General features: G+C 33.4%; 91 protein-coding genes, 28 pseudogenes and 1 riboswitch (2 of these 120 cut by a window edge). Of the genes and pseudogenes, 62 read left to right on the top strand and 57 right to left on the bottom strand.

Annotated features, from left to right (window positions below):
* Both ACZZ95_RS08975 and ACZZ95_RS08970 read left to right on the top strand, forming a co-directional pair.
* On the top strand, positions 1 to 592 hold the 3' portion of the coding sequence (locus ACZZ95_RS08975) for a glycosyltransferase family 117 protein (RefSeq protein WP_463468782.1). Its footprint begins 2690 nt before the window's first position; 592 of the gene's 3282 nt are visible here — the last part of the coding sequence; its start codon lies off the left edge, out of view; it ends in the stop codon at positions 590 to 592.
* A 98-nt stretch (positions 593 to 690) separates the two neighbouring features.
* On the top strand, positions 691 to 1332 hold the full coding sequence (locus tag ACZZ95_RS08970; protein WP_463468781.1) for a polysaccharide deacetylase family protein: 642 nt from the start codon (positions 691 to 693) through the stop codon (positions 1330 to 1332).
* 26 nt (positions 1333 to 1358) lie between these two features.
* On the opposite strand, the pseudogene ACZZ95_RS08965 reads toward ACZZ95_RS08970, so the two are convergent.
* The 6 genes and pseudogenes from ACZZ95_RS08965 to ACZZ95_RS08940 all read right to left on the bottom strand — a co-directional run bounded on the left by ACZZ95_RS08965 (position 1359) and on the right by ACZZ95_RS08940 (position 5872).
* Positions 1359 to 1660 (bottom strand): annotated as a pseudogene (locus ACZZ95_RS08965) (thioredoxin family protein).
* Between the two features lie 73 nt (positions 1661 to 1733).
* A pseudogene (locus ACZZ95_RS08960) lies at positions 1734 to 2971 on the bottom strand (metallophosphoesterase).
* A gap of 162 nt (positions 2972 to 3133) precedes the next feature.
* Positions 3134 to 3325, bottom strand: a complete 192-nt coding sequence (locus ACZZ95_RS08955; protein WP_463468780.1) for a hypothetical protein — start codon at positions 3323 to 3325, stop codon at positions 3134 to 3136.
* A 105-nt stretch (positions 3326 to 3430) separates the two neighbouring features.
* On the bottom strand, positions 3431 to 4459 hold the full coding sequence (locus ACZZ95_RS08950; protein ID WP_463468779.1) for a sensor histidine kinase: 1029 nt from the start codon (positions 4457 to 4459) through the stop codon (positions 3431 to 3433).
* Between the two features lie 310 nt (positions 4460 to 4769).
* On the bottom strand, positions 4770 to 5444 hold the full coding sequence (locus ACZZ95_RS08945; protein ID WP_463468778.1) for a response regulator transcription factor: 675 nt from the start codon (positions 5442 to 5444) through the stop codon (positions 4770 to 4772).
* A 182-nt stretch (positions 5445 to 5626) separates the two neighbouring features.
* Complete coding sequence (locus ACZZ95_RS08940; protein ID WP_463468777.1) at positions 5627 to 5872, bottom strand: hypothetical protein; 246 nt, start codon at positions 5870 to 5872, stop codon at positions 5627 to 5629.
* 280 nt (positions 5873 to 6152) lie between these two features.
* Between ACZZ95_RS08940 and polA the strand changes: the two are divergent.
* The 5 genes and pseudogenes from polA (at position 6153) to ACZZ95_RS08915 (ending at position 13156) form a co-directional block, all read left to right on the top strand.
* Positions 6153 to 9008 (top strand): annotated as a pseudogene (polA, locus tag ACZZ95_RS08935) (DNA polymerase I).
* Between the two features lie 146 nt (positions 9009 to 9154).
* Positions 9155 to 9646: a DUF4280 domain-containing protein gene (locus ACZZ95_RS08930; protein WP_463468776.1), complete on the top strand. Its 492-nt coding sequence runs from the start codon at positions 9155 to 9157 to the stop codon at positions 9644 to 9646.
* Positions 9647 to 9653: 7 nt separating this feature from the next.
* On the top strand, positions 9654 to 10865 hold the full coding sequence (locus ACZZ95_RS08925; RefSeq protein ID WP_463468775.1) for a hypothetical protein: 1212 nt from the start codon (positions 9654 to 9656) through the stop codon (positions 10863 to 10865).
* 1 nt (position 10866) lies between these two features.
* Positions 10867 to 11652 carry a phospholipase effector Tle1 domain-containing protein gene (locus tag ACZZ95_RS08920; protein ID WP_463468774.1) on the top strand — a complete coding sequence of 262 codons (786 nt, stop codon included), beginning with the start codon at positions 10867 to 10869 and terminating at the stop codon, positions 11650 to 11652.
* Positions 11653 to 11971: 319 nt separating this feature from the next.
* Positions 11972 to 13156, top strand: coding sequence for a DUF2931 family protein (locus tag ACZZ95_RS08915; protein WP_463468773.1), 1185 nt, complete (start codon positions 11972 to 11974; stop codon positions 13154 to 13156).
* Positions 13157 to 13757: 601 nt separating this feature from the next.
* On the opposite strand, the pseudogene ACZZ95_RS08910 reads toward ACZZ95_RS08915, so the two are convergent.
* A pseudogene (locus ACZZ95_RS08910) lies at positions 13758 to 14784 on the bottom strand (LacI family DNA-binding transcriptional regulator).
* Positions 14785 to 14980: 196 nt separating this feature from the next.
* Here ACZZ95_RS08910 and ACZZ95_RS08905 point away from each other — a divergent pair.
* From ACZZ95_RS08905 to tsf, 6 genes and pseudogenes are all read left to right on the top strand, one after another.
* Positions 14981 to 15727, top strand: a pseudogene (locus tag ACZZ95_RS08905) (ferritin-like domain-containing protein).
* Between the two features lie 25 nt (positions 15728 to 15752).
* Positions 15753 to 16565 (top strand): annotated as a pseudogene (locus tag ACZZ95_RS08900) (ferritin-like domain-containing protein).
* Positions 16566 to 16759: 194 nt separating this feature from the next.
* Positions 16760 to 17215, top strand: coding sequence for a 50S ribosomal protein L13 (gene rplM, locus ACZZ95_RS08895; RefSeq protein ID WP_463468772.1), 456 nt, complete (start codon positions 16760 to 16762; stop codon positions 17213 to 17215).
* Positions 17215 to 17602: pseudogene (gene rpsI, locus ACZZ95_RS08890) on the top strand (30S ribosomal protein S9). Before rplM ends, rpsI begins: the two are co-directional and overlap by 1 nt.
* Before the next feature lie 229 nt (positions 17603 to 17831).
* Positions 17832 to 18632: pseudogene (gene rpsB, locus ACZZ95_RS08885) on the top strand (30S ribosomal protein S2).
* 144 nt (positions 18633 to 18776) lie between these two features.
* Positions 18777 to 19739 carry a translation elongation factor Ts gene (gene tsf, locus ACZZ95_RS08880; RefSeq protein WP_463468771.1) on the top strand — a complete coding sequence of 321 codons (963 nt, stop codon included), beginning with the start codon at positions 18777 to 18779 and terminating at the stop codon, positions 19737 to 19739.
* A gap of 62 nt (positions 19740 to 19801) precedes the next feature.
* On the opposite strand, the gene ACZZ95_RS08875 is transcribed toward tsf, so the two are convergent.
* Both ACZZ95_RS08875 and ACZZ95_RS08870 read right to left on the bottom strand, forming a co-directional pair.
* On the bottom strand, positions 19802 to 21358 hold the full coding sequence (locus ACZZ95_RS08875; protein WP_463468770.1) for a M3 family metallopeptidase: 1557 nt from the start codon (positions 21356 to 21358) through the stop codon (positions 19802 to 19804).
* Positions 21333 to 21863, bottom strand: coding sequence for a hypothetical protein (locus ACZZ95_RS08870; protein ID WP_463468769.1), 531 nt, complete (start codon positions 21861 to 21863; stop codon positions 21333 to 21335). The genes ACZZ95_RS08875 and ACZZ95_RS08870 overlap by 26 nt, the downstream gene beginning before the upstream one ends.
* Positions 21864 to 22035: 172 nt before the next feature.
* On the opposite strand from ACZZ95_RS08870, the gene ACZZ95_RS08865 reads away from it, so the two are divergent.
* The 14 genes and pseudogenes from ACZZ95_RS08865 to ACZZ95_RS08800 all read left to right on the top strand — a co-directional run bounded on the left by ACZZ95_RS08865 (position 22036) and on the right by ACZZ95_RS08800 (position 32381).
* A complete protein-coding gene (locus tag ACZZ95_RS08865; RefSeq protein ID WP_463468768.1) occupies positions 22036 to 22686 on the top strand; it encodes a queuosine precursor transporter in 651 nt (216 codons plus the stop codon).
* A gap of 309 nt (positions 22687 to 22995) precedes the next feature.
* Positions 22996 to 23337 (top strand): lipocalin-like domain-containing protein, encoded by a 342-nt coding sequence (locus tag ACZZ95_RS08860; RefSeq protein WP_463471646.1) that lies wholly within the window; start codon positions 22996 to 22998, stop codon positions 23335 to 23337.
* A 127-nt stretch (positions 23338 to 23464) separates the two neighbouring features.
* A complete protein-coding gene (locus ACZZ95_RS08855; protein ID WP_463468767.1) occupies positions 23465 to 23617 on the top strand; it encodes a hypothetical protein in 153 nt (50 codons plus the stop codon).
* 20 nt (positions 23618 to 23637) lie between these two features.
* Positions 23638 to 23997, top strand: coding sequence for a hypothetical protein (locus ACZZ95_RS08850; protein WP_463468766.1), 360 nt, complete (start codon positions 23638 to 23640; stop codon positions 23995 to 23997).
* A 126-nt stretch (positions 23998 to 24123) separates the two neighbouring features.
* The gene (locus ACZZ95_RS08845; protein WP_463468765.1) at positions 24124 to 24693 is read left to right on the top strand and encodes a DNA-3-methyladenine glycosylase I; all 570 of its coding nucleotides are present in this window, start codon (positions 24124 to 24126) and stop codon (positions 24691 to 24693) included.
* A gap of 88 nt (positions 24694 to 24781) precedes the next feature.
* Positions 24782 to 24879, top strand: a riboswitch (TPP riboswitch).
* 86 nt (positions 24880 to 24965) lie between these two features.
* Positions 24966 to 25172 carry a sulfur carrier protein ThiS gene (gene thiS / locus ACZZ95_RS08840; RefSeq protein ID WP_463468764.1) on the top strand — a complete coding sequence of 69 codons (207 nt, stop codon included), beginning with the start codon at positions 24966 to 24968 and terminating at the stop codon, positions 25170 to 25172.
* Positions 25173 to 25326: 154 nt separating this feature from the next.
* Entirely contained in the window at positions 25327 to 27150 is a 1824-nt protein-coding gene (thiC, locus tag ACZZ95_RS08835) for a phosphomethylpyrimidine synthase ThiC (RefSeq protein ID WP_463468763.1), read from the top strand.
* Between the two features lie 40 nt (positions 27151 to 27190).
* Positions 27191 to 27814 carry a thiamine phosphate synthase gene (locus ACZZ95_RS08830; protein WP_463468762.1) on the top strand — a complete coding sequence of 208 codons (624 nt, stop codon included), beginning with the start codon at positions 27191 to 27193 and terminating at the stop codon, positions 27812 to 27814.
* Positions 27772 to 28488, top strand: coding sequence for a bifunctional hydroxymethylpyrimidine kinase/phosphomethylpyrimidine kinase (locus tag ACZZ95_RS08825; RefSeq protein WP_463468761.1), 717 nt, complete (start codon positions 27772 to 27774; stop codon positions 28486 to 28488). The genes ACZZ95_RS08830 and ACZZ95_RS08825 overlap by 43 nt, the downstream gene beginning before the upstream one ends.
* Positions 28489 to 28518: 30 nt before the next feature.
* On the top strand, positions 28519 to 29154 hold the full coding sequence (locus ACZZ95_RS08820) for a thiamine phosphate synthase (protein ID WP_463468760.1): 636 nt from the start codon (positions 28519 to 28521) through the stop codon (positions 29152 to 29154).
* Positions 29135 to 29913, top strand: a pseudogene (locus ACZZ95_RS08815) (HisA/HisF-related TIM barrel protein). The gene ACZZ95_RS08820 and the pseudogene ACZZ95_RS08815 overlap by 20 nt, the downstream one beginning before the upstream one ends.
* A gap of 148 nt (positions 29914 to 30061) precedes the next feature.
* Positions 30062 to 30439: a GxxExxY protein gene (locus tag ACZZ95_RS08810; RefSeq protein WP_463468759.1), complete on the top strand. Its 378-nt coding sequence runs from the start codon at positions 30062 to 30064 to the stop codon at positions 30437 to 30439.
* Positions 30440 to 30480: 41 nt separating this feature from the next.
* Positions 30481 to 31640, top strand: a pseudogene (thiH, locus tag ACZZ95_RS08805) (2-iminoacetate synthase ThiH).
* Positions 31641 to 31670: 30 nt separating this feature from the next.
* The gene (locus ACZZ95_RS08800) at positions 31671 to 32381 is read left to right on the top strand and encodes a HesA/MoeB/ThiF family protein (protein ID WP_463468758.1); all 711 of its coding nucleotides are present in this window, start codon (positions 31671 to 31673) and stop codon (positions 32379 to 32381) included.
* On the opposite strand, the gene ACZZ95_RS08795 is transcribed toward ACZZ95_RS08800, so the two are convergent.
* The 4 genes and pseudogenes from ACZZ95_RS08795 to ACZZ95_RS08780 all read right to left on the bottom strand — a co-directional run bounded on the left by ACZZ95_RS08795 (position 32378) and on the right by ACZZ95_RS08780 (position 35286).
* Positions 32378 to 33172: an MOSC domain-containing protein gene (locus ACZZ95_RS08795; protein WP_463468757.1), complete on the bottom strand. Its 795-nt coding sequence runs from the start codon at positions 33170 to 33172 to the stop codon at positions 32378 to 32380. The two genes, ACZZ95_RS08800 and ACZZ95_RS08795, sit on opposite strands and share 4 nt — an antisense overlap.
* A 2-nt stretch (positions 33173 to 33174) precedes the next feature.
* Positions 33175 to 33813, bottom strand: coding sequence for a leucyl/phenylalanyl-tRNA--protein transferase (aat, locus tag ACZZ95_RS08790; protein ID WP_463468756.1), 639 nt, complete (start codon positions 33811 to 33813; stop codon positions 33175 to 33177).
* Positions 33814 to 34005: 192 nt separating this feature from the next.
* A pseudogene (locus tag ACZZ95_RS08785) lies at positions 34006 to 34378 on the bottom strand (DUF3127 domain-containing protein).
* 32 nt (positions 34379 to 34410) lie between these two features.
* Positions 34411 to 35286 carry a flavin reductase family protein gene (locus ACZZ95_RS08780; RefSeq protein ID WP_463468755.1) on the bottom strand — a complete coding sequence of 292 codons (876 nt, stop codon included), beginning with the start codon at positions 35284 to 35286 and terminating at the stop codon, positions 34411 to 34413.
* Positions 35287 to 35446: 160 nt separating this feature from the next.
* On the opposite strand from ACZZ95_RS08780, the gene ACZZ95_RS08775 reads away from it, so the two are divergent.
* Positions 35447 to 36598 (top strand): sensor histidine kinase, encoded by a 1152-nt coding sequence (locus ACZZ95_RS08775; protein ID WP_463468754.1) that lies wholly within the window; start codon positions 35447 to 35449, stop codon positions 36596 to 36598.
* A 62-nt stretch (positions 36599 to 36660) separates the two neighbouring features.
* Here the strand turns inward: ACZZ95_RS08775 and ACZZ95_RS08770 are convergent.
* Together ACZZ95_RS08770 and greA are read right to left on the bottom strand one after the other, a co-directional pair.
* A pseudogene (locus ACZZ95_RS08770) lies at positions 36661 to 37049 on the bottom strand (HIT family protein).
* 62 nt (positions 37050 to 37111) lie between these two features.
* Positions 37112 to 37588: a transcription elongation factor GreA gene (greA, locus tag ACZZ95_RS08765; protein ID WP_463468753.1), complete on the bottom strand. Its 477-nt coding sequence runs from the start codon at positions 37586 to 37588 to the stop codon at positions 37112 to 37114.
* A gap of 156 nt (positions 37589 to 37744) precedes the next feature.
* Between greA and ACZZ95_RS08760 the strand changes: the two genes are divergently transcribed.
* Positions 37745 to 38161, top strand: coding sequence for a Rieske (2Fe-2S) protein (locus ACZZ95_RS08760; RefSeq protein ID WP_463468752.1), 417 nt, complete (start codon positions 37745 to 37747; stop codon positions 38159 to 38161).
* Positions 38162 to 38210: 49 nt separating this feature from the next.
* On the opposite strand, the gene ACZZ95_RS08755 is transcribed toward ACZZ95_RS08760, so the two are convergent.
* The 7 genes from ACZZ95_RS08755 to ACZZ95_RS08725 form a co-directional block, all read right to left on the bottom strand.
* Positions 38211 to 40154 carry a TonB-dependent receptor gene (locus tag ACZZ95_RS08755; RefSeq protein WP_463471645.1) on the bottom strand — a complete coding sequence of 648 codons (1944 nt, stop codon included), beginning with the start codon at positions 40152 to 40154 and terminating at the stop codon, positions 38211 to 38213.
* 529 nt (positions 40155 to 40683) lie between these two features.
* Complete coding sequence (gene arfB / locus ACZZ95_RS08750) at positions 40684 to 41088, bottom strand: alternative ribosome rescue aminoacyl-tRNA hydrolase ArfB (RefSeq protein ID WP_463468751.1); 405 nt, start codon at positions 41086 to 41088, stop codon at positions 40684 to 40686.
* The gene (locus ACZZ95_RS08745; protein WP_463468750.1) at positions 41088 to 42389 is read right to left on the bottom strand and encodes a DUF4301 family protein; all 1302 of its coding nucleotides are present in this window, start codon (positions 42387 to 42389) and stop codon (positions 41088 to 41090) included. Before ACZZ95_RS08745 ends, arfB begins: the two co-directional genes overlap by 1 nt.
* Before the next feature lie 62 nt (positions 42390 to 42451).
* Positions 42452 to 42976: a DUF4301 family protein gene (locus ACZZ95_RS08740; protein ID WP_463468749.1), complete on the bottom strand. Its 525-nt coding sequence runs from the start codon at positions 42974 to 42976 to the stop codon at positions 42452 to 42454.
* Positions 42951 to 43205 (bottom strand): AAA family ATPase, encoded by a 255-nt coding sequence (locus tag ACZZ95_RS08735; protein WP_463468748.1) that lies wholly within the window; start codon positions 43203 to 43205, stop codon positions 42951 to 42953. The genes ACZZ95_RS08740 and ACZZ95_RS08735 overlap by 26 nt, the downstream gene beginning before the upstream one ends.
* On the bottom strand, positions 43169 to 43789 hold the full coding sequence (gene pnuC / locus ACZZ95_RS08730) for a nicotinamide riboside transporter PnuC (RefSeq protein ID WP_463468747.1): 621 nt from the start codon (positions 43787 to 43789) through the stop codon (positions 43169 to 43171). Before pnuC ends, ACZZ95_RS08735 begins: the two co-directional genes overlap by 37 nt.
* A gap of 29 nt (positions 43790 to 43818) precedes the next feature.
* The gene (locus ACZZ95_RS08725) at positions 43819 to 44550 is read right to left on the bottom strand and encodes a phosphoglycerol geranylgeranyltransferase (protein WP_095952669.1); all 732 of its coding nucleotides are present in this window, start codon (positions 44548 to 44550) and stop codon (positions 43819 to 43821) included.
* A 95-nt stretch (positions 44551 to 44645) separates the two neighbouring features.
* Here ACZZ95_RS08725 and ACZZ95_RS08720 point away from each other — a divergent pair.
* Positions 44646 to 45243 (top strand): annotated as a pseudogene (locus tag ACZZ95_RS08720) (Crp/Fnr family transcriptional regulator).
* A gap of 367 nt (positions 45244 to 45610) precedes the next feature.
* Positions 45611 to 46009 (top strand): group III truncated hemoglobin, encoded by a 399-nt coding sequence (locus ACZZ95_RS08715; RefSeq protein ID WP_463468746.1) that lies wholly within the window; start codon positions 45611 to 45613, stop codon positions 46007 to 46009.
* Between the two features lie 111 nt (positions 46010 to 46120).
* On the opposite strand, the gene ACZZ95_RS08710 is transcribed toward ACZZ95_RS08715, so the two are convergent.
* The gene (locus ACZZ95_RS08710) at positions 46121 to 46456 is read right to left on the bottom strand and encodes a 4'-phosphopantetheinyl transferase superfamily protein (protein ID WP_463468745.1); all 336 of its coding nucleotides are present in this window, start codon (positions 46454 to 46456) and stop codon (positions 46121 to 46123) included.
* The gene (locus tag ACZZ95_RS08705; protein ID WP_463468744.1) at positions 46410 to 46772 is read right to left on the bottom strand and encodes a 4'-phosphopantetheinyl transferase family protein; all 363 of its coding nucleotides are present in this window, start codon (positions 46770 to 46772) and stop codon (positions 46410 to 46412) included. The genes ACZZ95_RS08710 and ACZZ95_RS08705 overlap by 47 nt, the downstream gene beginning before the upstream one ends.
* A gap of 320 nt (positions 46773 to 47092) precedes the next feature.
* Between ACZZ95_RS08705 and ahcY the strand changes: the two are divergent.
* The 12 genes and pseudogenes from ahcY (at position 47093) to ACZZ95_RS08645 (ending at position 55972) form a co-directional block, all read left to right on the top strand.
* Positions 47093 to 48411, top strand: a pseudogene (gene ahcY, locus ACZZ95_RS08700) (adenosylhomocysteinase).
* A gap of 542 nt (positions 48412 to 48953) precedes the next feature.
* Positions 48954 to 49301 carry a hypothetical protein gene (locus ACZZ95_RS08695; RefSeq protein ID WP_463468743.1) on the top strand — a complete coding sequence of 116 codons (348 nt, stop codon included), beginning with the start codon at positions 48954 to 48956 and terminating at the stop codon, positions 49299 to 49301.
* A gap of 136 nt (positions 49302 to 49437) precedes the next feature.
* Complete coding sequence (locus tag ACZZ95_RS08690; protein ID WP_463468742.1) at positions 49438 to 49680, top strand: hypothetical protein; 243 nt, start codon at positions 49438 to 49440, stop codon at positions 49678 to 49680.
* Positions 49681 to 49690: 10 nt separating this feature from the next.
* Positions 49691 to 50773 carry a WG repeat-containing protein gene (locus ACZZ95_RS08685; protein WP_463468741.1) on the top strand — a complete coding sequence of 361 codons (1083 nt, stop codon included), beginning with the start codon at positions 49691 to 49693 and terminating at the stop codon, positions 50771 to 50773.
* Between the two features lie 62 nt (positions 50774 to 50835).
* Positions 50836 to 51267 (top strand): SMI1/KNR4 family protein, encoded by a 432-nt coding sequence (locus ACZZ95_RS08680; protein WP_463468740.1) that lies wholly within the window; start codon positions 50836 to 50838, stop codon positions 51265 to 51267.
* A gap of 111 nt (positions 51268 to 51378) precedes the next feature.
* Positions 51379 to 51711 (top strand): DMT family transporter, encoded by a 333-nt coding sequence (locus ACZZ95_RS08675; protein WP_463468739.1) that lies wholly within the window; start codon positions 51379 to 51381, stop codon positions 51709 to 51711.
* A 41-nt stretch (positions 51712 to 51752) separates the two neighbouring features.
* Positions 51753 to 52706, top strand: coding sequence for a Fic family protein (locus ACZZ95_RS08670; protein ID WP_463471644.1), 954 nt, complete (start codon positions 51753 to 51755; stop codon positions 52704 to 52706).
* 12 nt (positions 52707 to 52718) lie between these two features.
* On the top strand, positions 52719 to 53147 hold the full coding sequence (locus ACZZ95_RS08665) for a GNAT family N-acetyltransferase (RefSeq protein WP_463468738.1): 429 nt from the start codon (positions 52719 to 52721) through the stop codon (positions 53145 to 53147).
* 156 nt (positions 53148 to 53303) lie between these two features.
* Positions 53304 to 54152 carry a bifunctional helix-turn-helix domain-containing protein/methylated-DNA--[protein]-cysteine S-methyltransferase gene (locus ACZZ95_RS08660; protein ID WP_463468737.1) on the top strand — a complete coding sequence of 283 codons (849 nt, stop codon included), beginning with the start codon at positions 53304 to 53306 and terminating at the stop codon, positions 54150 to 54152.
* A gap of 174 nt (positions 54153 to 54326) precedes the next feature.
* On the top strand, positions 54327 to 55040 hold the full coding sequence (locus tag ACZZ95_RS08655; protein ID WP_463468736.1) for a 2OG-Fe(II) oxygenase: 714 nt from the start codon (positions 54327 to 54329) through the stop codon (positions 55038 to 55040).
* Between the two features lie 91 nt (positions 55041 to 55131).
* Entirely contained in the window at positions 55132 to 55383 is a 252-nt protein-coding gene (locus tag ACZZ95_RS08650) for an Ada metal-binding domain-containing protein (protein WP_463468735.1), read from the top strand.
* Complete coding sequence (locus ACZZ95_RS08645) at positions 55364 to 55972, top strand: alpha-ketoglutarate-dependent dioxygenase AlkB family protein (protein WP_463468734.1); 609 nt, start codon at positions 55364 to 55366, stop codon at positions 55970 to 55972. The genes ACZZ95_RS08650 and ACZZ95_RS08645 overlap by 20 nt, the downstream gene beginning before the upstream one ends.
* Before the next feature lie 64 nt (positions 55973 to 56036).
* On the opposite strand, the gene ACZZ95_RS08640 is transcribed toward ACZZ95_RS08645, so the two are convergent.
* Complete coding sequence (locus ACZZ95_RS08640) at positions 56037 to 56354, bottom strand: MmcQ/YjbR family DNA-binding protein (RefSeq protein ID WP_463468733.1); 318 nt, start codon at positions 56352 to 56354, stop codon at positions 56037 to 56039.
* A 27-nt stretch (positions 56355 to 56381) separates the two neighbouring features.
* Positions 56382 to 56972: an NUDIX hydrolase gene (locus ACZZ95_RS08635; RefSeq protein ID WP_463468732.1), complete on the bottom strand. Its 591-nt coding sequence runs from the start codon at positions 56970 to 56972 to the stop codon at positions 56382 to 56384.
* A gap of 462 nt (positions 56973 to 57434) precedes the next feature.
* Here ACZZ95_RS08635 and ACZZ95_RS08630 point away from each other — a divergent pair, with 462 nt between their 5' ends.
* A complete protein-coding gene (locus ACZZ95_RS08630) occupies positions 57435 to 57692 on the top strand; it encodes a hypothetical protein (RefSeq protein WP_095952740.1) in 258 nt (85 codons plus the stop codon).
* A gap of 156 nt (positions 57693 to 57848) precedes the next feature.
* Positions 57849 to 59870 carry a hypothetical protein gene (locus ACZZ95_RS08625; protein ID WP_463468731.1) on the top strand — a complete coding sequence of 674 codons (2022 nt, stop codon included), beginning with the start codon at positions 57849 to 57851 and terminating at the stop codon, positions 59868 to 59870.
* Positions 59871 to 59928: 58 nt separating this feature from the next.
* Here ACZZ95_RS08625 and ACZZ95_RS08620 read toward each other — a convergent pair.
* The 21 genes and pseudogenes from ACZZ95_RS08620 to ACZZ95_RS08520 all read right to left on the bottom strand — a co-directional run bounded on the left by ACZZ95_RS08620 (position 59929) and on the right by ACZZ95_RS08520 (position 82850).
* Positions 59929 to 62163: pseudogene (locus ACZZ95_RS08620) on the bottom strand (glycoside hydrolase family 3 N-terminal domain-containing protein).
* Positions 62164 to 62176: 13 nt separating this feature from the next.
* On the bottom strand, positions 62177 to 63601 hold the full coding sequence (locus tag ACZZ95_RS08615) for a glycoside hydrolase family 30 protein (protein WP_463468730.1): 1425 nt from the start codon (positions 63599 to 63601) through the stop codon (positions 62177 to 62179).
* On the bottom strand, positions 63602 to 64441 hold the full coding sequence (locus ACZZ95_RS08610; protein WP_463468729.1) for an endonuclease/exonuclease/phosphatase family protein: 840 nt from the start codon (positions 64439 to 64441) through the stop codon (positions 63602 to 63604).
* Positions 64442 to 64527: 86 nt separating this feature from the next.
* Entirely contained in the window at positions 64528 to 65424 is an 897-nt protein-coding gene (locus ACZZ95_RS08605) for a glycoside hydrolase family 16 protein (RefSeq protein WP_463468728.1), read from the bottom strand.
* A 294-nt stretch (positions 65425 to 65718) separates the two neighbouring features.
* Complete coding sequence (locus ACZZ95_RS08600) at positions 65719 to 65913, bottom strand: glycoside hydrolase family 30 beta sandwich domain-containing protein (RefSeq protein ID WP_463471643.1); 195 nt, start codon at positions 65911 to 65913, stop codon at positions 65719 to 65721.
* 63 nt (positions 65914 to 65976) lie between these two features.
* A pseudogene (locus ACZZ95_RS08595) lies at positions 65977 to 66868 on the bottom strand (glycoside hydrolase family 30 protein); the annotation flags it as partial.
* A 351-nt stretch (positions 66869 to 67219) separates the two neighbouring features.
* Positions 67220 to 68686 carry a glycoside hydrolase family 30 protein gene (locus tag ACZZ95_RS08590; protein WP_463468727.1) on the bottom strand — a complete coding sequence of 489 codons (1467 nt, stop codon included), beginning with the start codon at positions 68684 to 68686 and terminating at the stop codon, positions 67220 to 67222.
* 90 nt (positions 68687 to 68776) lie between these two features.
* Positions 68777 to 68956 carry a glycoside hydrolase family 30 beta sandwich domain-containing protein gene (locus tag ACZZ95_RS08585; protein ID WP_463471642.1) on the bottom strand — a complete coding sequence of 60 codons (180 nt, stop codon included), beginning with the start codon at positions 68954 to 68956 and terminating at the stop codon, positions 68777 to 68779.
* A gap of 78 nt (positions 68957 to 69034) precedes the next feature.
* Positions 69035 to 69990 (bottom strand): annotated as a pseudogene (locus ACZZ95_RS08580) (glycoside hydrolase family 30 protein); the annotation flags it as partial.
* Between the two features lie 387 nt (positions 69991 to 70377).
* Complete coding sequence (locus tag ACZZ95_RS08575; RefSeq protein ID WP_463468726.1) at positions 70378 to 71247, bottom strand: hypothetical protein; 870 nt, start codon at positions 71245 to 71247, stop codon at positions 70378 to 70380.
* 35 nt (positions 71248 to 71282) lie between these two features.
* Positions 71283 to 72791: a RagB/SusD family nutrient uptake outer membrane protein gene (locus ACZZ95_RS08570; RefSeq protein WP_463468725.1), complete on the bottom strand. Its 1509-nt coding sequence runs from the start codon at positions 72789 to 72791 to the stop codon at positions 71283 to 71285.
* An 11-nt stretch (positions 72792 to 72802) separates the two neighbouring features.
* The gene (locus ACZZ95_RS08565) at positions 72803 to 75139 is read right to left on the bottom strand and encodes a SusC/RagA family TonB-linked outer membrane protein (protein ID WP_463468724.1); all 2337 of its coding nucleotides are present in this window, start codon (positions 75137 to 75139) and stop codon (positions 72803 to 72805) included.
* Positions 75140 to 75247: 108 nt separating this feature from the next.
* Positions 75248 to 75436, bottom strand: coding sequence for a hypothetical protein (locus ACZZ95_RS08560; protein ID WP_463468723.1), 189 nt, complete (start codon positions 75434 to 75436; stop codon positions 75248 to 75250).
* Positions 75408 to 75932, bottom strand: coding sequence for a carboxypeptidase-like regulatory domain-containing protein (locus ACZZ95_RS08555; RefSeq protein ID WP_463468722.1), 525 nt, complete (start codon positions 75930 to 75932; stop codon positions 75408 to 75410). The genes ACZZ95_RS08560 and ACZZ95_RS08555 overlap by 29 nt, the downstream gene beginning before the upstream one ends.
* Positions 75933 to 77084: 1152 nt before the next feature.
* Entirely contained in the window at positions 77085 to 77876 is a 792-nt protein-coding gene (locus ACZZ95_RS08550; RefSeq protein ID WP_463468721.1) for a hypothetical protein, read from the bottom strand.
* Between the two features lie 28 nt (positions 77877 to 77904).
* Positions 77905 to 79017 (bottom strand): RagB/SusD family nutrient uptake outer membrane protein, encoded by a 1113-nt coding sequence (locus tag ACZZ95_RS08545; RefSeq protein ID WP_463468720.1) that lies wholly within the window; start codon positions 79015 to 79017, stop codon positions 77905 to 77907.
* The gene (locus ACZZ95_RS08540; RefSeq protein WP_463468719.1) at positions 78995 to 79396 is read right to left on the bottom strand and encodes a RagB/SusD family nutrient uptake outer membrane protein; all 402 of its coding nucleotides are present in this window, start codon (positions 79394 to 79396) and stop codon (positions 78995 to 78997) included. Before ACZZ95_RS08540 ends, ACZZ95_RS08545 begins: the two co-directional genes overlap by 23 nt.
* Entirely contained in the window at positions 79368 to 79613 is a 246-nt protein-coding gene (locus tag ACZZ95_RS08535) for a hypothetical protein (RefSeq protein WP_463468718.1), read from the bottom strand. Before ACZZ95_RS08535 ends, ACZZ95_RS08540 begins: the two co-directional genes overlap by 29 nt.
* A 16-nt stretch (positions 79614 to 79629) precedes the next feature.
* Positions 79630 to 80337 carry a hypothetical protein gene (locus ACZZ95_RS08530; protein WP_463468717.1) on the bottom strand — a complete coding sequence of 236 codons (708 nt, stop codon included), beginning with the start codon at positions 80335 to 80337 and terminating at the stop codon, positions 79630 to 79632.
* Positions 80330 to 82237 carry a SusC/RagA family TonB-linked outer membrane protein gene (locus tag ACZZ95_RS08525; RefSeq protein WP_463468716.1) on the bottom strand — a complete coding sequence of 636 codons (1908 nt, stop codon included), beginning with the start codon at positions 82235 to 82237 and terminating at the stop codon, positions 80330 to 80332. Before ACZZ95_RS08525 ends, ACZZ95_RS08530 begins: the two co-directional genes overlap by 8 nt.
* Entirely contained in the window at positions 82206 to 82850 is a 645-nt protein-coding gene (locus ACZZ95_RS08520) for a carboxypeptidase-like regulatory domain-containing protein (RefSeq protein WP_463468715.1), read from the bottom strand. Before ACZZ95_RS08520 ends, ACZZ95_RS08525 begins: the two co-directional genes overlap by 32 nt.
* A 344-nt stretch (positions 82851 to 83194) precedes the next feature.
* Here ACZZ95_RS08520 and ACZZ95_RS08515 point away from each other — a divergent pair, with 344 nt between their 5' ends.
* Positions 83195 to 86077, top strand: coding sequence for a helix-turn-helix and ligand-binding sensor domain-containing protein (locus ACZZ95_RS08515; protein WP_463468714.1), 2883 nt, complete (start codon positions 83195 to 83197; stop codon positions 86075 to 86077).
* A 40-nt stretch (positions 86078 to 86117) separates the two neighbouring features.
* Here ACZZ95_RS08515 and ACZZ95_RS08510 read toward each other — a convergent pair.
* Both ACZZ95_RS08510 and gldJ read right to left on the bottom strand, forming a co-directional pair.
* Positions 86118 to 87406: pseudogene (locus tag ACZZ95_RS08510) on the bottom strand (UDP-N-acetylmuramoyl-tripeptide--D-alanyl-D-alanine ligase).
* Between the two features lie 118 nt (positions 87407 to 87524).
* Positions 87525 to 89212: pseudogene (gene gldJ, locus ACZZ95_RS08505) on the bottom strand (gliding motility lipoprotein GldJ).
* 215 nt (positions 89213 to 89427) lie between these two features.
* Here gldJ and porU (ACZZ95_RS08500) point away from each other — a divergent pair.
* The 11 genes and pseudogenes from porU (ACZZ95_RS08500) to ACZZ95_RS08450 all read left to right on the top strand — a co-directional run bounded on the left by porU (ACZZ95_RS08500) (position 89428) and on the right by ACZZ95_RS08450 (position 101829).
* Positions 89428 to 89700 (top strand): type IX secretion system sortase PorU, long form, encoded by a 273-nt coding sequence (gene porU, locus ACZZ95_RS08500; RefSeq protein ID WP_463468713.1) that lies wholly within the window; start codon positions 89428 to 89430, stop codon positions 89698 to 89700.
* A pseudogene (locus ACZZ95_RS08495) lies at positions 89621 to 89791 on the top strand (hypothetical protein); the annotation flags it as partial. The gene porU (ACZZ95_RS08500) and the pseudogene ACZZ95_RS08495, both read left to right, overlap by 80 nt.
* A gap of 111 nt (positions 89792 to 89902) precedes the next feature.
* On the top strand, positions 89903 to 93265 hold the full coding sequence (porU, locus tag ACZZ95_RS08490; protein ID WP_463468712.1) for a type IX secretion system sortase PorU: 3363 nt from the start codon (positions 89903 to 89905) through the stop codon (positions 93263 to 93265).
* 40 nt (positions 93266 to 93305) lie between these two features.
* Positions 93306 to 94514: pseudogene (porV, locus tag ACZZ95_RS08485) on the top strand (type IX secretion system outer membrane channel protein PorV).
* A gap of 80 nt (positions 94515 to 94594) precedes the next feature.
* A complete protein-coding gene (locus tag ACZZ95_RS08480; RefSeq protein WP_463468711.1) occupies positions 94595 to 95077 on the top strand; it encodes a cytidine deaminase in 483 nt (160 codons plus the stop codon).
* Positions 95078 to 95236: 159 nt separating this feature from the next.
* Positions 95237 to 96235, top strand: a complete 999-nt coding sequence (pdhA, locus tag ACZZ95_RS08475; protein WP_463468710.1) for a pyruvate dehydrogenase (acetyl-transferring) E1 component subunit alpha — start codon at positions 95237 to 95239, stop codon at positions 96233 to 96235.
* Positions 96236 to 96241: 6 nt separating this feature from the next.
* Positions 96242 to 97922 (top strand): annotated as a pseudogene (locus ACZZ95_RS08470) (dihydrolipoamide acetyltransferase family protein).
* Between the two features lie 136 nt (positions 97923 to 98058).
* Positions 98059 to 98874 carry a gluzincin family metallopeptidase gene (locus ACZZ95_RS08465; RefSeq protein WP_463468709.1) on the top strand — a complete coding sequence of 272 codons (816 nt, stop codon included), beginning with the start codon at positions 98059 to 98061 and terminating at the stop codon, positions 98872 to 98874.
* Entirely contained in the window at positions 98804 to 99907 is a 1104-nt protein-coding gene (locus ACZZ95_RS08460) for a leukotriene A4 hydrolase C-terminal domain-containing protein (RefSeq protein ID WP_463468708.1), read from the top strand. Before ACZZ95_RS08465 ends, ACZZ95_RS08460 begins: the two co-directional genes overlap by 71 nt.
* Positions 99908 to 100321: 414 nt before the next feature.
* Complete coding sequence (locus ACZZ95_RS08455) at positions 100322 to 100852, top strand: carboxymuconolactone decarboxylase family protein (protein WP_463468707.1); 531 nt, start codon at positions 100322 to 100324, stop codon at positions 100850 to 100852.
* Positions 100853 to 100938: 86 nt separating this feature from the next.
* Positions 100939 to 101829, top strand: a complete 891-nt coding sequence (locus tag ACZZ95_RS08450; protein WP_463468706.1) for a helix-turn-helix domain-containing protein — start codon at positions 100939 to 100941, stop codon at positions 101827 to 101829.
* On the opposite strand, the pseudogene ACZZ95_RS08445 reads toward ACZZ95_RS08450, so the two are convergent.
* Positions 101826 to 103071, bottom strand: a pseudogene (locus ACZZ95_RS08445) (glycosyltransferase). The gene ACZZ95_RS08450 and the pseudogene ACZZ95_RS08445 sit on opposite strands and share 4 nt — an antisense overlap.
* 114 nt (positions 103072 to 103185) lie before the next feature.
* Between ACZZ95_RS08445 and ACZZ95_RS08440 the strand changes: the two are divergent.
* A pseudogene (locus tag ACZZ95_RS08440) lies at positions 103186 to 103770 on the top strand (MiaE family protein).
* A 52-nt stretch (positions 103771 to 103822) separates the two neighbouring features.
* Positions 103823 to 106582: a hypothetical protein gene (locus ACZZ95_RS08435; RefSeq protein ID WP_463468705.1), complete on the top strand. Its 2760-nt coding sequence runs from the start codon at positions 103823 to 103825 to the stop codon at positions 106580 to 106582.
* 98 nt (positions 106583 to 106680) lie between these two features.
* On the opposite strand, the gene ACZZ95_RS08430 is transcribed toward ACZZ95_RS08435, so the two are convergent.
* From ACZZ95_RS08430 to rplU, 4 genes are all read right to left on the bottom strand, one after another.
* The gene (locus ACZZ95_RS08430) at positions 106681 to 107685 is read right to left on the bottom strand and encodes a hypothetical protein (RefSeq protein WP_463468704.1); all 1005 of its coding nucleotides are present in this window, start codon (positions 107683 to 107685) and stop codon (positions 106681 to 106683) included.
* Entirely contained in the window at positions 107642 to 107956 is a 315-nt protein-coding gene (locus tag ACZZ95_RS08425; protein ID WP_463468703.1) for a hypothetical protein, read from the bottom strand. The genes ACZZ95_RS08430 and ACZZ95_RS08425 overlap by 44 nt, the downstream gene beginning before the upstream one ends.
* A gap of 118 nt (positions 107957 to 108074) precedes the next feature.
* A complete protein-coding gene (rpmA, locus tag ACZZ95_RS08420; RefSeq protein WP_463468702.1) occupies positions 108075 to 108335 on the bottom strand; it encodes a 50S ribosomal protein L27 in 261 nt (86 codons plus the stop codon).
* Between the two features lie 114 nt (positions 108336 to 108449).
* Positions 108450 to 108803 carry a 50S ribosomal protein L21 gene (gene rplU, locus ACZZ95_RS08415; protein ID WP_463468701.1) on the bottom strand — a complete coding sequence of 118 codons (354 nt, stop codon included), beginning with the start codon at positions 108801 to 108803 and terminating at the stop codon, positions 108450 to 108452.
* 273 nt (positions 108804 to 109076) lie between these two features.
* On the opposite strand from rplU, the pseudogene ACZZ95_RS08410 reads away from it, so the two are divergent.
* Positions 109077 to 110400: pseudogene (locus ACZZ95_RS08410) on the top strand (M16 family metallopeptidase).
* A gap of 12 nt (positions 110401 to 110412) precedes the next feature.
* Positions 110413 to 112462: pseudogene (locus ACZZ95_RS08405) on the top strand (M16 family metallopeptidase).
* Positions 112463 to 112670: 208 nt separating this feature from the next.
* On the opposite strand, the gene ACZZ95_RS08400 reads toward ACZZ95_RS08405, so the two are convergent.
* A complete protein-coding gene (locus ACZZ95_RS08400; RefSeq protein WP_095952621.1) occupies positions 112671 to 113537 on the bottom strand; it encodes a DMT family transporter in 867 nt (288 codons plus the stop codon).
* 99 nt (positions 113538 to 113636) lie between these two features.
* Here ACZZ95_RS08400 and ACZZ95_RS08395 point away from each other — a divergent pair, with 99 nt between their 5' ends.
* The gene (locus tag ACZZ95_RS08395; RefSeq protein ID WP_463468700.1) at positions 113637 to 114014 is read left to right on the top strand and encodes a heavy-metal-associated domain-containing protein; all 378 of its coding nucleotides are present in this window, start codon (positions 113637 to 113639) and stop codon (positions 114012 to 114014) included.
* Positions 114015 to 114267: 253 nt separating this feature from the next.
* On the opposite strand, the pseudogene gldD reads toward ACZZ95_RS08395, so the two are convergent.
* Together gldD and ACZZ95_RS08385 are read right to left on the bottom strand one after the other, a co-directional pair.
* A pseudogene (gene gldD, locus ACZZ95_RS08390) lies at positions 114268 to 114830 on the bottom strand (gliding motility lipoprotein GldD).
* A 1-nt stretch (position 114831) separates the two neighbouring features.
* Positions 114832 to 115343, bottom strand: a pseudogene (locus ACZZ95_RS08385) (gliding motility-associated protein GldE); it runs 785 nt beyond the window's last position.

Genomic DNA, 115343 nt, shown 5'->3' with positions numbered 1-115343 from the left:
CGGAATGGTTTACAAATTAGTTCCTGTAAAAAATACTCCTTCTAAAGAGGGCGGACCATTAGATATGGGACAAATCGATGCTGATAAAACATATGATATTGTAATGAAATGGGATTGGGGTAACAGCGAAAGCGAAAAAATTTACCATGACCCTGAAACTAGAAGAAACAGCATTACATACCGTACTAATCTTTCTAGATTGATGAATCAGCTTATTGAAGAAGGTAAAATTGATAAGGCTAAAAATGTGATCAATTTAGCGATAACTAAAATGCCTTTGGACAAATTTGGATACTATTCTTTAGTTGAACCTTTTGCTGATGGTTATTACAGAGTTGGAGAAAAAGCAAAAGCTCAGGATCTTTTAAATAAATTAGTTGGAAAATATAAGGAGAATCTAAACTATTACAGTACTCTTACTCCTTCTGATCAAACTGATTTAGCAGTTGATATTATTACAGATATTGAGCGATACAGAAGCCTACTTCATGTAATGCAAGACAATAAAGACACTGCTTTTTACAACAAACACAAAACTACATTTAACACTTATGTAAATGTTTTTGAACGTTTTGGACGTGAGAAAGAATAGTTAATATACGAAAATCTTAACAATTAAAAAAATGCGGCGCTGTTTGATAAATAATGCCGCATTTTTTAATTTTACAAACAATGTAAATTCAATTCAAGATGGGCTTTTATTGGGTAAAAACAAATTCATTTATAAAAAGGGTATTTTCTAAATATTGCTGGGACATTCCTAACAATGAAAAGAAAATATACCTCACATTTGATGACGGCCCTACTCCAGAGATTACGGACTGGGTATTATCTGAATTAAAAAAATTTGATGCAAAAGCCACTTTCTTCTGTATTGGAAAAAACATTAAAGCCAATTTAGCCTTATTTGAAAAGTTAATTACTGACGGACATTCTATTGGAAACCATACCATGAATCATGTAAATGGATGGAAAATTCATACCAATGAATATATCGAAAATGTAAAAAACTGCGCAGAAGTATTAGACGAACAAGAAAAAACTCCTCATCGTTTGTTATTTCGTCCTCCTTATGGAAAAATCAAAAAAGCGCAATCTAAAGTCCTTAGAAAATTAGGTTATAAAATCGTGATGTGGGATGTTTTAAGCGCCGATTTTGATCAAAGTATTACTCCTGAAAAATGTCTCGAAAACGTAACAAAAAATGTAAAATCGGGCGACGTAATTGTTTTTCATGACAGTATTAAAGCTTCTCCAAATTTGAGATTTGCTTTGCCTAGGACACTGCATTTTTTAAAAGAAAATGGATATAAGTTTGATATTATTCACTAAATAACATCTCCCTAAAAAGAAGTTTTTTAAACGTTAAACTGTTCCTGAACAATTCCGATTATAGTATTCGCATCAAGTTCCCCTGACTGTCTCCAGATCATTTGTCCTTCTTTATAAATCATTAAAGTTGGAAGTCCTTTTATACGAAGTGCTTCTGCTAGTTCCTGATTTTTATCGACATCTATTTTGATTACTTTGGCTTTATCACCAAGCGCGTGACAACATCCTTAATAACAGGATGCATAGAAACTGACGATTCATTCCAATCTGTGTAAAAATCAATTAACACTGGAACTTGAGCATTTATTAGTTCTCCAAATTTTGACATAAAACCAAAAATTTAAGTTTTTTTAATCTATTAAAAGAAATAAATATAATACAAATGTAGCATTTTTAACGAATTAAGCGACATTACGGCCTTTTTTTAGTTCAATTACTGTTATTTCAGGCATAATTCCAACTCGTCCTGGATAGGCGTGAAAACCAAATCCACGGTTAACATAAACGTATCTTCCGACGTTTTCGTACAAGCCGGCCCATTGTTTATATATATATTGTGCGAGACTCCACTTGAAATATCCCGGAATCTCAATTCCGAACTGCATACCATGCGTATGACCCGCAAAAGTCAGGTGGAAATTCTTTGGATGATCTTTAATTTCTGCTTCCCAATGACTTGGATCGTGGCTCATTAAAACTTTAAAATCATCTTGATGAACATTTTCAGAAGCTTTATTCAAATCTCCAGCTTTTTTAAAATTCACACCCCAATTTTCTACTCCGATTAAGGCAATTTTATCATCTCCTTTTTGAATATAGGTATGTTCATTCAGCATAAGCTTAAAACCAATTTGATCGTATAGCCTTTTAATTTCTTGAAAATTTTCGTCCTTTTCTTTCTCAGAATGCCACGTTACATATTCGCCGTAATCGTGGTTCCCTAAAACCGAAAACTTACCATATTTATACTCTTTAATGCGATTGAAAGTCTCCAGCCAAGGATGCATTTCTTTTGCATGCGTATTTACAATATCTCCTGTAAACAAAATCATATCTGATTCTTGCGCATTGATCAAGTCAATAGCGTAATTTATTTTTTCCGGATTATCAAAACTTCCGCTGTGAACATCAGAAATCTGTGTGATTTTAAATCCATCAAAAGCATCTGGAAGATCTGGAAAAAATACCGTTTGTTTAATAACCTTAAAATTATATTTTCCTTCAAATATTCCATAAATGATAGACAAAAAAGGAATTGTCGCCAAACCTAATGCAATCTGGCTGACAAACTTTCGGCGATCAGGCATCATTTCCTTTCGCGGAGCGTTGTAAACAAAGTAATTTAGAATACTGGCTCCAATTCTAAAAATATCTTCACTGAACATTACTAAAGTTAGTACAATTTTTGGAACATATACCAATAGCATCAAACCTGTTGTAAACATAAACTGCTTCGTCTGACCAACAGATCGATCTACCTGAGAAAAAAGAATAAATAATAAAAAGTAAAAGAAGCAAGCTTATAACTTGATAGCTTATTAAAACCCATCTCACTTTAATTAAAGTTCGAAAAGCCTGATATGAATAGAACTCAATAAATAAAAAAAAGAGCGCATAGAATTACAAAACGAAGGATCATTTGTTATAGTTTTAAGCAAAGTAACAAAGAAAGGAAATTTTATTACTTTTTATTATAAAAAATTTAACGCTATTAAAAAGCAAAAAGCTGAAAGATGTCTCTTTCAGCTTTAACTTACCAACCTTTTAAAACTATTTAGTCTACGACTGATTTAAGTCGTTTTTATTTTGCTTTTGGAGTTTCTGTTTTTGCTGTCATCGCTTTTTTCTCTCCTTTTGCTTTTTTGTGTGATTTTTTATCGTGTTTAGCGGCTTTTACTTCTTTTGTTTGAGTCGCTGGAGATGGAGTTGTTTGAGCGTTTACCATTGAAAATGTTCCTAAAACTGCTACTGCTAAAATTGCTAATTTTTTCATGACTTTAAATTTTATGATTATTATTATTTCATTATTTATAAGCCAAAGATATAATCGTAAAATGAAGACAAAATGAAGAAAAAGTCTTACAGAAATTTTTAACTTTTAATTGGCTTTTTGAAACAGCAGTATAAAAACAGTTCCTTCATTCAAAACAGATTCTACCTTAATATGAACATGATGAAATGAAGCAATACTTTGCGCAATTGCAAGTCCTAATCCCTGCCCTTCCTGATCTGAACTAATTCGGGTAAATCTGCTGAATATTTTTTCCAGCTGTGATTCGTCCATTCCAATTCCTGAATCTTTTACTGAAATAAAGTAGTCTTCTTCAACAAAACCATCTTCTATAAAAATTCTTCCTTTCGGTTTATTGTATTTTATGGCATTGGTAACCAAATTATAGATAAGAATATGGATTAAAGTTTTGTTTCCTGTAAAAACAAAATCATTTTGCATTGTGTTTACAAATTGAATTTCCTTATCCTCAATACGATCCTGAAGATCTTCTTGCAGATCGAGAACTATCTCACGTAGATTAATTTCTTCATTTGCCGCATATTGATTATTATCAATTCTGGAAATGAGGAGTAAATTATTAATGATTTTTTTCAGCATATCTAATGTCTTCAAAGAACTCGCAATTTTATCGACTGCGTTATCATCTAAAGATTCATTCTGCAATAAATTTTCCAATTTATTTTTCAGGAGCGCAATTGGCGTTAAAAGTTCATGCGAAACATTAGAAATAAACTGTTTTTCTTTTTTAAAAACTTCGGCAATACGGTCCATCATTTGATTTAAAACAAAATCAAGTTCCCTAAAATCTCTTGAACCTGCCTCTATTGGAGTATGATCAAATGCTTCAGGCTCATTTATACGTTTAATTTTAGTATTAATAATTTTGTAAAATGGCTTTAGAAGATATTCTATATAAAAAGTATCTGCCAAAAAAGTAATAAAAAGTATCACAACGAAAACAATAATTATAAAGAACCGAATAACAAAGGTTAAATCGTTTACTTCGCTTAAACTGCTCGCCAATTTCAAGCTGATAATCTTCTCCTTCATAAGTAAAGTGATGTTGTAAAATTCGATATTCATTTTCTTCACCTTCAATTTTTCGATAATCATTACTAAAAGTTGTTTTTTTCTGACGCGGCTTTATCGGAACTCGAGAAAGCACTAAAAACTCACTGTGAAGCGTTGAGAACTCTGAAAAAGTTTCAGATGAATCATCTGGATTTTCTATAAAATCATTAATTTCTTCCTTATTCAAATGTTCAATAAACTTCTTTTTTTCTCCAGAAGACTATTATTAATATGATGATAAACTACATTTTCAACCAAAATAGGCGACATCAGCCACAAAATCAAAATCACCAACAATCTTGTTAGTGCATTAAAAATTGCTAATTGATGTTTTATCTTCACAAAAATTGATTTATTCGTTTATACGATATCCAACATTTCGAACAGTTTCAAACCAATCAATGGGCGCATGCTTGTCGAGTTTTTTTCTGAGATTTCGAACATGAACATCAATAAAATTAGAATCTGAATTTACTTCTAATATATCTCCCCAAATATGTTCAGTTAGTCGCAAACGCGTAATCACTCGATTTTTATTTAAAACCAAATATTGAAAAATATCAAATTCTTTTTTAGTAAGGCTGATAGGATTATCATTGAAACTAACTTTATAATCTTGAAGTCGCAATACAAAACCATTAATAGAAAGTGTATTTAAAGTAAAGCCGTGTATTCTGCGAATAACAGCAAATAACCTTGCGCCAAGTTCTGTCAAGGCAAAAGGTTTCGTGAGGTAATCATCGGCGCCTAAGTGCAGACCATTGATTCTATCATCTAATTCTCCTCTAGCGGTTAAAACAATGACAGCCATTTTGGATTTTGTTTTTCTGACAGTTTGTAATATTTCAAAACCATCTCCGTCAGGAAGCCCTAAATCCAACAGCATTGCATCATAATCATTACTGCCAAATTCTTCTAAAGCATCGCTGCAGGAATGTGTAATCTTACATATATATCCAGCATTACACAAAAAATCGTAAACTTCTACTGCAAGTTCCCGATTATCTTCTACAATCAAAATATTCATAAACAAATGTGTTTAAGCGCAATTAAAATTAATCATTTAAAAAGAAGAAAGATTTCCGTTATTAAAACATTAACGAAAAAAGCTGACAAATTTCTTCATCAGCTTTTACCACCTGCATTCTTCATAATTATCCTTCCTGTTTTGCTTCCTTACAATCTTCGAAAACAAAACAAAAAGCAACATTATTTTTTCACTTTTGCAGTTTCTGTTTTTGGGGCTTCACTTTTTTCTGATTTTGCTTTTTTATCAGATTTGCGTTTAGGATGTTTTGTTGCTTTTACTTCTTTAGCTGGAGCTTCTTTTCCTTTATTTGCTGGAAAAGCATGAACCATTGCACTTGTTCCTAAAACGGCTACTAGTAACATTAATAAATTTTTACCCAAGCTTAGTTGTTTGCTTTTTTGGTTTTCGTGAATCGTCGCTTTCATGATTTCTAAGTATTAAAAATTAATATCCTTTTATTTTACAGATCAAAATTACCTTTGCAAAATGAAGACAACATGAAGAAATCTCCGAATAAAAAAACTTTAACTTGTTATTAACTCTTTACTGCTTCCGCCATATAAGTCATATATGTTCATTTAATAAATGCATGAATAGTTAGACACAATACGTCGCGTGTCTACAGAATTGTGAATCCAAATTATTTCATCAACAAATCTGTTTTTAAAACCCAATTGTTTATTTTTACACACTAATATTTTTTATATGTCAACTCAAAAACGTCTTTTTCTTCTCGATGCTTATGCATTAATTTTTCGTGGTTATTACGCCTTTATAAAAAACCCGAGAATCAACTCAAAAGGAATGGATACATCTGCAATTATGGGTTTTATGAACTCACTTTTGGATGTTATTAAAAGAGAAAAACCAGATCATTTAGCGGTTGCTTTTGACAAAGAAGGAAGTCAGGTAAGAACTGAAATGTTCGCAGAATATAAAGCCAATCGTGATGCAACTCCAGAGGCAATTAAAATTGCTATTCCATATATTCAGGAATTATTAAAAGCCATGCATATTCCGATTATTGAAATCGCAGGATGTGAAGCCGATGATTTAATTGGAACAATTGCTAAACAAGCCGAAAAACAGAATTATAAAGTTTTTATGGTAACTCCTGATAAGGATTTTGCGCAATTGGTGTCTGAAAATATATTTATGTACAAACCTGCCCGAATGGGTAACGGAATCGAAATTTGGGGAATTCCTGAGGTTTTGGCAAAATTTGAAGTAGAAAGACCAGAACAAGTAATAGATTTTCTGGGAATGATGGGCGATGCTGTAGATAATATTCCAGGATTACCAGGAGTTGGCGAAGTGACAGCTAAAAAAGTTTCTGAAAGAATTTGGCACAATGGAAAACCTTTTGGAAAACACCCATTTACTAAAAGGTAAAATGAAGGAGAATATCGAAGCTAATAAAGACAAAGGTATTTTATCTAAAAAACTGGCAACAATTATATGCGATTGTGATGTTGTTTTTAATGAAGATGACTACGAACTTTCTCGTCCGGATATTGAAAAAACGGATGCTATTTTTCAGGAATTGGAATTTAGAAGAATGGCAGAACAATTTGACAACTTGTTTAAAGTTGGCGGCGGAAATGAATTAGCGAATAGTAGTCCAGCTTCTGATGCTAAATTATACAAAAAACCACAGCCAAAAAATGAAGATCAATTTGATCTTTTTGGCGGAGGAGGCACTACTCTTGATGAAAGTGCTGAAGCGACAAGAAATTCATTTTATAATACTTTAGAAAACACAGAGCATTCTTATCAGACCGTTCAGGGTGATCTAGGAATTAAATTGCTTTTACAGAATTTACAAAAACAGACTTCTGTTTGTTTTGATACCGAAACAACAGGAATCGACGCTTTGCACGCAGAACTTGTCGGGATGTCTTTCTCTTACGAAAAAGGAAAAGCATTTTATGTTCCGTTTCCAGAAAGTCGAGAAGAAGCACAAGTTTTGGTGGACAAATTTGTTCCGTTTTTTGAAAATGAAAACATTGAAAAAATTGGACAAAATTTAAAATACGATTTAAAAATCCTTGCTAATTATGGCGTTAGCGTAAAAGGCAAACTTTTTGACACAATGATTGCGCATTATTTGATTAATCCAGATATGCGTCATAATATGGATATTTTGGCAGAAACATATTTAAAATATTCTCCAAAATCAATTGAAACTTTAATTGGAAAAAAAGGAAAAAATCAGCTTTCGATGCGTGATGTTCCTTTAGAAGATATTAAAGAATATGCCGCTGAAGATGCCGATATTACACTGCGACTAAAAGAAATCTTTACATCAGAATTAGATAAAACTGAAACTAAAAAGTTATTTGATGAAATCGAGATTCCGTTAGTAAGCGTTTTAGCCGCAATGGAAACTGAAGGAATTCGTTTGGATGTTGATTTCTTAAAACAAATGTCCACAGAAATGGATGTTGAAATCAAATCATTAGAAGAAAAAATATACGAAACTGCCGGCGAGAAATTCAACCTGGCTTCTCCAAAACAATTAGGAGATATTTTATTTGATAAACTTAAAATTGGCGGGGCAAAACAAAAGAAAACCAAAACAGGTCAATACGCAACTGGAGAAGAAGTTTTAACTTATCTGGCTAATGACAATCCGATTGTAAAACAAATTTTGGATTGGCGTCAAATGGTAAAATTACAAAGTACTTATATTTTGGCTTTACCAGAACAAGTTGACAAAAAGACTCTGCGTGTTCATACTGATTATATGCAGACTGTTGTCGCCACGGGTCGTTTGAGTTCAAATAATCCCAATTTACAGAACATTCCGATTCGTACGGAAAGAGGCCGTCAGATTCGTAAGGCTTTTGTAGCGCGTGATGAAAATCATACTTTAATCTCTGCCGATTACTCGCAGATTGAATTAAGAATTATCGTCGCTTTAAGTGGTGAAGAAAATATGATTGCAGCTTTCCAAAATGGAGAAGATATCCACAGAGCAACCGGCGCAAAAGTTTTTGATGTGGCGCTGGAAGAAGTTTCGCGCGAGCAAAGAAGTAATGCTAAAACGGTAAACTTCGGAATTATATATGGTGTTTCTGCTTTCGGGTTAAGTAATCAGACTTCATTATCCCGCGGTGAAAGTGTCGCTTTAATCGATGCGTATTACAAAACATATCCGAGATTAAAATCATATATGCAGGATCAAGTGGATTTTGCTCGTGAAAATGGTTATGTACAAACTATTTTAGGACGTCGTCGTTATTTAAAAGACATCAACTCGGCAAATGCTGTTGTTAGAAGTCTTTGCGGAAAGAAATGCTGTAAACGCACCAATTCAGGGAAGCGCTGCCGATGTGATTAAAATCGCGATGATCAACATTTACAAAAAACTGACTGAAGAAAACTGGAAATCTAAAATGCTTGCTTCAGGTTCATGATGAGCTTGTATTTGATGTGCACAACGACGAATTGGAAAAAATCCAGCCGATGATTAAACACGAAATGGAAAATGCTTTTAAAATGGCAGTTCCGTTGGATGTTGAACTTGGTTTGGGTAAAGACTGGTTAGAAGCACATTAATAGAATTTTAGATTAAATATAAAAAACCGCATTTCAAATGAAATTGCGGTTTTTTTTGTGGTTATATTTTAATTTAGGAAAAAAGCTACTTTTTTTATTTTGTAAGATTTTATTTAATATATTTATCTTTCTATAACGAAATAATAATGGCAAAAAAACATTTACTAGTACAAGGTGCAACCTTAAAATGCATCTTTAGCGTTGAACCTAAAATTGACATTTTAAGAGTAAAATCTCATAATAAGCATTTTGCAAACGATAAAGACGCTAAAAGAAAATTAATCGGAACCACAAAAGAGGTAGGACAAACCTTAGAAAAAAACACCTTTGGAAAATGCAAAAAACAACCATCTGGACATGATTATTTACCATGTAAAGCCGTAATTAGTGAATGGAGTAGGTTTTACGAAAAAGTCACTCTAAGTAATCAAGGTAAAATTTTGTTAGAAGACAGTAAAGGTATGTGTCCAATAGGAGGAAAAGATTGCATCGAAGTTGTTAATCACGGACAACAGGTTGAAATTTCTACATCCAATGTGATGAGTGCAAGAACAATGCTTCTTAATCAGATAAATCCTTTAGTAGATATGGGAGCTTTTCAAAACAATTTAGTTGGCAAACCCGAAGTAGAAAAATAAATAGATTATGAGTTTACATATTATAGGGAATCCAAAACCAGTACTTGGAAAAAACATTTATATTTTAAGCAGTGATAAAATCAAGGAGCAACACTGGAAACTTTTAAAAAAAGGTCGGCTATTATTAGATTTAGGAAAAGATGGGGAAATTACTTTCAACCAAAAAAGTCTTGGAGAAGACTATGTTATTCAGGTAGATTACATCAATGAAAAAGGAATAAAATGCAGTGATAAATTAAGCGTAACTCCTGTAGCAGGAAAACCCGAAATACAACAGGTAGTTTGGAAAGATGAGTACTATAATGACATAAACGGCAAAACAGTAGGTTACGCTGACAATATAAGATTTTATGTATTTGCGCTTAATATACCTGCTGGAGAAATACTAAATATTACTATTTGGGAAGACGAAGGAACCGATGGCCACGCCGATAATTCTCGAAATATGGGAACTTATACCGCAAAAGTGGACAAATATGGAAAAGCCGAAGTTTACTTTAATAACCTAAAGGTTTATATGAACAGGCTTAACAAAGAAGATATTTTAGACGATTCTGTACATGAATTTTACACCCAAATAAAATACAAAAATATCCTAAATTTAATTGATGATACTACGAAGCTAAAAGTCAAAAATGATTTTCAAAAACTAATTCTACCTCCTAAACACAACAAAGTCGCGGTTGTTACTATTCCTGACAAAAAGAAAAAACCAGAAAATAAGAAAGGTGTAAAAATTACTGTAAACGTATTTTTTGATGGTACAAAAAATAATGCAAATAATACGGAAGCCAGATTATTATATCTAAAAAAACAAAAAGGCAAACCACTTACCGATAAAGAAAATGAAAAAGCTATAGCTTACAAACAGCTGAAAGAAGATGAGAGCGACTACGAAAACTTTTATTCTAATGTAGCGATTATGCATCAACTTAATTTTGTTAATAGTAGCAAAAGAGAAGTCAAAGTTTACATTGAAGGAGAAGGTACTGAAGATTTTAAAAAAGATGATAATATGGGCTACGGTTTTGGAGGCGGAGTTACAGGAATTCCTTCTAAAGTTACAAAAGCATTTAAGATAATAAAATCTGAGATTGATGAATTAAGACAAAAAGCAATAATAAAAAAGACAGAATTTGTAGAAGAGATAGATCTTAATGTTTTTGGGTTCAGCCGGAGTGCCGCAGCGAGCAAGACATTTTGTTTCCAGAAGGCGTGAGTTGCAGAATATATTTACCCATGTTGAATCTAAAAACTTCAATATCAAATTTGCAGGACTATTTGATACTGTTTCCTCTTACGAAGAAGAAGGCTGTCATGGCTCTACAGGAGCCGCATTATCTCACGATTTCGATAATGATGTAGATGAATTAAAACTAAAATTAGAAGGAAATGTTGCCAAAGTAGTGCACTTGACCGCCGCAGATGAGTATCGTAAATTTTTTTCTCTAACAAATATCAAAAGTTCTATTGAAGCCGGTATAGGTTATGAACTTCAATTACCAGGTGCACATAGTGATATTGGTGGAGGCTATGGTGAAACCGAAAATGAAGTACGTGATTTAAATCTAGAACAGGAATATGACAACATCAAAGAATCTGTACTTAAAGAAGGATGGTATTTACCCGACCAAATTGTTAGACCACAACAAAGTAATACCACTATTAGAGCAACACGCAGTGCAATACCCAACAGCTATCAATATATTCCGCTCGCAATTATGATACAATTAGCTGAAAAATATGGTTTGCAATTTGATAAATCATTAATGGAGAAAGGAGAAAAGGAAAGCTATATTATCCCTGAAGATTTAGAATATGCAAAAAAATCATTAATACAATATGCCTTAGAAAATGACGCGACAAAAAGCGAAAAAATAACGATTCGTTCAGAATATTTACACCCGATTCGCAATAAATATTTACATCGTTCTGCATATATCGCTATAGGCAAAGTCGGAAGATATAAAGATGGTAAACCTTATAGAAAACATCACGATGGCTAAAAATGTAAAATTATAAATATAATAAATCACATGAATAAATTAAATCTTTTTCAAAATAAAACATTATCCATACTACTTATTCTCATTCTTACATCTTTAAGCTATAAGTTACTTCCTGATAATTTCAAAGATGCCAAAAGTATTCAAGGGATTATTTACAATGCTACTCCTGTTTTTACTATGTTTTTTTCAGGTTTTGTATATGTATATGGGTTCAAAAAAAAACTAACAAAAATACTGTTTGCATTATTGATATTACTCACATTGTCTAATTTAATACTTCGTGCAATTGTACTTCAAATAAAATAACAACACTTAAATGAACTTTTTAAACAAAATATATATTGCCTTAGTCATTATTTTATTGGCTTTTGTGGGACTCAAATTATGGCAAGAAAAAGGAACGGAACTATTTTATTATTTTTTATCAGATAAAAAACAAAAAGAAATGCTTGTAAAAACAGAAAAATTTGAATGGCTGGCAAATGTAGGTGCAGACCTTACAGCTCCTATGGAAGTGGTACATGGCGATTTTACAGATTCTAAAGGAGAATCGCAATGGATACCAAGCGGCGAATATTTAGGCAACAATCGTTGGGAAGATGGCGACGGTATTTATGTTGTGGGCGATGAAAAAAGAAGGATACCTGAACGCATGAGCGTTACTTGGTTTTCTTATGCAGAAGATAAATTTTATACAGGAGATTTTGAACTTCCTCAAAAAAAAATATACGATCTTTTTAAAAAAGATTATGGTACTTATACAAATGATGATGGAACAGAATCTGAAAATAAGTACAGCACTTTTAAGCTAGGGATTGCTCCACAAGGTTTGGTAACCTTATGGATTAGCGACTGTGCAGTTATTGAAATAGGAACCTATCAAGCGCATGAAGATTTTAATGAAAGCTGGAACGATTTTAGTAAAAATCCAAACAGATCTGAAGTTATCAAAAATTATCAAAAAGATATGTTGCCCTTTGTTCAAGAAGAAATTAAACAAAATAAAATAAGTAATGAATATTATAAAAACAGATTAAAGCGATATCATTATACTATAGGTGTTAATAATCCTGATTTTAAAATTTATGACTATTCAATATCATTTATTAATCATGAGAATTATTATATATACAATAATGGTCTAGATTTTTTAATAGATACCGTAAATACTAAAGCTCTCGCAAAAGAAATGGTGCTATACATAAAAGATCGTTTTAATCATTACCTAGAGGTTCGCATTACTATAGGTATACTTGAAGGAAAAGTTCCTTACCAACATTTAGAACCTCTTGAAGCTCGTCAATACAACAATCAATTAATAAAACGTTTTACAACTTTTTATGAGAAGAATAAAGATGTACAACTGTATATAAAATTTGACGATAAAATTGTAAAAAGTAATATAAACAAACCTGTTTATTGTGGCAAAGTTTGTTTAAAATCCGCAACTAACGAAATAGACATACCAAATTCTTTTGTTGAAGTATTTGATGCTGAATAAATAAAAATGAAAAATCACACCTTACTTACGATAATTTCGATCAGTATACTTCTCTTAACCCATATGACTCGGTTCTTCGGAACTGCAATAGCAATAGATCAAGACTCTTATGATTGGCTGTTAAAATATTAGAGATTTTATCTTATATTGGATTATTACCTTTTTTTATAAAATTATATAAAAAACAATAAAAACAAAATATAATGAACCAAGAATTAAATGAACTGTTTGAAATTAAAAAACCTAATTTCAAAAATAATGATACAAAGATTTTTGATGTTATCATACATATTGGTGCGAGAATTTTAATTCCAGCCATCATTTTTTTCTACTTTACTTAATTGGAGAATTTGTAAATTTGGGATTAGAAGGTCTTTTCGGACTTATAATTTTATCAACTTTTATCCTATTTATAATTAATCTGGCTATAATAATTGAGGCACTTGATTTTAGCAAGCAGAAAAAGATAAATCTAAGAAATTCAAATTATTTTTTATTGCTGTTATTCTTCCCAACTTTAGTATTAGGAATATATGTATGTTTTGGAATTTTAAATTTTTAAACAAAAAACCATCCGCTAGGGATGGTTTTTTATTACTTTTTATTTTTTTCTCGTAGACTCTCGTTCTTTCAGTTTGGTTTTGATAACGATAGTTTCATATTCAGAAATTGTTCCTTCTGGTTCTTCTAATCTTTCAATTAATCTTTTTGCAAGCAGTTTCTCCAATTTCAACACCGTGCTGACTTATTGTAGTCAAACTTGGTGATAAACGTCTTGAAGCTAAAATTCCGTCTGCGAAACCTATTATTGATATATCCTCTGGAACTCTGTATCCTTTTTTCAAACTCACTCTTAAAGCAAGAACTGAATCATTTTCATCCAAAGCAAAAATTCCGTCTATTTTATGATCAAACAAACCTTCTATTTTAGCTTTCATATCTTCTTCAGAATCTGTGCGAAGAATGATTTTTTCGTTAACTGGAATATTATTGTCTTTTAAAGCTTTTAAATATCCTTCTGTTCTCAATCTTCCAACACTAATATTATCTACAGAAGAAATTAGTGCGATATTTTTACATCCTAAATCAATTAAATGCTGTGTTGAATTTAAAGCAGAATCAAAATCATCTACTATTACTTTATCACAATCTACTTCATCAGCAATACGATCAAACATTACTATAGGAGTTCCGTCATTAATAATTTCAGAAAAGTGATTGTAATCCTGCAATTTTTGAGCTTCTTGAGAAACAGACAAAATAAATCCGTCGATCGTTCCGTTGCTCAGCATTTCAAGAGTATGAACTTCTTTTTCCAGAGATTCATTAGAAATACAAGTAATTACATTATATCCTTTTTTATCGGCCACTTTCTCAATACCGCTAAAAACCTTCGCAAAGAAAGAATTCAAAATATTAGGAATAATTACTCCAATAGTTTTGGTTTTACGATTCTTTAAATTTAGACCAATAACATTCGGCTTATAATTTTTGAGTTTGGCATACTCCTTAATCTTCACCTTCGTCTGCTCACTTATTTCCGGACTGTCATTAAGTGCTTTAGACACCGTTGACACAGAAACGCCTAGTTCCTTCGCAATTTGTTTTAGAGTTGCTTTAGCTTTCATCTAATAAAAGTTTATGTAATTAATACAAATATAGTAGAATTACCGAAAATAAAACAAAAAACAACTACCAGTATTTGAAATTACGTGCTCAATTCGAAAAAAAAACAAAAAAAGAGGATTTTTCTGAAACCGCACTTACAAAAATTTCGTTAATAAACTTAATACGATGTTATTAACCTTAATAAAAACCTAGATTATGAAAAACGAAGTTAAAATTCATGAAGTTGATCCTTCACTGAATAGCAGAAGGAGCTTTCTTAAGCTCAGTGGATTAACATTAGTGACCACAGGTTTAGTTTTAGCTGGTCGCAGCCGACAATGATAACGATAACGATATGGAAGACACCTCTTTACCTGGAGTAAGAAATGGTGTTTTTGATTTAGGCTCAGGGGACTTTGGAGTTCTTACCTACGCCTACGCTTTGGAACAATTAGAAGCAGATTTTTACACTAAAGTAGTAAATGCATCAAGCTTTAATAGTGTATTTAATGATACGGAACGTCAGGTGCTGACAGACTTATATCACCATGAAGTTGTTCACAGAGATTTCTTCAAAGCCGCTTTGACCGGAGCTCTTCCAGATCCAAGTTCTCAATTACTTCCAACATTGGCGTTTAGTTACGGTTCTTTAAATTTTAACAGCCGTACTGAAGTTTTAGCAACTGCCAAAGCTCTTGAAGACACAGGAGTTGCCGCTTATAATGGAGCTGGAAAATTAATCAAAACACCGGACTACCTATTATTAGCAGGAAAAATTGTTTCTGTAGAAGCCAGACATGTCACGCAATAAGAAGTTTAATTAATCCGAATTCTAAAGATTTTGCTGGAGACGATATCGTAAATATGTCCACAGGACTAGATGACGCGAAAGACCCATCTAAAATTCTGCCGATTGTCGCGAATTTTATAACTACAAAATTTACAGCTAAATACTTACCTTAATCTTAACCAGTAAAACTTAGAAATTATGAACATTTTAAAATTTATAGAAACGTTTACTGATGACAACTTAATGAAAAGCACTGGATCGAGAAGAGACAGTTTTTCGCAATTTGGAAATATCGGTAAAACACTGGCCTTCGCCTCTATCCCTTTCGGATTATCAGCTCTTGCTAATAAAGCAATGGCACAAGATATAAAAGCAACTCCAGCAACTCCTATTGGCGCTTTGCAATTTGCTTTAACATTAGAATATTTAGAAAATGAATTTTATGCTATGGCATTAGATTCTGGCGTAATTCCAGCATCTGAAAATGGCGGACGTGATTTAAAAGTCTTCCAACAAATCGCAGATCACGAAGCAGATCATGTTAAATTCTTAATAGCAGGTCTTGGTGGTACTGCAAGTGCTAACTTTGTACCAAAACCAACATTTGACTTTACTGTTGGAGGCGCTTTTGATCCTTTTAATGATTATCCAACTTTTCTAGCTCTTGCCCAAGCATTTGAAGATACAGGGGTTAGAGCCTATAAAGGACAAGCGACTAATTTAATTACAACACCAGATTTATTAACAGCAGCCGCTCCAGATTCATTCTGTTGAAGCTCGTCATGCTTCTGAAGTAAGAAGACTGAGAGGTTTGAAAGGATGGATTTCTAATGCAGAAAGAGGCGCAGGTATGCCGGCGACAACGCAGGCAGTATATGACGGTGAAGGCGTAACAATGCAGGCTGGCTTTAATACAGCTTCAGCTTTTGCGCTGCTGCAGGTTCTGAAGCTTATGACGAACCATTAACGACACAGCAAGTAGTCGATATTGCAAATATTTTTATTGTATAATAATTTTTTCTCCTAATTATTAAACCGTCTCACCTTAAAGTAAGACGGTTTTTTTTATGCCTTGACTTAATAAAAAACTGAACCCCTGATTTTCAGCAGATAAAATATTCTTTTCAGGTATTTGGATTTAAAATAATTAATTGTACTTTTGCATCCCCTTTATTGGGGATGGAATGTTTAATTAAAATAATATTATGGACGCATTAAGCTACAAAACGGTTTCAGCTAACAAAGCCACTGTAACTAAAGAGTGGATTGTTGTTGACGCTGAAGGTCATAACTTAGGACGTCTTGCTTCTAAAGTTGCAATGATCTTAAGAGGTAAGTACAAGCCAAGTTACACACCGCACGTTGACTGTGGAGATAACGTAATTGTTATCAACTCAGAAAAAATTAACCTTACAGGTACAAAATTGAATGACAAAATTTACATGCGTCATACAGGTTACCCAGGAGGACAAAGAACTTTAACTGCTAAAGTATTGCAAGCAAAAAACCCTGCATTATTAGTAGAAAAAGCTGTAAAAGGTATGTTACCTAAAAATAAATTAGGAGCAGAACTTTTTAGAAATCTAAATGTTGTTGTAGGTGCTGAGCATACTCACGGAGCTCAAAAACCTAGAACTGTTAACCTAAATGATCTTAAGTAATGGGAGTTATTCACAAAATCGGTAGAAGAAAAAACCGCTGTTGCACGTGTATATGTTTCTGAAGGAACAGGAAAAATCACTGTAAACAAAAAAGAATTCGCAACTTACTTTCCAACTGCAACTTTACAATACAAAGTTTTACAACCATTGTCTATGACAGAAAATGTAGACAACTTTGATGTAAAAGTAAACGTTTACGGAGGTGGTTCAACTGGTCAGGCAGAAGCTGTAAGAATGGCATTAGCACGCGTAATGTGTGAAGTTAACGCTGAAAACAGAGGAATCCTTAAACCAGAAGGTTTATTAACAAGAGATCCAAGAATGGTTGAACGTAAGAAATTCGGTCAGAAGAAAGCTCGTAAGAGATTCCAATTCTCTAAACGTTAATATTACCTGTCTTGTTCAAATGGGACAAGACATTATCAATTATTTATTGAAATTAAAAAACACAGTTATTGTTGCTCTCCTATCGAGGTAGGAAATAGTTTAGCATCTAAATGGGTTGAGTCTGAAAGTCGAAAGTCTGAAAGTCATAAAGCTTAAAGCCTAAAGCATATTGCCTAAAGCTAAAGTTCAAAACACATTGCTAATCAACAGAACGTAAACTAGTACAAAAATGGCAAACAAAATAGAAGTAAAAGACTTACTAGAAGCAGGTGTTCACTTTGGACACATGACTAGAAAATGGGATCCAAACATGGCCCCTTACATTTATATGGAGCGTAATGGTATTCACATTATCAATCTATATAAAACTGCAGCCTAAAATTGAAGAAGCTAACGAAGCTTTGAAAAAAATCGGCGCATCAGGTAGAAAAAATTTTATTCGTAGCTACCAAAAAACAAGCAAAAGACATCGTTGCTGAAAAAGCAAAAGCTCGCAAACATGCCTTACATCACTGAAAGATGGCCTGGTGGAATGCTAACTAACTTTGTAACTATCAGAAAGGCAGTTAAAAAAATGTCTTCTATTGATAAAATGAAGAAAGATGGTACTTTCATGACGTTATCTAAAAAAGAGCGTTTGCAAGTTGATCGTCTACGTGCTAAATTAGAGAAAAACTTAGGTTCAATCGCTGATATGTCTAGACTACCTGCAGCATTGTTCGTAGTAGATATCAAAGCTGAACATATCGCAATAAAAGAAGCTCAAAAATTAAACATTCCAGTTTTCGCAATGGTTGATACGAATTCTGACCCAAGAGAGGTTGATTACGTTATTCCTGCAAATGATGATGCTTCTAAATCAATTGACAAAATTTTATCTTTAGTTACTGCCGCTGTAATCGACGGTCTTTCTGACAGAGGTTCTGAAAAAGAAACTGAAGTTTTCACAGAAGAAACTCCTGTCGCTGAAGTCGCTGCTCCTGCTGTAGAAGCCGCACCGGCTGTTGAAGTCGCTCGCTCCTGCAACTGAAGAATAAATCAAATTTTAAATTCCAAATTTTAGATTCTAAAATCCAAACAAAAATTAAAAACGTTATGTTGATAATTTAATAAAATTGGAATTTAGAATTTAAAAGATGGAATTTTTACTTTTAACATTAAAATTCAAAATATTATGGCAACAATTACTGCCGCAGACGTAAATAAATTAAGACAATCTACAGGTGCCGGAATGATGGACTGTAAAAAAGCTTTAGTTGAAGCTGATGGAGATTTCGATAAAGCTATACAAGTCCTTAGAGAAAAAGGACAAAAAGTTGTCGCTAACCGTTCTGACCGTGACTCATCTGAAGGAGTCGCTGTTTCTTTTATCAATGCTGACAATACTAAAGGAGCTATCATCACTTTAAACTGCGAAACAGATTTCGTAGGTAAAAATGAGGCTTTCGTAACTTTGGCTAAAGAATTAGTAGAAAGAGCTATTAATTTCTCTTCTAAAGAAGAATTTTTAGCTTCAGATTTCAACGGAATTACTGTTGCTGAAAAATTAATCGAGCAAACTGGTGTTATCGGTGAAAAAATCGAAATCGGTGGTTTTGAAATTTTAGAAGGTGCTTTCGTTGGATCTTATGTTCACGTAAACAAAATTGTCGCATTAACTGCAATTTCTGTCGCAATTCCTAACGCTGACGTTTTAACTAAAGATGTTTCTATGCAAGTTGCATCTATGGGAGCTGATACATTATCTTACAAAGATTTTGATCCTGCTTTCGTTGAATCTGAACTTGTCGCTCGTATTGCTGTAATCGAAAAAGATAATGAAGAAGCAAAACGTTTAGGAAAAACTTTAAAAAATGTTCCTAAATATATTTCTTACTCTCAATTAACTGAAGAAGTTATCAAACAAGCTGAAGAAGATGCTAAAGCTGAATTAAAAGCTGAAGGTAAACCAGAACAAATTTGGGACAAAATTATCCCAGGAAAAGTTCAACGTTTCATCTCTGATAACACAACTTTAGATCAAGAGAAAGCTTTATTAGATCAAAACTTCATCAAAGATGATAGTAAAAAAGTTAATGATTACGTTAAAGGATTCAACGTTGAAATTACAGGTTTCAAAAGAGTTACTTTAGGTTAATATATTATTTTTTCAATAAAGAAAAGCCCGAATATTTATTTATTCGGGCTTTTCTATTTTTATTAGTTTTCAACAGGAAAGTTTCTTGCACGCATTAACGCATCAGATTTTGGAGCATGTCCCCTAAAATTCTCATACATTTTTTCATTATCTATCGTATTTCCAACACTCAAAACAGTTTCTAAAAGACGCTTTGATACAACTTTGTCAAAAGGCCCACTTCCTTCTAAAAATGCTTCGTATGCATCTGCATTTATAACATCGGCCCATAAATAACTATAATATCCTGCCGCATATCCATCACTGGAAAAAATATGGGCAAATTGTGGAATTCTGTGTCGCATTACAATTTCAGACGGCATATTGATTTCCTCTAAAACTTGTTTTTCAAATTGATGCGGATCAACCACTTCTGTAGTTAAATGTAATTTCATATCAACGAAAGAACTTGAAATCGTTTCTACAGTTGCAAATCCTTCATTAAAATTAGTCGCATTTCCAATTCTTTCCACCAAAGATTGTGACAAAGGTTCGTTTGTTTTATAATGAAGCGCAAACTTATTCAATACTTCCGGAGTTGCCAGCCAATGTTCTAATAGTCGCGAAGGAAACTCCACATAATCTCTTGCCACAGAAGTTCCAGACAAACTCGGGTAAGTTACATTAGAACATAAACCATGAAGGGCGTGACCAAATTCATGAAATAAGGTACTCGCATCATCCCATGAAATTAGAACGGGTTCATCAGCATTTCCTTTTATAAAATTGCAATTGTTCGACACAATAGGAAGCACTTTACCGTTTATCTTCTGCTGATCCCTATGCGAATTCATCCAAGCGCCCGAACGCTTTCCTACACGCGCGTAAGGATCAAAATACCAAAGCCCAATTGGTTCGCCAGTATTTTTATTATTCACTTCCCAAACACGAACATCTGAATGATAAACCGGGACATCAAATAATTGCTTAAAACCTAAATCAAACAATTCACCTGCTGTCCAAAACATTCCCTCACGCAAATTTTCCAATTGCAGATATTGCTTTATTTCATTCTGATCTAAATCATATTTTGCTTTTCGGACTTTTTCAGCATAATAACGATAATCCCAAGGTTGAATTTTAAAATTTCCTCCCTCTTGTTCTGCCATTTCCTGCATGTTCGAAACATCATTTTTTACTTTTTCGACCGCTGGTTTCCAAACTGATTCCATCAAATCTAAAGTCTTTTGCGGATCTTTTGCCATTTTATTAGACAAACTCCATTCTGCAAAATTATTAAACCCTAATATTTTTGCTTTTTCTGCTCTTAGTTTTAAAATGGAAACCAAGGTCTCATTTGTGTCATTTTTATCTCCGTTATCACCTCGCTTAACGAAAATATCAAATGCCTTTTCTCTTAAACTTCTTTGGCTTGAAAAAGTCAAAAAAGGCTCAATAGACGATCTTGTATTTCCAATACATCCTAAAACATGCAACTTTCTCTCCTCCGCTTCGGCAATTGTCGCATTTTTAAATGCTTCAGGTAAACCTTCAAAATCAGCTTCCGTTTTTAACTCTATATATTGATCATTTTCTTCTGCTAATAACTTCTGACTAAATAAAGTGAAAAGTGCTTGCAAGTTCTTGGTTAATCTGCGCTACTTTAACCTTGTCCTCTTTTTTTAGCTCTGCGCCTTCTCTCACAAAATCAGAATAATAAAGCCAAAGCAAACGCTGTTGTTCGTCTGTTAACTTCTTACTTTCGTCAGATTTATATAAAGACTCAATTCGTAAAAACAGCTTTTCATTTTGATACAGTTTATCATTTATTTCTGCCAACTTTGGAGACATTTCTGTGTCAACTACATTAAATTCTGGAGTACTTAAATTTGATCTGTAAATTCCGTAAACCGCATGAATTCGATCTAATTTTTCACCAGAAAGTTCTAAAGCTTTAATTGTATTTTCAAATGTTGGCTTTTCAGCATTATCTGCAATGGCATCTAATTCTTCTAATTTTTCCTGAATAGCAAATTCTATTGCCGGCTTAAAATCTGAAATTTTATATTCTGTAAAATCTGGAACTCCTCCATAAGGCCCTGACCACTCTTTTAGTAGTGGATTATCTATTTGTGCTTTCATCATAAATTACATTAATTAATTCTAAGTAGAATCTCCTCATTCAGAGAAAATAATAACTGAAACTCAAAATTAACCAATCGAAAGCATAATTCATATTCGGCTGGATTATAAATTAATCAGCTTATAGGATTTAAAAGAAATAGTTTATTTTTGAAACATCAATATCCAAAATAACATGTTTAAAACCAGAAAAGAAATTGTCTTTGTAATCCTAGCAGGAATATTTATCACAAATGCCGTTGTTGCCGAACTTATTGGAGGAAAACTAATCCAGATTGGTCCTTTTGTAATGAGTATAGGAATTTTACCTTGGCCCATTGTATTTTTAACTACAGATTTAATTAATGAATATTTTGGTGAAAAAGGCGTAAAAAAACTTTCTTTTATCACTGCATGCCTTATTGCGTATGCATTTATAATATTATTTATGGCAATTGTGATTCCGGCGACCAAAGGAATAAGCCCTGTAAATGATGAACAATTTCAAGCTGTATTTGGACAGAGTATGTGGATTATTGTTGGAAGCCTCATCGCTTTTATGGCGTCGCAACTTATTGATGTTTGGATATTTTGGTTTTTTAAAAATAGAACTGGTGAAAAGAAAATATGGTTGAGAGCTACTGGTTCAACCGTAATTTCACAATTATTTGATTCCTTTATTGTTTTAGGAATTGCTTTTTGGCTTCCTGGAAAAATTGACTTTGATACCTTTATCTCATCTGGCCTAATTGGATATACTTTTAAGTTAGCAATTGCTATAATACTAACTCCTGCAATTTATTTAGGTCACCACTTAATTAAAAAGTATTTGGCCGAAGAAAAATGACTTCGTTTTAGTACTTTTTTTACTACATAAAAACAATGTTGTCAAGTAAAAATCTTACTTATTTTTTGGAAGAAAAATAGCGCATAAACAACAAGATTGATTTTCAGTATTTTATAAAATAAAGTTAAAAACAAACGAAAAAACTTATAAAAAAGGCTTTATTTGTTAAAAAAGATTCTATTTTTGCCAAAACATTTAACAAATAAAATCTACCAAAAATGAAAAAATTAAGTATTCTTTTCGTGTCAGTTTTGACATTAGGATTAGCAGTAACATCTTGTAGCGACTGACAGCGATGACAAAGGAAACATTGAAGGAAAATGGGAAATCACTCACATGGGAGTAGTTCTTGGAAATGAAGAAGTTTTACAGCCGTACACAAACGACGGTGGTTGTGCTAACGATATCGTAGAATTTAAAGCAGATAACAAATTCGTAGATACCTATGCAGAATATACAAATAGTAAATGTAATACTTATACTCAAGAAGGAACATTTACTAAAGACGGAAACACTTTGACTAAAAAATACATTGGTGAATCTGAAAAATATGAAATCACTGAATTATCTGGAAGTAAGTTAAAATTAAAAATGACTTACTCTGAAGGAGGAATGTCAGTTTCAGCAGTTGTAGTTTACAAAAAAATCTAGTCTTAGAAACTAATAAATTCTGAAAAACCTCAAATCTTAATTGATTTGAGGTTTTTTTATACATTTGAAACAAAAAAAATATTTATATGAGAACACTTCTCTCAAAAATTAAGAGTAATTTAATGTCATGAAAAAAACGGGTATTATAATATTACTTTCATTAACTTATTTCTTTATAGGCTGTGGCAACGATGCAAAAAAACAGTCTCAAAAGGAAATGATTACCTCTGTAAATAAATTAAAACCCGTTGCAGAAAAAAATTTAAAAAAAGCGCTTTAGAAAAATCAGCAATAAAAGATTTGACAAAGAGACAGAACCGTAATGTAAATGATGATTTTGCATTTAAAAAAGATACGCTTAGCAAACCAGAAATACAGAATCTGAAAAGTGTCGCAGAAAATGAAAAGAGCGATAATTTAATGACTTTCGTTAATTTGAAAAAAATACTCTATAATAGTGAAATAGGTGAAACCTTTACTCAAAAAGAACTAACACAAAATTTTCAAATCCCTAAGGAAGCTGTCAAAATAGTTAAAAGCATTACAAAAATTGCAGAAGACGAAATAGCCGTAAAATGGAAATCTACCTGGCTTTTAGAAAAAGTTTCTGATGCAAAATTCAAAGATGGCAAGCATGAAAATTGCTTTCCGATCCAATAAATTGTATACTTCAGGTACGGCGATTGGAATAAAATACGAGAAAAAAATCTATAACAACTTAGTCATAATTGGCAAATCAGCCTATATTCCGACTGTAAAAGGATACAGCTGGCAAATTGGGAAGTAATGGAAAATGAAAACTTAATACGATGCGGCTGGTGTACGGCAAGCGATTTATATAAAAAATATCATGATGAAGAATGGGGAGTTCCTGTTTATGACGATCCAACTTTATTTGAATTTTTAATTTTAGAAACTTTTCAGGCTGGTTTAAGCTGGATTACAATTTTAAACAAAAGAGAAAATTTTAAAACAGCATTTGACAATTTCGACTATAAAAAAATTGCGAACTATTCTGAAGATAAAATAGATGAATTACTTCAAAACACTGGAATCATCCGCAATAAATTAAAGATTAAATCGGCAGTTTCAAACGCTCAGGCTTTTATGAAAGTTCAGGAAGAATTTGGCAGTTTTTCAGATTATATTTGGAAATTCACGAATGGAAAACCTATAATCAATCATCCCAAAACGTCAAAAGATGTTCCAGCCACTACTCCACTTTCTGACGAAATTAGTAAAGATTTAAAAAAAAGAGGTTTTAAATTTGTCGGCTCAACGGTGATTTACGCACATATGCAGGCAACTGGAATGGTCAATGATCACGCGGAAAATTGTTGGACGAGAACTCAGTAACTAGTCGCAGTTTTCAGTTACAGTTTTCAGTTTTTTTTAGCTGAAACTTTAAACCTCAAACTTTTAAACAAAAAAACATTATATTTGCTTCACACTTTAGGGGTGTCTACAACTTTGTAGGCTGAGATTTTACCCTCTGAACCTGATCTAGTTCATACTAGCGTAGGGAAAAGTAAGATGACTTCTGCGCGCATTTTTATGCGTAATTGTAGCCATTCCTAAGGTTTAGAATACACTGCTGTGTATCTCTACAAAAACTAAACTCAAAAGGAATGGAACTAAAAATCAACCAACAAATTAAAAATTTCAATGCTGAATCGCTAAGCGTTCAATCATTGCTCGATCTCGAAATTCCAAACAAACAAAACGGAATCGCTGTTGCTGTTAACAATACCGTTGTTCCAAAAACCAAATGGAACGAATTCCTCATACAAGAAACTGACGAAATTTTGATTATTTCTGCTACGCAGGGAGGTTAATTGAAAAATCCAATTTTTTAAATTCCAATTTTCAACTATACACATAATGTAGAAGCACTGCAGTGTGTCTCTACGGATAATCAAAATCGACCATCAACAACAACGTGAAACTTGAAACGTGAAACAAAAAACAACAAACTATAAACTTATTTCTATGACTACAGAAGAACAAATTTCCAGAACCCCATTTCCTAATTCTCATAAAGTATATATTGATGGGGAAATTCATCCTATAAAAGTGGCGATGCGAGAGATTCATCTTAGCGATACTAAACTTTCAAACGGCGGCATTGAGAAAAATCCTCCTGTAACCGTTTATGATACTTCTGGGCCTTATACTGATCCAAATATTGCAATTGATATTAGAAAAGGATTACCACGCTTACGCGAAAGCTGGATTCTAGACAGAAATGATGTTGAAATTTTAAACGAAATAACTTCAGATTATGGTCAAAGCCGACTGAAAGATGAAAGTTTAAATCATCTTCGTTTTGAATATTTGCATCAGCCGAAAAGAGCCAAAAAAGGCGCAAACGTAACACAGTTGTATTACGCTAAACAAGGAATTATAACGCCTGAAATGGAATATATCGCGATTCGCGAAAACCAGCGAATTGAACTTTTAAATGAACAGACTAAAGTGATGCAATGCCAGCACGGAGGACACAGCTTTGGAGCCAATACGCCTAAAAGCAAAATCACTCCAGAATTTGTTCGTTCTGAAGTAGCCTGTGGAAGAGCTATTATTCCAAACAATATCAATCACCCAGAAAGCGAACCAATGATTGTGGGTCGTAATTTTTTGGTAAAAATAAATGCCAATATTGGAAACAGCGCCGTGACTTCAACTATTGAAGAAGAGGTTGAAAAAGCCGTTTGGGCTTGCCGCTGGGGAGCTGACACGATTATGGATTTATCAACAGGAAAAAACATTCACGAAACCAGAGAATGGATTATTCGTAATTCGCCCGTTCCAATTGGGACTGTGCCTATTTATCAGGCATTAGAAAAAGTAAAAGGAATTGCTGAAGATTTAACTTGGGAAATTTTTCGCGATACTTTGATTGAACAAGCAGAACAAGGTGTTTCTTATTTTACCATTCATGCCGGAGTTTTACTTCGTTACATTCATTTAACGGCAAATCGTGTTACTGGAATTGTTTCCCGAGGCGGATCAATCATGGCAAAATGGTGTTTATTCCATCATAAAGAAAATTTCTTGTATACTCATTTTGAAGAAATCTGCGAAATCATGAAACAATATGATGTTGCTTTTTCTTTAGGAGATGGGTTACGCCCAGGTTCTATTGCCGATGCCAATGACGCCGCACAATTTGCCGAATTAGAAACTTTAGGTGAACTAACCAAAATCGCTTGGAAACACGATGTGCAAGTTTTTATTGAAGGTCCAGGACACGTCCCAATGCACATGATTAAGGAAAACATGGACAAACAATTAGAGCATTGCCACGAAGCTCCATTTTATACATTGGGGCCTTTAACTACAGATATTGCACCAGGTTACGATCATATTACATCGGCAATTGGCGCCGCGATGATTGGCTGGTATGGCTGTGCGATGTTGTGTTACGTTACACCAAAAGAACATTTAGGCTTACCGAATAAAAAAGATGTGAAAGATGGTGTGATCACGTACAAAATTTCAGCTCATGTCGCTGATTTGGCCAAAGGTCATCCGGGAGCACAATATCGTGATAATGCATTGAGCAAAGCCCGTTTTGAATTTCGTTGGGAAGATCAATTTAATTTGGCTTTGGATCCTGATACTGCCAGAGAATTTCACGATGAAACACTTCCTGCCGATGGTGCAAAAGTAGCTCATTTCTGCTCGATGTGTGGCCCAAAATTCTGCTCTATGAAAATATCGCAGGAAATTAGAGATGTCGCCGCCATGGAAAAAGGAATGCAGGAGAAATCAGAAGAATTTATCGAACAAGGGAAAGAGATTTATATTTAGTGTTTTAAGAAAATAAGAGGAAAGAATAAAGAAGAAAGATATGATCGTGATCTCTCATCCTTTTGCTGTTGAAAATGAAATCAAGATAATTCATTCTCTATTTGAGGAAGGATTGCCGTTGCTTCATATTCGGAAACCTGATTTTTCTGAATTGGAAATGTCGCAGTTTATTCATCAAATTAAAATGGAATTTAGATCCAAAATTGTCTTGCACAATCATCATGTTTTGGCAGAAGATTTTGGAATTAGCCGCATTCATTTTTCTGAAAAAGAAAGAAAACACAATCGTGACTTTCCTGCAAGCTTTCAAAAACCTTGTACGCCTAAATACGAATCCATATCAACATCAACACATTCCATTGAAGATTTTGATGCACTAGAAAATGATTTTGATTATGCCTTTCTAAGTCCGGTTTTTAAAAGCATTTCAAAAGAAAATTATCATCCCAAAACAGATCTTTTTGAAGAATTAAAGAAAAGAACAAATCATAAAACCAAAATGATTGCGTTAGGCGGAATCGATGCTGAAAATATTCAAAAAGTACTTGAAAATGGCTTTGATGATGTTGCATTTTTAGGAGCAATTTGGAATAATGAAAAACCTTTAAAACAATTTAAATTATGTCAAAAAATCGTCCTTTCGCACTTACAATCGCTGGTTTAGATCCTTCGGGAGGTGCTGGAATTTTGGCTGATATCAAAACATTGGAACAGCATAAAATCACTGGTTTTGCTATCGCAACTGCGAATACAATTCAGACTGAAAATGAATTTTATGAAATTGAATGGATTGATTTAAGTTTTGTAGTTCGTTCTATTGAAAGCCTCTTTTCAAATTATAAAATTAATGTAGTGAAAATTGGAGTTTTATCTTCTCTAAATCATTTAAACCAAATTGTTTCGCTTATAAAGATTTTATCGCCGTCAACTCAAATTGTCTGGGATCCCGTCTTAAAATCGACAACAAAATTTGAATTTATGAATATTGGAGGTGATTTAAACTTAAACGAAATTCTGTCCAAAATTGATTTGATTACTCCAAATTTTAATGAAATGGAGATTTTGTTTCCTGGTTTTATTTCTAACAACTATTGGGAGAAAAACGAAATTCCAACCAACATTCTGCTAAAAGGCGGACACAATGAAACTGCAATTGGAACCGATCGTTTATTCTTGAAAAATGAATTTTTAGATCTTCTTCCTTCAGATAAAAAATGTTTTGAAAAACACGGTTCTGGTTGTGTCCTTTCTGCCGCAATTGCTCGCCAATTTAGCATTAAACCAAACCATTACAGAAGCTTGCAAGCAATGCCAAAATATATATCGAAAATTATTTGAGTTCAACTTCAACTTTAATCGGATACCATTATGTATAAACTGCAATATATTTCACAAGGCGAAACCATCGAAGAACAGTTACGCAACATTCACCAAGCTCTTGATGCAGGATGCGAATGGGTGCAAATGCGATTTAAAAACCAAACAGATAAAAACAGGTTTACTTTGGCGAAAGCCGTAAAACTTTTATGCGACGAATATCAGGCTGTTTTTATTGTCAATGATGATTTGCATCTCGCAAAGCAAATTGATGCAGATGGAGTTCATTTAGGTTTAACCGATACTAAAATAGAGGAAGCAAGGGCGATTTTAGGGTCTTCAAAAATCATCGGCGGAACAGCTAATACTTTCGAAAACATTCAAGATCATGTTAAAAATGGTTGCGATTATATTGGTTTAGGCCCTTTCCGATTTACAGTAACAAAAGAAAAACTAAGTCCAATTTTAGGATTGTCGGGTTATTTTGAAATTCTTCAAAAACTAAAGAAAAATAAAATAGAAATTCCAGTTTATGCTATTGGAGGCATCACATTGCTAGATATAAATCCGTTAATGGATACTGGAATTCACGGAATTGCCGTATCTGGAATCATCACAGAAAGCGATGAAAAAGAAAAATTAATTCAACAACTTAAAGAAAAGTTATATGCAAAAGTCATTGTTTAATATTGGTGATAAAAGCTTTAAATCCCGCTTATTTTTAGGAACAGGAAAATTCGGTTCAAACAAAGAAATGGAGCAGGCCATTTTAGCTTCAGAAAGTGAGTTGGTTACAGTAGCTTTAAAACGTATTGACTTAGAAACCAATACAGATGCCATTTTATCTCATTTAAAACATCCGAATATTAACTTACTGCCTAATACATCTGGAGCGCGCAATGCTAAAGAAGCAGTTTTTGCAACGACAGCTGGCTCGCGAGGCTTTAGAAACGAATTGGGTAAAACTTGAAATTCATCCCGATCCAAAATATTTAATGCCCGATCCTATTGAAACTCTTAAAGCCACGGAAGAATTAGCCAAACTCGGTTTTTTTGTACTGCCTTACATTCATGCTGATCCTGTTTTATGTAAATATTTAGAAAGTGCAGGAACAACGGCTGTTATGCCTTTGGGCTCACCAATTGGCAGTAATAAAGGTTTAAAAACTATTGATTTTCTAGAAATTATAATCGAACAAAGTACCGTTCCTGTTATCGTAGATGCAGGAATTGGCGCTCCGTCTGATGCTTGCAAAAGCAATGGAAATTGGTGCTGATGCTGTTTTGGTAAATACTGCAATTGCCGTTGCAGGAAATCCCAAATTAATGGCCGAAGCTTTTAGAGAAGCTGTTATAGCAGGAAGAAAAGCTTTTGAAGCCAAAATTGCTAATTCGCAAAATTATGCTGTGGCTTCTAGTCCTTTGACTTCCTTTTTATATGACTAATTGATTTTTCTCTCGCAGATTCTGCAGATTTAGCAGATTATTTTTTACAATTATTAAGTTAAATTAATCTGCAGAATCTATTGTAAAACATCTCATATTAAAAGTAAGAAATTTCATTAATTTTGATTTAAAAAATCAAAGAAGAATTATGTCAGAAAATGAAATTTCATATAAGGTTAGAGGAGCAATTTTTAAAGTATATAATACTCTCGGACCTGGACTATTAGAATCAATATATGAAAGTGCTCTTTATTATCAATTGAAGAAGGATGGATTACAAGTAACTAGGCAAATTGATTTACCTGTAAAATACGATGAGGTTTATCTCGATATAACTTTTAGATTAGATCTTTTAGTAGAAGATAAAGTAATTATAGAATTAAAATCAGTAGACGAAATAAAACCTATTCATTTTAAACAATTGAACACGTACTTAAAATTGACTAATAAAAAACTTGGATTATTAGTCAATTTCAACTGCTCCAATATTCTGGAAAATATTCATCGTGTTGCTAATAAAATTTAATCTGCGGAATCTGCAAAATCTGCGGGAAACAAATAAAAACTATGAACACATTCAAATCGGTTTTTGAAAACTACGATTGGGATTCCATTCAATCCAAAATATATCAAACCACATCAAAAGATGTCGAATTGACTTTGGCAAAAACCAAACTTACTCTCGACGATTTTTTGGTCTTGATCTCTCCTATCGCCCAAAATTATTTGGAAGAAATGGCACAGAAATGCCATGAAATCACAAAAAAACGCTTCGGGAAAACCATCCAAATGTATGCACCTTTATATTTGAGTAATGAATGCCAAAATATTTGTACTTATTGCGGCTTTAGTTTAGATAATAAAATCAAACGCAAAACACTTTCTGATGCGGAAATAAAGCTCGAAGTTGAAGCCTTAAAGAATAAGGGGTTTGATCATGTTTTGTTAGTTACTGGCGAAGCCAATTATACAGTTAACATCAACTATTTTCTAAATGCAATTGCCTTAATTCGAGAAGAATTTTCTATTATTTCTGTTGAAGTGCAGTACTTTCTACAGAAGATTACGAACGACTGCATGACGCTGGAGTCTATTCCGTTTTGGTTTATCAGGAAACGTATCATCAGGAAGTTTACAAAAAATATCACACAAAAGGCAAGAAATCAAACTTTGATTATAGACTAGAAACTCCTGACCGAATTGGAACTGCTGGAATTCATAAAATAGGTTTAGGTGTTTTGTTAGGTTTGGAAGATTGGCGAACTGACAGTTTTTTCAACGCTTTGCATTTAGATTATCTTCAAAAAAAATATTGGCAGACCAAATATTCTGTTTCTTTTCCTCGCCTCCGCCCTGCCGAGGGAATAATTGAACCCAACTTTATCATGGATGATAAAGATTTGACGCAATTAATCTGCGCTTATAGATTATGGAATGAAGATTTGGAAATTTCAATTTCAACCCGTGAAAACGAAAAATTCAGAAACAATATAATTCCGATTGGCGTTACGAGTATGAGTGCGGGTTCTAAAACAAATCCAGGCGGTTATGTAGTTGATCCGCAGTCTTTGGAACAATTTGAAATCAGCGATGAACGCTCCGCAGATGAAATTTCAAAAATCATAAAAAACAAAGGTTATGAACCTGTTTGGAAAGATTGGGACAGAAGTTTCAGTTTAAATATCCAAAATTTAAATTCCAAATTCCAATCTCAATCAAAAATCTAAAATCAACAATCTAAAATCTAGAATTTAATAATGAGTATTATACAAGAATTTCTCCGTTACAACAGACAAACTATTCTTCCTGAAATTGGTGATGAAGGGCAGGAAAAACTAAAAAAAGCACGAGTTTTAATAATTGGAGCGGGCGGTTTAGGCTGTCCGATTTTACAATATATTGCAACGGCAGGAGTTGGTTTTATCGGAATCATGGATTTTGATATTATCGAAATTCATAACCTGCACAGACAAATTTTATATACAGAAAATGACATTGGAAAATATAAGGCAATTGTCGCTCAAGAAGTCGTTTCAAAACTAAATCCGTTAATTGAAGCTGTGGCAATTCAAGAAAAATTAACTGTAGAAAATGCATCAGAAATTATAGCACAATATGATATAATTGTTGATGGTTCAGATAATTTTACGACACGTTATCTGGTAAATGATACTTGCGTTCGATTAAACAAAACTTTAGTTTATGGAAGCATTCTAAAATTTGAAGGGCAGATTGCTGTTTTTAATCATAATGGAAGTAAAAACCTGCGTGATTTATTTCCAGAAATGCCAGATCCTAAAGATGTTCCCAATTGTAATTTGAATGGCGTTTTAGGAACTCTGCCTGGAATTATTGGAAACATGATGGCGCATGAAACCTTAAAATTGATTTTAGAATTACCAGCTCTAAAAAACGAACTTATAATTTTTAATACTTTAAACTGGAACTTTACAAAGTTGAATTTCTAGAAAACAAGAGGATCTCCAACCGCAATAATTCCGGAATTTAAACTGACAATGTTAGTTCCAAAAAAAACGGAATTACCAACTTTTCTGTATTTGCTCAGCGTTTTTAGTGGTTCTTTTTTTACAATTCCTTTCTCTGGATCATTGTTCACCATAATACATCTTTCGCAGATTTTTATGTTTTGAAACGCTACTTCTCCAATTTTAAAAGTACTAAAATCATCTTCTTCGTGAGCATTTTCCGTATTGATAACAATATTAGGGCGAAATCTTTTTACGGTAATTTTTTGTTCTAATTTATCGTTTAAAACATCCATGCTTTCTGTTCCGATTAATAAATATGGGTATCCATCTGCCAGGCTAACATTAAAAGTTTCTTTAGTACTTGAACTTTCATGTTTGCGATCTCCAAGTTTATTTACTTTGACCAATTTACATTCAAAACCCAAACAATCGCTAAACCACTTTGAAGTGTTTTTACTTACTTCAAAAACTTCGGTTTTATCATCCCAAACAGTGGTTTCAATTTTAGCATCTAAATATTCATCAATAGAAAATTCATGCTGTTTTTCTTCAAAAACTAAACTAATTTTTCCAGCGACAATTTGAGGATAAAATTGGCTCATAATTGGGTATTCTCTCTGTGTGATCATTTGATTATCTGCATCGATTAACATCCATCTTCGGTCATTTTCAAATCCCATTTCTTCGGCAAAAGCAGATTTACAGCTTATTCCCGCCAGACTTTTTATTGGATATATATAAATTTCTTTTACACTGAAAACTGCACTCATTTTTATTTAGTTTTTAAATTGGACATAAACTCTTCACGGTCAATTTCACGGCATCCTAAACTTTCTAAATGCGGATTATAAACCTGACAATCTAATAATTTATAATTTTCTTTTTGCAAATATAATGCTAAAGCGATAAAAGCTGTTTTCGAAGCATTTGAAACTTTAGAAAACATACTTTCTCCGCAAAAAATATTTCCTAAATCAATTCCATACAAACCGCCAACCAAGACATCATCCTGCCAAACCTCAACAGATTTGGCGATTCCTTCTTCATTCAATTTACAATAAGCATTGATCATTTCGTTAGAAATCCACGTTCCGTTTTGTCCGTCACGCTTTATCTGCTGGCAGTTTGAAATTACTTCTCTAAAATTTTTATTAAAAGTAACTTTAAATATTTTCCGATTGAGGATGTTTCGCATGCTTTTGGATATAATCAGCTCATCAAAAAACAATACCATTCTAGGATCTGGAGCCCACCACAGAATTGGTTCGCCTTCATTAAACCAAGGAAAAATACCGCTTTTATAAGCCAATTGTAAACGTTCGGGACTTAGATCACCTCCAATCGCCAAAACGCCCTCTTCGTCTGCTTCTGTAACTGGCGGAAAAAATAAATCTTCAAATAGGTAATACATCTTTTTAAATAATGAATGTTGAGAAAATTCCAATATAAAAATTCCAAATTCCAAAATACCAATTGCTGAGGGAACCTTTCTCAAAGTTTAAAACTTTGACAAAGGTCTTCATGCTATATAAAAAATTCCAAATCCCACATTCAGTCGAATGAATTGGAATTTGGAATTTTTTATATTGTAATTTTTAAACTCTTAGAACGGTAAATCGTCTGGTTCGTCTTCGTTTACGTTTGTCGCTGGAGCAAAAGTTTCTGCTGTTGGCATTGGTGGTGCTTGTGTAGGTGCAAGCATCTGCTAATCTTTCGATTCTCCAACCTTGAATACTATTGAAATATCTAGTTTCTCCTTGTGGATTAACCCATTCTCTTCCTCTTAAATTGATAGAAACTTTTACTGCCTCTCCTTGTTTATAGCTACTTAATAAATCGCATTTATCTTGTGTAAATTCGATTAAAATATGTTGTGGATACTGCTCCTCAGTAGTAACAACTAACTCTCTTTTTTTGAATGAGGCACTAACTTGTCGCTCTGGGTTAACCACTTTTACTTTTCCTGTAACTTCCATCTTCGTCTATATTAATTATTGTTTCTATTTCTTTATTTTTTAGCTAAAAGTACTTTCCAAGCCGACTCTACATCGCCATTATCCAAGTATTTTTTTGCTTCTAAGTGTACTTTTTTCTGGTCGTCTGAACTTAAAACTCCTTTGACTGAAAAATTTTCTTTCACAAATATACTAACTTCTTCTTTTGTAGGCAAGGCTTCAATATTACCTAATTTACCTAAATCGTTTCCATCAAAAACAGCACTTTCTTTTACAAAATCCGGCACTGCATCTACGCCTACTCCCAGTGTTGTCAATGGTTTTGCTACTTCAAAAAGGCCTTGATTTGATCTTGAGTACCAGTTATTTCCTAATCTCGAAACCAAATCAATTTTATACTGGTCGATTGCTCCATTTTCATCTAAAATTGATTCGTGAATATGAATTTTTACTACTTCACACAAAATTAAATTTCCTGCTCCGCCTTCTTCTCCTAACGGAATAATCTGCGTAACCTTGCATTCAAATTGAACTGGAGATTCTTTTACGCGATATGGTTTTACTAAATCTGATGGAATTTGTGTTAATCCCGCTTTAATAAATTCATTTACGCCGTCTCCATATTCTGTACTAGCCAGAGAAGTCTGCTGTACTAAATCGTAATTTACGACATTTATAACAACTTCTCGAGTTGCTTCGGCATTAATTAAAGTATGTTTTATTGTATTATCTCGGACTCGGCGCGCTGGCGAGAAAACCAAGATAGGCGGATTTGCACTAAAAACGTTAAAGAAACTAAACGGTGACAGGTTCGGAATTCCTTTTTCGCTGATGGTACTTGCAAAAGCAATTGGTCTTGGACCGATAGCACTCTGCAGATAGCCTTGCAGTTTGGCCGTTGGAATCTCTTTTGGATTAATACTGATCATACTTTTTGATTTAAAACCAAATCTCATTTTGGTACCTGCAAAAGTATTGAAATGGTTTAATTATGAGAAATTGTTTTGCAGATAAAACAAAAAAACTTTCGGCATTCGCAAAATATAAAATGTGTATATTTCGTTATATTTATACCACAAAATAATTGATATGTCTTTTTCTGAAAGAACAAATACAACTCGCTGGATCATCATTTCCGTTTGCTTTATTATTATTTCTCTAATTCTTTGGAACACTTATACTTTTTTCCAAATCTTTAAAAATGAGGAACGTTTGAAGATGAAACTTTTTGTAAATGCGCAAATTACAATTGTAAATGCAAACGAAAATACCGATATAGAACTTCCGCTTCAAATTATCAACAACAATACTTCTATTCCTGCTTTAGTAATATTATATGATAAAGTCGTGAGCGCGACGAATGTTCCAACGGAAATTCTTAGCAACAAGAAAAAAAGAACGGCTTATTTAAAAAAATTAAGAAATGAAAATGAACCGATAACTTTTGAATATGCTCCTGGAAAATACCAGACACTTTATTACGGAAATTCAGGATTACTGAATAAACTAAAATATTATCCGATCGCACTACTTCTTATTATCGTTTTATGTGTTGCTTTAATTTATAATTTTTACAAAAGCACCAAAATGGCAACTCAAAACAAACTTTGGGCTGGAATGGCAAAAGAAACGGCACATCAAATTGGAACACCGCTGTCTTCTCTTATAGGATGGGTCGAAATATTAAAAACAGAAGAAATTGATCCTTCAATAAGTATTGAAATCGAAAAAGACATAGAGCGCCTGCAGACGATTACCGATCGTTTTTCTAAAATTGGTTCGGTTCCAGTTTTAGAAGTTCGTAATATTATAGAAGAAACAAAAAATGATTACGAATACCTGCAGTCCCGTTTTTCAAAACAGGTTTCGTTTTCATTTGAGGCACCACAAGAGCCTATTTTTGTAATGATAAATCCAACATTACATAGCTGGACAATCGAGAATTTGGTTAAAAATGCGATTGATGCCATGAAAGGAAAAGGGTCTTTGGATCTTAGAATTGAACAGGATGCATTTAATGTAAAAATTAATGTCAAAGATTCTGGAACAGGAATTTCTAAAAAACAATTTAAAACTATTTTTGAACCAGGTTTTACAACCAAAAAACGCGGCTGGGGACTTGGTCTTTCTTTAACGAAAAGAATTGTTGAAGAATACCACAACGGAAATATTAAAGTATTAAACTCTGAAATTGGAAAAGGAACTACTTTTCAAATTTTATTAAATAAAAAAGTGCAGTAAAATTACTTACTGCACTTTTTGTTATCTATTTTGTCAGACTGAGCCTGACATTCGTGAAAACATTATAAATTCGACTGAATATCTTTTGCTAAAGCTTCAAATTCTTCTTTTGAAAGCGATACTTTGTTTTGAAAACGCATTTCATCCATTTCGTTTAACGGAATTAAATGTACGTGTGCGTGAGGCACTTCTAGACCTACAACGGCAATTCCGATTCTTTTGCACGGAACTGTTTTTTCTAAAGCTGCGCCACTTTTTTAGAAAACTTCATTAAGCCTAAATAATCTTCTTCTTCCATATCAAAAATCTTATCGATTTCTTGTTTTGGAATACAAAGTGTATGTCCTTTAGCATTTGGATTTACATCTAAAAAAGCTAAATATTTATCGTCCTCAACAATTTTATAAGCAGGAATTTCTCCGTTTACTATTTTAGTGAATATTGATGCCATTGTTTATTCGTTTATTTGGTTAATCGTTTAACCGATTTAACGATTAAACGGTTAAACTAAAATTAGTCTCTTGAAATTTCAAGAATTTCAAATTTCAAAACTCCATTAGGAACAGTGATTTCTGCTACTTCTCCAACAGATTTCCCTAGTAAACCTTTTCCAATTGGAGAGGTTACAGAGATTTTACCTGTTTTTAAATCGGCTTCACTTTCGGCAACAAGAGTATATTTCATCTCCATGCCGTTACTTTGATTTTTGATTTTTACATTAGACAAAACCAAAGCTTTAGAAACATCTAATTGGGACTCATCTATTAATCTTGCATTTGAATATACTTCTTCCAGTTTAGCAATTCTCATTTCTAATAAACCTTGTGCTTCTTTCGCGACATCATATTCCGCGTTTTCAGACAAATCACCTTTATCTCTCGCTTCTGCAATATCTTGAGATGCCTTTGGACGCATTACACTTTTTAAGTGCTCCAATTCATCTTTTAATTTCTTTAGACCTTCTGCTGTATAATAAGATACATTACTCATAACTTCATCGTTTATATAAATACAAAAAATCCCATCGCGACGGGATTTTCTTACCACAAATATACTATAATTTTTAATAGTACATAATTATATGTTAATCATATAGATTTCAAATCTAAATAAATTATTTTTGTTTCACTAATTCTTATTGAAATAATGAAAAAAATCTGGTTCTTTATCGCACTTTCTGCTGTATTATTTTCTTGTAGTGACAATAATAGAAGTAATAACAATCCGTATATTCCTAATTATTCGATAAACGCGTATCTCGACACTAATCTGCCAACTTATAACAAATTGCTGTATCCGAGCAATCCTGTTTATGTTGCCAATTATGGAGCGAAAGGAATTATAGTAATGAAAACCGGCGAAGGAACATACACTGCTTTTGATCTCGCATGTCCAAATCAAGCGCTTACTTCTTGTACACCAATGACTATTGACGGAATTTATGCTGTTTGTTCTTGCGATAAAACACAATATAATTTATTTACAGGCCTTGGAGGAAAAGAATACCCGATGAAACAATATCGCGTAGAATCTTCTGGAACTGTTGTCCATGTATACAATTAAAAAAAAGCCTGAAATTGAATTTCAGGCTTTTTTTCGCATTTAACTTTTTTTAGAATTTCAAATTTAAACCTACTAAGAAATTGGTTCCTGCCTGCGGATAATAGTATGGATAAATATCCCACATCGCGCCATTTGAAACATATTTTTTATTGAATATATTATTAACCAACGCTGTAATCGTAATTGATTTAAAAATAGAGTTTGGTTTTATTTCGTAAGAAGCATTAAAATCGTTTACAAAATAATCTGCTAATTTGGCGACTGGAAGCTCAATATTGTTCATGTACTGCTCTTCAACGTATTTCTGTAAAAGTGAAATATATAAGTTTTCGATAGGTTTATATACAATAATATTTCCTGCAATAACTTCTGGAGAATAAGCAATATCTGTTGTTCCGTAATAATCCCCATCAACAGCTAAATCTACATTTTTATTACTGCTTAAAGTAAAGTTTGGTCGTAAAGTAAATTTATCAGAAAGAACAATTGTTGCATCAAATTCAAAACCTAAACGGTAACTTTTTTCCGTATTGGCACGAATGGGTGCTCCAACATCATCTAACCTTCCTGTTAAAATCAATTGATCTTTATAGCCCATATAATAGAAATTAGAATTCAACTGGAATTTCTCTGAATTGAATCTCCAGCCTAATTCAAAATCATTTAATTTTTCCGGCTTTACGTTTCCTCCTTCATAATCTGTTCTATTTGGCTCACGATTCGCTCTGGCATAAGAAAAATAAAGTGTGCTATTTTGGTTAAAAGCATAATTCAAACCTGCTTTCGGATTAAAGAAATTAAAATTATCATCAACCAAACCCGTTTCCGCGCTGTTTGCTTTGTACTTTACATTTCTGTATTGCAAGTCTCCATAGAAACTTAATTGTTCTGTAAATTGATAATTTGCTTTCGCGAAAATATTACCATCTGTTTTTGTTGAAAAATCATCATAATAGTGATCTCCTAATTCAGACTGCGAAGCGTATCTTGCCCAAATCACTTTACCATAATGGTCACCTTCATATTTATTCCATCCGCCACCTAAAATAACATTCAGATTTTCCGTTACATATTTAGCAGAGAAAGTAGTTCCGTAAAAATCATTATCTAACCATTTCTGGCGTATTAGATCGGTTGTCGTTACCGCGTCAACTGGATTGAAATTATATTCAGACATTTCGGCATCTTCTTTATAATTTTCAAAATAACCTTTCCCTTTTGTATAATGAAATGCCAAATTTGTACTCCAATTATCTGAAAGAGATTCACTCCAATGCGGCTGATAATGATCTTGATTGTAATTATCTGTTTCATTATCATAGAAGCGAATATTTCCCGCTTCGTCTGTATATTTTCCTGCCGAATTATAGGTGCGATCTGTATTCAATGTTTCTGCATCAATTCCGTTCCAGGATTGATAAGTTTTTTGAGTTCCACCGAAAGCCAGAGCTTTAATCAAAGTCGTTTTACCTACATAAGTTCCCTGAAGAAAATATGATTTTAGATCTGCACTTCCACGGTCAATATAACCATCTGTTTGTACTACAGATAAACGACCGGCAAGTTCAAAATGATCATTTAATAAACCGGTACTAAATTTTACCGTATTTTTAAATGTATTAAATGATCCCGCAGAACTTGAAATTTCGCCTGTTGCTTTTGTCGCATAACTATCAGTCAGCATATTTAAACTCGCACCAAAAGCACCCGCACCATTTGTGGATGTTCCTACTCCGCGCCGCAATTGAAGACTTTCTACAGAAGAGGCAAAATCGGGCATGTTTACCCAAAAAGTTCCCTGACTTTCTGCATCGTTGTAAGGAATTCCGTTTATAGTTACGTTTACACGTGTAGCATCGCTTCCACGTACTCGAATTCCTGTGTAACCTACACCATTTCCAGCATCAGAAGTTGTCACAACAGATGGAAGATAATTCATCAAAACAGGAATATCCTGCCCTAGATTTCTGTATTTAATTTCTTTTTTATCCATATTACTAAAACTCACCGGAGTTTTTGAAGTAACACGAACTGCCGAAACTAAAACCTCATCAAGAGAATTTACTTTTGTAGAATCTTGTCACTGCGAGAATGAGAAAAGAGAATAGAATAAAGAAAATAGAATAAAGGAAATAGACTTTAGACTCAGCTTTGCACCTTTGTACCTTAGTACCTCAGCACCTTGAAAAATTGTTTTCATCTGTAAAAAAATTACAAATAAAAGGGGGAATTATTCTTTTGTTAAATTAATAAATGTGTTTCACGACAATACAAAGTGTGTACGCTTAAAATTGTCGTTTTTTCCTTAGCAACATTACTCGCTCAGGTTCTTTGGGTATGATCTCAGCTCGTTATTTAGAGCACCCCTTTGAGACAGTGCAAATGTAAACTTTAAAAATCAAATTCCAACAATTGAAATTCCAAAACTCCCTGTAGAATTAAATTTTGAACTTTAAATTCCAAACCCATTTGAAAACTACAAGAAATGAGCTTTTTGGAATTGGGAATTTAAAGTTTGGAATTTAATCCAAATTTGGCTTCTTCCGAGATTGCTTAATCTCAGAGACATTCTTTTTATCCTTAATTCTCTTTTTTATTACAGATTTTGGAATTTTGGTTGCTTTTCTGACCTTCGGAACATAAAGTCCTTTTTTGATTAATTCAAGAAATCTTTTTGTGACAATTTCTTTATTTTTAATCTGGCTTCTATCTTCATCACAATTTAGGATTAAGATATTTTCAGAAGTCAAACGAGATGACAAATTCTCTTTTAGAAGCAATTTTTCATCATCAGATAAAGCCTGAGAAGTTTCTAAATCAAAATTCAGAACTATTTTTGACGAAACCTTATTTACGTTCTGCCCGCCCGCACCACTGTCGCGGACGGCTTTAAAACTTAACTCTGATATGATTCTCTCGTTATCCATTATTGAGGCTGATGTGCTGGCTTTAATAAATCGTTTACCGTTTTTACCGGATTAAAAGTAATTAAAGGAACTGCGACAAAAATGGTTAACCAATTTGCCATTGAACCGTTCCATAACCCTGGAAGTTCATAGCTTTTTACAGGTTTTCCTTCAACACTTTTTTCAACAATAAAACCAGATTTTTGATCTACAAATTGTTTTAAATCAAATTTCTCTCCCTTATAATTTTTAATACCGCAAACTAAATCCACCGGATTAAAATGTGTTGCTACTTCTAAAATTTCAACTTGATTTTTGTTCGCTAAATCTACTTGAGATGTTTCTACAATCTGCAGTGAAACTTCTCCTTTTTCATTCATAACCCAAAATGGTCCTCCTCCGGGTTCTCCTTCATTTCGAACCATTCCGCAAACTCTAATCGGACGATCTAATAGTTCTTTAATCTTGACAAGCTTATTCTCAAAAGTAAATTTATTGAAGTCGTTGGTTATTTGAATATGTAGCTCTTGCTTCAAAATATCAACTATTTCAACAAGATCATTTTCAGTTACTTCACTGTTTTCAATTGCTTGTAGATATCCAAAAACTTTCTGTTGTACTGCGATTAAAATCCCTCCTAATGCTTTTTTATATAAGGTAATTTTATCAATATGATTTTGAATAACATTGTCTATATTTTTAATAAAAATAATATCCGAGTCCAGATTATTCAAATTTTCAATTAAAGCGCCGTGTCCTCCAGGTCTAAAAATCAAACTTCCATTACCATTTCTAACAATTTTGTTTTTCGCATCTACGTTAATAGAATCGGTACTTTTATTTTGATAAGAATATCCAATATTAATAGTGGTTTCAGATTGCTTTTCAATTTTTTCTTTCACCTCTCTAATAGCTGTTTCAAACAAATCCTGATGTATTTCTGAAACCGTAAAATGTAAATTTGAAACATTTTTGGCTGTGGCATAATGTACACATTCGTTTAAATGTTCTTCTATTGGATTCGCAATATGCGTTTTATATAAGTGAAAAGGCAAAACAGCCTTAGGCTTATTTGCTGAATTAAGATAATCTGAAGATAATAATATTTGTATAAAGTAATAATTTTTATAATCCCTCTCTAGAGTTTCAAAATCGGGATAAATCAATCTTAATTTTTTATCAATTTCTTCAAAAAAAGGAAACTTCTCCATTCCAACAATAAAAATGGCAAGTTCTTTATCATTTTTTCTGTTGATATAAGCATTTATCGTTTCTTTATTGATATCAAAATCATTTATAAAAGCTGTTAAAAACTTGAACATTCGTGTTGCTTGCACCAGAAGCAGGAACAAACTTTTTTATTTTTAGATTTTCTTTCTGCTTATCAAAAAAAGTCTGCTTTTTCTTCAAACTTGGCTTCGGATAAGCTTAAAATTCCTTTACCAATAGTTGCTGGGCTAGTTAAGTTACTTTTTGCAATTCCGTTTTTAAAAACATCTAATTGCATTAAAATATTTTCAAAGGGAATACCGTGATTGTAAATTTCAACAAAATCTTGAGATGATAATCCTTTTTCTTTTAAGACTCCCAAAGCATCTACAATTTGTACAGCTTTTGCTAAACGGCATTCTTTATCTCCCGATAATGTTATAAAAGGCTTTTTGGTATCAATCAACGTTTGTTTAAAAACAGAAAAAACAGTCTCTCTTCCTTTTGGAGTATCTCGTATATCATCTTTTTCCCAAGGAACATCAATATCTGTCAAAAAGAATAAATCGTATTCATGTTTTAATGTTGCCTCATTTAAAAGCGGATCGCAGAAACCATAATACATTTCCGAAAAAACTTTGGTTACCATTAAGTTGGTATCACAAAATAAGTATTTATTTGCTCGCGACAAGTTTTTCATTTTCTAATGCAGTTTGTCCATAAGCAATAGGCATCATATCCTCTGCAACACAAATATGCTGATTTTCTTCCCATTTTTCTTGCAAATAATCGCGTGCAAATTCTGGAACCCATTCGGTTTCGTAATATTCTGCAAGTTGTTTTGCCAATGTGGTTTTCCCTGTACTTTCAGGTCCAAATAAAGCAATTTTTATTATAGTTGTTTTTTGCTGTCTAAGATCTTTCTCCATTCTAAATAAGTCGCAATAGCCAAAATTGTAAAAATTATATATTGAAGTGAAAGCATCCCTAAGCCTCGATAGGCATAGAGAGGTACAACAATAATATCACCAATAATCCAAAGTGTCCAGTTTTCTATTTTTTTTCTTGCCATGTACCACATTCCCGCAAAAAATATTCCAGACGAAACCATATCTACATAATTGTCGGGATGAATTTCGTAGCCAAAGTATTTATAAATTCCGAAAACTACAAAAACAGTAACAATAAATAATAAGATTCCGATTATTTTTTCATTTTGAGTTGTACGAGTAATTGGCAGATTGTCTTCAACTGTTCCTCCTTTTGCCCAAACATACCAGCCATAAATACTCATTATTGAAAAATATGCATTGATAATCATGTCTCCAATATAACCTGCCACATACAAAAGGTAAACTGAAATTACCGTTGCAATTAATCCTGTTGGGTAAACCCAAATATTTTCTTTTTTTGCAAACCAAACACTTAAAATACCAAAAACAAATACCAAAAACTCAAGAGCAATATGCCACAAAGGCGCATTTTTGTAACTATCAAGAAAAAAGTCGATCATTTGGTGGTATTTAAAAGCGGTTAATTTTTTTATGAATCGAAAAAATGGCTGTCATTTTCAAAAGCAGTTCCAATAACTACTAAATCTGCTCCTGCATTATGCGCTTTTTTAATTCCATGCAAATCTACAATTCCTCCTCCAACAATTACAGGAATTTCTATGTTTTGAGCAATTAAGGAAATCATTTCTAGCGGAACTGGTTTCTTTGCACCACTTCCCGCTTCTAAATAAATCAATTTATTGCCGAGCATTTCCCCCGCTTGCGCTGTTGCTAGCGCTAGTTCGAAGTTTTCGCGGTTCAGCGGTTCAGTTTTACTAACGCGTGCAACGGCAGTTTCATTGCCGCTTTCTATCAAAATATAACCTGTTGATATTACTTCAAGTTTGGTCTTTTTCAAAATTGGAGCGGCCTGAACTTGATATTCTATTAAATAATCTGGATTTCGACCAGATAATAATGACAAAAACAAAATAGCGTCGGCCTGTGGTGAAATCTGCGAAGGATCTCCAGGAAATATAACAACCGGTAAATTTGTTTTTTGTTTTAACTGCGCAATTAAATCTTCTAAAATAGTGCTTTGAACAATGCTTCCTCCAACAAAAATATGGGTTGCAGGAGATTGATTTATTTTAAGTAATAAATGATCTAAATTTTCCCAGACAATTTTATCAGGATCCAGAAGTATGGCCAATAATTTCTGCCCGCTTTTCTTAGCTTCTAAAATTTGCTGATGGATTGTAGTACGTATTTTTTGCTCCATAATGGCTGTAAAAGTAAAAAGTTTTTAACGTAGAAGAACTATTATGAATGAATTATATTTGTAAAGTCTCTGTCAACAATCAAATAGAACAATTTATGATCGCAATTGCATTATTAGAAAAATACGGTGCCGTAAAAAAGTCTTTCGAAAAAGGTGAACTAATTTTTGAAGAAGGAACACTGCCTGCATCTTACTATCAGATCATTTCGGGCGAAATTAAAATGTGCAATTATAATGACGACGGACGAGAATTCATTCAGGGAATATTTTATAAGGAGCAGTCTTTTGGAGAACCGCCCTTATTTTTAAACCAAAAATATCCTGCTAATTCAATTGCTGTAGAGGATAGTCAGATTCTTCTTCTTCCCAAATTAAACTTTATGAAGCTTCTGGAAGAAAACGCAGCTGATAAGTATTAAAATAATCGAAAACCTTGCACAGCGATTGTATTATAAATCGGTTATGGTCGCAGAAATTTCCACGCACGAACCAGAACACCGCGTTTTAAAATTAATCGATCACGGAATTGTTTATTTTAATTTTAAAAAAGAACCAAACGGCTATTTAATCAATTTTACCAGACAGCAGATTGGAGATTTAACGGGTTTGAGGGTAGAAAGTGTCATTCGGGCCATAAAAGCTTTGGAGAAAAAAGGCGAATTGAAGATTATTAACAGAAAAGTATACAGATAAAAAAGTTCCTGTAATATGATTTAAATCATAAAACGCGACGGTATTGTGACCGTACCTTTGTGGTATAAAAATCTCAATATCATGACACTTTATCAAACAACATTCGAAAATTTCAATAAAAGTTATATGGGTTCTGTCTGCAATGGCTGTAATTGGTCAAAGCTGTTTAGGAGGCGCAGTACGCGATGTACATTTTGTCTAATGGAACTTCTATCTTTCAAATGATCCAACTTGCTATTATTGTTTTAGCTTGTATCTTTGTAAACACTTCAATTTTGGCACAAATGAAACATAAAGTAGTTTTCAATCTTTTAATTCTTAGTTCCGTTTTAAGTGTATTTTTTATTCTGTTAAACACTATTATTCTGTGAAAAAGCAAATAGAAAATAGAGCTGACATCTCATTTTTGGTACATCAGTTCTATGCTAAAATAAGAGCCGATCGAGAAATCGGCTTTTATTTTAATGATATTATAACCGATTGGGATGCACACCTCGAAAAACTAACTGATTTTTGGGAAACCAATTTATTTGCCGTAAAAAAATACAAAGGAAATCCGCATGCGGTGCACAATGAAGTTGATGCTCATTTTGACGAAAAAATCACAGCAAACGAATTTGGAATCTGGCTGAACCATTGGGCACAGACATTAGACGAACATTTTGAAGGCGAAAACGTAGAAACTTTAAAAAGACGTGCCAGAAAAATGAGCACTTTTCTTTATATGAGCATGTTTCAGCATAGAAATAAAGAAAGTGAAGTTTAGTTTTTGTCATTTCAACCGAAGGGAGAAATCACACTAAAAACTCTGCAATAAAAATTCGCCAATTTTTGTCGAGCCCGAATCTTTGGAATTTGGAATTTTCCAATTGTAATTTCATTTTTCAAAAGCATAAACCAATGTAAAAGTTCCCTCAAAATTATCCGATTTGATTTCTTCATAATGAACATCAAAATCTTTTACTAAATCATCGAAATGAAGACTGGATTGAGTTTGTTTTTTATCTAAAGAAAAATCTTCAACTCTAATATGATCTTTAAAGCTGATTCCTTTTTCATTTCTAATTTTAAAGATTGCTTCTTTAGCTCCCCAGATAACAGTAAGTTTTTTTATATATTCTTCTGTAAGTTCTGGTTTTAAATAACTGCATTCAAAATCTGTAAATTTATCTGCAATTCGCTGAATTTTTTCGCGCTTGCAATTCCATATCAATTCCTACCGTTTCATCGCTTATAATTATCGTCGCAAAATGATACGAATGCGTAATCGAAATATAGTTATGACAATCAAAATACGGTTTCCCAAATTCGTCGTAATGCAGGTCTTTATCCGTAAAACCCATTTCCTGAATCAGCATTCGAACACTTAAAAAAGCGCGCTGGTGCATTTGCGACTTCATTCCGTCCAGTCTTTTTTGTGTTTTTTCTTTCAACACAACTTTGCTTACTAACTCTTCAAGAGATTCAGTTATTTCCCAAACTAAAATTTTTGTTGTTTCGTTAAACTGTATGGTTTGAAATAAAGGCATTACTTTTTAATTGTAAATTATAAATGGTTAATTATAGATCGTAGGTGGTTAATTAGAAACCATATAAGTAATATCAGAAAATATAACTGATGGCTCAAAAAATGTATTAGTAAATATAAGCAATTTGCAACGAAAGGTAATAGTTTAAGAATCTTTTTTAAAATGAACTTATATCACTTAGATGGTTTAAAACGATTCCTAAACTAACATTCTAGAGATTAAGAAATTAAAGATTTCACAAATCTGACAGAAAGTAGTAAAATTCAAAAGGTATTATGTAAATTTGCAAAAATTTTACAATATACAAATATACACTATAAATGAGTACTACAACTACGCCTTATGTGGCTTTCAAAGTAAAAGACATTTCTCTAGCGGCTTGGGGAAGAAAAAGAAATTGAATTGGCTGAAGCTGAAATGCCAGGTTTAATGGCGCTTCGTGCTGAATATAAAGACGAACAACCTCTTAAAGGTGCTCGTATTGCTGGATGTTTACACATGACGATTCAAACTGCAGTTTTAATCGAAACTTTAATTGCTCTTGGTGCAGAGGTTACTTGGTCTTCTTGTAACATTTTCTCTACTCAGGATCAAGTCAGCTGCCGCTATTGCTGCTGCTGGAATTCAAGTTTACGCTTGGAAAGGTCTTGACGAAGAGTCTTTTGACTGGTGTATTGAGCAGACTTTATTCTTTGGTGAAGACAGAAAACCATTGAACATGATTCTTGATGATGGTGGAGATTTAACTAACATGGTTATTGATCGTTTCCCAGAATTGGTTCCTGGAATTAAAGGTCTTTCTGAAGAAACTACAACTGGTGTTCACAGACTTTACGAAAGAGTAAAAGCTGGAACATTGCCAATGCCTGCTATAAACATTAATGACTCTGTTACTAAATCTAAATTTGATAACAAATACGGTTGTAAAGAATCTGCTGTAGATGCTGTACGTCGTGCAACTGACTTAATGTTAGCTGGAAAAAGAGTAATCGTTTGTGGATACGGTGACGTTGGAAAAGGAACTGTCGCTTCTTTTAGAGGTGCAGGATCTATTGTAACTGTTACTGAAATTGACCCAATTTGTGCTTTACAAGCCGCAATGGACGGTTATGAAGTTAAAAAATTAAACACTGTAATTGCTAATGCTGATATCATCATTACAACTACAGGAAACAAAGATATCGTTCTTGGAGAGCACTTCGAGCAAATGAAAGACAAAACTGTTGTTTGTAACATTGGTCACTTCGACAACGAAATTGATATGGCTTGGTTGAACAAAACTCACGGAGCATCAAAAATCGAAATCAAACCTCAGGTTGACAAATATACTATCGCTGGAAAAGATATCATCATTCTTGCTGAAGGTCGTTTAGTAAACCTTGGTTGTGCTACAGGTCACCCAAGTTTTGTAATGAGTAACTCATTTACAAACCAAACTTTGGCACAAATCGAATTATGGAAAAACAGTGTCGCTTACAACAATGACGTTTACATGTTACCAAAACATTTAGATGAAAAAGTTGTCGCTTTGCACTTAGCTAAATTAGGAGTTGAATTGGAAACTTTACGTGACGATCAAGTCGCTTATATTGGTGTTCCAGTTGAAGGTCCATTCAAACCAGAATACTACAGATACTAAATGAATTTTAGATTGAAGATGTCTGATTTTAGATTTCTTTAATTATTTATATCAAACCCGACAGGTTTTAAAAACCTGTCGGGTTTTGTTTTTTTAGTTGCTTTTTGTTTCTGGTTTCAAGTTCCGTAAAACTAGAAACTTGAAACCTGAAACAAAAGAATAAAAACAAAAATCTGGGCGTGCCACCATCCAGATAAAAGGGCAAAATTACTATGCGCTTATACGCCCTTTTATCTGGATGCTGTCGGGCTATCCGTCGTCGCTTCGGCGACTTACTTCTATCCCTCACGCGAACGGATACAAAGAACCTTACTTTTATCAGAGAATATATACAATTCTTAATTTTAAGTTTTACATTTGAAATTCAAACCCCAATTTCTAAAACAAAATTATGAGAACACGCCTGATTTTAATGTTATTAATTCTCTTGCCTTTTTTTACCAAAGCTCAATCCAGCATGCAGAGACAAATGCAGTCCAGCAACGCTATGTTTAGACAGCAAAATCAAATGTTTATGCAACAGCAAGCAACAGCGACGCGATATGATGCGTAATCTTAACAGCATTCAAACGGCAGAAGATAAACTGGCAAATGAAGAAAGAAAACTAAAAAAACTACAAATCAAATCAGCAGAAAAAGAAGCCAATTTAAAAGCTAATCAAGAAGAACTCGCCAGTCTTGAAAAAAATGCAAACGATACTAACTATCTTAAAAAAGACATTGAAAAATCGAAAAAGAAAGTTCAAAAATCTGAAGAAAAACTAAATAACTCAAAAACCGATATAGAAAAAAGTTCAAATAAAATTCAGGATTTGCAAAACAAAATTCAGAGTCGCAAAAATTCAAAAAGAAGAACTTACCAAAAAGCACGAAGAAGAAAAAAGACTTAAAGAAGAGGAAAAGCAAAAAAACAAAAAATAAAAGCTCAAGTAATAATCACCTTCTGAATAACGTTTTATTTTCTCCTAAATTCTAAACAACAAAATGATCGAAAAAGTTTTATGCGAAACACATGGCTCCAAAGACATGTCTTTTACCTGCATACATATTGCGCTGGCAATAGACTCGAAAGAAGAAACTGGTTTTTTCTACTCCGACGCCGAAGAAGATCTTCCGCAGATTGCGTGGTGCGGCCAATGCGAACAATGGCTTCTGGACAATGGCGAGGAATGGACCGACGTTTTTCAAGCCAAAGCCGATTTTAAAATGTTATGCTCCGATTGCTTTGAGGAAGCAAAAAACAACGAAACAGAAACTCATCTGCGATAAAAAAAATTTCATGAAAAAGATTATCATTCTATATATTTTTCTCTTTAGCCGCACTGTATTTGCGCAAAGCAACGACATCTGGAATGCATTTTGGAACAAGGACACCACAAAAATTGGATTTAAAGACAAAAACGGTGTTATAAAAATCGAACCAAAATTTACCGGATTTACCATTGCCCGAAAATTTGAAAATATTATTGCCGTTACAGAAGAAGAAAATAACAATTGGAAAAGCTATTATATCACTAAAGAAGGAAAAATAGTGGGACGTGATAGTTTATATACTTTTGATAATAGTACAGATTGCGAAAATGAAGGTTTTATTAGATTCAGAGATCCGAAAACAGATAAAATGGGAATCTTTAACAGCAAAGGAAAGATTGCTGTTCCAGCCGATTACAATGCCTTGTCGAATGTTAGAAACGGAATGCTTACCGTTCTTAAAGATGCCAAAAAAGAAAGAGAGCCAGGCGATGAACATTTTTTCTGGACCGGCGGGAAAGAATTCCTAATAGACACCAATAACAAAATCCTCATTGAAAATTTCAAAGACGGCGACAATTTAAATTTCTATTCTTTAGAAAAATCTAAAGATCCAAGCAAAGATCCAGCAAGAGAAAACTTTCTTGGTATTGACGGACAATATTACTCTTTCATAAATTTTGATAAAGAATTTCAAATATGGCTAAAAAACAATTTACTTTCAGGTTTATCAAAAGAGCAATTAAGTAAGCATTCTTTTGATAAAATCACCTATTGGAAAGAACCAGAGGGCTGGATAAACAAATCAAAAGTTGAATTTATTGATCAGAATTACACCGTTTTAAAATTAAAACTTGAACAATTAAAAAATTCAAAAACAGAATATTTCATTTCGTCTCACGGTTTGAATCCATTTATTTTTGAGACAAGCGAATATGATATTTATTTCAACGATTGCGGTGAAGTAAAAGATTGGATTTATCCCACTATGGATATTGTAATTTCTCCACAAAATAAATCAGATCGAGGGCAAGATCATTTTGAGTTTTTAAGAACCGATAATGGTTATAAATTGATTAGTGTTTCCTCAAGAGAAGATAATTTTAAATAATTTTATAACTCATAATTGTAAGAATATTTTGTATTTTTATAAAATTATAAAATCAAAAATCAATGTGGTATAGCAAATTTAATTTTTACGAAAAACAACAGGGTTTAGTAAAAGAAGAAGACGATATAAACTCAAAATTTAGATTGAAGAACAATCTCCCACATGAATTTTATTTACCCGATGAACTAATAGAATTATTAGAATTTTCGAATGGTGGAGGAATTATAAATGGCGATAGAGAGTTTGGTTATTTCTCATTAGCCGAAATTGAAAGTTTTTATCATGAATATCAATTTCCTAGATATGTTCCTTTATTTTTACCTATTGCCTTTAATGGAGGAGGAATCTTTTATGCTTATGATTTCAGAGACTCCATTAATATAAAAATTGTTGCAGTAAGTTCTGGTGATTTAGATTATGAAAGTTCCGTAATTCTAGGTAAAACAATAAGTGAAGTGCTTCATAAAACGAATGATATTGAAGACGAACTATAAATTTAACTGAAATAGAAATAAGCGATACTTGAATACAAAAGAAACTCAATAAATACAGTACATTTTGCGTTCTCTTCAGTACAAATTCTAACTTTGTAAAAAATGTACATTATGAAGAATTTTTTGTTCCTATTCATTGCTATTATCTTCGAAATCATTGCTACTTCTGCATTAAAGAAGTCTGAAGAATTCACCAAACTGCTTCCAAGCATTATTACCGTTATTGGGTATTGCGGTGCCTTTTACTTTTTAAGTTTTGCAATTAGGACCATTCCTGTTGGTATTGCTTATGCAATTTGGTCTGGCGTTGGAATTGTCATGATTACAGCAATCGGTGCTATTTTCTTCAAAGAAATACCCGATCTACCTGCTATAATCGGCTTGAGTTTAATTATAGTAGGGGTAGTTATAATTAATGTTTTTTCTAAAACTGCGGCGCATTAAATCAAAAAGCATTATTTTTGATAGTATCAAATGACACTATCATGAAGCCTCCTTATGACATTACTCCTAAAATATTAAAACTTGTAATTTCTATTTCTGAAAAGATAGGAGAAATAAATGCCGTTTATCTCAATAAGCAATCACCTCAGCTAAGAAAACAAAACAGAATTAAAACAATTCATTCATCTCTACAGATTGAAGGCAATACTTTGACCGAAGAACAGATAACCTCTCTAATCGAAAATAAGAGAATAATCGGCCCTCAAAAAGATGTCTTGGAAGTTCTCAATGCGATTAAAGTTTATGAAAAAATAGATCAATACAAGTCAACATCATCAAAAAGTTTTTTAGATGCACATGCATTATTGATGAAAGATCTAATTTCAGAACCAGGAAAATACAGAAAACAGGGTGTTGGAATTGTAAAAGGGTCAAAAGTCGCCCATGTTGCTCCTCCTCATGAAAATGTATCATTTTTAATGAATGATCTCTTTGAATATTTAAAAGATAAAAACGAATTAACACTTATAAAAAGCTGTGTCTTTCATTATGAAATGGAATTTATCCATCCTTTTTTAGATGGAAATGGAAGAATGGGAAGATTATGGCAGACAGTAATTTTAATGCAAGAATATCCCGTATTTGAATTTTTACCATTTGAAAGCCTCATCAGTAAAACTCAAGAAGATTACTATAAATCACTTACATTAAGCGATAACACAGGAAAATCAACCTATTTTATTGAATACATGCTCGATGTAATTAATAAATCTTTAGGAGCCTTATTAAATTACAATAACAGAACGTTGAGAGATATTGACAGAATAGAATATTTTATTTCTTTAGACATAAAAGAATTTACAAGAAAAGACTATATGAATATTTTCAAAGATATTTCAGCTTCAACAGCAAGCAGAGATTTAAAAAAAGGTATCGAATTAAAAATATTTAATGTTTCAGGAAATCAAAACACAAGTAAATACACTATTCTATAAATTTTCTTCAAAATGAATTTCAGAAAAGCTACAATTTCGGACCTAAAAGAAATACAGCAATTGTATATTGAAACTATACAATGGGTTTGTAAAAACGATTACAATCCCGCTCAAATTGACGCTTGGACTGCAGGGGTCCATAATACCGAGCGTTGGATTGAAGTTATCGAAAGTCAGTTTGTTTTATTGGCAATTATTGAAAATAAAATGGTCGGATTTGGAACTTTGAAAGACGGAAACTATATTGATTTTTTCTATATTCATAAAGATTTTCAGCGAAAAGGAATTGCTGATAAAATCTTATCTAAACTAGAATTAGAAGCTAAAAAACACTTTTCAAAAATCATAACATCGGATATCAGCATAACGGCAAAACCATTTTTCGAAAAGAAAGGATTTGCTTGCAAAAGCAGAACAAAAAAATATCCGATTAGGAATTGAGCTTATCAATTATAAGATGCAAAAGGAATTAAAATAGTAGCTTCACGTCCCAACCAACTTGAAACCTGAAACTTGAAACAAACCAAAAAATCCGCAAGTTTCAGATTTTATACCCGCAGAAACCAATCGATCTTTGCCTTATAAAATGGAAAGAAAATGAACACACAGGAAAACATTAATTATAATCGGATTGCCGATGCAATTGATTATATCAAAGCTAATTTTAAAGACCAGCCTAATCTTGATGAGGTTGCAGAGAAAGTGCATTTGAGTCCGTTTCATTTTCAAAGGCTTTTCAGTGATTGGGCAGGCACAAGTCCGAAGAAGTTTTTGCAGTACACTAGTTTAGAACACGCAAAAAAATTGCTCAAAGAAAATCAAGCAACAATTTCTGAGACAGCTTACGAAACAGGACTTTCAGGCACAAGCCGACTGCATGATTTATTTGTCAATATCGAAGGAATGACGCCGGCCGAATATAAAAATGGAGGAAAAAATCTGGCTATAAACTATAGTTTTGCCGAAAGTCCGTTTGGGAATATAATCGTAGCGTCTACCCAAAAAGGAGTTTGTTTTATGGCTTTCGCCGAAGATGAAAGAATCGGATTTCAGGATCTAAAAAACAAATTCCCAAATGCGACATTCTCCAGAAAATTAGATTTAGCACAACAAAATGCCTTGTTTATTTTCCAAAATGACTGGAGCAAATTATCTCAAATCAAACTGCATTTAAAAGGCACCGATTTTCAACTAAAAGTTTGGGAAACTTTATTAAAAATCCCAATGGGACAACTTTCTACATATGGTTCCATTGCAAATCAAATTGAAAAGCCAAATGCTTCAAGGGCAGTTGGAACTGCAATTGGCGACAATCCTGTAGCTTTTTTAATTCCGTGTCACCGCGTCATTCAATCTTCTGGAATTTTCGGAGGTTATATGTGGGGCAATACCCGAAAAACAGCTATTATTGGGTGGGAAGGCGCGAAATTAATCTCGGAAATTTAAACAATTTACGACACAGATTTTCTGTAGAGAGGCACTGCAGTGCCTCTACGCAAAGATTGTCGACAAAGAATTTCTTTACGGAAATACATTACGTTAGACGCACTGCTGTGGGTCTCTACAGATATGCTATGTGTTGAATGCTCTGTCATTATAAAATTCAATCTAGAATTATTTATGCAAAATATACAATCTAAAATTGCTTCTCTTAACTGGGAAAGCATCACCGAATCTATGCACGAAAATGGATTTGCCATTATTCCAAACGTTCTGAATAAGGAACAATGTGAAGATTTAAAATTCGATTATCATAATCCAAATTTATATCGAAAAACAGTTGTGATGGAACGTTATCGGTTTGGTTTGGGAGAATACAAATATTTTAATTATCCATTGCCAGATTTAATTCAAAACATTCGTTCTTCCATTTATCCGAAATTGGCTCCAATTGCAAATTCTTGGATGAAAGCTTTGAATATCAGCACTATTTTTCCTGAAACGCACGAAGAATTATTAAAACAATGTCATGATAATAATCAATTGAAAGCGACTGTTTTAATTTTGAAATATGGCAAAAGTGGTTTTAATACTTTGCATCAGGATTTGTACGGCGATGTTTATTTTCCAATTCAAATAGTACTTTTTCTAAATGAACCCGATGAAGATTTTACGGGCGGCGAATTTGTCTTAACCCAGCAAACGCCCAGAGCACAGTCTAAAGCAATTGTTTTGAAACCTAAAAAGGGAGATGTCTTGGTTTTTACCACCAATTTCAGACCTGTAAAAGGAACAAAAGGATATTATCGCGTGAATATGAAACATGGCGTGAGCGAAGTTCATTCTGGAGAAAGATATACATTAGGAATTATTTTTCATGATGCGTTAAATTAAGGTGCAAAGGTTCAGAGGGACAAAGGTGCAAAGATATGCATCCACTAAACCTCTGAACCTTTGTCCCTCTGAACCTTTCTACCTAAAAAATATGATTGAACACAATAAAATTTCAGATTCAGATCTTCGAAATAAAATTAAAAATGCGGAAATTTGTTTCGGTGGGAACCGAAAATTAAAAATCTACGGAACGCTGAAATGCAGTTCAGGAAAAAGAATGAAACGAGAAAATCGAGTTTTCTTTTTATCTGAAAATGAAGCCAGACAAAATGGTTTCAGACCTTGTGGACATTGTATGAAAACCGACTATCAAAAATGGAAAAATGGACTTATTTACTCCTGAAATAAACGAAAATACAAATCTGCTTCCAAAAGATGGAACTGTAAATTATTACGGAAAATTATTTTCCAGAAATGAAGCAGATTTTTATCGCGACACTTTATTACATTCCATTGAATGGAAAAATGATGAAGCCTTTATATTTGGAAAACTAATTTTGACCAAACGTAAAGTGGCTTGGTACGGCGATCAGGAATTTGAATATACGTATTCCAATACTACAAAAAAAGCGCTTCCATGGACAACAGAACTATTAAAACTAAAAGCTTTTATAGAAGAAAAAACAGGAGAAACATTCAATTCCTGCCTGCTTAATTTATATCATTCTGGCGAAGAAGGAATGGCGTGGCACAGTGATGCAGAAAAAGATCTCAAAAAGAATGGCGCAATTGGATCTCTCAGTTTTGGGGCTGAGCGTAAATTTGCTTTCAAGCATAAAAAGTCGAAAGAAACGGTCTCTTTAATTCTGGAACATGGAAGTTTACTGGTTATGAAAGATGAAACGCAGACAAATTGGTCGCATCGATTGCCACCAACCAAAACAACTCAGAAACCAAGAGTAAATTTGACTTTCAGAACTATTATTAAATAATTATTTTGCCATAGAGAAACCTAACAGGTTTTAAAAACCTGTTAGGTTTGTATGCTGAATAAATTTACTTTTTGCCTATAACATTTTGATAAGATCTTATTAAAGCATCTTCAAACATTTCTGGTCGTACTTTTGAACTTTCGACAATTGTCCAGCCTTGTTTTCCCCATTTATTTGGAACGGGATAAAAAATCATTTCGCGCGAAGCACAAAAAACCGATTGATCTATTTCGTTTAATTTTAAAACTGCTCGATTATTCTTTTCATCAAAAGTGGCGAAAATTTTCTTTTTGACGCGAAAGGATATTTTCTCAAAATGAGGTTCTTCTGTTGCATCTGGAAACGACAATGCTAATTTTCTAAAGGTTTCAATTGAGATCATAATCGTTTTTTTTTAATTATAATTTCTTTACCAGCCGTGATTCAAACCATTTTTTAAAACCTCATCATATTTTTCTTTATCAAAAGAATATAGATTTGGAGCTTTGTGTGCTACGTTGCTTTTCTTTTCGTCAAGCTTCGTTAGAATTCCTGTAGTAGTGATTTTGCGTAAAAAGTTCCTGCGATCCAGTTTTTTATCCAAAATCGTTTCATACAATTTCTGCAATTCTGGAATGGTAAATTTCTCCGGCAGTAAATTATATCCAATTGGCATTAAATTCAATTCAATTCGTAAAGTATCGAGTGCTTTATCCAGAATTTCGCGGTGATCTAAAATAAGTTCCGGAACTTCTTTATGATCAATCCATTCTACAACTTCATGTCTGCTCATCGGGTTTGGAAGAATTTTCGAAAAATCAACCAAAGCATAATATCCAATCGTAACAAAACGACGCGTAAGCCATTTTCCTTTTTCTTCTTCTATTTGCAGATACTTTAGAATCCTTTCATCAAAATGCTGATCATTACGTTTTACTTTTCCAAAAGTCGCAAATTGTCTCAAAAAAATACCTTCAACTCCAGTTCGGCTGTTTAGTACGGTAATTAGCTGCAGTATCAATATCCTGATCTACATGGATAAAGCCGCCTGGCAGAGACCATTTCATGCGCATGTTCTACTTTTATTAATAGAACTTTAAGCTGATTGTCATGAAAACCAAAAATTACACAATCTATAGAAAGTCCAGGCTGGTAATTTTCATTATTATCTATAATGTCTTTTAACATTCGAGTATTTAAGTGTATATCTTTCTTTAAACAACACTGCAATTTACTTCATTTTTACAAATTCGAATCACTTTTTAGAAAATAGAATACTATTTCCCAATAAAACAGAGAAGTGTGTAAATCACAATTTTAACTAAAATTTAAAGTTCAAATTTAAAAAAAATAATTACATTGCGTCATAATAACACATTAATGATTTGAATTGTTAAATTCAAGGTTATTTCCAAGAAAAGCATTACAAATCAGTTTGTTCCATTATTAAAAGACAGACATTGAAAAGTTAAAATCACAAGTTATGATTGCCAATCCGTTAAAAAATATTAATCAAAAAATTAGAACCAAAATCTGGTCTTCTTTCGGATTTGTTTCTAAGACTTATCTTCTGGAAGCTTCTTTAAAATACAGCGCGGAACAAGAAAGAATTTTCAATGAAATGATTATTGAAAAGGATGCAAAAAATAAAAAAGCCAAACAAGAAGCTTATGATAAAGCTTTGTATGCTTCGTACAAAGGAATTGGCGCAATGGATTTCATAAATACAGTTTTAAAATAACCTTTACACATTTTCATAATTTATAATGCGACCTCACTTCCTTTCAGTGAGGCTTTTTTTTTGACATAGATTTTACATTTTTATCGAGTAAAATCGGGCTTTATTACTTACTTTAGCTATATTGAAAGTAAGAATATACCCTGTAAAATTATTAATATGGAAAACATCATAGAATCAGAAAATTACAAAATTCAAAAACCCGAACAGTGGGCTTCAAAAACTGATGATAAGCGACTGATCGAATATATAAAGGAATCTGATTTTTCAAAAAAACAAGTTGATGAAGGAAGAGATTTCTGCTACTTTTTAGATAAAATTTATTATACAAGTGATACAGAGAACAGCGAATACGCCTGCGTAGCATACACGCTCAACGAACCATCAAATCTGGAAAGTGCTTCTGCAAAAGATGTGATTGTAGAAGAAAATGAAACCTACATTATACATCGCATTAGTGTTCTTAGAGATGGTGTTTTAATTGACAAAATCCCAGATACAAAAATCAAGGTACTTGACAATGAAAACCAAAGTGAAGGCGGTGTATTGAGCGACAGCAAAAAAGTAAATATTACGATTAAAGATTTACGACTTTACGATATTTTAATTACGGAAGATTCTAGAATCAAAGTTTTTACTGATCGTGATTTCCTTCGAAAAGAGTTTCTAAAATATGTTTATGTAACTCCAAATACTTACTGGGCGTATGGAAACTATAAATTTACTTTGATTAGTGACCGAAAAGAAACAATTGCCTATAAGAAAACATTTTACAGGGATGAGGATGGGAATGTATTGCGACCCGAAATTAATTATCTGAAAAAAGGCGAAAGATTTGTAATTGAAAAAGAAAATTACATCAATTCTTTTGATGAAAATAGAGAAATTGCTCCTTACATTGATTTTGCTACAGATCGTAACTGGACGGATCTGGCTAACTATATTTCTCCTCTTTACGAAGAAATTTACAACAAATCTTCTTTAAGAGATTTTGCTCCAACTCTTGTAGAAAAATTAGATGCTATTGCAGATCAGGATGAAAAACTGCAGTTTGCAATTGATTATGTACAGAATCATGTTTATTATGTTTTTAATGCCGATGAAATGAACGGGCATAAACCACAGGAACCTGCTGTAACTTATGAGAATAAACAAGGAGATTGTAAAGCTAAATCGGTTTTACTGAAAGTAGTTTTAGATTATATTAATGTTGATTCTTCTGTGGTTTTGGTCAACTTTAATTCTGATCATTATATTAAATATTATCTGCCTTCTCTGCTAACCTTTAATCATGTAATTGTAAAGGTTAATTATAAAGACGAAACCTATTTTATAGATGCAACGGCAAGAGATGAATTTGGTTTAATTGAAAATCGTGGTTTTATATATTTTCTGCATTATCTTGAAGTAAAACCAAATAAGGAACTGGAAATTAAAAAATCGCATAGGTTCTCTTATTATGGAATTAATGAAAAAGCAGATTTCAACGCTCAAAATAATTCCGGCACATTAAAATTAACCAGCACTTATAAAGGAAATCGCGCTAATTATATGCGTAAATACTTTAAAAACACTAACAAAAGAGAAATTATCGACAGCTGGAATAACTTCTTGTTTTATGCTTTAAATTATTCGAATGACCGAAATGGAACGGATATTAGAACCATTTTTCAAAATGCCGTAATCGATATTGTAAGTGATGATAAAAGATTGAACGAATTTACCATTCAATACAGCGCTTCTATTGAAAATCCTTATTTTGTTGATGTGCAGAAGAATCGTTTTTTAATGTATTTTGATCGAAATGTAGTAAAAAATACGGCCAGAGATTTTATGCATACAGACATTCCGTTTTGGCATAATTTTGATAACGAAAGATATGAGATCAATCTTCAGACTGATCAAAGAATAGATACCGAAGAGAAATATACCATTCAGGAAAGCACAATTACTAATCCGTATTTTGATTTTACAAGCCGTAAAAAAGTAACTAAAAACGGAGCATCTGTAATTATCGATTTCAAGCCTTTGTCAAATTTGGAAATTCCTTCAAGTGATTTTGAAAAATTCAGAAATGACCATCATTCTATCGCCGATAGTAATTATGGAATTGGCATTGACATTATTGAACAAGGTTTTTTAAATCTTGTAAAATTCAACTTTAAAAAACGTCTTAAATAATTTTAATAAAAAAATGGGGCTTTTTACAGCCCCATTTTTTATAGTTTATGATCAATTTCTAATTAGCAAGCAATTCAAAATCTGATTTTAATTTAATATCTGCTGACGAAGCGCCAATCATTACTTCAAAATCTCCCGGCTCAGCCGTCCATTCTAATTTGTCATTGTAGAACGAAATTTTTTCTTTATCAATTGTAAACTCGATTGTTTTAGATTCTCCTGCATTTAATTTCACTTTCTTAAAATCTTTCAGTTCTAAAACGGGTCTCACAACAGATCCGAATTTATCTTTTAAATACATCTGAACAACTTCTTCTCCAGCAACTTTTCCGCTGTTTTTTAATTGGAAAGAAACTTTAATCGTTTCGCTGCTTTTTACTTTCAGTGCTGATAATTTCAAACCAGAATAATCAAATTTGGTATAACTTAATCCGTATCCAAAAGCATATTTAGGAGAGTTTTTTAAGTCGATATAAGCTGAAACATAATTAGTTTCATTTTCACTTTTAGCTGGTCTCCCAGTGCTGAAATGATTGTAATAAATTGGCACCTGCCCCACTTCTCTTGGAAAAGTCATTGGCAATTTTCCAGACGGATTGTAATCTCCAAATAAAACATTGGCAATTGCATTTCCTGCCTCTGTACCCAGCCACCAAGTATATACGATTGCCGGCACATTATCTGCTGTCCAATTAAAAACAAGGGGTCTTCCTGCATTAATTAAAACTACAACCGGTTTTCCTGTAGCCTGAATCGCTTTTACTAAATCTTCCTGAACTCCTGGCAAGTGAAGATCACTTCTGCTTTTTGCCTCACCGCTCATATCGCGTCTTTCACCAATACTCAAAATAACTACATCAGCTTGTTTGGCCGTTGCTACAGCTTCCGCAAAACCGTCTTTATTATCTCCATCAACTTCACAGCCTTTAGCGTAAAGCAGTTTTGTGTTTTTACCTACTTTATTTTGAAGTCCGTCCCATTGCGAAACCACCCATTTATCGTAATCAACTTCTGGAAGTTCTACAGACCAAAATCCCATATTGGCTTTGTATTCTTTAACCATTGGTCCGATAAAAGCAATTGTTTTTACACTTTTAGAAATTGGCAAAGTTTGGTTTTCATTTTTTAATAATACAATACTTTTTTGTGCCACTTCAAGAGTTGCTTTTCTATTTGCTGGATCTGATAATGCTTTTTCTGCACGTTTTTCATCCGAATATCGGTAAGGATCATCAAATAAACCTAGTTCGAATTTTTTGCGAAGTATACGTTTTACAGCATCGTCAATTAAATCAATAGAAACTCTTCCTTCTTTCACCAAAGCCGCTAGATTGTAACGATAGGCATTACTTTCCATATCCATATCACTTCCTGCGGTAATGGCGACGTAAGTCGCTTCTTTTAGATCTTTAGAATAACCGTGAGCCACCATTTCTCCAATTGATCCCCAATCTGAAACTACGAAACCTTGAAAGTTCCATTTTCCTTTTAAAATATCTCTTTGCAAGTGAGCATTTCCAGTTGCCGGGATTCCGTTAATATCATTAAATGAATTCATGAATGTTGCTTGCGCCTGCATCTAAAGCGGATTTAAAAGGTGGTAAATACGTTTCAAGCGAGCATTCTTTCGCTCATATCTACAGAGTTATAATCTCTTCCGCCAACACCTGCGCCATAAGTCGCAAAGTGTTTTACACAAGCCATAACGGAGTTTAAATCTCCCAATTTATTTCCTTGAAAACCTTTTACTCTTGCGTAAGCAATTTTAGAACCTAGATAAGTATCTTCTCCCGCACCTTCCATTACACGTCCCCAGCGAGGATCACGACCAATATCTACCATTGGAGCAAATGTCCAATGGATTCCGCTTGCTGACGCTTCTGTAGCGGCAACTCTTGCTTGCTAACTCGATCGCATCTAAATCCCAGCTCATCGCTTCTGCTAATGGAATTGGAAATGTAGTTTTGTATCCGTGAATAACATCTTGACCAAACAACAATGGAATTTTAAGTCTTGACTGCATGGCCAATTCCTGATATTGTCTGGTATATTTTGTTCCAACAACATTTAGCATCGAGCCAATTAAACCTGATTTAATTTCGGTTTGTTTGTTTGGATTAATAGTAATTGGCCCCGTAGCAGAATTGTCTCCTGTGTACTGGTTTAACTGTCCAATTTTTTCTTCAATTGTCATTTTCTTCAATAGATCATTGACTTTCTGATCTATTGTCTGCTGTTGTGCCGACGCAAAAAGCGAAAACAGCGACAAAGTGATTGTGGTTACTTTCTTCATAAGTTTAAGTTGTTTACCAAACATAAGTAGCAACAGCACCTGCGTTTAGTGTGGTTGAGGTTTGTTTTTGGTTGTATTTAATATTAAAGGTTTCTGCCGAAGCTCCGTCATTTTCTACAATCAGAACGATTTGTCCTAACGGAGTTTTAAAAGAAACATTGTGTAAATTTCCAACTATATCACTTCCGATTCTTACTGAACCTTCTGGAACAAATTTAGAAGCGTGCCCAATAATATAATATCCTACCTCTCTTTTTATATTTTGATTTTGATCGATCATCAAAGCGCCTTTGCAGGTCGAACATCCTCCGGGTGTAAAAGGTTTGTAAAACTCATCATTGGCCAATCCCCATGAAAGTGCATTTTTACTCCAATTACGCATGGAACCGATTACCACATTTTTTACACTCCATTTTAAGTCGGTTTCAAAATTAGTTCCTGTTCCTGTATATTGTTCGGTAAAATACAAATCTTTATCTGGAAAAGCATTATGAACCGTTGTCAAAGCACTAATGTCGCCTTCATATAAATGAAAAGCCGAACCCGTAACAAAAGGATTTGCTTTTGGATCTTTTAAAATAGTCAAAGGATATTCTGGTTTATTGCAGTTATGATCGTAAACAATAATTTTGGTTTTGATTTTAGCTTTCGCGAAAGCGGGACCTAAATGATTTCCAATAAAATCTGCCTGTTGTTCTGCGAGCATTAATAAACTTGGATTATTTCCTGGATGCAAAGGTTCATTTTGGGGCGTAATGGCGTCAATAACAATTCCGTGTGATTTCATTGCCTGAATATATTTCACGAAATATTCGGCATAAACCTGATAGTATTTGGGTTGTAAACTACCGCCTTTCGAGCTTCCGTTATCTTTCATCCAAACTGGAGGCGACCACGGAGAACCCATTATTTTTATCTTCGGATTTATAGCTAGAATTTCTTTTAAAACCGGAATTACATCTTCTAAATCTGGTCCTAAATTGAATTTTTCCAGTTTTAAATCGGTTTGCCCTTCCGGCAGATCATCATACGAAAAAACTTTTTCATTCAAATCTGATGCTCCAATACTAATTCTCAAATAACTTAAACCAATGGCATCTTCTTTTCTAGAAAATAACTCTTGAAGCAAAGCTTCTCTTTTTGGTTTATCTAGTTTTAAAATGGCCTGAGCACTTCCTCCCGTTAATGAAAAGCCAAAACCTTCTATAGTTTGAAATTTCTGAGAAGGGTTTACCTCAATTGTCTGATTTGAATTTGTTTCTGCATTGAAAACCAAATCAGACTGTTTTTTTAGTTTTGAACTTTCATCTGAAGTTGTAATCCAAGATTCTACTTTTCCAGAATTAGCTGAAGCATTTTTTGAAGATCCACAATTGAACTGCATCATAATTAGAGGCAGTAAAACCAGAATCTGAAGTTTTTTGTTGCTGTTTTTCATTTAATCTATTTCTATTAAAACAGGTAAATGATCCGAGGGATATTTTAAATCTTTAGAATCACTCAACACTGCATGTTTTTGAATGTTAAGTCCGCTATTTTTTGAGACAAAAATGTAGTCTAACAATAATGTTACGGGTTCATTGTGTTTAAAATCGTTGAAGGTTCCTGAAGGGCCAAAAGGTTTTTCTTTTGAAACATCTTTGGTATCATTCATCACTTTTTTTATCTCTACGATTTGTTTTGTATCAGGTTCTGAATTAAAATCTCCCATTAAAAAGGCTGGGTAATTTTTAGTATTTAATTCTTTTATTTTAGAAAGAACAAGCTGAACGCCTTTTACCCTCGCTTCTTCGCCCATATGATCTAAATGCAGATTGAAAATCCAAAATGTTTTTTTAGTTTTCAAATCTTTAAAAAGTCCGTATGTACAAACTCTGTTGCAGGTCGCATCCCATCCTCTCGAAACTACATTCGGTGTTTCTGATAACCAAAATGTATTGGATTGTTCTACTTTAAATCGGTCTTTTTTATAGTAAATCGTACAAGCTTCGCCCAAACCGCCTTCTTCTCTTCCTATTCCAAATCTGTTATAATTTGGCAGAGCCGATGCAATATCTGTAACTTGATTTGGCGTTGCCTCCTGCACTCCAAAAATATCTGGGCTGTAAAAACCAATTTGAGAAGCAAAATAATCTTTTCGTTTTGGCCAGGCATTTTCTCCGTCTGAAGCAACATCTAAACGAATATTGTAGGTCATAATTTTTAAATTCTGACCATAGAATGAGTTGACAGCTAAAAGCAACATTACTGCGCAAACAAGTTTGTTTATCTTTTTCATGTTAAAAAATTTTAATCTGTAAATCTAGTGTTTCCGAGACTTTGCAGAAAAAAAATCTATTTAAAACTTATGTTAATTATATACTCTCACATAGTCGATTTCGTAAACAGCACTTTTGAAGTTTGGATCAACAGCTCCGCCAAAATTGCGCCCATTGCGAAATTTAAAATCACAAAAAACTTGGCATTAAATGGTGTCGTACTTGAGTTTTTGTATGTGTAAAATAAATTATCGTCTACATAAAACTTGATACTTTCTGCACTCCATTCCGCCGCATAAATATGATAGGCTGTCGTTGAAGTTGGATTTGTTGTTGTCGCTGTATCAGGAGTATTTCCTGAACGGCCTGGAGAATGTAAAGAAGAGTGGATCACGTTTGGTTTATTTCCTACTGATTCTAAAATGTCGATTTCTCCGCATGCAGGCCATCCAACTGTATCAAGATTGTCTCCTAATAACCAGAATGCAGGCCAAGTGCCACCGCCGACTGGTAATTTTGCGCGTATTTCTGCTCTTCCGTATTTAAATGAAAATTTTCCTCTGGTAAGCATTCTTGCCGATGTATATTGGCTTCCCATATACTCTTCTTTAATCGCTTTAATTTTTAAGATTCCGTTTTCGATGGTTACATTTTCTGGACGTTTGGTGTAATACTGTAATTCATTATTTCCCCAGCCGTCTCCAGTTCCTGTATTATAATCCCATTTGTCATTATTTGGTGCGCCAGCAACATCAAACTCATCTGAAAATATTAGCTTTCTTGCGACGAAAATATTTACTGTTGTAGAAGTATTGGTATATTTTATTCCATTAAATGTGGTAACTTCAATAGTATAGGTTTTAGTACCGGGTTCGGTAAATTCATATGAGAAACTACTCGTTGTAGATTCTTTCGTTTCATTATTTACCTTTATTTTATATGATTTTGCATCTGCGACCGTAATGGATAAATTTATTTTTCCACTTCCGTCTCCATTTGGCATTTCAGCAGTTTTACCTACTACATCAACCTGAACAGAAATTTTATCAGGAACTACTACAACAGGATTTTCATCGGTCGCATCGTTACTACTGTCTGCAAGATTGAAATATAAATAATAAGATTAGTGTAAACACACCCGCCCTATTTGCAAGATTTATTGTTTTCATGATTAAGTTGGTTATTAGTTAATAAATTGAATATCAATATAGATATAATTTGTCTATTTTTTGCTTTTAATACTAACAAAGTCAAATTAGTTCAGCTTAAAACTTCCTTTTTCAAATGTTTCAGGAATCTATTTCCAAGTATATGTTCCAACTGATCCAGCTTCCAGAGAAGCGGTAGCCCATTTCCCGTTAAATTTAATATTAAATGTTTCTGTTGCCGATCCGTCATTTTCAACAATTAAAACTTTAGATCCTGAAGGTGTGATAAAAGCAACGTTTTGTAAATTTCCTCCCGAATTACTTTCAATTCGAACAGAGCCCATCGGAACAAATTTTGACGCATGTGCAATTATGTAATAGGCTACATTACGCTGATAACTGTCTGTTGACGTAATCGTGATCGCGCCTTTGCACATGGTACAGTCGCCATCTGTATGAGGGCCATAATTGGCATTATTGGCTACATTCCATTCTAAGGCATTCTTGCTGTAGTTTCTCATTGAACCGATAATTACATTTCTAGTATGCCATTTTAAATCGCCGGCAAATTGTCCTTCTGAAGACGTCCATTGTTCTGTAAAATATACATTTTTAGTTGGAAAAGAATTGTAAACATTGGTAAGAGCGCTGATATCTCCTGCATATAAATGAAATGCTGATCCATCCACAAAAGGAAATGCATCGGCATCTGCCAAAACAGCTTTTGGATAATTAGGATTATCACAATTGTGGTCGTAAGCAATAATTTTTACCTTTAGATTTGCGGACTTTGAATGCGGGTCCTAAATTATTTTTAATAAAATTGGTCTGATCCAGTGCAGACATATACATACTCGGATTATTTCCGTCATGAAGAGGTTCATTTTGAGGCGTTACAGCATCAATCGCAATACCTTCTGCTTTCATCTGCTGTATGTATTTTACAAAATATTTGGCATAAACGTCATAGTATTCTGCTTTCAATTTTCCTCCTTTAAAACTGTTTACGTCTTTCATCCAAAGAGGTGCAGACCAAGGTGTTCCTAAGATTAAAATTTTAGGATTAATTGCCAGAATTTCTTTCAGCATAGCAATTAGATTTTTGTCTTTTTCTAAACTAAATTTAGCCAGACTTAAATCTGTTTCTCCTGTTGCAAGATCATTATAAGTAAAAGGTTCTGCATTTAAATCTGAAGCTCCAATACTTATTCTGATATAACTTATTCCAATTGAATTTTCTCCAGCTCCAAATAATTCCTGCAAAAGAGCAGTTCGTCTTGTGGCATTTAATTGATTCATTACCTCTACGCTTCCTCCAGTTAATGTATATCCGAAACCGTCAACTGTTTGATATTTCTGAGCTTCTTTAACTTCAATAGTACTGTAAGTATTTGTAGTGGTGCCAAATCCTAATGTTCCAGATTGCTTTGCCAGTAAAACGCTTTGATCTCCTTTTGTAAGCCAAAAATCGACATCGTTTGTAATGACTACGGGCGGATTTACCACTGGTGGATTTACAGGAGGATTTTCGACTGTATCATTTGAAGACGAACATTTTACCTGAGCCAGTACGGCTGTCATAAAGAAAAATGCTTTTATGGTATTAGTAATATTCAATTTCATTTTCTTGTTTATTTAGTTAGCGCACCATTAATATACAATCGTCTGTATAGCATGTGCTGGAATAGTAATAGTATTTTTTGTCGTTTGATTTTCTAAAGAATAAACAATCTCTTTTTCAGATTGATTCATTATGATAGTAATCAATTGTCCGTCAGAATTTTTAAAAGAAGTACTCAGTAAAGATTTATCACTTATTTTTTCTATTATTCTTTTGGCATTTGGTCTGATGAATTTGGAGAAATGTCCAATATAATAATACATTGGGGTGTATATTAATTCGTCTTTTACAGTGTTGGCATGAATTGGTGCAAAACAGAAATTACCAACATGATTTGGGCCTCCGTTTTGATCTAAAAGAATATTCCAATCTGTCCATGCAACTGTTCCGTTATTAAAATCGTTAATTATATTGATTCCGTAACGCTCAGCATTTCCCCAAAACTGATATTTTTTAGCATCAAATCTTTCGATGCGACCTTCAGTAAAAATTAAATTTTTATTTGGAAAAGCTTCGTGAACCTTTGCAACAGATTCGAATTGAGGCGGACCTCCATTCCAAGTTTCATACCAGTGAAATCCAATTCCCCATGCGTATTTAGAAACTTCAGGATCCGAAAAAACAAGATTAGCGCGTTTTTCCAGCATATCTCCTCTATTATGATCCCAAATTATAATATTTTTAGAACCAAGTCCTTCTTTCTCTAAAGTTGGTCCTAAATGATTTTTAAGAAAATCTCTTTCAGCTTCGGGGGTATAAATACAAGATTCCCAGCTTTGTTTGGCCATTGGTTCATTTTGAACTGTTAATCCCCAAATCGGAATTCCTTCTTTTTCATATGCTTTTATAAACTTAGCATAATACAATGCCCATGATGGAGCAAATTCAGGCAATAAAACGCCGCCGTGCAAAATATCATTATTGTCTTTCATGAAAGCTGGGGGACTCCATGGACTTACAAATAATGTTAGTTTTCCGCCGGCTGTTTCAATTGCTTTTTTGATTAATGGAATTCTATATTTTCGATCGTGATCTATATTGAAGGTTTTTAGTTCTTTGTCTCCTTCTGCAATATAAGTGTAGCTGTCACTGCTAAAATCACAGCTGTGAATATTTGTTCTGGCTAAAGAATAGCCAATGCCCATATTTTTATCGTAATAGGCACTTAAAAATTCCTGTTGTTTTTTAGGAGATAATTTAGCGAAAACTTCTGCACTTGCATCTGTAATTGCACCTCCAATTCCGAGAAAAGTCTGGTCTGTTTTTTCGGTATTTATAATAATAGATACTGTTGTATTTTTTTGTTGTGTAGTGTTGTTTGAAATTAGATCATTTGATAATGATAATTTCCAATTGGTATTTTCGGCAGTAGTAAAAACCTTTATTTTATTATTTTTCTGCGATGACGCATTGTTTTTTTGAGCCGTAAGTTTTGTAAAACAGCTTAATTGGATTAGTATAAAGGCTGACAGCACTATTTGAGTTGTGGCTTTCATATTGTTTTATAAACAGTTTTTAAATTAAAAGTAAGAGAAGACCAACAGGATGATTCAAATTGATCTTCTTTCTTACTTTACTACAAAATATTAATAAACAAGCGTTTGTATAGCTCGAGGCGGAATTTTAACCGCTGCTTTTTCAGCTCCAATAATCAAATTATAAGTAAGCTCATTTTCTGACTGGTTCATTACAACTGTCGCCATAGTTCCATCAGTATTTAAAAATGAAGTGCTTAATAGTGCGCTTCTGCTAACTGCAGTGCTCACTCGTACAGCGTTTGGACGAATGAATTTAGAAAAGTGTCCTATGTAATAAAAAGACGGCGTATAAATTAATTCCCCTGTTGTTGTATCTGCATGAATTGGTGCAAAACAAAAATTTCCAACGTGATTTGGGCCTCCATTTTGATCCAATAGAATATTCCAATCTGTCCAAGCTACAGTTCCGTTGTTAAAATCATTAATCATATTGATTCCGTAACGTTCTGCATTACCCCAGAATTGATACTTTGTCGCATCAAATTTTTCAACACATCCTTCTGTAAACATTAGTTTTTTATCTGGATAAGCTTCATTTACTTTGGCAACATTATCAAACATTGGCGCACCGCCAGACCAGGTTTCGTACCAATGAAATCCCATTCCCCAAACGTACTTTGTCGCTTCTGGATCAGAATAAATTACATTGGCACGGTAATTCATTAAATCGCGGTTATGATCCCAAACAATAATTTTTTTATCGCCTAAGTTTTCTTTTTTCAAAGTAGGTCCAAGATATTTTTTGATAAAATCTCTTTCCGCTTCGGCTGTATAAATACAAGATTCCCAAGTCTGTACCGCCATTGGTTCATTTTGTGTCAAGTACCCCAGATCGGAATTCCTTCTTTTTCGTAGGCTTTTATAAACTTTGCATAAAAATTTGCCCAAGTCTGATAGTACTCTGGAAGCAGTGTGCCACCTTTTAATACATTTTTATTGCTTTTCATAAAAGCATTTGGCGACCAAGGCGCAACATAAGTTGTCAATTTTCCACCAGCTTTTTGAATAGCTTGTTTTATTAGAGGAATTCGATACTGCCTGTCATGATCAATAGAAAAAGTCTTCAAATCTTTATCTCCTTCTTCGATATAAGAATAGCTTCCACTGCTAAAATCAGAACTTTGAATTGTTGTTCTTAGCAAAGAATAGCCAATACCTTTTTGTTTATCGTAGTAAGCATTTAAAAATTCTGCTTGTTTTTCTTTTGAAAGTTTAGCAAATATTTCGGCGCTTGCGTCTGTAATAGCGCCGCCGATTCCCATAAAAGTCTGAAACTTTTTTGCTGGTTCAATAAAAACCGAAAATTCAGTTTCTAGAGGTTGTTTCTTTGCAGAAAAAGTCAAATTATCTGTTGATGTTAATCGTAACTTTGAGTTTTCTGCTGTGGTGTAAACGGTTATTTTTCTGCCATTGGCTGTAAATTCTTTTTTTGTTTTTGGCTGTTGTGCAAAAGTCTGCAACGACAAACAAAAGGCATAAAATATTTAGACTATTTTTTTTCATTCGCTCCCAATTATTAGTGTTTTTTAATTGAAGTTTTGGAGAAATCTAAAACTGATTTTTAATCTCTTTTAAAGAATTTAAAAAATAGCCCATACTCATAATGATTATGGGCTATTTACAACCAAACTTAAACTTAACTTAACTCTTTATTTTCCTCTTAATTCGATTTTTGAAACGGTGATTCCATCTTTAGTAAACGTGTTACCGCCAGAACGAATTAATAAATAGATTTTTCCTGTTTCAGAGAATTTTACCACGTTTGTAACTGTTCCCGTTGCATCATTTTTAACACAGCCTACAGTAGAAAGCATTCCAGAGAAACCTGCTTTTGCACAGCCGTCCCAAGTACTTAATCCCATTACTTTGTTGTCTTTGTACTCAACCCCAGATTGTGGAGCAGATTTCCCTGCATAAACCTCTAACCAAGTTTCATCAGAACCGCTTGGACTTGAAACACGCATGTTGATGGTGTATTCTTTGTCTTTTACAACATCGATTGCTTGATAAATTCCTTCTTGCGCCCATCCTCCTGGAGAGTGAATTGTTGCGCTATTATTTGCAAATGACCAAAAAGCGGCACCAGTAGCGCTAAGATTTAAAATAGTCCATTTTGCCTGATCTTCTGCTGTTGCAAAAGAGCCGCCTTGTACTAAATTTCCTTTTAGCGGATCTGAAGTTGCCACTACTACTTCTTTTGAAGCTGAAGCTGTACCGCCTCCACTGCCAATAGCTGTATGTGTAATAGTGTAAGTTCCTGCATCTGGCAACGATATTTCTTCTTCCATTTTACCAGCATATTGTCCTGCACCAGTATCCCAAAAAGATTTTAAAACACCTTTTGGCTGTGCGCTTAATTTATAGGTATTGACTTTACCTTCTACAGGAGTAACGGTAAAAGATGCATCAACATTTTCGTTTGTTAATCCATTATCAACAATGGAATCATCTGGCTGACAACTTGTAAAACTTAATACGGCTGTCATAAAAAACAATGCTAAAAACCCTTGTTTTTTCATTAAATTTATTTTCATATGATATTGTATTAGCTAAATTAGTACTGAGGATTTTGTACAAGTTTTGTGTTTTCTAAATCTTTTTGCGGAATTGGCCAAACTTCGTTTTTTCCAGCAACAAATCCTTCACCAGCAAGAACCGAAGTCGCTTTTCCTGTTCTTACTAAATCGAACCAGCGATGTCCTTCTCCAGCCAATTCTAATCTTCTTTCGTTAGCAATAGCATCTAATGAAACTGGTACAGAACCTAATCCAACTCTGGCTCTTACAGCATCTAATAAAGCTTGTGCTCTGGCTCCAGTTCCTCCAAGTGCCTCTGCTTCCATTAAATACGTATCTGCTAAACGAATTGCATACATATCTTGTTTGTAATTTAAAGCCTGTGCTCCTCCTCCTTGAGAAGTATCAGAGTTTAATGGCATAAATTTCTTTAAGAAATATCCCGTATCCTGATCACCCGGTGCATAATCTCTTGCGCCAGATGCTTTTAGTGCCAGCATATCAACAATTGTAGCGTCAAAGCGCGGATCTCCTTTTAGGGCATTGTATAAACTTGCAGTTACAGGATTAAAACTCCATCCTGAGATATAATCTGGTATTGTAGTTGTTTTTCTGCCATAACCTCTTGGTCCAACCATTATATTAACAGAGTTACCTTCGTCATTTCCGCCTCCCCAAAATCCCCAGTCTGCATTACTTTTATCAGTATGCATAATTTCGATAATAGATTCTGTATTAAGCTTATTACTGATTACCCATAAATCTGCATAATTGCCAAGCAGTTTGTATCCGTACATGCTCGTTCCTCCCGGCGTACCATTTACATCTGCAAATTCAGCAGTTGCTAGAGAGTTCTTTCCTTCGTACAAATAAACTTTTCCTAATAAAGCCTGCACAGATCCTTTAGAAAAGCGACCTCCTTCAGTTGCATAATTAACTGTATTTGGTAAAGCGGCTTTGGCTTCAATTAAATCTTTCTCAATTTGAGCATATACTTCTTCTGGAGTAGATTGTGTAATAGTATAGGTTTCTGCTGGCGAAAGTGGTGCTGTAATTAATGGTAAGTTTTTAAAAGTTCTTACTAATTCAAAATAGTAATATCCTCTCATTGCTTTTGCTTCTGCGACAAAACGCACTTTTTTAGCCTCGTCCATTTTTACATTTGGCAATTTTTCCAACAAGATATTTGCTCTTGCTATACCTTGAAAAAAGTCTCCCCAGAAACTTCTCGGCATATTGATTTTATCCAATGTATAGTTATCAAAAGCATGAATTCCTGCTCCGTCTCCAGGTCCCCCGCCTCCAGCGTAAAAATCATCTGAACCTGCATTTAGCATACAGACCATATTTTCAAAACCTTTGGATTGTTTTCCCATTATATCGTAAGTGGCAACCAATGCTGAAAATGCTTCTGTTTCATCTTTATAATAGTTGTCCACTAATGGCGGCCCTTTTGGATCTACTGTTAAAAAATCTTCCCCGCACGAAGAGCTAAGAAGCAATAATCCAACTGCGGCGAATGAATATCTTATATTTTTAATTTTCATGATTCTAAATTTTAAAATTGTAAATTAACCCCTAACATTACAGTTCTAGCTTGTGGATAATATCCTTTATCGATACCTAAAACTCCTCCACCAATTTCTGGATCATAACCAGAGTATTTTGTAAATGTCAATAAGTTTTCACCAGTCAAATAAAGTCTAGTTTTTGAAAGACCAGCTTTTGATACCACATCACTTGGCAGGCTATATCCAATTTGAATGGTTTTGATTCTCCAGTAATCTCCATTTTCTAAATAAAAATCAGACGGACGTGAGAAGTTTTTATTGTTATCAACTGATGATAAAATTGGATAAGAATTAGTAGATCCTTCACCAGTCCAACGTCCTAATGCAGATGTTTGATAGTTTGCATCTGTAATATCCAGACGGCGAAGTCCTTGAAAAATTTTGTTTCCAACTGCTCCTTGGGTAAAGATTAATAAATCAAAGTTTTTATAATCTAAATTAATTGTGAAACCATACGTATATTTAGGCAGAGGGCTTCCGATAAATGTTTTATCATCATCTGTAATTGTTCCATCTCCATTAAGATCCTGCCATCTAAAATCACCTGGTCTTGCATCTGGCTGAATTAAACCTCCTGTCGCATTAGTATACGCGCTGATTTCTGCTTGATTTTGAAAAATCCCTTGTGTTTTAAACCCGTAAAAAGAATTATATGATTCTCCTACCTGCGTTCTTGTAACAGGACCCATGTTTTGGAAAGAAGCATCTCCAGAAATAAACTGAATACCTCGTCCTAAATTTGTAACTTCATTTTCTAAGTAAGAAATATTTCCACTTAAGCCAATGTTAACCTGACCAATTCTTTTGCGGTAAGACAATTCTAAATCAATACCTTTATTTTGCATGTCTGCAATATTTGCAGATGGTCTTCCTGGGCTTCCAACGTGACCTGGCAAATCGATATCTTGTAAAATACCTGTAGATTTTTTGATATAAAAATCAGTTGTTAAAGACAAATCATTAAAGAAAGTAACATCAAACGCAACGTTGGCCTGACTAGTTTCTTCCCATTTCAAATCTGGATTTGAAGGTGCATTTGGACTGTTTCCAATTACAACAGAACCTTGATTTCCTATTGTATAATTTCTACCTGATCCAATTGTAGGCAAGAATTTGAAGTCTCCAATAGCATCACTACCTGTAATTCCGTAACCTCCTCTAAATTTCAATTGCGTAACTACTTTATTTTCCGGCCAGAAATTTTCTTTTGTCGGCACCCATCCCAAAGAGAATGATGGAAAAGTTCCGTATTTATTATTTTGACCAAAACGAGAAGAACCATCACGACGCACAATACCCGTAACAAGATATTTTTCTTTATAATCATAATTTAACCTTGCAAATAACGAAGTCACTTTATGTTCGTAGCCATCAGAAGCAGAAGCAGTAATATCATCTGTTATAGCACCTGAGTTGAAAGTCGCTTCATCAAAATTAGTGGCTGGCAGGTTTTTGTAAGTAACTGTAGAACCCGAAGTAATATTATCGATGTATGCTCCCTGTCCAACTAATACTGTGAAGTTATGATCATCAATTTGTTTTGTATATGAAACAGTGTTTTCAATATTCCATCCAAAACCTTTGTTTGTATTACGTGTCAAACTATTATTTGGGTTAATAGTCGAAGAGTTAAAGTAAAATACGGGTGTAAAACTTTCCGAACCCCAATATGCTAATTTACCACCTAAAGTACTTCTAATTTTTAAACCTTTGATCGCTTCTAATTCTAAATAAGCGTTTCCAACAAAATTATCAGACCAGCCATAATTTCCTAATCTTGTTTGAATGTATGCTAGTGGATTACTCATTTCTTGAGTTACATCTTGTGAAACTCCGTAAGGATTTCCGTTCGCATCTCTCAAAATAAAAGGCTGATTATATGGATAGCCAGTTGCAACAGTTGGATCTGTAACAATAGCAGGCGTTGTTGGATCTAAATTAATAGCAGAACTTAATGGTCCGCCATATTCGTTATTTGTATTTCCAATTCCAACATTCTTTTCGTGAGAATAACCTAAAGTCTGACCAAAAGTTAATCCTTTTACAATTTTATGCGTAGAGTTTAAACGAATGTTTTTTCTGTTGTAATTAGAAATTGGTGTTGCTACAATACCTTCTTGATCTAATAAACCAAAAGAAACGTAAAATGTCGAAACATCATTTCCTCCTGATAAACTTAATTCGTGCCCTGTTTTTTGAGCATTATCATTAAAGATTGTTTTTTGCCAATCTGTCCCCGCTCCATATGAAGATGCATTAGGATAAGGAAGTGTGTAAGGCTTTGCAGGATCTGGTGTATAACCATTTGCATATCTCTCATTCATTAAAGTAGCATACTCTGTCGCATCAAGTAAATTTAGTTTTCTTGCTTCTTTGCAGAAAAACCTGTGTACCCATTATAGTTTACACTCATTTTTCCTGATCTACCCTTTTTAGTAGTAATAAGGATTACCCCAGTTGCAGCTCTGGCTCCATAAATAGCTTGAGATGCTTGCATCTTTTAAAACCTCCATAGAAGCAATATCTGATTGATTCAAATATCCAATTCCTCCTGAATCAACAATTACACCGTCAACAACCCATAGCGGTTCATTATTTCCAAACGAAGTAATACCTCTCACACGTATTGTAGAAGAAGATCCAGGCTGTCCAGCATTTGCTTGCAATAGTAACCCCAGAAACCCTTCCTTGAAGAGACTGCTCCACTCTAGTTATTGGTAAATCTTCAAGATCAGAAGCTTTTACACTAGAAATTGCACCAGTTACAACAGATTTCTTTTGAGTACCATATCCAACAACAACAACTTCATTTAAAGACTGTGATTCTGGTTTTAATTGAATTGAGATTTTAGTTCTTCCATTTACAGCTTCAGTTACTGTAGCGTAACCAATAAACGTAATGGTTAAAGTTCCATTTGAAGGAACTTGTATCTGAAATTTTCCGTCGAAATCAGACGCAGTAGATTTAGTAGTGCCTTTTAATAAAACTGTTGCGCCTGGAACAGGCATTCCACTTTCATCATTTATCATTCCACTTACTGTGACATCCTGAGCCACAGCTATAACCGAGAATAATAAAGATGAAATACAAAAAACAAGTAATTTTGTTAATTTCATTTTTCTAAAAATTTTGGTTAATTAATTAGTAATTTGATGCAATACTAAAACTTAATTTTTACTTTTCGCATTTAAATATCATTACAAAAACACATCAAATTAAAAATTTTAATATTATAAAAACACATCAAAAAAAACACAAATAATTGATTTTTAAATATTTAGTAAAATAAAAAATAGTACTAAATAAAAGTTAAATAGAAAAATAAACACTACACACTGATATAAAAGAAATATAGCATGAAAAATTGCCAAGACTACAACGTGATAGTACTCTTAAAACTCACATAACGTCTTATTTTATAAACATTTACAGTAACTTAACATGTGAAATTTCAAGAAATAAAAAAACAGAGAATATGATATTTTTACACTACTTTTTTTACATTATTAATAATTTGTATTTAATATTAAAATTCTTATATTTAAAAATAACAGCAAAGAATTTACTTTCAAATAAAAATTAAATAGGGAGAGAATTTTAAAATTAAAGCTTCAAAAAATTGATTTTAATTGATAATGGCGGCTACGTGAATTAGATATTTCTGTTAGTTTTAAAAAACTTAAATTAAAAAAGGATTTAGTGTTGTTTATTCTACTATATCTATCGTAAATAGTAAAATAATTGTCCATTAGACGTAAATAGAAGGACTCTACCGCATTATTATTTGTTTCTTACAACCATAGCTTATTATGCATTAAAGCAACCTGATACGACGAATTAAGGGTAGTAAGTAAAAATTAAATAGATTTATTTAGAGTGAGATGATATTAAACTGTTATTCAATGAAAAAAACTTATTGAAGTTAATTGAAGCTCATAAAAGCTTTCAAGGAGCTTTGTGAGAACTTTTAAGGAGAGAATTAGTTAGAACACTTTAAGGGAAGTAATTATCAAAAAATGCAGACTTCATTATATTTAGATGCTTAAAAATTAGAACATTAAACAACAAGAAAAACTTTAATTGTAGGTGTGAAAAAATAGCCCATAATCGAAATTATGGGCTAACCAGGCAATAAACTTAACTTAAACTAACCATAGTTTAAATCTTCTGAATAATTCATTCTAAAGTCGAATGAAATAAAATTGTTTGAAAAATCGAAAAAGGAAATTTTTAGCCTTCCTTTTTCGAAAATAACTAACATGAAATTATTATTGAGGTTTATAAACAAATGTCCAACCTGTACCAGGGTCTTTTAAACTTCTTGGCACGTATAATACTAATTCGTCTTCGGTAAGTGTGATAATGTTATACTCATTAGCAGTATTACCAGCCTCATAACCTAATATTTTTGAGTTTTGAATAATCAGTTTTTTATTAGTTGGATCCAAAACAAAACTTCCTTTTTCGGCAGTGGTTACGACCGTTTGATAATGATTGTAATTTGTCGCACTATTTAAGTCGAAATGCATTTTTCCGCTTACATCTAGAGGAGGACAACAATCTCCAGCATTCCACCAAGCACTCATCGCTGAATCTGGATTATCTGGAGGCGACATAAACCAGAACATCGCGCCTGTACCAGCAACACCATCAAAAACCCATGTCTTGCCTGTAACAGTATTTTCACTTACTAAGTCATACCAATCCTGATCCAGACGTGTATCTAATTGATCAATTTGAACATCTATTGTTTTGGTAAAAAATTCACCTCCTAAAGTTCCAATGAAAGTAAATGTAGATTTCCCTGGAATTGGGTATACAATTGTTACTTCATTCGTTAGAGCCTTCCCTAGGTTATAATCCCAATAACCTGTAACACCCGGAGTATCCATCTTTAAGGTAACTTTATTACCTCCCGGAGTACTATGAGTAGCTGTCAAATTAACTCCTGCAACATCTGTAGAATTTGTCAGTTGCTGCTCGTCTACAATTGGGTCGCATGCCGAAAAGACCAGCATAAACGCGACAATTAATAAATATTTTATATTATGAATTTTCATGTTTCTAATTATTAATGGTTATTAAATATTACCAACCTGGGTTTTGTGTATAAACTCCGTTTAAAACTCTCATTTCTGTTTCTGGAATTGGAACTAAACCTTTAGTTTCTGGTCTATATTTTACGCTGTAATTAGCGTCAACACCTGAATTTCTAACTGGAATTACATCTGTAAACGAAGCTTCCACATCTCCCCAGCGAAGAATATCGAACCAGTGTATACCTTCGAAAGCAAATTCGTGTAAACGTTCCTCTTTTATTGCATTTAGAGAATATCCAACTGGTCCTAAGTTTGCTCTTAATCTCACAGCATTCAATCCTTCTGCTGTCTGCGTAATTTCTGAATGCATTAATAATACATCTGCAAAACGCATAAAGATAAAATCCTGAGCATGCATTAACTGCATATCGGCATTTGACCAAGAGTACATTTGAACAAACATACCAACATTTGATCCTGCCCCGTTATCATGTTGTAAGGATGCATATTTTTTATTAAAATATCCTGTTTCATGATCTCCTTTATCTCTAGCATAACCAGCTGTTCCTTGATCTGCTCTTCCAACTTCTAGGATAGAACCTCTTTTTCTTGGATCAAGATCTGACCAGTCGCTGTATAATTTTGGATTAATTGTACACCATCCCCAGCCTTCGCCAAATGGCACTTGTGAGTTACCACGCATTGAATTAAACAAAGCAAGTCTGTTGGTATAGATATTACCATTTGTCCAGCCCCAGTCACCAAATGAGAATCTTTGTACAAACATTGTTTCAAAGTTTCCTGTTCCAAAAGTTGGAGCAATACCGTCTTGACCTACCCATGATAACCCTTCTGTAGCGACCCAAGGGAGCACGTTTGTTCCAGCACTTTTATTAAGATAAGAATAAGCCCAAAGATTTCTAAAATCTGATGCCAATTTATGCCCGCTGTTATTAATACAATCCGTTAAATAAGAAGTCGCTTGCGTTCCCGTTATAGAACCACCATCAACCAGAGGAAGATCTGCAGTAGCTTTTTTCTCCACATTTGTCATATATCCAGTATAGAACAAATATACTCTTGCTAAATACGCTTCTGCAACCCATTTGTTTGCATGTCCGTAACGAGCCGTTGGAATACTAGTTATAGGGGTAGCAGGCATTGTTTCTATAGTTCGCTTTTAAATCTGAAGCGATCACAGCAAAAGTTTCTTCGTAAGTTGATCTGCCAACATATCTATCAGCATCATACGTCAAAATAAGCGGCACGCCTCCAAAAAATTTAGCTAATCTGAAATAAAAGAAAGCTCTCATAAATAAAGCTTCTCCCAATGCTTGTTTTTTAAAATCTTCAGCTTCAGTTGCAGTTTTAAAATTCTTAGAAAAATCTGCTAATGGAATTGCTTCTATAATAGCGTTAGCTCTCGAAATACCATTGTAAGATTGTTTCCACATATCATGATAGGTATCTTCAGCAGGATCTTCAAAATTATCTACCCATTTTGCTGTTTTATCATCTGGACCTCCATCGCCAAACATCATATTGTCCATCAAATTGGTACGCTATCTGCTCTTCACTATGAATATTTACTGTATAAATGGCATTATAAACACCAGACATTGCCTCTTCGATATCCGTTGGTGTCTTATAGTATGTACTCAAGCCTTTTTCTCCAAGATTATCCTGATCCAGATAATCATCACAACTTGCTGCCATAAAAATTGCAGAAACTGCTATAATATATTTTAGTTTTTTCATTTTGATTGTATTAATATTAAAAATCTGCACTTAATCCAAACATCACTGTTCTTGCTTGTGGATATAAACCTAAGTCAATTCCTGAAGCCCAACCTGCATCATGTCCGAAACGAACATCCGGATCCATACCATCATATTTAGTAAAAGTGTATAAGTTATTTACTGCAACATAAAACTTCAGATTACTAATGAACTTAACATCCTTTAGTACTTCATTAAAGTTATAACCTACAGTTAAATTGTTGATTCTTAAATAATCTGCATTATGCATATAGATATCAGAGATCTCATTTGTATTTCTATTTGATACAGAACTTAAACGAGGCATTTTGTTTGAAGTTCCTTCTCCGTGCCAGCGATCAAAAACATCTGAAGTGTAATTTTGTTTTGGACTATCAGAAAATGATCTGTAAGACTGCATGATCTGCATTCCGTATTTTCCAGCCATTGTAGTGTTCAAATAAACATTTTTATATTCGAAGTTTAACTGGATACCCAATTGAAAATCTGGATTTGGATCTCCTAACATTGTTTTATCTTTTTCATCAATAACACCATCCTCATTTAAATCTACAAAACGAACATCTCCAGGACGCTGATCCGCAAAATAAGGCTGTCCATTTGGACCTACATATTCATTAACCTCTTGTTGGTTTTGCAAAATTCCAGCAGTTTTAAAGCCATAAAAGTATCCAATTGGGTAACCAATCTGCGCTCTAGACACTTCTGAAGTTCCTTGTGATAATACGTGACTTGGTCCATGAATGATACCATCGGCATTTGCAACCTTTGTAACCTTGTTTTTGTTTCTCTGCCCCACTTAGAGTAAGTCCGTATTTAAAGTCTCCAATCTTATCTTTCCAGCTTACCGAGATTTCAAAACCTTTATTTTCAATATCTCCACCATTGATGTAAGGTGGTGTTGCTCCAGATGTTCCTGGAGGTTTAGCTTCAACTAACCAATCCTTTGTTGTTTTGTTGTACCAATCGAATGTAATACCTAATCTAGAATCAAATAAACTTGCATCCAATCCGAAATCTAACTGTTCTGATGTCTCCCAAGTAACCGCCGGATTTGGTACTCTAGCAGGATATGATGTTGGCCCAGAAACAGGTTTTGTATCTCCAAAAAAGTATCCAGGAAAAGCATAAGCAATAGTAGAAGAGTAGATAAAAGCAGGAATAGCTTGATTACCATTCTGTCCCCAGCTTCCTCTTAATTTTAAGAAGTTTATTGTTTTGGAAGTACTAGACATAAAATCTTCTTTTGAAATAACCCATCCTGCAGATACTGATGGGAAATTACCATATTTATAACCCTCTCCAAAATTAGAAGAACCATCTCGACGAATAACAGCTGAAAGAAGGTATTTTTCTTTATAATCATATTGTGCTCTTGCAAAATAAGACATAAGACCACCACCGCCAGCGACAGAATCAAATCCAGAATTAGTAATATCTGCTATTGAAGTAGCGCCTTTAGTATTATTTATATATGCATATCTTGGGTCTCCAGGATATAAAAGTCCATTTCGAGAACCATTTAAATTTGTATTTTCTATATTTTTAAACTGTTCGATTCCGACAACAGCATTAATATTATGATTTCCAAATTGTTTTTGATACGAAACTGTATTTGTCCAAGTAGAATTTGCTCCAAAATAAGAATATTGAGAAGCACCATCAACTGAATCATTGTACAATACTCCTAAGTGATAAGTTGGGTTCATAGATCTTCCATTTCCAAACCAAGAATCTATACCAAAAACCGATTTAAATCTAAGATTAGCAACAGGTTCGATCTCTACAAAAGCATTTCCAGCAACTTTATAATCTTTAGGATAATTGTAGTTACTTCTGTAAAATAATACTGCCAACGGATTTGTTTGGGTTGTAGATAAACCATCTAAAGAGGGAGAAAAACCAAATTCATTTATATTTCTCTCAATAGCTGGTCGCCAATAAGCTGGCTGTAACGGATTCTGAGTGATTGCATTGTGCAAATCATTACCATAAATATTTCCATTAGATACACCTCTATTTTGAGAATTAGTAAAAGTTATATTCTCACCTACAGTTATAATACTATGGCTCTCATTTTTTTTCAAAACCATTTGAGTATTCATTCTTGCAGTAAGCCTTTTAAATCCAGCATCTACGATATTACCGCCAATAATACCATCTTGATCATAATAGGAAAGCCCAAATGAATAAGTAATATCTTCACTACCTCCTGTTATATTAAGTGCATGACTTACAACAGGCGCATCTTTTTTAGACATTTCATTAATCCAATTTGTACCTTTCCAACCATTTTGAAGGTTTTGCCAAATTTCGTTGCCGTATTGAGTACCAGCACCAGGATAATTGTTTTCTAAGAAAGTATTATTTGTCAATATTGCCTGCCAGTCGTTTGGAGCAAGTCCATCATTAACACGGCCTTCGTCCATAATGTACATGTATTCTTGTGCATTTAAAGGATCTACATTTTTATAAATGTTTTGAATACCATAAAAAGAGTCATAACTAATTCTAGCTGGTCTTCCTTTACGCCCTTTCACGGTAGTAACCAAAACAACACCATTTGCGGCTCTAGAACCGTAGATCGCGGCAGATGCGAGCATCTTTTAATACATCTAGAGACTCAATGTCTGAAGGGCTCAAATAATCAATATTCCCAACAGTTACACCATCTACGATATACAAAGGATCTGAATTTCCAACTGTACCCAATCCACGAATAGTAACTTTTGTTCCTGCACCTGGAGCACCACTATTTCTAGTAACACTAATACCTGGAGCAATACCTTGAAGAGCTTCCATCGCAGAACCTGTATTTAATTCCTTAAGTGTTTCTCCCTTAAAGTTTGAAGAAGCGCCAGTAATTAAAGCTTTCTTTTGTGTACCATATCCAATTACAACAACCTCATTTAAACTTTGAGAAGCTCCTGTTAGTACAACATTCAGCTTAGTTCGGCCATTTACGACTTCAGTAACCGTATTAAACCCTACGAAACTAATAATCAAAGTTCCGTTTGAAGGAACGCTGATCTGAAATTTCCCATCAAAATCAGAAGCAGTAGCTTTATTGGTTCCTTTTATCAAAACTGATGCCCCTGGGACGGGTAGTCCACTTTCGTCATTTACGATTCCAGTTACCGTCACATCTTGAGCAAATGCGATAACTGAAAACAGTAAAGACGAAACACAAAAAATAAGTAATTTTGTCAATTTCATTTTTCTAAAAATTTTGGTTAATTAATTAGTAATTTAATGCAATTATAATGTTAAATTTTAAGAAAGTAGAATTAAAATTCTTTACAAAAACACTTCAACATAAATATTATTACACTACAAAAACACAACATTTTTTATTTAATTAATTAATTTACTGTATTTTAGCTTTGATAAAATTTTGTTATAAAAATGTTAATTAAAAAAAACGTATATTACATTGCTTTAATATCAACTACATCGTTGTAAATTAAAAATAATTTAAAAAAATAGATTCATTCAGATTGAAAAATCAACAATAGAACAACATTATTAAGCATTTCTAATAAAAATACATTTAAAATTTTATGAAATTCATAGTTAGACCACTTACACTTGTATTACTATTTTTCATACAAAATATCAGTTTTTCACAAGTTAAGAACATTGGAATTCCCGATATTAAAAACTATAAAAGATCTGAATATAAAGGCGGCACTCAAAACTGGAGTATAGACCAAGATAAAAACGGAAATATCTACTTTGCCAACAACAGCGGTTTAATTCAGTTTGACGGTTCGAACTGGCACAAATATTCATTACCCAATAAATCTGAAATTAGAAGTTTAAAAATTGATCTTGCCGGCAGAATATTCGTTGGAGGAAATAACGAATTCGGATATTTTAAAATTGATGCAAAAGGTATCTTACAGTATCATTCGTTATACAATTTATTAAGTCCAATTGACAAAGAAAACATTAATCTTATCTGGAGAATTCATCTTTTTAATGGAGAAATCATCTTTCAATCTTTCTCAAAAGTATTTTTTCTAAAAAACGAAAAGATAACCACTTTAAATGCACCACATAAATTTCAGTTTTCATTTTTAGTAGATAATCACCTCTATTTTCAGGATAAAACTCTTGGTGTACTGGAATACAAAAACAGAAGATTAACCGCAGTAAAAGGCACAACTTTTTTTAACGATAAAGAAATATGGTCGCTTTTCCCAGCGCCCAATAATAGATTATTGTATGCAACTTTAGAAAAAGGTCTTTTTATATCTGAAAATGGTTCAATAAAACCTTGGACAACGGAAGCAAATGATTTTGTCAAAAAAAATACATCTCTCGGCGGATCTATCATAAAAAATAAATTTATAGTTCTAAATTCTGTCTTAGATGGCGCCATTATTTGTGATTTAAACGGAAAGATAATTCAGCATTTAAACAGGCAGAAAGGACTTCAGAATAACACAATCCTAGCTTCTTTTATTGACAATAAAAATAATATATGGCTTGGACTTGACAATGGTATTACGTTTATAAACGAAAACTCTCCATTTTCTTATTTTGATTACAGCTATAATATAGGAACCGTATATGCCTCAACAACATTTGAAGGTAATTTGTATGTGGCCACCAATCAAGGTTTATTCTATCATCCTTGGGAAAAATCTTTTAAAGACAGTCCGTTTACAAGGGTTGAAGGGACAATTTCTCAAGTTTGGAATATTCAGGTTTTAAACAATGTACTTGTTTGTGCCAGTAATAGCGGGGCTTTGGTAATTGAAAAAAATAGAGTTTCGAAAATATTAGATAATAAAGGATATTTCGGATTCAAAAAAATTCCGAATCATGAAAACTACATTATCGGAGAAAGCTATAACGGATTTTCTGTTTTCAAAAAATCTGCAACTGGTTACGACTATGTGCATCAAGTAAAAGGGTTTGATGAAACTACAAATAACTTTTCTGTAGAAATCGACGAAAATTATTTATGGCTCAAGAAAAATCCGTTTTTATATCAAGTTAAGTTATCAGACGACTTGAAGAGATTCGATTTTATGAAAAAATACACCAATATCTCCGAAAAATACAAAGGAGGAATAAACAGCTTACAAAACATTAATAACAAGGTTTATTTTCAAGTTAAAAATCATTTTTTCAGGTATTCTGTTGAACAAGAAGCTTTCTTTGAAGATAAAAAGATTACTGGGTTATTTAAAGGAATCCCAACTATCAATACATTAATTGAAGATCCTTACGGAAATTTATGGTACGCATTTAACGAATCTCTTGGAGTATTAGTCAAAAATCAAAATGGAACCTATGCTAAAAAACAAGCTATATTTTCAAATTTAACCGGTAATTTAGTAAACAACTATATATCAGTAAACACTATTGATCCTCAAAACATTTTTATCGGATTAACAGATCGTTTGACACATTACAACTCTACCGTACCCAATACATTCATGACGAAACCGAAAGCTTTTATTGAAAGTTTTTCTTTTCCTGGAGATACTATTTTGACAGGTAATTTAACTACTAAAACAGAATCGTACAGTATACCATATAAGTCCAACCGCGTAAAATTTACCTTTGCCTCGCCAACATACGAAAATCAAGAAAATGTAATGTACTCTTATAAATTGGAGCCTTTCGAAGAAAACTGGAGAGGCTGGTCTTCAACTTCAATAAAAGAATACACCAATTTGAGAGAAGGCAATTATGTTATGAAATTAAAGGCCCGAAACAGCTATGGTATCGAATCTAATATTTCCGAAGTTGAATTTACAGTTTCTCCACCATGGTACAGGCATTTCCTTGCTTACTTATTTTACCTTATCATGATTTTATTAGGAGCCTACATAATCTCTATTAGAATCAAACTGAAAATTAGAAAAAACAGGTATTACGAAACAATTGAACAACGAAGATTGTATTTAGAAAAAGAATCTAAGATCAGGCACGAACAGCATGATTTGGAAAAAGAAATCGAAAAACTAAAAAATGACAAACTTCAAATTAAGATCTTAGCAAAAGATAAAGAACTAGTAAATAATTCATTACAAGTTGTAAAAAAGAACAAAGTCTTAAACGGAATTATTCATAAACTTAAAGACATTGACACTAATATATTAGACGACAGCACTAAATCTGAGTTTAGCAAACTGCATAAAAGCATCGTAAAAGAAGTTAATACAGATAAAAGCTGGAAAGACTTAGAAAAGCACATTAAGAACGTTCATTTTGAGTTTTTAAAACGACTTAAAGGGCAATATCCAACTATTTCTCCAAGAGAACTAGACTTATCTACTTATTTATTAATGAATATGTCTACTAAAGAAATAGCCGAAATCATGAACATTTCAACGGGAGGAGTCGAACTCGCCCGTTACCGTTTGAGAAAGAAACTAGGTTTAAATAAGAAAGAAAACCTAATTGGATTCTTAATGACTATTTAAAAACAAAGCCATTTGACGTATCAAATGGCTTTGTTTTTTTTTATGAAATATATTCTAAAGTTCGCTCTAAAGCCATACCTCTAGAACCTTTTATTAAAATGATATTCGAATCGAATTTATATTTTTTTAGATATTCTGCTAATGAATCAAAGGTTTCAAAAAACAGTAAGTTATCTTTCTCAATCTGATTAGCATAAAACGCTTTTCCAATCAAAAAACATAATGCTTGAGTTTGTTCTGCCAAAGAATCAACAATAACTTTGTGTTCGTATAAGCTCTCATTTCCTAATTCAAACATATCGCCAAGAATCATAATTTTATTATTCTTATCCAATTGAAGAAAATTAGTAATTGCCACAGCCATACTACTTGGATTCGCATTATAAGCATCTAAAATAATCTCGTTTGAACCTTTTTGCATCATCTGAGATCTGTTGTTAGCAGGAATATAATTTTCTATAGCACTCTTAATATCGCTTTCTGAAACTTCAAAATATTTACCTATCGCAACAAGTTTGCATTGATATTGTTTGCATTGTAAAGTCCGATTAAGTGCGATTCAATTACAAAATTATCATAGTTAATGGCAACAAATGGGTTTGCATTTATTTCTTGAATATTTAAATCTGCTTTTTCCTTTTTCACACCAAAAGTAAAAGATTTAATACCTTTTGATTTCTCGATCTGAATAGCATCTTCAAGATTTACGAAAACAGTTTTTTGATTAGCATTCAAATATTGGTACATTTCACTTTTACCAGCAATCACACCTTCAACACCGCCAAAACCTTCTAAATGTGCTTTACCGAAATTGGTTATATAACCAAAATCTGGCTGTGCTATTTGGCACAAAAATTCAATTTCTTTCTGGTGGTTAGCGCCCATTTCTACAATTCCAATCTCGGTTTCTTTTGTAAAGGAAAGCGGCGTTAATGGAACTCCAATATGATTGTTTAAGTTACCGATTGTAGCTTTTGTTTTAAACTTTTTGGACAACACTACATTTATCAATTCTTTTGTTGTTGTCTTTCCATTACTTCCTGTCAATGCAACAATTGGCAGTCCTAAATAAGTACGGTGAAACTTGGCTAACTCTTGAAGTGTTTCTAAACTATTTTGAACCAAAATAGTTCTCTCATCAATAAAGTAAGATTCATTATCAATAACAACAAATAAAGCACCTAAATCCAAAGCTTCTTTAGCAAAAGTATTGGCATCAAAATTCTCTCCTTTAATAGCAAAAAACATTGAATTCTTTTCAATCTTCCTTGTATCTATAGAAAGAGAACTGCATTGTAAAAACAAGTTATGAATGTCTTGAATATTCATTTATAATTTTTTTAATAGATGATAAAAATAGAAAAAAAACAATAAAAAAAATCCAAATTCCAGACTGAATATGCGACTTTTGGAATTTGGAATTTTTTTATACTTGAATTTCTAAATCTTAGTTTCTAGGAGATTTTCTCTTTTCAGCTTTTGAACCAACTCTAGACATTGCACATCTGAAACCAATATAATCAGTTGCCATATCTTGAGGGAAATATCTTCTTTGAGCTGGATCTAACCAATATGCTCTATCTCTCCAAGAACCTCCTTTGTAAACTCTTACTTTATCATCGATTAAAGTAGTACGTTTACTAGAGTTATCATATTTTCTAATCATCTTACCTAAACTGTCTGTTGTAACATTATGTTTAGGAGAGTTGTACATTGCTTGATCAGTTTTAGATCCTGACTCAGAATCTCCAAAGTCAAAATATCTTGAAGATTGCTTATCACCATCTCTATAATTGATATTATCACTTGTACTGAAGTTTTGTCTTAAATACGTTTCTTGATCATCAACCGGAACCTGAGCAATTTCTCCAGGAAGGTTTCTAGCAACTACTTTACCATTACTTAAAGTATCATATTTGATAGATGTTGTTGAAACGATTTCAAGTTTACCGTCTTTACCAATTTTGTTTTTACCGTATTGATTACCTCTATAGTAGTTGAAATCATTTGCTTCATTATCAATAATAGGTCTGTAAACATCGGCAACCCATTCTGCAACGTTTCCTGCCATATCATAAAGACCGAAATCGTTTGGTGCATAACTCTTCACAGCATTTGTAATATCTGCTCCGTCATCTGACCATCCTGCAATTCCACCGTAATCACCGTTTCCTTGTTTAAAGTTAGCCAATTGATCACCTTTATTTTTACGTTTACTAGAACGTGTATAATCTCCAGACCAAGGATATTTCTTTTGTCCTTTATAGATATTATATTCTCTTTGTCCAACATCAGTTGCGTACTGCATACTCCCATTCTGCTTCAGTAGGAAGTCTGTATTCTGGTAAAATAATTCCAGAAGAACGTTGTGCATAAACATTTTTCTCTTCTGGTACTACACCATCTTTACCTGCTTTAGTTCTTTTTCCGTTTGGATTTTTCTTTAATACTAATTCTTCATTTCCACCATACGTTGTAGATGGAGAAGCTAAGTAAGCTTCAGTATTAAATAAACTTTCAGCACTAACGTCTTGCGTTTTAGCACCTTTTTTAAGATATCCGCTTTTTTCAAGAACAGCTTCGTTTACACGGTCAGTTCTCCATTTACTAAATTCAACAGCTTGAATCCAGTTAACACCAACTACTGGGTAGTTAGCATAAGATGGGTGTCTTAAATAGTTATTAGTCATCGTTTCGTTATAACCTAAACGATTTCTCCATACAAGGGTATCCGGAGATGCTCCTTCGTAAATATTTTTGTAATTTTCTTCCGTTGGCGGGAAAACTTTCTTTAACCATTCCAGGTATTCTAAGTACATACCGTTCGTAACTTCGGTTTCATCCATATAGAATGATTGAACGTGCTGTTGAGTTGGTGTGTTATTCCAATCATGCATAACATCATCCTGTACTTTACCCATAGTAAACGTACCTCCTTCAACAAAAACCAAACCAGGACCAGCCTGTTGTTTTTTCCCTGCATTTCTAGCGAGCAGTTCCATTCTGACTATCTACATCCCAGCCAGTTGCTCTAGAAGCTTGAGTGGAACTAGATTTTTTGCTACAACTAGCCGTGCCCAACATCAATACAATTGACATCATTAACGGCAAGGCTACAATTTTGTTTACTTTCATACTCATTCTTAGGTGATAAATTTAGGTGCTTTGCAATATAATAATTAACATTTAATTAGCAACATCTGTTCTAATAATTTTATTTTGCTGTTTTTTAGCAGAAAATAACCTTTAGTTACGAACGCAAAAATATACTTTTTATTATTTACTGTAACATGAAATACTATATTTTTACTTACTAATTATTTTTTAATTAAATTTCGCTTTTTAAACTAATGAAACAGGCAATACTCATCTATATTTTTCTGATCCCTATTCTTTCATTTTCTCAGCAAAATGGGAGTGTAACGATCAATTGGCAAAATAAGAAAGAGGTGAATTTCGGCGAAAATAAAATCACAATTCCGTATTTTGAAGGAAGCAGTTTTCGCTTTGATATGACAAAAAAAAGCATAACATTTCTCCAAAATATCACCCAGACAAACATTTCAAACAGCGGTTCGGTACAAATTAGCGAGCATAATTTACGAACAGGTTTCCAGAACTGACTTAGGAGATTTAGCAGTTGAAAACATTCCTGAGAAGACTAATGAATCTTTATTTATCACAAATTCCAGAGATTTAAAACAGGTTTTTCTTTTTTTATCTCCAATAATAAAAGAAGGAAATAGCTTTAAACGCATTAAATCATTTTCTTATTTTATAAATAGTTCAGTCGCAAAAACCGGCAGTACTTCATCTTTTCAAAAAGTGGTCGCGATTTCAAATTCTGTTTTGGCATCTGGAGACTGGTACCGATTTTACATTCAAAAATCAGGTGTTTATAAAATAAGCAGGTCGTTTTTACAAAGCCTTGGTTTTGATGCTTCTAAAACTGATCCGAGAAGAATAAAAATCTACGGAAACAGCGGCAGAATGCTTCCCCTTTCCAATAATTCATATTACCCAGATGATTTAACCGAAAATGCAATTCAAGTAATTGGCGAAAATGATGGAGTTTTCAACAACGAAGATTATATTCTTTTTTATGCTGAAGGAACAGAAAACTGGAACACTGAAAGCCAGACTAATATAAATCTATATGATACTAATTCCTATTATTACATAACCAGCACCGGAACTGAAGGAAAGAGAATTCAAAACTTAAATCAGCCAACAGCCAACAGCACATTAGAACTAAACACGTTTGATGACTATCAATTTCATGAAATCGATCAAAACAATATTGTTCACTTGGGCCGTCAATGGCTAGGAGAATCATTTGACATTAATCAAGAACAGGAGTTTTCATTTAGTTTCCCAAATCTTGACACTTCTATCCCAGTAAAAGTAGAAGTAAGAACAGCATCTGCCTCCTTTACCTCTACTTCATTTACAATTGCTGCAAATGGGCAAAATGTTGGAAACATAAGTTTTCCTTCCTTAATAACAAATTCCGACACTAAATACTATAATGGAAGCCTGCCATCCAACATAACATTTACAGGTACTGATAATATTAAAATAAAGCTTACTTATAATAATAATGGTGTTCCGGGATCAAAAGGCTATCTGGATTACATTAATTTAATTGCAAAACGAAGACTTCTAGGAACAGGCAAACAATTTCCATTTCAATATAGTGACGCGGGATCTGTGGCTGGGGTTGTTAATTACACATTTGGAAACGCATCTGGAGTAACTCAAATCTGGGATGTAACAGACCTATATAATGTATCAAAAATAGAAAATGCCAATCAGCCGACTTTTAGTTTTAAAGCTAATTTAGGAGAAGTTAGAAAATACATCGCAATTGATGCTTCTGATTATTACACTCCTTTAAAGGAAAATCAGTCTAAAATTGCAAATCAAAACTTAAAAGGCACCATTTTTAGAAACAGCCAAAATGCTTTTCAGGATATTGATTATGTAATCGTATCACCAAAATCCCTTCTTTCTCAAGCAGAAAGATTAGCCAGTTTTCATCGAACCAACTCGAACTTAAATGTAAAAGTGGTTTCACTAGAGAATATCTATCAGGAATTCTCTTCGGGAAAACAAGATATTGCGGCGATCAGGAATTTTGTCAAGTATATTTATGATAATGCTTCTTCTTCGGATAAAAGAATCAAATATTTAAATTTATTCGGCGATGCGTCCTATGATTACAAAGACCGAATTTCCAACAATACCAATATCGTACCTATATATCAATCGCTAACAAGTAATACCGTTGGAGAAGCTGGATTCGCTTCTGATGATTTTTTTGGGCTTATGGATGCAAATGAAGGAATTGTATCCTATCCTTTCAGCGGTATTGATATTGCCGTTGGACGTATGTTAGTTTCAGATAACGCGCAGGCTCAGGAAATGGTTAATAAAGTTTTAGAATATCATGATGCAAAATCATACGGAAACTGGCGAAATAATTTTGTTTTAATCAGCGATGATTCTGACACATCTGGAGACGAAACACTACAGTCCCGTCAAAATTCCCTTGCAGATGTAATTGCCACCGAAAAGCCTTTTTTTAATATCGAAAAAATACTGCTGGACGCTTACACCCAAGAAGCTTCTGCCGGCGGAGCCAGATACCCAAAAGCAAGAACCGATTTTTTTAATGCTTTTGAAAAAGGCGCATTAATCTTTAATTATTTAGGACATGGTGGCGAAGACGGATTGGCGAGTGAGCGAATTTGGGAAAAATCAGACAGTCAAAACCTAAACAATCAATACAAATATCCTTTATTTATTACCATTACTTGTGAATTTTCGAGATTCGACGATCCAACAAGACCTACAGCCGGCGAATATGTTTTTTGGAATCCAAAAGGAGGCGCGATTTCGATGCTGACAACAATTCGAGAAATCGGACAGCCAAACGCAGAGGACTTTAATGACATTCTCAGCAAAAATCTTCTTGCGTACGGTTCCAACCAATACAACAGCATCGCAGAGTCTTTAAGAGTTTCTAAAAACGAAAGACCAAGTTCTGCCAGTAATGTTGTTGTATATATAGGTGACCCCGCCTTAATGCTTGCCATACCAAAACCTCGAATTAATTTAACAAAAGTAAATGATATTGCCATTTCGCGACCGATACCAGATTTAAAATCATTATCAAAAATTAAAATATCAGGAGAAATTACAGACGAAAACAATACTCTTTTAAGCAATTATAACGGAGAATTAGCAACTGCTATTTTTGATAAAATGATCACAAATTCAACGTTAAACAATGACGGCTTCAGCCCTCCTATACAATTCAAAACTTTAGGAGAAACGATTTTTAGAGGAAATGCATCTGTAACCAACGGGCAATTTGAATTTAGCTTTGTTGTTCCAAGAGATATTCGTATCCCGGTTGACAATGGAAGAATCAGTTTTTACTCGAAAAAAAATGAAGTTTTAGAAAATCAAACAGGACATAATAACATCATTAAAATTGGAGGAATTAACGAAAATGCACCTCAAGACAATATAAGTCCGAAAGTTAAGTTATATATGAACGATGAAACTTTTGTATCTGGCGGAATCACAAACGAATCCCCATTTCTTTTAGCCTTTTTAGAAGACGAAAACGGAATTAATACAGCAAGCGGAATCGGACATGATATCATAGCAATTTTGGATGGAGACGTAAGTAATCCTTATATTTTGAATGATTATTATCAAACAAAATTAGATGATTATACAAATGGAAATCTGCGTTTCCCTTTTAGGAATTTAGCGCCAGGTTTACACACAATAAGTTTTACCGCTTGGGACGTATATAATAATCCGGTTACCAGCGAGATTCAATTTACAGTTGTTGGAGACGAATCCTTGACATTATCACACGTTCTTAATTATCCAAACCCTTTTTCAACTTACACCCAATTTTGGTTCTCACACAACAGACCCTATGAACCTTTGGAAGTACAAGTACAGGTAATGACTATTACTGGAAAAGTAGTTTGGACAAAAAATCAAACTATAACAACAGAAGGATTTTTATCACGAGATATAACGTGGGATGGTAAAGATGATTTTGGAGACAGAATCGGAAAAGGAGTGTACATTTATAAGCTTACGGTAAAATCAAATTTGACAAATAAAAAAGCAGAAAAATACGAAAAGCTTGTCATCCTATAATATTCTATATATTTGCACCACCAAAACATTAGTCCCATAAATGAAAAAAATAGCACTATTATTAATTTGTTTTTTTATTTTCTACAGTACAAAGGCTCAGGATTCACGACCTATTGTAACTGGAGTTCCTTTTTTACTAGTAGCGAGCAGATGCTAGAAGCAAGCAGGTTTAGCTGACCAAGGTGTCGCTACTTCTGCCGACGTTTTCTCTCAACAATGGAATCCTGCAAAATATGCATTCGCAGAAGATGCTCAAGGTCTTTCTATTAGTTACACACCTTATTTAACAGATCTTGCCAACGACATTTCACTAGGTCAGGTAACGTATTACAACAAAATCAATGAAAAAAGTGCTTTCGCTGGAAGTTTCCGCTATTTTGGTTTTGGAGGAATTGAGTTAAGATACACAGGAGATCCCAACGAAGCAGTAAGAGAAGTAAATCCAAATGAATTTGCCTTAGATGGATCTTATTCATTAAAATTAAGTGAAAAATTCTCGATGGCTGTTGCCGGTCGTTTTATAAATTCGAATCTAAAAGTTGCCTCTGAAGAAGTTGACGCAACTTCAGCAAGTTCTTTTGCTGTTGATGTAGTCGCCTTTTATCAATCGGAAGAAATCGCCTATCAGGATTTCAACGGTAGATGGAGAGCCGGAATTAACTTTCAGAACCTAGGCCCGAAAATAAGTTACGATAACGATGATGTAAGCAGAAACTTTTTACCTGCTAATTTAAGATTAGGAGGAGGTTTTGATTTTATTTTTGACGATTACAACAAACTTACTTTAAGCGCTGAACTTACAAAACTTTTAGTTCCAACTCCTCCAGGCATTGGAACAGCAGTAGATGTAAATGGCGATGGAGATTTTGATGATCCAGAAGATATATCGCGACAAGAAGCTACAGATATTGGTTATAGAAACTATAATGACATTGGCTGGTTTCAAGGAATATTCAAATCTTTTGGAGACGCTCCTGGCGGACTTAGCGAAGAAATAAAAGAAGTTACCTATAGTGTTGTTGCCGAATATATGTATCAAGATTCATTTGCAATGCGTTTAGGATATTATCACGAAAGCCCAGAAAAAGGTGCAAAACAATTTTTCTCTTTAGGAGCAGGATTTAAATACAACATCATGAAAATTGATGTATCTTATTTATTCTCGGCATCAAAAATAAAAAACCCTTTAGAAAACACACTTCGTTTCTCTTTAACGTTTAATTTTGGAGACAAATACGAAACGTACTAAAGAAATAGCATTAAAATAAAAATAATACAATCCAAATTCCGTCATTTTAGGAATTTGGATTTTTTTTCCCATAAAAACAGATGAAAGAATTCAATATAACAACTTCATTTACAACATTTGATAATTTGAATGAACTTCCAGAAGAAATTCAGGATTTAATGAATCAAGCAGTCGAAATTAGAAAAAAAGCTTACGCACCTTATTCAAAATTTAGAGTTGGCGCGACCTTACTTTTAGATAATGGAAAAATTGTTTTAGGTTCCAACCAGGAAAATGCGACATATCCATCTGGACTTTGTGCAGAAAGAGTCGCGATTTTTCACGCAGGAAGTATTTATCCAGATGCCAAAATAATAAAAATGGCAATTACAGCGACTTCTGACACCAATCAGACAACTGCCCCTATTCCGCCATGCGACTCTTGCCGACAATCAATTGCAGAATACGAGATAAAGCAAGAAACACCAATTGAAATCTATTTTATGGGCGAAATTGGCGAAGTTTATAAATCTTCATCATTGAAAAATTTACTCCCTTTGATGTTTGACAAAAAGTTCTTGTAAAAAAAAGCCAAAAAGTAGTCATTAAATTTTAGTTCTTAAATGTAATGTCTTATTTTTGCATCCCGACCTTTCGGGCGCAAATTTGTGGGAGGAAACTATTTTGCGTTACAGGCACAATAATCGATAACACAAACAACTTTAGCAAAAGAAAGAATTCAGATGAAAGAAGTTACAAAAGAGGTATATTTAAAGTGGTATGAGGACATGTCGCTTTGGAGAAAGTTTGAAGACAAACTTGCGGCGTTATACATTCAACAAAAAGTTAGAGGTTTTCTACACCTATATAATGGTCAAGAAGCTGTATTAGCTGGTGCACTGCACGCTATGGATTTGACCAAAGATAAAATGATTACTGCTTACAGAAACCACGTTCAACCAATTGGTATGGGAGTTGATCCTAGAAACGTAATGGCAGAACTTTTAGGAAAAGCAACAGGAACTTCTAAAGGTATGGGAGGTTCTATGCACATTTTCTCTAAAGAGCACCGTTTTTACGGAGGTCACGGAATCGTAGGTGGACAAATTCCAGTTGGAGCTGGTTTAGCTTTCGCTGATAAATATTTCAACACTGGCGGTGTTACCATGACTTATTTTGGTGACGGAGTCGCAAGACAAGGTTCTTTACACGAAGCTTTCAATATGGCTATGTTGTGGAAATTACCAGTTGTATTTATCGTTGAAAACAACGGTTACGCAATGGGAACTTCTGTTGAAAGAACTGCAAACCACACTGACATCTGGAAATTAGGTTTAGGTTATGAAATGCCTTGCGGACCTGTTGACGGAATGAACCCAGTAAAAGTTGCTGAAGCTATGCACGAAGCTATCGAAAGAGCGCGCCGTGGTGACGGACCAACTTTCCTTGAAATGAAAACGTACCGTTACAGAGGACACTCTATGTCTGATGCACAATTATACCGTTCGAAAGAAGAGGTTGAAGAATACAAAAAAATCGATCCAATTACGCAAGTTCTTGATGTAATTAAAGATCAAAAATATGCTACAGACGAAGAAATTGAAGTAATTGACCAAAGAGTTAAAGACTTAGTTGAGGAATGCCAGAAATTCGCGGAAGAATCTCCATACCCAGACTTACAACAATTATACGATGTAGTATACGCACAAGAAGACTATCCATTTACACCTCATAAACTATAATTAATTATGGCTATTAAAGTAACAATGCCTCGTTTGAGCGATACTATGACGGAAGGAACGGTAGCGACTTGGTTAAAAAAAGTAGGCGACAAAATTAGCGAAGGAGATATCCTTGCTGAAATTGAAACAGACAAAGCAACAATGGAGTTCGAATCTTTTAACGAAGGAACTCTTTTACATATCGGAATTCAAGCTGGAGAAACTGCTCCAGTTGATTCATTATTAGCAATCATTGGTAAAGAAGGAGAAGATATTTCTGCTCTTTTAGCTGGTGGTGACGCTCCTCTTGCTAGTTCCGAAGCTTCGGAACCAAAAGCAGAAACCAAAGAAGAAGCACCTGTCTGCTGAAGCTAAAACAGAAAATGCTTGCTCCTGCAAAAGCTGCAACTGAATTACCAAAAGGTGTCGTAGTTGTAACTATGCCTCGTTTGAGTGATACAATGACGGAAGGAACTGTAGCAACGTGGTTGAAAAAAGAAGGAGATGCTGTGGCTGAAGGAGATATTTTAGCAGAAATTGAAACAGACAAAGCTACTATGGAGTTTGAGTCTTTCAATGCTGGAACTTTATTATACATTGGAATTCAAGAAGGAAACACTGCTCCAGTTGACAGCTTATTAGCTATCATTGGACCTGCAGGAACTGATATTTCTGGAATTGCTGACAACTATACTGCCGGAGGCGCTGCAACTGCTCCCGAAGCTTCGGGACCTGCCGCAGAAGAAACAAAAGCTCGCTCCTCTTTGCTGAAAAAGCAACTGAAGCAACTGCTGACACTTCATCAAATGGAGGAAGAATTTTAGCTTCACCTTTAGCTAAAAAAATCGCTTCTGACAAAGGAATTCAATTAAACCAAGTTAAAGGATCTGGAGAAAACGGACGTATCGTAAAAAGCGATATCGAAAACTTTACTCCTGCAGCTCAAGCACAGCCAGTTGCAAAATCTGACGCTAAGCAAGAAGCATCTGCTCCTGTTGCACCAAAAGTATTTGTTCCTGCTGGAGAAGTTTACACAGAAGAGATCAAAAACTCTCAAATGCGTAAAATTATCGCTAAACGTTTAGCAGAATCTTTATTTACTGCACCTCACTACAACTTAGTGATCGAAGTAAGTATGGACGAAGCTATGGGCGCAAGAGCGACAATCAATACCGTTCCAGATACAAAAGTATCTTTCAACGATATGGTAATTAAAGCTTGTGCTTTAGCATTGAAAAAACACCCAAAAATCAACTCTCAGTGGAAAGAAGATGCTATTATCATCAACCACCACGTAAATATTGGTGTTGCTGTAGCAGTTGAAGATGGATTAGTTGTTCCTGTATTGAAATTTACAGATGCTATGAGTTTATCTCAAATTGGTGCTTCAGTAAGAGATCTTGCAGGAAGAGCTAAAAACAAAAAACTTGGACCACAAGAAATGGAAGGAAGTACTTTTACAGTATCTAACCTTGGTATGTTTGGTATCACTGAATTTAATTCAATTATCAACCAGCCAAACTCTGCTATCCTTTCTGTAGGTGCAATTGTTGAAAAACCAGTAGTTAAAAACGGTCAAATCGTAGTTGGAAACACAATGATGTTATCATTAGCTTGTGACCACAGAACAATTGATGGTGCAACTGGCGCTCAATTCTTACAAACATTAAAACAATACATCGAAAGTCCAGTTACAATGTTGGCATAATTTTCAAATGTCAGCCCGAGAAAAATCAAGGCAGACTGAATGAAAATCGATAGTTATATTTAATAAAATCCCGTTTTGTTTATTCAAAACGGGATTTTTTGTTTAATTTTCATCTTCAAATTCAATACTTCATAAAATGAAAAAACTAATCCTTGTCGCTTTATTTCTTACAGCTATTGCCTGTCAGAAAAAAGATCAAGCAACAAAACCAACAGCTGTCATAGATGAACACAGCTACTCTAAACCAGAACTTGCCGTGGCAAAACATCTTGATCTGGACATCAAAGTTGATTTTGACACGCAGACTATTTCAGGAAAAGCGTCTTGGACAATCGACAACATCAGCAAAGGAAACGAAATCATTTTCGACGAAAACACTTTAAATATCACAAAAGTAACTTTGGGCGATGAAGAAAAAGAAACCAAATTTGAGCTTGGCGCGACCACTGAATTTCATGGAAAACCGCTTCATATCACTATTGAACCAAATACTACTAAAGTAAACATTTACTACAACACCACTAAAGAGGCTGTAGCATTACAATGGCTTACACCAGAACAAACTGCAGATAAAAAGAAACCATTTTTATTTTCGCAGGGAGAAAGTGTTTGGTCTCGCACTTGGATTCCTTGTCAGGATTCGCCGGGAATTCGATTTACTTATAATGCAAAAGTTACAGTTCCTAAAGATTTATTGGCTGTAATGAGCGCTGTGAATCCGCAGAAGAAAAATGATACTGGAGTTTATACTTTTAAACAAGACAAAGCAATTCCGTCTTATTTAATGGCAATTGCAGTTGGAGATATCGAATTTCAATCTATTGACAACAGAACGGGAGTTTATGCAGAACCGTCGATGCTGAAAAAATCGGCTTGGGAATTTGCAGAACTTGGAAAAATGGTTCTTCGCGACCGAAAAATTATACGGACCTTATCGCTGGGGACGTTATGATGTATTGGTTTTACCTCCAAGTTTTCCTTATGGCGGAATGGAAAATCCAAACTTAACATTTTTAACTCCAGGAGTTATTGCTGGAGATCGCTCACTAACCAGTTTATTAGCACATGAATTAGGCCACAGCTGGAGCGGAAACTTAGTAACCAACGCAACTTGGGATGATATTTGGTTAAATGAAGGTTTTACTACTTATGTAGAACACCGCATTGGAGAAGCTATTTTTGGAAAGAAAGAATTTGAAATGCAAAACGTTATTACAAGAAAAGAGTTAGTTGATAATGTTGCTGAATATGGAGAAACAAGTCCTGACACAAGGTTAAAAGTATCTTTAACAGGTAGAAATCCAGATGACGGAATCAGCATGATTCCGTATGTAAAAGGTTATGCTTTTTTAAGAGTAATTGAAAATGCCGTTGGACGTGAAAAATTTGATGTTTTCATTAAAAATTATTTCGATGCACACGCTTTTAAATCGATCACTACAGAAGATTTCGTAAAATATTTAAATGAAAACCTCATTAAAGGAGACAAAACTTTAGCAGACAAAATCAAAGTGGAAGACTGGATTTACAAACCTGGAATTCCATCAAACATTACTCCTGTAAGTTCAGCTGATTTTGATGCTATTGACAAAATCCAAAAAAGCTGGAGAGAAACCGGCGTAAAAGGTTTAAGTCAAAAAATTACAACGACTGCAGAAAAACAGCATTTTATAGACCATCTTCCTGCTGACATCACAGCAAAAGAAATGGAAGCTATTGACAGTGAATTCAACTTTACAAAAGGTGGAAACTTCATTATTAAACGCCAATGGTTTGTTCAGGCATTAATTCACCAATACAAACCAGCTTATCCTGCAATTGAACAATTTTTAATTGGCATAAGCAGAACTGGATCTGTAATGATGCTTTACAAAGAAATGGTTAAAACTCCCGAAGGAAAAACATGGGCTAAACAAATCTTTGAAAAAGCGAAATCTGGATATCATGCTACAACTGTTCAGGCTGTTGAAGGTATTTTGAAATAATTTTTTTTAAGAAAATAATTTTAAAAACAGGCTGTTCCCAAGGAACAGCCTGTTTTTTTTGCGTCTTATTTGTCATTGCAAACAAAAATAAACGAAAAAGGCTCTTATGAAAATTACATTAGCCCAGATTGAAGTGGAAAGCCCGGAATTCAAAACCCTTATTTTTCTTGCCAGAAAACAGCGACCAACGGAAGCTCGTTTTATGGTTTAGAAAAATAAGGGTTTTGAGTGAGGACTTGAAACGGAAAGCTGGATTAGCTCCCGAAAAAATCCTAAAATTTTATCCCAAAATAAAGAGAGGGAAAATTGTCCATCACATAGCGTACATTCTCCATGTTCTAAGATCTGTAATCGTCGCACCTTTGTAATGTCAAAAGACAACAACAAATAATAACAATTAAAAAATTAAATACAATGACACGATTAACAGCATTAAACCCAGAAGAAGTAACAGGAAAAACTAAAGATTTATTCAACGCTGTACAAGCAAAATTAGGTGTAGTTCCGAACATGATGAGAACAATGGGGAATTCTCCAGCAGTTTTAGAAGGATATTTAAATTTGAGCGGCGCGTTGAGCCATGGAAAACTAAATGCAAAAACAGGTGAATTAATTGCTTTAGCTGTTTCAGAAAGTAATTCATGTGATTATTGTTTAGCGACTCACACTTTTATTGGAGAAAAACTAGTTAAAGCTGATCCAGCGGTTTTACACGCGACAAGAACAGGAAATTCTACTGATGCTAAAACAGAAGCGATTTTACAACTAGCTAAAACATTAATCAGTAAAAATGGTTTGGTAAATGATGAAGATGTAAACAAAGCTAAAAATGCAGGAGTATCTGATGCTGAAATTGCTGAAACTGTTGCTCATGTTGCTTTAAATGTTTTGACAAACTATTTCAACAATTTGGCTAATACTGAAATCGACTTTCCAGCAGTATAATTAAAAAACACAAAGTCACTATAACAAAAAACAATTTATAAGGATAGTTGTGAATCTAGTTCATGACTATCTTTATATTTTTAAAAATGCGACAAGATATGAGTTCTCAAAATGTTTTCACTTTAATAAATCCGCAAAACGGTAATTTGGCTTTCAAAATTCTTCCTTTTGACGACAATAGCCATTTTGATCATTTACAGCGAAATAATTATTACTCTTTAATTTGGGTTACCAAAGGAAAAGGCAAAGTAAAAGCTGATTTTGCAGAGCATCAATTTGAAGAAAACTCACTTCTCGCCTTTTCACCTTATCAGCCTTTTATGCTTTGCGTAGACGAACCCATTGAAGGAATTGCAATTCATTTTCATCCTGATTTCTATTGTATCCACATGCACCAAAAAGAAGTTTCCTGCAATGGTGTTTTGTTCAATAACATATATCAGCCTCCTTATGTTATTGTGACAGAGCAGGCGACTCAAACCTTTAAAATGGTTTTGGATCAGATGAAAGCGGAAATTCAAAACGCAGAATTAGCACAATATGAATTACTTATTTCGTATTTAAAAATCTTTTTGATTACAGCTTCTCGATTAAAAACAGAACAATTAGAGCAAATGAAATCGGTTCCAGATTCTAAAGAACCTGTTATTCTTCAAAACCTAAAAGACGCCATCGAACTCAATTTTAAAACCAAACATTCTGCTGGAAATTATGCCGACTTATTAAACATTTCGCCAAAAGCATTAGCAAAAATTTCCAAGAATTATTTCAACAAAACGTTAACCGATTTAATTTCGGAAAGAATAATTATTGAAGCCAAAAGAGAATTATATCTGACAAATAAAACGGTTAAGGAAATTGCATACGAATTAGGCTATGATGACGAACATTATTTCAGCCGATTTTTTAAGACCAACGCAGATGTTTCTCCTCAATTTTATCGCGAAACTGTGGGATTTGGAAAAATGGAAGCTTAATTTTTGTTCTTAGCTTCAATCCATTTTGACATATACATGGTGCTTTTATAAGCATGATCTTGCAATAAATTGCCCATAAAATTATGAAGTCGATGATTTTCAGAATTAATCAGTAATTCATTTACCAAGTCAATTAATTTAGTTGAATAATTATCTTTTTGATAGCATTTGTTGATGATTGAAACTCCATTTTTTTGAGATTTTTTCCAGAGATTTTCATCTTGATAAAGTACAACTGCTTTTTTTGCAAATTCTTCCGCATCATTTTCAATAAAACCATTCCAAGGTAAATCTGCATGCATAGATTCAGAACCAATTGAAGTTGTTACACTTGGCGTTCCGCATTGCATTGCCTCCAACAACTTTCCTTTCAAACCTGCGCCAAAACGAATTGGCGCCAAAACAACTCTGGCATTTCTAACCACTTCATTAGCATCTTCTGCCCTTCCTTTTATAAAAAAACCATTTTTAGGCTGATGCAATTGCAGTACTTTTTGCGAAGGATAAGCACCATAAACTTCCAAAACAGCTTCAGGAAAATCTTTTTTTAGAAAAGGCCAAATTGATTCTTTAAGATACTGAACGGTATTCCAATTGGGTTCATGAAGAAAATTTCCAATGAAAACAAAATTTTTCCGATCTTCAAATAAAGGCAATTCTAAAAGATCTTCTTCAATCATTTTTTCAACCAAAAATGGAAGATAAAAAAGCAGTTCTTCATTTATTTTGAAAACATCTTTGAGAATATTCATTTCAAATTCTGAAATAATCAAAGACAAATCACAACGCAGAACACTTGCAATTTCTCGCTTTGCAACTTCTTCAGACAACAAATCAATTATTTCAAATTTTCTATTTTCTTTAAATGCCTTTTGTCTTGCTGTGCGCAAACAATGCAAATCTTCGGTATCTAAGATTCTGATAGGCGCAGGACATTGCTCAATTACGCGCCATCCAAATTGCTCTTCAATCATAAAACGATCAAATAAAACAACATCTGGATTTAATTCTGAAATAAAATTATCAAAACTTGAAGAATTAAGTTCGATACTTTTTTTAATTACCCCAAATTCAAATAAATCGACCATAAAATCACTGTCCTGTCTAGCGCTTGCAAATGTAATTTCGAATCCGTTTTGTTTGAATATCGAAATCAACTGCATCATCCTCCCGCCGAGTCGCCGAAGAATTTGGCTCAGGCCAGACAAACCCAATTATTAAAAGTTTTTTTTTCTGATTCATGGTAATTTATTTCAACTTACAAAATAATGCTTTTTTCAGCGCAATCGCACGATATTTCCTGATTTTTAGGAATAAAAAACACTAATTTTGCAGGAACTAAAATGCTGGGAAATTATGTTGGGATTAAAATTAGCTACAGACCCTAGATGGGTAAATATCGTTGAATCGAACATCGAAGAAATTTTAACGGATCATGCATGGTGCGAACAAAAAAGCGGCATCAAATGCTATTAGCATTGTTACTTATAACTCTGAATTAGAGGAATTAGTAACTGAAATGCTTGTAATTGCGAGAGAAGAATTAGAGCATTTACAAATGGTTCACGATGTCATAAAAAAACGCGGACTAACTTTAGGTACGCGAACGAAAAAGACCATTATGTAAATGAACTTTTTAAATTCATGAAAAAAGACGGAAGCCGTAGAGACGCACTTTGCGATCGATTATTGTTTTCTGCGATGATTGAAGCAAGAAGTCGCGAACGTTTTAAAGTTCTTTCTGAAAATATTAAAGATGAAGAATTAGCAAAATTTTATCGTGATTTGATGATTTCTGAGGCTGGACATTACACCACTTTTTTAGGCTTCGCCAGAAAATACCAAGACAATATTGACATCGATAAACGATGGAAAGAATGGATTGAATATGAAGGTTCTATTATTACCAATTACGGAAAACAAGAAACTGTTCACGGATAAATTACGCTCTTTTTTGACTCTATTTTTTTATATTTAATACCACAAATCCGTTATGCCTAAAAGTAAATCCAGATCAATCGTATTTAAAATTGCGAAGTATTTCGGAATAACTTTCGCTGTTATTTTAGCATTATTATTTTTAACGCCTATCGTTTTTGAGGATCAGATCAAGGAACAGATCAAAAAAACAGCTAACGAAAGATTAAGCGCAGAACTTAATTATTCTGACGTTTCGGTTTCGTTTTTCCGCCATTTTCCGTCGCTTACTTTAACATTAGACAATTTAAGCTTAAATGGTTCGGCTCCATACAAAAACGAAAAATTCATAACTGCCAAAGAGGTTTCTTTTGGAATAAATGTAGCTAGTTTGATTTTTAGTAAATCGGTAAAAATTGATCAGATTTATTTATCGGATTCTTTTATAAATGTAAAAGTGAACCCAAACGGAGAAGCAAATTACAACATTTACAAATCGCGACAACAAGCTTCACAAACCAAAGACAGCTCTGAAGCCGCTTTAAAACTGGAACGAATTGAGATCTTAAATAGTAAAATTATTTACGATGATAAATCGACAAAAGTTCATTTTGACGCTCTTGGATTTAATTATTTAGGAAAAGGCGATTTAAACAAAGCCGTTTTTGATTTGTATTCGAAAGCTAAAATCGAAAAATTAAATATTGTTTATGAAGATGAACCGTATTTAATGAATAAAAAAATTGATGCCGACTTAATTACCAAGGTAAATATAAACTCGCTTTCGTTCTTTTTCCAGCAAAATAACTTAAAAATCAATCAGCTTTTGGTCGATTTTAAAGGGAAATTTGACATTTTGAAAGACGGATACAATATGGATTTCGTTATTAAATCTGACAATAGCAAACTCTACGATGTCTTTACCGCTTTTCCTCCAAAATACATTACCTGGCTTTCTCAAACCGAATTAAAAGGAAATACCAATCTGCTTTTAACATTAAAAGGAAATTATATTACGTCGAAAAATTTAGCGCCAGATCTGAATTTAGATGTAAAAATTAGCGACGGATTTGTCAATTATAACAAAAGCGCATTTCCAGTTTCAAATTTAAATTTAGATATTCACACAAAAGTCCCGTCACTAAATCCAGATTTAGTAATTGTTGATGCTAAAAATTTATCTTTAAACATGAATCAAGATTTTTTAAAATCGAAGTTTTTGGTTAAAGGAATAAATACACCTGATATTAATGCTGATTTTAAAGCTAAAATTGATCTTGAAAAATTAACCAAAGCACTCGGAATTCCCGATATACAATTAAAAGGAGCTTTAGTTAGCGATGTAAAAGCCAACGGAGTCTTTGATCAAAAAAACAAACGCTTTCCCGTTACAAATGGTGTAATTGATTTAAAAAATGGGTATTTAAAAACTCCATATTATCCAAATCCAATTACAAACATTACAATTAAATCTAAAATTGAAAATCAAAAAGGAACTTTCGAAGATTTAAAAGTAAGTTTAAAACCAACTCAATTTACTTTTGAAGGGAAGCCCGTATTTGTTGAAGCCGACTTAAGCAATTTTGACGATTTAACTTATGATGTTAAAGCAAAAGGAGAATTGGATGTCAATAAAATTTATAAAGTTTTCTCTCAAAAAGCTCTTGACCTAGACGGCTTTGTAAAAGCTGATTTAGTTTTAAAAGGAAAACAAAGTGACGCCGAAAAAGGAAACTACAGTAAATTACACAACAAAGGAACTCTTGAATTAAGAAATATCGGAATCGCTTCAGAATATCTTCCGAAGAAATTCATCATTAAGGAAGGTATTTTTAAAATCAATCAAGATAAAATGTCATTCAATAATTTCTTGGTCGCTTACGGAGAAAGTGATTTTAAAATGAATGGATATTTACAAAATGTCCTTAATTTCGTTACAACGAATACAGGTGTTTTAAAAGGTTCTTTTAAAGTTACCGCGCGATATATTAATGTTGATGAATTTATGTCTGCCACAGACCCAAATGCATCTGTAACACAAAATCCTGCACCCAAAACAGAATCAAAACAAGAGGAAAATAAGCAGACTGGGGTTATTATTATTCCAACAAATCTAAACTTACAATTATTTGCAAATGCTCAAAAAGTAAATTTTGATAAGCTGAATCTGCAAAATGCAACTGGAAATTTAAACATGAAAAATGGCAAATTAACTATGCAGAATACTGGTTTTAATTTAATTGGATGCAATGTTTCCATGAATGCCAATTACCAAGCCGTAACACCGCAAAAAGCCAATTTTGATTATTCTATTAAAGCCGCTGACTTCGATATTAAAAGAGCTTACAACGAAATAGAAGTGTTTAGAAAAATGGCCACCGCGACCGAAAAAGCACAGGGAATTGTTTCTTTGGATTATCAATTAAAAGGTCGTTTAAATGGAAATATGGATCCCGTTTACCCATCTCTTGTTGGAGGCGGAACTCTTTCTGTGAAAGATGTAAAAGTTCGAGGTTTAAAAATGTTTAATGCAGTAAGCAAACAGACAAGCTCGGAATCTATGAAGAATCCCGATCTTTCAAAAGTAGACATTAAAACTACTATCAAAAACAATATCATAACCGTAGAACGCTTTAAATTTAAATTTGCCGGCTTTAGACCAAGAATCGAAGGCACAACAAGTCTGGACGGAAAATTAAACTTAAAAATGCGTTTGGGATTACCACCTTTTGGAATTTTTGGAATTCCATTAACCGTTACTGGAACGCAGGACAATCCAAAAGTAAAGGTTGGACGTAAAACTGAGGATTTGGAAGAAACTAAGGATACTGATTAAAAAGAAAATCCAAATTTTAAAAAATACACTACCCCTTTGTCAAAGTTTTGAACTTTGGCAAAGGTTTTTTTCTTTTATACTACACTATAAATATTTGTTTAGAAACATACAAAATCCCCTTCCCTATCAACCATAGCAATAGCGCAAGTCCCAATAGTTTCCAAGCCCAAGCTGTTCCTTTTTTTCCAATCGGAAAAAAAAGAAAAAATCTCAAAGTACTTTATTACTATAAATAAACTTGTTCCTATTAAAGAAAACCAGATGATTTCATTTAAGCGAAAATAAAAACCATATTCAAAAACCAATGCAAGACAAAAGACTGTTAACAATTGCAAATAATAATAGTTCTTATAACTGTATCTAAAATTAATTTTTGAAGATAATATAAGAAAAGACAAAAGGAGCAAACTGATCAATGCAGTTATTACATTATAAAAAATAGAATTCCACTGAAATACGAGTAGAAAAGTAACAGCAATAGCTATTACCATGCATCCTGCTAAAGAATTTATACTTCTAGCCCTATATTCACTTTTGAAAGGCAGTAAAATAGGATATAAATATTTTTCTAATGAACGCCAAAACGGCAATGCATAAACGGCCGCAATTCCAGATACAACAATTTCATAATTGTAAAAAACAGCATCAGGAATTTTAAACAATACATAGCCAAGAGCCAACGTAACAATAATAGCCGGAAGACAGATTGTTTTTACTGTTTTCCACGGATCTTTGCTCCAAAAATTATTTTCTATTTCATAAATATATTTTCTAACCCAATATTCCCTAGTAAATATAGCCGTTGATTGACTCCAAAGCAAAAACAAACCTACATGAACAATTACTATCTGCAACACAAATTCAGTAATAGAGCAACCGTAAAAGATACAGAAAACTCCAATTAAAAACAGTTCGTAGGTTAGCAAGACAGGAGAAAACAAAAACCTAAATAAAGGAGCCAAACCTTTAATCAGAACTTCAATTAATAAACTCCAATATTTTTTAAATAAAGCAATCACCGCACAAATCGCAATAAGCGCAGATAAATAAAACATCCAGTTAGTCAACAATTGTGTTTTCATCCAAAATTGAACTGCAAGCACCTTTTGGATGAGTATATTCTATATGAGAATTTTTAAAAACCTGCCTAGCCAATTCATCCCTTAAAGCATCATCTAATTCTGGAAATTGATTTCTGTGTTTCTGCCAAAAGAGATTAGCGTTATAACCATTCTTTTGTAAAACTTCAAACTCATATAAGATTGTTTTTTGTTTATCGTTTAATGCAGTTATTTGGTTTGCAATACTGTCTGAAACTGTTTTTCCGTAAGTACTAAAACAGCACAGGAAAATAAATATTACTATTCTTTTCATAAAGAGTTAAAAATCATTCTAAACAAATTTAAGTTTTAAAGTCTTTCAAAAAAAATTATAAAAACAAAAAACCCGCTCATTTCTGAACGGGTTTTGTAAAAAGTAATCGTTATGATTATTAAGCCTCGAAAGGAATAATAGATACATAAGATTTGTTATCTCTTTTCTTTTGGAACTTAACAACTCCAGCAACTCTTGCGTGAAGAGTGTGATCTTTACTAATGTAAACGTTTTCACCTGGATTATGTTTTGAACCTCTTTGTCTAACGATGATGTTCCCAGCAATAGCGACTTGACCACCAAAAATCTTAACGCCTAAACGTTTTGATTCTGATTCTCTACCATTCTTCGAACTACCGACACCTTTCTTGTGAGCCATGACGTATGAGTTTAAATATTGTTATTATTCTTTAGTAGCTTCTTTTTTTGCTTTTGGAGTCTCGCTTTTTTGCTTTTGGAGCTACTTCAACTTCAGTAGCTGGAGCATCTTCTGCTACAACTGCTTTTTTAGTTGCTGCTTTTTTAGTTCCACCTGCTTTGCAGTAATACCTTCAATTACAATTTGTGTAAGATATTGTCTGTGACCATTTCTCTTTTTGTATCCTTTTCTTCTTTTCTTTTTGAAAACGATAACTTTATCACCTTTTAAGTGTTGTAACACTTTAGCTTCTACTGAAGCACCTTCTATAGCTGGGGCGCCTAAAGTTATGCTTCCGTTATCGTCTAATAAAAGAACTTTGTCAAATGAAATACTTGAACCTTCTTCGTTAGACAAACGGTGAACATAAACCTTTAAGTCTTTGCTTACTTTAAATTGTTGCCCTGCTATCTCTACGATTGCATACATACCAAATTGATTTATTGATTTTTAAGGTTGCAAATATACAATTAAAAATTTATTGTGCAATCTATAAAAGCAAAAATATTTTCAGAGTAAAAAGTCCTGTATTTCAAGCACTTTAAAACAAAAAAACATCATTATTTAAAGTAAAAGATTGTTAAAATAAGACCAAATTAAAAACAAATCTTTAATTGATAATTAAAAAAAACTATTTTTGATGTAACTAAAATCAACTCTTGTTTACCTACTCTTGTTTGATATATAAATTTATTAATCTTTATGAAAAAATCAATAATGATGTTAAGTGTCGCATTAATGCTCGGCGGAGTGGCTCATGCTCAAAAAGTAGCTTTTGAAGAATACAATTTAGACAATGGACTTCATGTCATTTTACATAATGATCCTTCTGCTCCAGTTGTTATCACATCGGTAATGTATCATGTGGGATCAAAAGACGAACGTCCGGACAGAACGGGATTTGCACACTTTTTTGAGCATTTATTATTTGAAGGAACACAAAATATCAAACGCGGCGAATGGATGAAAATCGTAACCGCAAACGGAGGCGTTAATAATGCCAATACATCTGACGACAGAACTTATTATTATGAAGTTTTTCCGTCTAATAGCTTAGAACTTGGTTTGTGGATGGAATCTGAAAGATTAATGCATCCTATTATTAATAAGATTGGAGTTGACACGCAAAACGAAGTTGTAAAAGAAGAAAAAAAGAATGCGTTACGACAATCAGCCTTATGGAAACATTTTGCCTGAGGTTAAAAAGAACATGTTCAAAAAACATCCTTACAGATGGACCACTATCGGATCTATGAAAGATTTAGATGCCGCAACTCTTGAGGAATTTCAAGCTTTTAATAAAAAATTCTACACTCCTAATAATGCCGTTTTAGTGGTTGCGGGAGATTTTGATAAAACTAAAACCAAAGAATGGGTTCAGAAATATTTTGGACCAATTCCAAGAGGTGAAGAAGTTAAAAAACAAACTTATACAGAAGATCCAATAACACAGCCTATTAAAGCGACTTACGAAGATCCGAATATTCAGATTCCAATGATTGTTGCTTCTTACAGAACACCATCAATGAAAACTAGAGACGCAAGGGTTTTAGATTTGATTTCTTCTTATTTAAGTGACGGAAAAAGCTCTAAACTTTACAAGAAAATTGTTGACGACAAAAAAATGGCGTTACAAATTGGCGCTGTAGGATTTAGTCAGGAAGATTACGGAATGTACATTTTGTATGGTCTGCCAATGGCTCCAAACACAACTGCAGATATCTTAAAAGAAATGGACGAGGAAATTGTAAAAATCCAAACCGATCTTATTTCTGAAAAAGATTATGAAAAATTACAAAACAAATTCGATAACAACTATGTAAATGCAAATTCGAGCGTAGAAGGAATTGCAGAAAATCTTGCTTCGTATTACTTACTTTATGGTGATGTAAATTTAATTAACACTGAAATAGACATTTATCATTCTATTACAAGAGAAGAAATTAGAGAAGTTGCTAAGAAATATTTAAATCCCAATCAACGCTTAATTCTAGATTATATTCCTACCCCAAAATCTCAAAACTAAGAATATCGAATCATGAAAAAAATATATACTTTTTTAATCCTTTTATTCCTAACTGGAATTATGCAAGCACAAGATCGCCCACAACCCAAACCAGGCAATGCGCCAGTAGTCAACATCAAAAAACCTCAAACCTTTGTTTTGGCAAACGGCATGAAAGTTTTGATCGTTGAGAACCATAAATTACCTCGAGTAAGTTTTACGCTTACTTTAGATAATGCGCCATTTACCGAAGGCGACGAAAAAGGAGTTGATGAATTAACAAGCAGTTTAATCGGAAACGGAACTAAAAAAACAACCAAAGAAGCTTTTAACGAAGAAATTGACTTTTACGGAGCAAATATAAATTTCACTTCACAAGGCGCTTATGCAAGTTCATTATCTAAATATTCTGGACGTGTTTTAGAGCTTTTAGCCGAAGGTGCTTTACAGCCTAACTTTACTCAATCAGAATTTGATAAAGAAAAAGCAAAACTACTAGAAGGCTTGAAAGCCGACGAAAAAAGTGTTCCTGCTATTTCGAATAGAGTTGTTGATGTATTAGCATTTGGGAAAAATCATCCGAATGGAGAATATCTTTCTCAGGAAACCGTAAAAAACGTAACCCTTGCTGATGTTCAAAAAAACTACAGTACTTATTTTGTTCCAGAAAACGCTTATTTAGTTGTAATTGGAGATGTTAAACTTAAAGAAATAAAAACAGCTGTAGAAAAATTGTTTAGCGGATGGAAAAAACAAAATGCTCCAAAAAACAATTATCCTGATCCTGCAAACCCTTCAAAATTACAAATTGATTTTGTAGATGTTCCCAACGCAGTTCAATCTGAAATCTCATTGGTAAATACTTTAAATTTAAAAATGAGCGATCCAGACTTTTTCCCAGCTGTAATCGCAAACCAGATTTTGGGAGGTGATTTCAACAGTTATTTAAACATGAACTTAAGAGAACAGCACGCTTGGACATATGGCGCAAACTCAAGCATTGGAAGCGGAAAATATGTAACCAAATTCAAAGCTACATCTGCAGTTAGAAATACCGTTACAGACAGCGCAGTGATTCAATTTGTAAAAGAAATCAAAAGAATCCGCGACGAAAGAGTCGATCCAGAAGTTTTAAGAAACGTAAAAGCAGGTTATATTGGAAGATTTGTAATGCAGGTTGAAAAACCACAAGCTGTTGCCCGTTATGCTTTAAACATTGAAACAGAAAAGCTTCCAGCTGATTTCTACGAAAAATACATTCAAACAATCAACAATGTTACGGCAGATGATATTTATCGCGTTGCAAATAAATATTTCCTGTTGGATAATATGCGTATTGTAATTGTTGGAAAAGGCTCTGATGTAATTTCTAGTTTAGAAAAATTACAAATCCCAATTTTCTACTTTGATAGATTCGGAAATCCAATCGAAAAACCTTCAGTAAAAAAAGAAGCTCCAAAAGATATCAGCGCAAAAACGGTTTTTGAAAACTACATTAAAGCAATTGGAGGAGAAAAAGCAGTTACTTCGGTTAAAACGCTTTATATGAATGGTTCAACAACTATTTCTCAAGCTCCAGGTCCATTAACTTTTATTTCAAAATTAGATTCAAAAGGAAAAATGATGGTTTCGCTTTCAATGGGAACTATGAATTTAATGAAACAAGTTGTAAACGAAAAAGGTGCTTATATCGAACAACAGGGACAAAGAAAAAACCTTGAAGGTGAAGATTTAGTCGAAATGAAAGCGAATGCGACTCCATTTGAAGAATTACAATTGGTAAAAAGAACTGATTTGAAAGTTGAAGGAATTGAACCAATCAACGGAAGCGATGCTTACGTAATCAAAGACGGCAAAACAACGTATTATTACGACGTTAAATCAGGTTTAAAAACAGCAGAATCTAAAATCCGTGAACAAGGCGGAAAATCAGCAAGCACAAATCACTAATTTCAATGATTATAAAGAAGTAAAAGGAGTTAAAGTTCCTTTTAATTTAATTCAGAATGTTGGTTTTGAATTGGACATCAAAATGTCTGATATCAAGATTAATGAAGAGGTTTCTGATGCAGATTTTCTTTAAGAGATGCTAAGGTTCTGAGATACTAAGGTTCTAAGATTCTTAAATTTTTCATAGGCTTTGTCAAAGTTTTAAACTTTGACAAAGCTTTTTTTATACGTGATATTTCATGAAGCCAAGCACCCATTTTTTTTTGTCAGGCTGAGCGAAGTCGAAGCCTCTCTCAAAACTTACCTCTAACAACTCACATCCAACATCTCACAAATAAAAATCACTTCTTCGCCGATAAATAAACTCCAATCAGAATAATAAATGCTCCGAAAAACTGAATTGGTGTCAGCATTTCGTTATCTAATAATCCCCAGAAAAAAGCAACTATCGGAATTAAATAGGTCACAGATGTAGCAAAAACCGGCGATGACATCTGAATTAATTTGAAGAAAAGAATATTAGCAATTCCAGTTCCTAAAACACCAAGGATCATTACAAAAAATATGGAATGCTGTGTTTCTGCAAAATGTATTTTCTGACTGATATCTGTTGTACTCAAAATAATTAGCGCAGGCAGAAAAAGAACTGCAAAATTCCCCGTTGTGATACTTATGGAATTTAAATCGTGTAAATATTTTTTAATCAAGTTAACATTTATTGCATAACTCAAAGTTGCAATAACCACCAATAAAACATATAAATAATTTTGTCCTCCGCCTGCAGATTCTCCGCTTAAAACCAAAAGCAGACAACCTAAAAGACCGACAAAAACACCCCAAACTTGTCGCTTTTGAAATTGAATTCCAAAAGCAATAATTCCCAAAATCAATGTATTTAGAGGTGTAAGCGAATTAAGAATCGCTACAATTGAACTATCAACCTGAGTTTCTGCAATAGCAAAAAGATAAGCCGGCATAAAAGTTCCAAAAAACGAGGTTATAGCAACAAACTTCCATTGACGGCGAGATATTTTTTTCAGGCTGTTAAATCCTATAATCAGTAAAAACAAAGCGGCAAAAATAATTCGGAACGATCCAACCTGAATAGCAGTCAAACCAACTAATCCTCTTTTTATTAAAATAAAAGAGCTTCCCCAAATAAGAGAAAGAATCAATAAATATACCCACTTTAACTGCTTTGTATCCATAAATCATATTTTACTGCAAATTTGTAATAATTTTGCGAACTAACCTTTCTCTTTTTATTAATTTTGCAAGAAAGAAATCGCAAATTAAATTTATATATAATGAAAATTTCAAAAATTTTAATCGCCGCAACAATCGCTGGTCTAGTATTCATTAGCTGTAAAAAGGAAGAAGATAAAAGCCTACAAGTTGTAAACGCAGAAAAAAGCGCTCCAAAAGAACATAAGTCAATTCTTGCAGAAAATTTACAAACAGCAAGTTTTACAATCGACGGAATGACTTGTGCTGTAGGATGTGCTAAAACTATAGAAGAGGAATTAGCAAATCTTGACGGAGTTGATAAAGCTACTGTGGATTTTGACAAAAAAACTGCTACAGTAAGTTTTGACAAAACAATTCAAAATCCAGAATCTTTGACTAAAGTAGTTCAAGAAACTGGCGACGGGAAGACTTATAAAGTTTCGAATTTCAAGTCTTAAATTTAAAATAATTCATTCCGTAGGAATGTCTCCTTGGTAGAATTAAATTTGAATTAAGATTATCGTTCCGTAGGAACGTGTGATTAATAATACAGGATTGTTATGTCCACGAAAACAAGTGTCCTTACAGGACACAACACAAAACAAAACTATTTTTTGCTACCGATGAGATATTCCTATGGAATATTAAATATTGTCAAGGCATAGAAAATGACTAAAAAAAGGATCTAAATAGATCCTTTTTTTTATTTCTTTATTTCCATTTCAATGTTTCTATCAAACGGCGCATATCATTTTTAACATAACTCAGTTGCTGGCATAATTGAATCAAAATTAGGCTTTGCATAAAAATAAACAGAACCTATTAAAAAGTGTTTTGTACTATCGGTAACATAAAACTGTGAATTAGTCGCCGCATTTCCATCAACTTGATAAAACATTCCGTACACTTTTTTCTGGGGATTTATATATGGTCTGCTCTAAAATATCATCGGCTTTAATTACGTGTTCGTAAGTCAGTTTTTGAGCGTCACGTAACAATTTATCAATATTATTATTTACGGGCTTATAAGTCAAATAAATAGTCGCTTTCATCTTTGGATAAGTAATCGCAAAACCGCATTCTTTCTCGCCTTTAATAATAGCATCTTCATTCATTTCAAAAGAAAATGGGCAATTGTTTTCAAAATTCACATACTTTGCTTCTGGATAATCCAATCGCAGAAAACTTGCCGGTTTTGGCAAAACATCATTTTTACAGCTTAAAACCGTTAGTGCAAGCAAAATTGCTGTTATTGAAAGTATTCTATTGAGCATTTTAATTTATTGTTACTTTTATTTGTTTTACACGCTTTTTATCAACTGTTTCTATTGTGAAAATACAGTTTTTAAAAGGTACTTTTTGATCTTTTTTCGGAAAATTACCTAAAATTTCTAAGATAAATCCAGCCAATGTTTCAGCTTCTCCTTTATGAGATTCGAAAGCATCTTCATCTACATTTACAATTCTGTAGAAATCTTTAAGATTAATTTTTCCTTCAAAAAGAAAATTATTTTCATCGATTTGCGAAAAGTTCAAATTCTCATCATCAAACTCATCACTGATATCACCAACTATTTCTTCTATTACATCTTCTAAAGACACCAATCCAGAAGTTCCTCCATATTCATCTACAACTATGGCCAAATGACTTTTCAGCCCTTGGAAATCTTTTAGCAAATTATCCAATTTTTTATTTTCAGGAACAAAGAAAGCTTCTCTAATTAACGATGTCCAGTCAAATTCTTCTTTATCGATATGAGGCAGTAAGTCTTTAACAAACAGTACAC

The organism is Flavobacterium sp. AC267 (assembly GCF_979258715.1).
This window is presented reverse-complemented; position numbering and strand designations above follow the sequence as displayed.

Coding starts and splice junctions, on each gene's coding strand:
- ACZZ95_RS08970 (WP_463468781.1), top strand. CDS start 691: ATGGGCTTTTATTGGGTAAAAACAAATTCATTTATAAAAAGGGTATTT.
- ACZZ95_RS08955 (WP_463468780.1), bottom strand. CDS start 3,325: ATGAAAAAATTAGCAATTTTAGCAGTAGCAGTTTTAGGAACATTTTCA.
- ACZZ95_RS08950 (WP_463468779.1), bottom strand. CDS start 4,459: ATGATTATCGAAAAATTGAAGGTGAAGAAAATGAATATCGAATTTTAC.
- ACZZ95_RS08945 (WP_463468778.1), bottom strand. CDS start 5,444: ATGAATATTTTGATTGTAGAAGATAATCGGGAACTTGCAGTAGAAGTT.
- ACZZ95_RS08940 (WP_463468777.1), bottom strand. CDS start 5,872: ATGAAAGCGACGATTCACGAAAACCAAAAAAGCAAACAACTAAGCTTG.
- ACZZ95_RS08930 (WP_463468776.1), top strand. CDS start 9,155: ATGGCAAAAAAACATTTACTAGTACAAGGTGCAACCTTAAAATGCATC.
- ACZZ95_RS08925 (WP_463468775.1), top strand. CDS start 9,654: ATGAGTTTACATATTATAGGGAATCCAAAACCAGTACTTGGAAAAAAC.
- ACZZ95_RS08915 (WP_463468773.1), top strand. CDS start 11,972: ATGAACTTTTTAAACAAAATATATATTGCCTTAGTCATTATTTTATTG.
- rplM (WP_463468772.1), top strand. CDS start 16,760: ATGGACGCATTAAGCTACAAAACGGTTTCAGCTAACAAAGCCACTGTA.
- tsf (WP_463468771.1), top strand. CDS start 18,777: ATGGCAACAATTACTGCCGCAGACGTAAATAAATTAAGACAATCTACA.
- ACZZ95_RS08870 (WP_463468769.1), bottom strand. CDS start 21,863: ATGATGAAAGCACAAATAGATAATCCACTACTAAAAGAGTGGTCAGGG.
- ACZZ95_RS08865 (WP_463468768.1), top strand. CDS start 22,036: ATGTTTAAAACCAGAAAAGAAATTGTCTTTGTAATCCTAGCAGGAATA.
- ACZZ95_RS08855 (WP_463468767.1), top strand. CDS start 23,465: ATGAAAAAAACGGGTATTATAATATTACTTTCATTAACTTATTTCTTT.
- ACZZ95_RS08845 (WP_463468765.1), top strand. CDS start 24,124: ATGGAAAATGAAAACTTAATACGATGCGGCTGGTGTACGGCAAGCGAT.
- thiS (WP_463468764.1), top strand. CDS start 24,966: ATGGAACTAAAAATCAACCAACAAATTAAAAATTTCAATGCTGAATCG.
- thiC (WP_463468763.1), top strand. CDS start 25,327: ATGACTACAGAAGAACAAATTTCCAGAACCCCATTTCCTAATTCTCAT.
- ACZZ95_RS08830 (WP_463468762.1), top strand. CDS start 27,191: ATGATCGTGATCTCTCATCCTTTTGCTGTTGAAAATGAAATCAAGATA.
- ACZZ95_RS08825 (WP_463468761.1), top strand. CDS start 27,772: ATGTCAAAAAATCGTCCTTTCGCACTTACAATCGCTGGTTTAGATCCT.
- ACZZ95_RS08820 (WP_463468760.1), top strand. CDS start 28,519: ATGTATAAACTGCAATATATTTCACAAGGCGAAACCATCGAAGAACAG.
- ACZZ95_RS08810 (WP_463468759.1), top strand. CDS start 30,062: ATGTCAGAAAATGAAATTTCATATAAGGTTAGAGGAGCAATTTTTAAA.
- ACZZ95_RS08800 (WP_463468758.1), top strand. CDS start 31,671: ATGAGTATTATACAAGAATTTCTCCGTTACAACAGACAAACTATTCTT.
- ACZZ95_RS08795 (WP_463468757.1), bottom strand. CDS start 33,172: ATGAGTGCAGTTTTCAGTGTAAAAGAAATTTATATATATCCAATAAAA.
- aat (WP_463468756.1), bottom strand. CDS start 33,813: ATGTATTACCTATTTGAAGATTTATTTTTTCCGCCAGTTACAGAAGCA.
- ACZZ95_RS08780 (WP_463468755.1), bottom strand. CDS start 35,286: ATGATCAGTATTAATCCAAAAGAGATTCCAACGGCCAAACTGCAAGGC.
- ACZZ95_RS08775 (WP_463468754.1), top strand. CDS start 35,447: ATGTCTTTTTCTGAAAGAACAAATACAACTCGCTGGATCATCATTTCC.
- greA (WP_463468753.1), bottom strand. CDS start 37,588: ATGAGTAATGTATCTTATTATACAGCAGAAGGTCTAAAGAAATTAAAA.
- ACZZ95_RS08760 (WP_463468752.1), top strand. CDS start 37,745: ATGAAAAAAATCTGGTTCTTTATCGCACTTTCTGCTGTATTATTTTCT.
- ACZZ95_RS08755 (WP_463471645.1), bottom strand. CDS start 40,154: ATGGATAAAAAAGAAATTAAATACAGAAATCTAGGGCAGGATATTCCT.
- arfB (WP_463468751.1), bottom strand. CDS start 41,088: ATGGATAACGAGAGAATCATATCAGAGTTAAGTTTTAAAGCCGTCCGC.
- ACZZ95_RS08745 (WP_463468750.1), bottom strand. CDS start 42,389: ATGTTCAAGTTTTTAACAGCTTTTATAAATGATTTTGATATCAATAAA.
- ACZZ95_RS08740 (WP_463468749.1), bottom strand. CDS start 42,976: ATGAAAAACTTGTCGCGAGCAAATAAATACTTATTTTGTGATACCAAC.
- ACZZ95_RS08735 (WP_463468748.1), bottom strand. CDS start 43,205: ATGGAGAAAGATCTTAGACAGCAAAAAACAACTATAATAAAAATTGCT.
- pnuC (WP_463468747.1), bottom strand. CDS start 43,789: ATGATCGACTTTTTTCTTGATAGTTACAAAAATGCGCCTTTGTGGCAT.
- ACZZ95_RS08725 (WP_095952669.1), bottom strand. CDS start 44,550: ATGGAGCAAAAAATACGTACTACAATCCATCAGCAAATTTTAGAAGCT.
- ACZZ95_RS08705 (WP_463468744.1), bottom strand. CDS start 46,772: ATGCCTTTATTTCAAACCATACAGTTTAACGAAACAACAAAAATTTTA.
- ACZZ95_RS08695 (WP_463468743.1), top strand. CDS start 48,954: ATGATGCGTAATCTTAACAGCATTCAAACGGCAGAAGATAAACTGGCA.
- ACZZ95_RS08690 (WP_463468742.1), top strand. CDS start 49,438: ATGTCTTTTACCTGCATACATATTGCGCTGGCAATAGACTCGAAAGAA.
- ACZZ95_RS08685 (WP_463468741.1), top strand. CDS start 49,691: ATGAAAAAGATTATCATTCTATATATTTTTCTCTTTAGCCGCACTGTA.
- ACZZ95_RS08680 (WP_463468740.1), top strand. CDS start 50,836: ATGTGGTATAGCAAATTTAATTTTTACGAAAAACAACAGGGTTTAGTA.
- ACZZ95_RS08675 (WP_463468739.1), top strand. CDS start 51,379: ATGAAGAATTTTTTGTTCCTATTCATTGCTATTATCTTCGAAATCATT.
- ACZZ95_RS08670 (WP_463471644.1), top strand. CDS start 51,753: ATGAAGCCTCCTTATGACATTACTCCTAAAATATTAAAACTTGTAATT.
- ACZZ95_RS08665 (WP_463468738.1), top strand. CDS start 52,719: ATGAATTTCAGAAAAGCTACAATTTCGGACCTAAAAGAAATACAGCAA.
- ACZZ95_RS08660 (WP_463468737.1), top strand. CDS start 53,304: ATGAACACACAGGAAAACATTAATTATAATCGGATTGCCGATGCAATT.
- ACZZ95_RS08655 (WP_463468736.1), top strand. CDS start 54,327: ATGCAAAATATACAATCTAAAATTGCTTCTCTTAACTGGGAAAGCATC.
- ACZZ95_RS08650 (WP_463468735.1), top strand. CDS start 55,132: ATGATTGAACACAATAAAATTTCAGATTCAGATCTTCGAAATAAAATT.
- ACZZ95_RS08645 (WP_463468734.1), top strand. CDS start 55,364: ATGGACTTATTTACTCCTGAAATAAACGAAAATACAAATCTGCTTCCA.
- ACZZ95_RS08640 (WP_463468733.1), bottom strand. CDS start 56,354: ATGATCTCAATTGAAACCTTTAGAAAATTAGCATTGTCGTTTCCAGAT.
- ACZZ95_RS08630 (WP_095952740.1), top strand. CDS start 57,435: ATGATTGCCAATCCGTTAAAAAATATTAATCAAAAAATTAGAACCAAA.
- ACZZ95_RS08625 (WP_463468731.1), top strand. CDS start 57,849: ATGGAAAACATCATAGAATCAGAAAATTACAAAATTCAAAAACCCGAA.
- ACZZ95_RS08615 (WP_463468730.1), bottom strand. CDS start 63,601: ATGAAAAACAGCAACAAAAAACTTCAGATTCTGGTTTTACTGCCTCTA.
- ACZZ95_RS08610 (WP_463468729.1), bottom strand. CDS start 64,441: ATGAAAAAGATAAACAAACTTGTTTGCGCAGTAATGTTGCTTTTAGCT.
- ACZZ95_RS08605 (WP_463468728.1), bottom strand. CDS start 65,424: ATGCCAAATGGAGACGGAAGTGGAAAAATAAATTTATCCATTACGGTC.
- ACZZ95_RS08600 (WP_463471643.1), bottom strand. CDS start 65,913: ATGGGCTCTGTTCGAATTGAAAGTAATTCGGGAGGAAATTTACAAAAC.
- ACZZ95_RS08590 (WP_463468727.1), bottom strand. CDS start 68,686: ATGAAAGCCACAACTCAAATAGTGCTGTCAGCCTTTATACTAATCCAA.
- ACZZ95_RS08575 (WP_463468726.1), bottom strand. CDS start 71,247: ATGAAAAAACAAGGGTTTTTAGCATTGTTTTTTATGACAGCCGTATTA.
- ACZZ95_RS08570 (WP_463468725.1), bottom strand. CDS start 72,791: ATGAAAATTAAAAATATAAGATATTCATTCGCCGCAGTTGGATTATTG.
- ACZZ95_RS08565 (WP_463468724.1), bottom strand. CDS start 75,139: ATGAATGAGAGATATGCAAATGGTTATACACCAGATCCTGCAAAGCCT.
- ACZZ95_RS08555 (WP_463468722.1), bottom strand. CDS start 75,932: ATGAAATTAACAAAATTACTTGTTTTTTGTATTTCATCTTTATTATTC.
- ACZZ95_RS08550 (WP_463468721.1), bottom strand. CDS start 77,876: ATGAAAATTCATAATATAAAATATTTATTAATTGTCGCGTTTATGCTG.
- ACZZ95_RS08545 (WP_463468720.1), bottom strand. CDS start 79,017: ATGCCTGCTACCCCTATAACTAGTATTCCAACGGCTCGTTACGGACAT.
- ACZZ95_RS08540 (WP_463468719.1), bottom strand. CDS start 79,396: ATGATGTTTGGCGATGGAGGTCCAGATGATAAAACAGCAAAATGGGTA.
- ACZZ95_RS08535 (WP_463468718.1), bottom strand. CDS start 79,613: ATGAAAAAACTAAAATATATTATAGCAGTTTCTGCAATTTTTATGGCA.
- ACZZ95_RS08525 (WP_463468716.1), bottom strand. CDS start 82,237: ATGCTCGCATCTGCCGCGATCTACGGTTCTAGAGCCGCAAATGGTGTT.
- ACZZ95_RS08520 (WP_463468715.1), bottom strand. CDS start 82,850: ATGAAATTGACAAAATTACTTATTTTTTGTGTTTCGTCTTTACTGTTT.
- ACZZ95_RS08515 (WP_463468714.1), top strand. CDS start 83,195: ATGAAATTCATAGTTAGACCACTTACACTTGTATTACTATTTTTCATA.
- porU (WP_463468713.1), top strand. CDS start 89,428: ATGAAACAGGCAATACTCATCTATATTTTTCTGATCCCTATTCTTTCA.
- ACZZ95_RS08480 (WP_463468711.1), top strand. CDS start 94,595: ATGAAAGAATTCAATATAACAACTTCATTTACAACATTTGATAATTTG.
- pdhA (WP_463468710.1), top strand. CDS start 95,237: ATGAAAGAAGTTACAAAAGAGGTATATTTAAAGTGGTATGAGGACATG.
- ACZZ95_RS08465 (WP_463468709.1), top strand. CDS start 98,059: ATGAAAAAACTAATCCTTGTCGCTTTATTTCTTACAGCTATTGCCTGT.
- ACZZ95_RS08455 (WP_463468707.1), top strand. CDS start 100,322: ATGACACGATTAACAGCATTAAACCCAGAAGAAGTAACAGGAAAAACT.
- ACZZ95_RS08450 (WP_463468706.1), top strand. CDS start 100,939: ATGCGACAAGATATGAGTTCTCAAAATGTTTTCACTTTAATAAATCCG.
- ACZZ95_RS08435 (WP_463468705.1), top strand. CDS start 103,823: ATGCCTAAAAGTAAATCCAGATCAATCGTATTTAAAATTGCGAAGTAT.
- ACZZ95_RS08425 (WP_463468703.1), bottom strand. CDS start 107,956: ATGAAAAGAATAGTAATATTTATTTTCCTGTGCTGTTTTAGTACTTAC.
- rpmA (WP_463468702.1), bottom strand. CDS start 108,335: ATGGCTCACAAGAAAGGTGTCGGTAGTTCGAAGAATGGTAGAGAATCA.
- rplU (WP_463468701.1), bottom strand. CDS start 108,803: ATGTATGCAATCGTAGAGATAGCAGGGCAACAATTTAAAGTAAGCAAA.
- ACZZ95_RS08400 (WP_095952621.1), bottom strand. CDS start 113,537: ATGGATACAAAGCAGTTAAAGTGGGTATATTTATTGATTCTTTCTCTT.
- ACZZ95_RS08395 (WP_463468700.1), top strand. CDS start 113,637: ATGAAAATTTCAAAAATTTTAATCGCCGCAACAATCGCTGGTCTAGTA.